Source organism: Nostoc sp. ChiQUE01b (assembly GCF_034531255.1).
GTDB lineage: Bacteria > Cyanobacteriota > Cyanobacteriia > Cyanobacteriales > Nostocaceae > Nostoc.
Map to the genome: position 1 here is coordinate 1 of NZ_JAVRBM010000023.1, position 108169 is coordinate 108169.

Consider the following 108169-nt stretch of genomic DNA (forward strand, 5'->3'; position numbering starts at 1 on the left):
CTATGGAAGATGTGCTTCGCACAGCGTCCTAATCGCCTTGTCCGTTGCTATATTATGTGCGATTAAATAGCTAACAGCCATGAGCAATGCTCCCTAAGAAAGAGCAAGCTCAAGGTTTATTTTTTAATTGCCGCCAGTTGCCCCATTTTCCAGAAATAGCTAGAAATCCAATTGGTAATAATATGAGCCACAATCGGCACTAGCAAGTTGCCCGTGAGCAGAGCGCTATATGCCAATATCATCCCGACAATCGTGGCCCAAATTACATAAGGCCATTGTTGGGAACCGCTAAAATGCATAATCCCAAAGCAAAGACTGGATACAATTACAGCTGTAATATCGGAGCCTAAAGCTGGCAGCATCACACCCCTAAATAATAATTCTTCACTCAACCCTGGTAGCAACCCCAGCCAAATTAAATCTGGTAAAGCTAAAGGCTTCAGTACCACTTCTAGGTAATAATTTGCACTTTTACGATAGGCAGTCCACAGGCGATAAGTTAAGCCACTTAACGCAGTGATAACGAACCCCAACCCTACACCTAACAGCAACTCTCTTTGGTTAAAGTCCCAAGAAAATAGCGAAAAGTTGCCGAAGTATAATGAAAGTCTGGCGACTATCAACAAAATGATTGCAGTCGCTCCCATCGCCCCAAGTACTTGGATGCGCGTCAGGTATGGAATTTCTGGCTCTTGCTTTTGTTGTTCAATCACGGGTTTTAAGGGGGAGGGGGAGATGAGGCAGATATAGCAAAGTGCTGAGTGCTGAGTGCTGAGTGCTGAGTGCTGAGTAAAAACCCAGTAATTTCAAGGTTTTGAGCAATCACCAATGTCCTAACTGCCTTGGCGGTTGCTATAACAACTCATAACTCCTAACTCCTAACTCCTAACTTTTAATTACTGACTGCAAAGGTAATAATTTGGGACAAAGAGCAAAGGGATTGATGCCTGCTTTATGTGCTACTAATACACCTACTGCTTCTAAATATGAGTTTACCTGTATAGATTTGATCGCCAAGGATTCGGGAGGAACTTTTATCAGAGTTTTATTCTCTTCTACTGTAATTATTTGGCATCGTTTTTGGCTTAAACTCAATAAGGCACTGCTACCACAGGCAGTTGCAGGTACGATCGCAGCATCTACTTGATCTGCCCAAATATCTTCTTCCTCTGATACGATTGCTCCTCTCTCTATTATAAATTGTGGGGCACGACTTAATCCGACAAGGACGCAGGGCAAAAAGGTATAGCCCAATTCTTCGGCGGCGGAGCGGGGAGATAAATTAGGTTCTGGAGGTGCGCTCAAAAGGGCGGGAGAATGGGCGCAAGGAATTTGAAAGGTTCGCACTAGCAAATGACTAATTACGGCTTCTGCACCCGCTAGAGAATCTACGCCTTCACCGTGGCGATATTTTTGTACTGCCTCCTCATCCATATCATCGGGGAAACGGGCAACAACAGCGATCGCCTCTGCCCCCGCTTTTTTAATTAATATCTCAGCTGCCCGTAATAAGCTATCCGGGTTGCCAATTGTCCCCCAACTAGCTCCCGATGCTGTAGCCCGTAATTCTACATTTAATGGTGCATCACTGATTACATAATCTGTTAGGGTCAATCCCAGAGTTGCTCTGACTGCATCGGCGGCTTGTATATGTCGTAGCCGTAACTCTGGCTCAATGGCTTGGTCTAAAAGCAAACCTATTTTGTTGGTGCGGACTGGACGTAAACCCCAGCATCCAGAAGCGAATTTGTCAAGTCCGTAACCTTCAACATAGAAAGCGTTAGGGAGGTTCCAGTACAAACTTGCGCCATTCAGGACATTGGGGTGAGTAATTAGGCGATCGCAAACCTGTGCTATAACTTTGGCAACAGGCAAAGCATCTCCTGCATAACCCCCAATGGCAGCTCCAACGCCAGTTGGTACAATTAAGATAGCAGTGTATGGACGATTCATCTTACAGTTATGAGTGCTGAGTTATGAGTGATGAGTTTATGATTCACTTGCCATCAAATCCAAACTCCTAACTCCTAACTCCTAACTCCTAACTTCTAACTCCTAACTATTAACTGTAGTCACCACGGCTTCAACTGTAGCTTTTTGTTCGTCAACATCTACAGAGGTAACAGCCCAACGCAGGGGTTCGCCTTGTTTCTTCAACTCTGTTTCAATTGCTTGTAGTAATTCTGCGGGAGTTTCTTGTAAATCAATTTCTGCGGTAATAAAATGAGTCGTCATCTTGGTAAATCCTGTTGATTTGTAATTTCTAGAATAGCTGATATAAGTTGCGATAAATACATATGTAATTTATCAGATTTAGTAATCTGACTGAACAGTTATTCAGTTATGAATAATCATTCAATCTACTGATAACTGTTCGCTAGTTATTTACTTTTACCAAATTGCAACTGATAAACTACATCTTCTTTTTCTGTCTCAAGTTTCAAATCAGAAAGGGGTTTGGCAACACAAAGCAATACATAACCTTGCTTTTGCAAATCTGGACTAACGCCCATACCATCAGTTTGATCCACAGTTCCCTTAGATAGTTGACCAGCGCAAGTTGTGCAAACACCTGCATTACAAGAACTCGGCAGTTCCAAACCAGCAGCATCGGCAACTGATAAGATTGTTTCATCTTCAGGAACTTGCAAGGTATGAATTTTGCCTTGGTGATCAATTTCTACGGTGTAAATTTTGGGCATATACAAAATAAGCGTGATGCTACGGACAAATTTATTAGTTTATCTGAATTAGTTAAAAATATCCAGATGTTAGTATAAAAATTTAGATAAAAGATTGATAATTACAGCAACTAATTCTGAACAAGTTATAGATTAGTAACATTAATTACTATACAATACACAAATAAATTAGTTAAATTTGCTTACTATAAAAAATATGCGCGATCGCGTTTCTTTAGAGACTGTATCTGTAAGTCTGCCTTTTGGCATTGGTTCGATGTCTTGGAAAGTTGACACCACACAAAAGAAGGCGGCTTGGTCGCTTTATGTGGAATTGGTGACGCGCATTGCTGTACAACCATTGGAAGTTGACCAGGGTTTGGTACGGGAAGCTTTGAACTCTCTTTATAGTTTATTTGGCACAACCCGCGAAGTTCTCAAAGCCGCCGGGCCTGATGTGGGTGCTTCTCGTGATTCAGTGGGGGGAATTGCGATCGCTGTGTTGAATAATGGGTTAAGACCGTTTTTGGCTAAATGGCATCCGTTGTTGCAAGCGTGGGAAGCTAGACGACCTGTGGGGGTGAGTCCCAAGGAACATGAGCAGAGTTGGTCGGAGGAACCCAAGTTGCGAAGTGAGTTGGAAGTTTTGCGCGGTGGGTTGGAAGATTACGCCAAGGCGTTGGCAAAAATTGCTGGCGTGGAGGAGTGATAAATGCAACAGCCTATGTTTGATGTGTTTCTTGCTCACAATAGTTTGGATAAACCAGAAGTTCGAGTCATTGCAGCAGCCTTGAGACAGCGTAATTTAGAACCGTGGATAGATGATGACGAAATTCGACCAGGACGACCATTTCAAGATGAAATCCAACAGGCGATTCCACTAGTTAAATCTGCTGCTATCTTCTTTGGTGTGCGTGGTTTAGGACGTTGGCAAAGTTGGGAATTAAGATCCCTAATTAATCAGTGTGTCAAAAGAAATATTCCTGTAATTCCTGTCTTGCTTCCTGGTGTTGATCAGCTGCCTGAAAACTTACTTTTTTTAGAAGAATTTAGATGTGTTTGTTTCTCTGAAAGCATTGGTGATCAGCGTGCTTTATCTTTATTGGAATGGGGTATTACTGGGATAAAGCCAGGGAGACAGCTAAAAAATATATCAAACCAAGAACCAGCAACTACCCAGCCTCAATTTATTCAGACAGATGATTTATCCTCAGAAAAAGGCATAGATTACACCAGACTGCGCGACTTACTAGCAACAAAAAAATGGAAGGAAGCCGACGAAGAAACCTATCGGGTGATGATTCAGGCTGTAGGTAAAAAAGAAGGCCACTACTTCAGCAAAGACGAACTCTTAAATTTTCCTTGCACTGACTTACGCACAATTGATAGCTTATGGGTAAAACACAGCCGTGGACGCTTTGGCTTCAGCGTCCAGAAGGAAATTTACTTGGAGGTAGGCGGTAAAGCAGACGGCAAGTATTACGAGAAAGCCTGGAACAAGTTTAGCTATCGCGTAGGATGGAGAGTGAAAAATTATTGTATTTCTTCCTATTCGATAAGTTACCCAGAGGTCAAATTTAATACAGCCTCCTGTTCAGGACACCTCCCCCTTGGGTGGTTCGTTCTGAGAAGGGTGTTTGGGTTTAGAAGGGTGTTTGGGTTTCCGGTGAGATTGATGTGGTGGGGAGGGTGCAAGACGTCTACTGGGTTTCTCTTCTCTCGCATCGAGACTTGTAAACTATAACATTTAAGGCTTTCAGATATTTTTAAAGATTTATTACAAGCCCCTGATGGACGGTAGAATCAATATTTCAGAATTCTGATACCTGGCACGGTGCAATTCGCAATTCGCAATGACGCTTGCGGACTCGCTAACGCAATTCGCAATTTGCAATTTGTTTAGAGTAGAATAAATAACATTTAAGTCTGGTGAAAAGTATTATTAATTCAGACTCAAATGTATGAATCAAAATATTTCTATTAGCGATAGAACAAAAGCCTTAGCAATCAGGATAGTTAAAGCTTGTAGTTTCTTAGATGAAAAGCCTGGAGTTTGTCGAACATTATCAAATCAACTACTACGTATTTTATTAACATTCAACACTTTTGCCCTAAAGCATCCAACAAAGAATTTAGACCGTAAAACTCAATTTCGCCTTTCTCTAATAGCATCTGATCAAGTTTATTATAGAGTTCCTTGACTTGTGCAGAAAGCCGATCAATTCCACCATGCGCTTCTATAACATTTTTCAACGCCTTACTTAATATTTTTGGGTCGCCTTCTTCTAAAACAACTTCGATATAAGCTGCGGCTTCTAATGGATTTTTTAAATCTTGAATCAGTTTTTCATGATAGCTTGTACTTTTAGGCATCATCTCTACATGATTTAAGGCTGATTTTGCAGCTATGATGAGCTATTTTACTATAATAAACCCAAATAAATTAGTTAAATTTGCTTACTATAAATATGCGCGATCGCGGGCTATGTGCGATGTGTGACTTATTCTTAAAACCCCTCTCCCCGAAGCGAAGAGAGATTTTGAGTCTTACTTCTCTTCCTTGGAGGAGGGTTGGGGATTAGGTTTGAGAGAAAGTTGCACACCGCGTAGAATATAATATTACAGGTATAATAAAACTCTCCATTAACCCAGAACTTCCGCAATTTTAAAATTGAATGACCCGGTTTATACATGATAAATTTGCTAAAGACTATCTAGAAGAATTATTAAAAGATTACGGAGAGGTCAAAGCATCAGAAAAGGTATCAGGAGAGATTAAAGAAATAGATGTTTTATTCACTCCTACCAAACAGCAAAACTCTAATTTACAAATACTCGGTTTGTTAGGAAGATTGGCTGAACATCCTGCTATCATAGAACCCTTTCGCAATCCAGCTTCTACTGATGAAATCTGCGACTGTATTTTAAAATTATTAGAAATCAAGGCTCTCCTCCGACGAGAAGCTAAAGCCAATAAAACCAAACTTCAAAACTCATAAATTCCCAAATTGTGGGTTCTTACACCTACCATATCTGAAACTAGATTATCTAGCTTTGGAACTATGCCAAAAGCAGGTTGGTTATCAGGAGTGCATTTTCTGCCAGATGCCTTGCGAACAGCAATCGTAGCGATACACCAACTACCGCAAACACCGGAAACGTTATGGTTGAGGCTTTTAGGAAGGGGAAATGTGCAGTCACAAGCAATTATCGAGTTGCAAGCGTTACCATTAGATTATCCATACCAAAAAGCAACTCTTGAATTAGTTTACAACTTGCGCGAAAATTTGAGAGTAAACCAAGAATTAGAAGCAGACGATCGGGAGTTAATTATGCGACTAGAGCCACTTTATCAAAAAGATAGAGAACAAGCTGTACAGGAAGGAAATAAACAAGGAGAACAACGTTTGGTTATACGTCAACTCAATCGCCGTATTGGTGAGATTGATACATTATTAATCGAGCAAATTCAAGGTTTATCAATTGAACAATTAGAGAATTTAGGAGAAGCATTGCTAGATTTTTCTAGTGTCGCTAATTTAGAAACTTGGTTAAACCAACAATAAAGATAAATCATTATAGCTTTTGCTACATCATAGCCCCCTTACGAAAAGCGGACAGGCAGTTGGGGGTGGGGTTCTTTACCTACTCAACTAATCACCGCAAATTAGGATTAATTAATTTCTAACCAACTCGGATTCTACAGCAACCCTGTTTAGTGTTACTCGTATTCCATCAAAGTGTAAATATATTCGGTTGATGAAAACTATACCTTCAGTATAAAAAAACTTGCTAAGAACCGATTACCAGTAAGGCTTTTAGTAATAAAAGTAAGCTAAACTTTTATAGCCAAGTATTGCCTAAAAATATTTCATAATTAAAGGTAGAACATCCCAATGGAGAACATAAAAATGCTGGAATCATATCGTAAACACGTTGCCCAAAGAGCAGCACTCGGTATTCCCCCTTTACCATTGGATGCGAAGCAAACCTCAGAATTATGTGAATTACTGAAAAATCCGCCAAAGGGTCAAGAGGAGATATTATTACATTTATTGCGCGATCGCGTTTCTCCTGGTGTCGATCCAGCAGCTTATGTTAAAGCTGGATTTCTCACCGCGATTGCCAAAAAGGAAATCACCAGTCCCTTGGTTTCACGCATAGAAGCGGTGCAATTGCTGGGCACAATGGTAGGTGGTTACAATGTGCAAGCTTTAATCGATTTGCTGCAATGGCCCACTGTATCCGTCTCAGACTCATCTGAAACACCTCTGGTGATGGGTGGACAAGGAAAGGAACCCATCGCCGCCTACGCCGCCAACGCCTTAAGCAAAATCCTTTTGGTGTACGATGCCTTCCACGATATTTTAGAATTATCTAAAACCAATCCTTTCGCCAAACGGGTGATTAACTCTTGGGCGGAGGCTGAATGGTTTACCCTTCGCCCCACAGTACCAGAAGCGATTACTGTCACTGTTTTTAAAGTTCCTGGCGAAACCAATACCGACGATTTATCCCCCGCCCAAAGCGCCACAACTCGCCCAGATATTCCCTTACACGCTTTAGTGATGTTAGAGTCACGGCAACCGGGAAGCTTGGCAACCATTGCCGAACTGAAGAAAAAAGGGCATCCTGTAGCTTACGTAGGAGATGTAGTTGGTACTGGTTCCTCGCGGAAATCTGCCATCAACTCCGTATTGTGGCACATGGGAAATGATATACCTTTTGTGCCAAACAAACGCGCTGGGGGTTATGTTTTAGGTGGTGCGATCGCGCCAATTTTCTTTAACACAGCAGAAGATGCCGGTGCTTTGCCTATTCAGTGCGATGTCACCAAACTGGAAACTGGTATGGTAATTACCATCCATCCCTACAAAGACGAAATCACAAACGAAGCAGGCGAAGTCATTTCTACCTTTGCCCTCAAGCCTGACACCATCCTTGATGAAGTCCGCGCAGGTGGACGCATCCCCTTACTTATCGGCCGTACCCTCACCGACAAAACTCGTCTTGCACTTGGTTTAGAACCCAGTACCGTTTTTACCCGTCCCCAGCAAGCCATTGATACAGGTAAAGGCTACAGCCTAGCACAGAAAATGGTAGGTAAAGCTTGCGGATTACCTGGGGTGCGTCCCGGCACATCTTGCGAACCCATCATTACTACCGTTGGTTCTCAGGATACCACAGGCCCCATGACCCGCGACGAATTAAAAGAACTTGCCTGTCTTGGCTTCAGTGCAGACTTAGTGATACAAAGTTTCTGCCACACAGCAGCTTATCCCAAACCAGTAGACATCAAAACCCATCACGAACTCCCCGACTTTTTTGCTTCTCGTGGCGGTGTCGCCCTCCGTCCCGGTGATGGTATCATCCACTCCTGGTTAAACCGAATGCTGCTACCCGACACTGTGGGAACTGGCGGCGACTCTCACACCCGCTTCCCCTTGGGTATTTCCTTCCCCGCCGGTTCTGGGTTGGTAGCCTTTGCAGCCGCCTTGGGTGTCATGCCTTTAGATATGCCAGAGTCAGTTTTAGTAAGATTCAAAGGTGAATTGCAACCAGGTATCACCCTGCGGGATGTGGTGAATGCCATACCCTACGTAGCAATTCAAAAAGGTTTGCTGACAGCAGAGAAGCAGAACAAAAAAAATGTCTTCTCTGGGCGAATTATGGAAATAGAAGGTTTGCCAGATTTAAAAGTTGAACAAGCCTTTGAACTCACTGATGCTAGTGCAGAACGTTCTTGTGCAGGATGCACAATTAAGCTAAGTGTAGAAACAATTTCTGAATATCTGCGTTCTAACGTCGCGCTGCTGAAAAATATGATCGCACGGGGCTATCACGATCCGCGTACCATGCTGCGACGTGTGGCAAAGATGGAAGAATGGTTAGCAAATCCCGTGTTATTAGAAGGCGATACCGATGCCGAGTATGCCGAAATCATTGAAATTGATTTGAACGAAATCAAAGAACCAATTGTTGCTGCTCCCAATGACCCCGATAATGTTAAGTTATTATCGGAAGTTGCTAACGATCCAGTGCAAGAAGTATTCCTCGGTTCTTGTATGACAAATATCGGTCATTATCGGGCAACAGCGAAAGTTTTGGAAGGTGCAGGTGAAGTGAAAACTCGCCTGTGGATAGCACCACCAACCCGCATGGACGAACACCAATTAAAAGAAGAAGGTGTATACAGCATTTTTGGGGCTGCGGGTGCGCGTACAGAAATACCAGGATGCAGTTTGTGCATGGGTAATCAGGCGCGAGTTGCTGATGGCACAACAGTGTTTTCTACCTCTACCCGCAACTTCAATAATCGCATGGGTAAAGATGCACGAGTGTATCTTGGTTCAGCAGAATTAGCCGCAGTTTGTGCGCTGCTGGGACGGCTTCCCACAGTGCAAGAATATTTGGATATTGTGGCGAGTAGAATTCATCCTTTTGCAGATAATTTGTATCGGTATTTGAACTTCGATCAAATCGCCGGTTTTGAGGATGAAGGAAGGGTGATTGCCTTGGAAGATATGCCTAAAGTTGAGGATATTTTGGGTATGCCTGTAGCAAAATAAGTACATTCTGATATTTGTAGTGAGGGTAAAAACTCTTGCTACAAAATCATTATAATATCCTTCTACCTTGTCATAAAAATTACGTTGAGATAAGGCGTTGAGTTTTTTTGCCATACTTAAAAAGCACAGCAAATTTTACAAGAAAAGACCCGAAATCCTCTATTACTGAGGACATCGAGCCACTATAAATAGCGTCTATAATCCTAGCAAAGCACTCTTTCCTTGTCTAGGCAAGGATTACCTAATACCTCTTTGTGTGCTGTCTAAAGATTTTGGAGCATTTTGGCCTTTTCTTTCCTAGATTAAAATCAGGGGCTTGAAACCCGAATGAATTAATTTTCAATTACGTCCGCAATTGCGAATTGCGAATTGCGAATTGTTTCGGTCACGACTGCTAGTAAAAACGCCCGTTCATCCTTCCCATTTGCCAGAACGATTTGGCCTACTCACCTTAATTGTGTTGGGAGAAGCGATCATCTCAGTAGCAACCGGAACAGCAAATTTGAATGGGAATGTCGTACCAATTCTGGCAGCCGTAGGCGGATTTGCGATCGCGGCGAGTTTATGGTGGCTATACTTTAGCTTTCTTGAATCCGCAATCCGTATTCGCGGTATTGCCTCAGTACATCTTTATCGAGAGTTTTTTGATCGCAGCTTTGGTTGTGAAAGTGAGTGTTGATATTTTCAGTGCCCCTCCATCACCAGAAGCCAGCCAGGATGAGGATAGTGCCGAACTGTAAAAGGGATTGGGGAACACGTGGCGCTCTCTGGGGATAAGAGGTAATCGAAACTAGAGTTCAGGAAATTTATCCGTTGACGCAGGCTGTTATTGAGCAGGGGGAGAGAAAAAAGGTCTATCTGAACCCTATTGTGTTAACGCACTCTACTAATATTATCGGAGAATTTATTTTTTGGAATTTCCTTAGTACTCGCGGGTTCAACAGGCAATGGTTGAGCCGCTTTCAACACCGCATCCAGCAATCCTGGAAACAGTACCTCTAAATCTTCACGCCGCAGTATGTTAATGTGCAGTGTCCCTTCTTTGCGTGTAAAGACTATCCCCGACTCCCGCAAAATCTTGAAGTGATTGGACATGGTAGACTTAGCGATCGCAAAATCAAATTTGGCACAGCATTGTTCCCCCTCAGTCGCCAACAGCCGCACAATCTCTAGCCGCACCGGATCGCCCAATGCATACAATACGCCCGGTAAAGAAATATTTTTTCTATCTGGATGATAAAGGAATCTCATAGTTGCATTATCTCATCAAGTGGCATATATTTTTATTATTCGATATTATCGAATAATAGAATTAAGTAGGAAGGCAATTTATGTCATCCATTACAAACGTCACAGAAGCCACATTCAAGCAAGAAGTCTTGGAAAGTGAAATTCCGGTATTAGTGGACTTTTGGGCACCGTGGTGCGGCCCTTGCCGGATGGTGGGCCCAGTCGTCGATGAAGTTGCTACTGAATACGAAGGACAGGTGAAATTTGTGAAGTTGAACACAGATCAAAATCCTACTGTCGCTAGCCACTATGGAATTCGCAGCATTCCGACATTGATGGTTTTTAAAGGAGGTCGCCAGGTCGATACTGTCGTCGGGGCAGTCCCAAAAACTACCTTGAATAAGACCTTAGCACAGCATCTTTAGTTTAAGTTAAGGGGATTAGGGCTGGGGGCTGGGGACTGGGGACTGGGGAGGGACTTCTTGAATATTCTTTGTCCCCCTTGTCCTTCTAAAGTTCTGAGCGCCGACTTCCGGCGCTTAGACCTTTCTCCTTGTCCTTCTCCCATTCTCCCTAGTCCCCAGTACCCAGTACCCAATCCCCAATCCCAGATCATTCTGTTTCTACCAACAGGGAAAGAGCGAAATGGACTTGAAATTGCATGGTAAATCCGCCCTAGTCAGTGGCTCAACCGCAGGTATTGGAATGGCCGTCGCTCTTGGGCTAGCTCAAGAGGGTGCATCAGTGATTGTCAACGGTCGGTCTGAAGAACGAGTAGCTCAAGCGATCGCCAAAATTAAGCATTTTACACCCGACGCGAAAGTTTCTGGTGTTGTTGCTGACGCAGGCACTGCATCAGGGGTAGAAAAACTCATTCAAGAGGTTCCTGATGTTGATATACTCATAAACAATCTGGGTATTTATGAGCCAAAAACCTTCTTTGATATTACTGATGAAGACTGGTTAAAGATATTTGAGGTGAACGTCCTCAGTGGAATCCGTTTGAGTCGGCAATATCTGCAAAAGCAGCTAGAGCAAAATTGGGGGCGGATAATTTTCATCTCTAGTGAATCTGCTATTCAGATCCCAGTGGAAATGATTCACTACGGCACAACTAAGACGGCACAACTTGCCATTGCTAGAGGTTTAGCAGAAATGACTATTGGGACTGGAGTCACAGTAAACTCAGTTCTACCAGGGCCAACTCGCTCAGAAGGAGTTGAAGATTTTATCAACAACCTCGCGCAGGAACGCGGTATTACTCGCGCTGACGTTGAAGCTGAATTTTTTCAAAATGTGCGTCCAAGTTCCTTAATCAAACGCTTTGCAACTAATGAAGAAGTAGCAGCGATCGTAGTTTACCTTTCTAGTCCCGTAGCATCAGCAACTAATGGTGCAGCTTTGCGGGTAGATGGTGGCGTTATTCGGTCGATTGTTTAGTTAATGCGTTTTGTAGGGGATTGGGGACTGGGGATTGGGGACTAGTACCGCTGCGCGGAAGTCAAAAGTCAAAAGTTAAAAGTCAAAAGAATTGTATTTTCGGCTTTTGCGCCATTTTGAATGGTCTGCTTATTTTCGGCGTGCTGTACTAGGGACTGAATTCTTCTTATCAGTACCCAGTACCCTATTGCCAATGCCCAATGCGCAATGCCCAATGACTAATGACTAATGACCAATGACCAATGACCAATGACTAAAATAATTTGGAGACACAACCAATGAGTACTAATATCAACTTATTCTCTCCTTACCAATTAGGAAATCTGGAACTACCTAACCGGATAGTGATGGCACCCTTAACCCGAAACAGGGCAGGTGAGGGAAACGTACCACACCAACTGAATGCTACTTACTACGTCCAACGTGCTTCCGCTGGACTGATTATTTCTGAAGCAACACAGGTAACTCCTGAAGGACAGGGCTATCCTGCAACACCAGGAATTCATTCATCAGAACAGGTGGAGGGATGGAAATTAGTAACCGATGCCGTACATCAGCATGGAGGCAGAATTTTTCTGCAACTATGGCATGTAGGCAGGATTTCTCACCCTGATTTACAACCGAATGGAGTTTTACCTGTGGCACCTTCTGCCATTGCTCCTAAAGGTGATGCTGCAACTTATGAGGGGCCAAAACCCTTTGTTACTCCCCGTGCTTTAGAAACTTCGGAAATACCGCAGATAGTTGAACAGTACCGTCAGGGAGCGACAAATGCCCTAGCGGCTGGGTTTGATGGCGTGGAAATTCACTCGGCTAATGGTTATTTAATAGATCAGTTTCTCCGGGATGGTACGAATCAACGCACAGATAAATATGGAGGTGACATTGAAAATCGTGCCCGATTCTTGTTGGAGGTGACAGAGGCAGTAACTAGTGTGTGGGATTCTAACCGAGTTGGGGTACGTTTCTCTCCTAGTGGGACTTTTAACGATATGCGTGACTCCAATCCCCTAGAGACATTCGGTTATGCCGCTCAAGCGTTAAACCAGTTTAATTTGGCATATCTGCATATTTATGAGGCAACAGAGGCAGATATTAGACATGGCGGGATAATAGTACCCACTAGTTATATACGCGATCGCTTTACAGGTACTCTCATCGTCAATGGCGGTTATACTCGTGAAAAAGGCGATGCAGTACTGGCAAACAAAGCAGCAGATTTAGTTGCCTTTGGCACATTATTTATATCAAATCCCGATTTACCCCGACGCTTGGCTTTGAATGCACCACTAAATCAACCAAATCAAGCAAGCTTTTATGGTGGCGATGAAAAGGGATATACAGACTATCCATTTTGGTCAGCTGCTAACGAGCCAGTAGCTAATGCGTAATTCGTAATTCGTAATTCGTAATTCGTAATTCGTAATTATGACCTTACGACTGTCTCTTAGGTGTGTTGTAGGCAAGTTGTTTGTTCTGAAACAAGGAATGAAGAAATAATTTTTGTTTTTGTTTCATGAATAAATAAATTCGCTTGTATGCTAATTACGAATTATTTGGTCATAATCCAACTATCAGGAGAATCTCATGAGTTCCATCATCCAAACCCAACCTTTAGATGTACCCAGTGCGATCGCTAAACGTCGTTCTATCAAAACTTTTAAAACAGACCCCATCCCCCCAGAACTGCTCAAGCAATTGGTAGAGTTAACCGTAGCAGCGCCCAGCAGTTTCAATATTCAGGACTGGCAAATTATTCTCGTGCAAGATGAGGCGCAAAAGGCAGCCTTATCAGCAGCAGCTTGGAATCAACAACAAATTGTCCAAGCACCAGTTACCTTTGTTTTTGCTGCCGATGCGAGTGCATCTGAAAAAAACTTGAACCCGATAATTGAACAGGCTCTTGCAACTGGGGCATGGAATGAAAGCACAGCTAATTATTTTAAAACTGCTATTCCGCAATTTCAAGAGACACTGGGAGACAAACAACGGGAGTATGCGATCAAAGATGCGATTATCGCTGCTACCCATTTAGTATTAGCAGCTGAAAGTCTGGGTTTATCTACCTGTTTTATGAATGGTTGGCTTGAAGACAAGGTAAAAGAAGTGATTGGTGCAGGAGATAATCTAGATTTAGCGATCGCTGTTTTAGTTCCTGTTGGCTATGCAGCCGAACCACGCTTAAATCCAGGTCGTTTGCCATTCTCCTCCAACGTCTCTGTAGACAGAATCGGTAATCCTTATGCAGGGTAGTTCTCTCTAAATTGGGAATGGGGAATAGGGAATAGGGAATAGGGAATGAGTCTTTGATACTCGCCGACGAGTGTTTAATACTCGTGAATGAGTCTTTTATACTCGCCGACGAGTCTTTGATACTCGCCAACGAGTCTTTGATACTCGTGAATGAGTCTTTGATACTCGTGAATGAGTTTTTGAACCTGCTCCCCCTGCTTCCCCTGCTCCCCCATCTCCCCCTGCCCCCCACTCCCCGCTCATCATGTCCTTACCCTCCTTCCTAGCGCGTCGTTCATTCCACTATGGCTGGATCGTCGCGGGTTTAACATTCCTAGCCTTGCTGGTGGCAGCCGGAATCCGCTCTGCTCCTGGAGTTTTTATAGTGCCTCTCGAACACGAGTTTGGCTGGAGTAGAGCAACTATATCTTTGGCAATCTCCATTAACTTAGTACTCTACGGATTAATTGGCCCTTTTGCTGCCACAGTTATGGAGCGAATCGGCATTCGCCGGATGATGGTGTTCTCACTTGCTGTCATTGCACTCGGTGTCGGTTTAACCACTTTCATGTCAGCTTCCTGGCAACTAATCTTGCTGTGGGGTGTAGTTGTCGGTTGTGGTAGCGGAGTTATCGCCCTGGTTTTGGGTGCTATTGTCGTCAATCGCTGGTTTTTGGAAAAGCGGGGTCTAGTTCTGGGCATCTTAACCGCCAGTACAGCCACTGGGCAACTAGTGTTTCTGCCGATGCTGGCCTCAATAGCCGATCGCTTTGGATGGCGCACTGCGGCTCTGGCTCTGACTGGTGCGGCACTTCTTATTATTCCAGCGATCGCAGTCTTTATGCGCGATCGTCCGGCTGATGTTGGTTTGCGAGCCTTTGGCGACAACAGCGAAACTGTGGAAGTGTTACAGCCCAAAGTAAATTCCATTACCTCCACTCTTAACGCCCTCTGGCTAGGAATGCGTAATCGAGACTTCTGGCTGTTATTTGGTAGCTTTTTTATCTGTGGCGCAAGCACAAATGGGTTAATTGGAACTCATTTAATTCCTGCTTGTATTGACCACAATATACCTGAAGTCAAAGCTGCTGGGCTTTTGGCCATCATGGGACTATTCGATTTTTTTGGAACTACTATGTCTGGTTGGCTATCTGACCGTTGGAATAATCGCTACTTATTGTTTTGGTACTACGGATTGCGGGGTCTATCTTTGATTTTCTTGCCATTCAGTTTTAACTTTTCCTTCTATGGACTTTCCATTTTCGCAGTCTTCTATGGACTTGATTGGATTGCGACCGTACCACCAACAGTCCGTCTTGTTGCCAACGTCTTCGGTAAAGAAAATGTCGGCGTGATGTTCGGTTGGATTGTCGCAGGACACCAGGTTGGTGCAGCGACAGCAGCATTTGGAGCCGGAGTGTTGAGAACTTGGACTGGTAGTTATTTACAAGCGTTTATTTTATCAGGCGTTCTCTGTCTGATTGCCGCAGTTTGTGTATTGCAAATTGGTCAAACTCCCAGTAAGGGACTTCCAGAGAATAAAATATACAATTATTTAAAATAATAATCATTCTTAGGTACTGTATATTTTAATTTCTGCAAGTCCCAAAACTAGTCTCAACTCAAGATTTTACAGTCCCATAAGCTGCTCCCAGTGCTGAAAATACCATTGCTGAGGCTGAACCCATTACGCCAAAAAAGGGACCGTATATTGGTGTTAAAGAATCGTCCGTTACACTTGCCTGTACTGTTACTCCGCCTTTCACTTGCGTTAATTCCTCATCTGAAAGTTCTTCAAATTCTAGAGCTTCTATATTTTCGATGTTGAGGGTTTTTGATTTGAGTTTATTGATATTCAGCATAATTAAGCTGCGTTTAATGCATTATTAACTGTATATTAAATGTAGCAACTGATAGTAAAAAATCAAAGTAAAAACAAAAATATCGTACTTTCACTAACGGGGATTATTAGCATCAATAGACTTCTTGCAAAAATAAATTATGGTCGGTGACGACGATTATTCTTGAGTAGTTGGGTAGAGCTGCATTCAGGACATTTCATTTGTCCATTATTGCACTCATTTCATTACTTTTTCAGCAATACCGTAAAGATAAAACTTTCCATGCCTATCGAAACTATTGGTATTTTAAGTCCGGGTGATATGGGACAAGCGATCGCAGCTGTTCTCAATCAACATGGATTAAAAACTATTGCCGCCCTAAACGATCGCAGCGAACGAACTCGGCAATTAGCAGCCGCAGCCAACATCCAAGATGTGGGTTCCCTCACACAATTAGTAATTGAATCTGATGTAGTGCTGTCAGTTCTAGTCCCCGCAGCGGCTACCCAAGCAGCGAAGCAAGTAGCTGAGGCAATGGGCAATGTGGATAAATCCATTCTCTACGTTGACTGTAATGCGATCGCACCCCAAAAAGTTATAAATATCGGTCAACTCATTGAATCAGTTGGGGGAACATTCGTAGATGCATCAATTATTGGCCCACCGCCGCGAGTTCCCAATCGCACCCGCATTTACACTTCAGGAAAACAAGCCAGTCAACTCCTACAACTGCGAGATTATGGCTTAGATGTGCGGGTGATTGGTGATGAAATTGGTCAGGCTTCCGGGTTGAAAATGTCCTACGCCGCTCTGACAAAAGGACTTACAGCAATTGGCACAGAATTACTAATTGCAGCCCATCGTTTAGGTTTGGATAAAGAACTATGGGATGAAATATCTAGTAGTCAAAAAGAACTTGCTAGCATCTTAACCCGTTCCATTCCATCAATGACACCGAAAGCCCATCGTTGGATAGGAGAAATGGAAGAAATTGCCCAAACCTTTAAAGAGTTGGGTCTAACTGAGCGCATTTTTGACGGAGCAGCTGACGTTTATCGTTTGGTGAAAGACACCTCCTTGGGTAAGGAAACACCAGAAGAGTCTAATCGCGATCGCCCCTTGGATGAAATCATTACAATCCTCTCCAATGAAGCAAGCTCTGATATCATGTCTGGTTAAAGACTTATCATAGCAAGGGACTGGGGACTGCTGATAATGTCGTGCGTAACGGAGCAGTGATTGATCCTGCCAGCAACGATGCTAGCGTTCAGGGGGTGCGTCACTTCAACGAACTGCTTGCCTCTGAGCCGCGTGTCAGCGCCACAGCAATCCAGACCGTGGGTAGTAAAGGATACGACGGCTTTGCGATCGCGATCGTCACCGCCGACGAATAATCCGAACATGATATGAGCCTTCAACTAGCGCTTTTAGGCGCAAGCTAACGAATAAACTCATTTCCTGTTCCCTGGTTTCTTGAAAGACCCTTACTGTTGTGTTAGCTTCCCGCAGAGTACGGAAGTTCAGTAACTCAAAATCATCCTGCCCCCTGCCCCCACATCCTAAATAGCTTTTATTAAGCTTTTAAATTAATTCCCTTGAGTATATAAGTCATCATTTCACCTTTACCTTTAATCTGAATTAAACCTCGTTTATCCAATAAATACTTATCCTTTAAAAGCTGATAACTTGCTTCACAAACCTGGATACTACCTGCAATACCATGTGATTCCATTCTACTAGCTATATTGACTGTATCTCCCCAAAGGTCGTAGGCAAACTTTTTCAGCCCAATCACTCCTGCTACTACTGGCCCTGTACTAATGCCAATACGGATGCTAAAGGATTGGTTATTTTCTTCGTTAAAAGTAGCTACAGCATTTTGCATATCCAAAGCCATGTTAGCTATTGCTGGAGCATGGTTATTAGACTGATTTGGCAACCCAGCAACAGCCATATACGCATCGCCAATGGTCTTGATTTTCTCTACTCCATGACGTTCTGCTAATTGGTCAAATAGACAGAATATTGTATTTAATAACTCGACTAATTCTGCGGGGGAAGTGTGAGATGAAAGCTCTGTAAAGCCAACAATATCAGCAAATAGCACCGTCACTTCCAGAAAGTTATCGGCAATAGTTGTCGGCTGTTGTTTTAATTGTTCTGCAATCATCTCTGGCAGAATATTTAGTAGTAGCCTTTCTGATTTGTGCTGCGCTAACTCCATTGCTTTGCGGGCGTAAAACTCTTTTTTTCGTAACCGTTCGTATAAATAGACAGAGAAAACACAAATTATGCAAGTCCAAAAAAAATATAATCCTTGCTCAACATAAAAAGCTGATGGATTTTTCAAGATGGGGCTATATAAAATATATAAAATTAAATAACAAAGTATTGTTCCAAGTTGAGATATTAAATGTATCCACCATTGAACTGGAATGATTGTAGCCTGAGTGAGAAACATCAAAGTCCAAATATTGCTTCTCGGTTCTAAATTATTGAACAGCAAAGCTATATCAATTTGGACAGCACAAGTTACAGACCAGGATAAACTCAAAAAAATTAAATCAGGATAGCGGCGGCCGATAGGAGTTTTGCATAAACCCCAACAGATAAGAGTGAATAATTCCACTACAATACCAATTTTAAAAGCGTATATCTTACCTTCTAATTGTGAATTTACCCAAAGAAAAAAAGCAATTAAAGTCAAGCCAGCTATCAATATAATCTGCGCCTGCAATTGCAGCCGTTTCAGCAAAAAGCTCTGTCGCTGTTCTTTGTAGGATTCGGCAAAGTTATTGTTGGTTTGCCGATAAGACATTCCGTGACTAATGAGTGCATCTAGTTGGGTTTTATCTGAGTTACTTGGATTAATCATGCACTTTTTGCGTTATTAGTAATCAATAGAGTGGGGAGTGGGGAGTGGGGAATGGGGACTGGGGACTAGATACTAGATACTAGATACTAGATACCAAGTACTGAGGACTAGGGAAAACTTTCCAATCCCCAATCCCTAATCCCCAGTCCCTAATCCCCAGTCCCTAATCCCCAAAATGGCTCGTACCCCTACACTAAATTTTGATCGTGGCACATTAATTTTGCATCCACCACCACGCGGTAAAGGTTGGATGGACTATGCTACGTGGGATGATAGAGTTGAAAAATTCCGCATTCCAGCAATTAGATACCGATCGCTAGTGGAAGCACTACAAGCGGAAGATGTGAATTTTATCGATGAGGCAAAGGAATTTTATCCTATAGATTTGGTTCCTACCCTGGAAATGGAACCCTATCCCCACCAGACTGAGGCACTAGCGGCTTGGAAACTGGCAGGTAGACAAGGAGTCGTTGTGCTTCCCACGGCGGCGGGAAAGACTTATTTAGCGCAAATGGCGATGCAATCAACGCCACGCACGACGCTGATTGTAGTGCCAACTTTGGATTTGATGCATCAGTGGTATGCACATTTAGTAGCGGCTTTCCCCGATGCTGAGGTGGGATTGCTGGGGGGTGGTTCGCGGGATAGAACGGCAATTTTAGTTGCAACTTATGATAGTGCCGCAATTCACGCTGAGACGTTGGGAAATCAATATGCGTTAATTGTTTTTGATGAATGTCATCATTTACCGACAGATTTTAATCGGGTAATTGCTGAATATGCGATCGCACCTTATCGGCTGGGACTCTCCGCGACGCCGGAACGTACCGATGGTAAACACGCTGACTTAAATATCCTGATTGGTCAAGAAGTATATCGCAAACGCGCTGAAGATTTGGCGGGGAAGGCGTTAGCAGAGCATGAAATTGTTCAAATTAAAGTCAAGTTATCGCAACTTGAGCGGGAAAGATACAACCAGTTAATTCAAACTCGCAACGACTTTTTGAAGCAATCAAAGATTTCTTTGGGGAGTTTACAAGGTTGGCAAATGTTCGTGCAAATGAGTGCGCGATCGCAATCTGGACGTAGGGCCATGTTAGCGCATCGGGAAGCAAAAGATATCGCTTTGGGTACTGATGGTAAATTGCGAATTCTGATTAATTTATTGGCAGAACATTATCCGGCAAGAATTTTGATTTTTACTGCGGATAATGCGACGGTTTATCGCATTTCTCAAGAGTTACTAATTCCAGCAATTACTCATCAAACTCCTGTAAAAGAACGGCATGAGATATTAACCAAGTTTCGGGAGGGTAAATATAATACTTTGGTTGCTTCTCATGTGTTAAATGAAGGGGTTGATGTGCCTGCGGCTTCTGTGGCAATTATTTTATCGGGAACGGGTTCGGCTAGGGAGTATACTCAGCGCTTGGGGAGGGTTTTACGGAAGGGGAATATTGAGAATAAGCAGGCGATTTTATATGAGGTGGTGGCGGAGGATACGAGTGAGGAGGGGACTTCGGCTAGGCGAAGAGGGGAGAGGAAGATAGAGAAGGCAGGGGGAGCAGGGGGAGCAGGGGGAGCAGGGGGAGCAGGGGGGGAAAAAGAGAGGAAAGGGAAGTTACAGGTTGTGTATGGGAGTGGAAAGGAACGGAGTTTGAAGGCTGCGGAACAGTTAGAAATTAATTATTCAATCCAAAATCCAAAATCTAAAATCCAAAATTCAGATGTTACCGACAGACTTACTGATGCATCGCCAAAACGGGGAGGAGATTATTCCGAAGAGACTGAAGATTGATCAAAAAACTTCGGAGTTGGCGATTGAGTTAATTAGTTATTTTCAATCAGCAGTAGGGAAGACTCAAGGTGTGCTTGAGCGACAACTGACTGATTTTGAAGGAGATTCTACAGATTATCGGGTGAAGCGAGGGTTAGCTTATATTCTCAAAAGCAGTTTTTGCACTTTTGAGGTGGTTAGTCCTTTGGAACCACAAATGTTAAGAGAACGGGTGTTTTCGTTGGCTGCAAAGTCGGTTTCTAGTCGAGAATCTACACAAGTTACTTTGAGTCAAATTGCTGATGAATTAACTCAAGAACTTGAGCGAGAAGTTTTATTAGAACAGGTTCGTAATGGATTATATGCTGATTTATCTGAAAATAAAATTTTGACTGTTTTTGATGCACCAATAGCGCCAGATTTGTTAAATAGATATAACTTATCTCAGGTGCAGGGTGTATTTTATAAAGCTAGTCAACTTGTATTAAATGCTCATCGCAATGTTCCGGGAGAATATAAGCTGTTGTTTCGCTATCTGAAGTTGTTTCAATTGATGGCCTATATTGAGGGTGATGCTGACCACGGGTTTACAATTACCATAGATGGGCCGACGAGTTTGTTTAATCCTAGTACGCGATATGGGTTAGCGATCGCTAAACTTATTCCGGCTTTACTTCACGTTACTAAATGGAGTCTTTCTTCGATTCTTCAAACCCGTGATGCTTATACAAATACTTGGAAAACTGGACGTTTTACTCTCAATTCTGAATGTGGTTTGGTATCCCATTATCCACCAGGTAAGCCCTACGATAGTATGTTAGAAGCATCCTTTGCTGATAAGTGGGATGCGTTGAAAAGTGGTTGGGCACTAGAGCGAGAAGTTGATTTGATCCCAATCCCTGGTAGTGTAATGATTCCTGATTTTCGCTTGGTGCATCCTGATGGACGCACCTTCTTATTAGAAATTGTTGGTTATTGGCGGCCAGAATATTTACAAAAGAAGTTTTCTCAGGTGCGGCGAGCTGGACGTGATGACTTGATTTTGGCAATTTCCGAGCGACTTAATTTAGAAAAGGCGGGAGTAAAATTAAATGATGTCCCGGCTAGAATTGTTTGGTTTAAAGATAAGTTATTGCCAAAATCTGTGTTAGCGGTGATGGATTGAACAAGCAAAAATAACATAAAAAGTATAGAAACCAGTAGTCACTCAATTTTAGATTTACGATAGCGAAGCGTTAGGGAGTCCGCGTACTCTGTAAGAGTTGCAAGCTACGCGCAGCGTCTCGTAGAGAGCGTATGCGTGGATTAACCTCTCCTTATAAAGAAGAGGCTTAAATATCGATTTTTTTTCTCCGTAAACGGAGAGGCTTGAAACCTTTTTTGGATTCTAGATTTTATATTTTAATCTAAAATCCAAAATTGTCTCGGTCAAGGAAAACAAACAAGTGATCTTTGATATAGGACTATGATTTGATGGCGTGAAAAAACTCCTTACAACTCAAAAAGCCCTATTCCCTACTCCCTACTCCCTACTCCCCATTACCCCTTATCCCCAGAGGGGGCCCCACCATCCCCAGCTACGTAGATAATTTCAGAAATAAAATATAATAGCCTGGATATTGTTAAAAAAATTCGCTGCTAATAACTCTTACCTTCGCGGTTCGATACTCTAAGCATGTCCACCCAACCCACAATTCAAAGCATATACACCGATGGTGCTTGCACCGGTAATCCTGGCCCTGGCGGTTGGGGTGTTGTCGTCTACTTCAGTGACGGCTCAATCCACGAAATGGGCGATGCATCCCCTCATACCACTAATAATAAAATGGAGATGCAAGCTGCGATCGCCGCCCTTCAATTTCTGCAAACATCTCAACAAGCCCAGCCTATCAGCCTTCATACCGATAGCGAATACCTGATTAACTGCGTTACCAAATGGGTGAAAGGCTGGAAAAATAAAGGCTGGAAAAAGTCAGATGGTAAACCTGTCCAAAACCAAGACCTTTTAGAAATCTTAGATGAACTCAATACTCAACAAGTAAAATGGCAATACGTCCGAGGACATTCTGGTAACATAGGTAACGAACGTTGTGATGCGATCGCTCGCACTTATGCTAGTGGCAAAACCCCTTTGCTACAACAATTATCTTCTACAGATTTTTATAAATCTTTACCTTCCCAAAATGAACTAAATGTAGCAAAAGTAGCTGATTATGAAAAAAACTCTAGAATAACTAACCAAAGTCCGCAAGAAATCAGTACTTCTGCACCAGAAATAACCGTTATGGAACCATCAATTGGGCCAACTGCGGCCGTGACCGATGAAAAACCGCCAGAAATGAGGGTTTCGCAACTCCGCAGCTTGGTCGAAACTCTGCGTATAGCTGACGAAATTTCTGAAAAAGGCTACTTAATCACCAGTTCTGAGTTAGCAGACTTGATGGATGTCCACGCCAGCGCTGTCACCAGTCGTGGAGATCAATGGCGCTGGCGAAACTGGATAGTGTCACGGGTACGCCGTGAAGGAAATCAAATTCTTTGGGAATTGGAACGCGGGGATCAAGTAGGAGGGGAAGAGGAGTAAGGGAGCAAAGGCTAGTAAGTCAAAAGCTAAAAGTAAAAAGTAAAAAGAAAAGAATTAAGACTTCATCAGCTCTATGCTTGCCCTTTAACTTTTGACTTTTAACTTCATCTTGGGGGCAGGGGAAAAATTCCTCTCCTCTGCACCCTTCCCCCTGCCCCTGCTATGATTCCGAAAGGTCTTGAACTGAGCTAAGGCTTATGCAAAACTTGAGATCCTTCGCTTCCAGCCTACTTTTAAGGAATTGATCAATGGTGCGTCTAGCCCTGCTGAGTGTATCTAACAAAACTGGTTTAATTGACCTAGCCCGTAGCTTGGTTGAAGAATTTGACTTTGATTTAATCAGCAGTGGAGGAACAGCACAAGCCCTCAAAGATGCGGGACTCCCTGTTACCAAAGTTGCAGATTACACAGGTTCACCAGAAATTTTAGGTGGTCGAGTCAAAACTTTACATCCCCGAATTCACGGCGGAATTTTGGCACGGCGAGATGTTCCCGAAGATATTACAGATTTAGAAAATAACCAAATTCGCCCGATTGATTTAGTGGTGGTGAATCTATATCCTTTTGAGGAAACGATCGCTAAACCAGGGGTAACATTATCCCAAGCTGTTGAGCAAATTGATATCGGCGGGCCAGCAATGCTACGGGCATCGTCGAAAAACTTCGCCCATCTGGCTGTATTATGCGATCCGGCACAGTATGACGAGTATTTGCAGGAATTGCGCCAAAATAACGGCGTAGCATCCCTAGAGTTTCGCCAAAAGGCGGCATTAAAAGGGTTTTCGCACACTGCTAGTTACGATCGCGTGATCGCATCTTACCTCGCCCAAGCACAGCAGTACACTCTTAGCGGCACACAATTGCAATCTCTGCGTTACGGCGAAAACCCTCATCAACCCGCCACTTGGTATCAAACTGGTACTACCCCAACGGGATGGACAGCCGCTACAAAACTCCAAGGTAAAGAACTTAGTTACAATAACTTAGTTGATTTAGAAGCCGCACGCCGAATCATTGCTGAGTTCACTGATACTCCAGCCGCAACGATTATCAAACATACAAATCCCTGTGGTACCGCATTGGGAAGCACTATTTCCCAAGCTTACCAAAAAGCTTTCAACGCTGACTCTGTTTCTGCCTTTGGTGGGATTGTCGCACTCAACCGTCCGATTGATGCGGCTACGGCTAGCGAGTTAACTAAAACATTTTTAGAGTGTGTGGTTGCACCAAGTTGTGATGCAGAAGCTGAAGAAATTCTTGCCAAAAAATCTAACGTGCGGGTCTTGACTCTAGCAGATTTGAGCAGTGGCCCTAATGATACAGTGAAAGCGATCGCAGGTGGTTTTCTCGTCCAAGCTAGCGATGACGTGATTGCTGATACCAGTCAATGGCAAATAGTCACTGAACGTCAACCTACCACAGATGAGTTAGCCGAATTGCTGTTTGCGTGGAAAGTTTGCAAACACGTTAAATCTAATGCCATTGTGATTACCAGCGATCGCACTACACTAGGAGTAGGTGCTGGTCAAATGAATCGCGTTGGCTCAGTTAAAATAGCTCTAGAACAAGCTCAAGAAAAAGCCAAAGGTGCAACTCTTGCCAGCGATGGATTCTTCCCCTTTGATGATTCAGTCAGAACAGCCGCAGCCGCAGGAATTACAGCCATTGTCCAACCAGGGGGAAGTTTGCGCGATAAAGATTCAATCAAAGCTGCTAACGAACTGGGTTTGCTGATGGTCTTAACTGGTATACGTCACTTTTTACACTAAATTATTTACTAAAAGGTGTGCACTTTTAAAACTGTCACTCAATATACTTGCCCTTTGATAGAAGCAGTGATATTCTTTAGTTGTGTGTGAGGAGCAAGTTAAAAATAAAAAGCGCCTGGGGTGGAAACACGGCAACACTCCCAAGCGCTTTTTAATTTGTCAGAAATTAGATCGCTTGTACAGTTTTGAAAGTCTCACTCAATATACTTGACCTTTGATAGAGGTAGTGATATTGTTGATTCGTGTGTGAGGAGCAAGTTAAAAATAAAAAGCGCCTGGGGTGGAAACACGGTAACACTCCCAAGCGCTTTTTAATTTGTCAGAAATTAGATCGCTTGTACAGTTTTGAAAGTCTCACTCAATATACTTGACCTTTGATAGAGGTAGTGATACTGTTGATTCGTGTGTGAGGAGCAAGTTAAAAATAAAGAGCGTTTGGGGTGGAAACACGGCAACACTCCCAAGCGTTTTTTAATTTTTCAGAAATTGGATTGCTTATGCAGTTTTGAAAGTCTCACTCAATATACTTGCTCTTTGATAGAGGTAGTGATATTGTTAACTCGTGTGTGAGGAGCAAGTTAAGAATAAAAAATGCTTGGGGTGGAAACACGGTAACACTCCCAGGCATTTTTTAATTTGTGTATAGAAATTATATAAATTAACACTTTCAAAATAACTTCATATTTTTACTTCCAGTTAAAAATACGAATATTGTTAAAGTTAATCACGTTCTAATAAATGTGTTATGCTATCTCCCCAAGATTTAGTGGTTTCAAATATCTGGCGGAATTGTTCTTTAAGTGCGTGCATTTTAGCAAGAGTCGGCGACACCTCTAACACGGAGTTTAATTTTGATTTTTGCTTTTCATTTAAAGAATCTTCATTTTTAATTAAACTATATTTGCTTTTACTTAATGCCTCTAGTCTGCGAGATTTTTCGGATTTATCTTCTAACGATATTGCTGCTTTCTTCTCAGTTTTACGTATCCTATCTAATTCATCGTTTACTTGTTTCATCACATGAAACCTGTCAGCAGTTATGTTAGCATTTGGCATTAAATCTTCTACTAAACTTTTATAAGGCGACCAGAGATCAATACTCACTTCTTCTATTTGATTAAGTACTTCAAATCCCCAGCCAACAATTATTTCACGGATATCTTCTATTCGTCGTGATTGCACTATTTCAATTGGCTTATGAGTATCTAAATCCACTAATACTGCTAAGTAGTTTCCTTGCCCTTTAACTAAAGCTATTTCATCTATACCTAACTTTTTTACCTGACTTAAGTTAATATTTAATATTTGTGATACTTGCTTTTTTAACATTGATTCTACTTCTTCATCACTCAATCCATTCCTTTCGGCAACACTATGAATGTTACTATTTAATACTTGTTGTACTATGTCGGTTGCTAATCTTTTAGTATATCCTTTACTTTTATCTACAAAATCTAGTTTCTCACTAAAGACTTTCTTACATTTATGACATTTGAACTGGCGACGATTTATTTTTAAGAGTACTGGCTTTTTACTCCAAGGTAAATCATGAATCATCCGCCAATGATTTTGATGTATACTCTGAGTAATTTGCCTACAAGATGGGCAAATCGAATAGTTAACGCTTTTTTCTATCGTTATAATTATTTCTTCTCCTTCAATTTCTTGAAAATCTAATACTTTCATATCCGGCAGATTCAGGATTTGCTCTACAGTAAATTTCATAGCGATCGCCTTAAATTTTACTGTCTTATAGTATAAATCATGCTGCTTGGATTATTTCAGTATACGTGAAACTGCTGTAATACTTACACAGTCTATATTTTAAGGATGAGCATCATTAAAATGTAGTTACTAAAATTTACTATACTTTAGTAATCACCATAAAAGTACCGGAAGAACCTATTATTTTTAGTAATAACAGGTAGGAAAAAAGGTGTAGTTTTCAAAAATAGACATAAAAAAGCACAAAATAACTGTGATAGATGAGTAGACAGGTTCATCACTAAGAGATAAGGATTTTCTTTAATTTGTTCTACTGTCTCTCTGTCACTTATCCCTAGCTTTTCCTTGATTATTAATGCGCCTAATGCCATCCGAAACGATTTTGCGGGCGCTCCCATCTCACCAGAGAAAAAGGAAGAATATTCCTCTTCAAATTCTGCCCAAGGTATTAAACTCGCCATGATTACCCAACGATTATCTGATGATAACTTTCCCTCAAATGGCAGTTCAAAGTTTGATGCTGGAATTGGAGTTGATTCTTTTTTACGGTACATAGTGACTTATGATACACTATTTCGAATCTAACCACTGTGATGCAAGGATTTTAAGCTATTTTACCTTCTTTACTTGCACCTGAATATACTTCTAGGGTTTGATAATCCAGAGAATGTCACTTTTTTTCTTTTTCAGCAAGCCTTACTTAGTCGTAAATATTCAACTGTATATCGAAGTTAATCATAATAATTCCTATTTAGCTCTAATGAATTCTAGTCAATTCTCTCAATCATTAGTTCTTATGTACTAAATATATCCGTTTCTTTAGGGTGTGACAGTTGTGGGTGCGGAATGTGGGTTTAATACTTTCTTCATAAATTGCTTTGATAAATTCTTGCCAGTCTTCGCTGACTCGATGTTTTCCCTTTACCCGCCTAAAGTCCGCGTATAAATTACCTGACCTTGGGAATCATAAAGAAAAAGGGACAGATTGGCATTATCACCAATTACGGCTAGGGCTTCCCGCAAGATTTGCAAGTGATTAGTAACGTCAACAGTAGTATCCGAATTCTTAGAATAAGGATTAGCCAAGTTATTTTGCCTTATTTGGTCATACTCTGGAGTTAGTCGGACAATAATTCCTGCATTGTCCATGCTAAAGGTGCAGATCTGAATTCCATTAATACAGGTCTTATTCAAGTCAGTGCGGGTTTGTTGCAAATTACTAACAACTTGTAGTTTTTCTTGTGCTTGTTTGAGCGCAGCTGAATAGGGTTCGATGAGAGACTTAGCTTGAGTGTAGTACAAGCTATCTTGGGGAACTTTTTTAGCAGTTTGCAAAGCCTGATCCCAATATATCGCTGCTGCTTGCCATTGGTTTTGTTGTTGATAAACTTTGGCTTGCTTGGCAGTGCTAAGGGCCTGTTGGTAGGTTTTAACAGCTAATTGTTCTTTAGTAGCGCGATCGCGTACTAATACTAACTTAGGTTTATAATCTACCAACAGCTTTTGAGCTTCTTGGTATGCAACGCTATTTCGGGGAATGGTATTCAAGGCATTAATTACCACCAACCAAGTAGACTGCGCCTTTTGCCAGTCATTCAAGGATTTAGCAGTAGCTTCTTGCTTCTCAGCTGTAACGGCTACACCTTTTGCCACTGTTAGTTTTTTCAGCCATTTTTCCTCAATAAATATCTGTTGATTTACAGCGTGCAAACGGACACGATAATTCAGTAATTTACCCTGCACCAACCCATAGAGTTCACTACTGGAACTTATAGTTTCTATTGGCGCTATAGCCTGTCGCCATAAGTGTTGCCTAGTTTGTAATTCTTCTAAGCTAGATGCAGGAGTTTGAACTTTTTGTGTCGCCAAAGATGCCGTTTGCAAAGCTTTGACCACCTGATTGATTTTTTCTGCTCGCCCAGACAAACTTGCTTTTAGTTCCTGTGACAGCTGGTAACGAGGCGACCAACTAGGAATTATATTTAGGTCTGTGCTGGCTGCTGCAAATTGCTGTTGTACAGCTACTAATTCTTTTTCAGACTTAGCGCGGCGCATCAGTTGCGGAGATTTTGTTTTTAATTGCTTGGCGTTTTGTATTTCTTTACACTCAGACATCACGCAAGGGCGAGTCAATAAGTAAGCACCACCGCCTAAAACTATAATTCCCACCAACGCTGCACCCAGTAGGATAGGTTTGACCTGGAATCCTAGCTTTGAAGCCGACAAATTCGGCACATCTGCAAACGGGTTAAACAGTTCTTCTTCGGTCTCATTGATTGATGGAGAATATGTCAGAAATGATGAGGGGGATGAGGGAGATGAGTAAGATATTGCTTCCTCATCTCCCCCTGCTTCCTCATCTCCCCCTGCTCCCTCATCCTCCCCTGCTCCCCCTGCTACCCATCCCTCCGTCGGCTTCAACACCAAGAAACATTTAGTATAAGGGAGTTGTTCGCCAAAAACTCTCAGGAAACATTGCACCCGCTGCTCTTTGTGGGGTGCTAGAGATTGAAGTACTTCCTCAATGATTGCAAAAATTAGTTGAGCGTCAACTATTATATCTGACGCGTGTTGCGTTAAAATCATTAGCTCGCCTTTATTGACGACGCACTTAACCTCGAAGACTTCAGCGGTTGAGACTTCTACAAGTAATTGTTCTTGCAAAGTTTTGGCTAAAAGCTGTAAATCTTCCTGCTGGACTGCTACTTTCATAGAGCTTTCCCGCTGAACTTCATATATTGTTTTGATTATCTTTAAGGGGATGAAATGAACTTTTTAGGTTTTTTGAATGCAAATGCACAGTTTAACCAACCACAGCCTGAGAATCTGAACGACCAACTTTCTAACACAAATTCTGAATTTTCACCAAAAATTAAAAAAGTAGTTATTGTTCGTGGCGATACATTTTTACAGCGCTAGATGCAAAATTAAATAATCTGTCTTCAGATATAAATTACAAATAAAAAATGGGAATAATAAAGAATTTGGGTATTTTCACTACATTACTTTGTGACAATTAAATTCACAAAAGCTACTGCTCTGGAAAATGCTAGTTGCAAGCAATTGTTGCCAAATTATCTAAAGGTTAAGAAAACGATGCTATGTCAGAGGGTTTTGACAAAAATACTAGTTATCTTCTATGCTGGGAAACTTGCTGAGGAGATTAATTATGTGTTGTGGCTCTGCCACAAATAAGTTGATTATCGAAATTAATATGCTTCATTTGCTGAATTCGATAAAATTGATCCGTGAAAAATAAGTTTTTATAGCTGCAAAAAGGTTAATTCTGCAATAAAGGTGCTGCAAAATATTAAGACAGGACTAACCAAAAGCTTGGAAAGTGTCAATACAAGGTGTATCAATGGATTTATTAGAGTACCAAGTTAAAGAATGGTTTGCGAAGATAGGCATTCCGGTATTGCCTTCCCAACGAATTGACCATCCTACAGATTTGAAACGGTTAAAAATTCGCTTTCCAATTGTACTGAAATCTCAAGTCCACGGAGCGGAACGGGCAAAAGCTGGTGGAGTCAGGTTTGCCCAAACGACTATCGATGCGATAGCAGCTGCTCAAAATATTTTTAGTTTACCAATATGGGGCGAATTGCCGGAAGTTGTACTGGCAGAATCTCAATACGACGCCAACCAAGAATTTTATCTAGCAGTAGTTTTAGATACTGCTGCCTGCCGACCGGTACTTTTAGGTTGCAAAGAAGCAGACATCGATTGGGAATCGGCTGGAGAAAGAATGCACTATGTTGTTGTGGAACAAGAATTCTCACCATTTTATGCTCGACGATTGGCTTTGAAAATGGGTTTGCAAGGGACGCTGATGCAGTCGGTAAGCAGCGTGGTGGAGAAGATGTACCACTTATTTGTCCAAAAAGACCTGGATTTAGTCGAAATTAATCCCTTGGCAGTCAGTACTACTAGTCAAGTTATGGCTCTTAATGGTAAAGTCAGGGTCAACGAACGGGCGATCAAGCGTCATCCCGATCTCGTCGAGATGGCAGCAAAAATTATCAGTCGTCATACCAGTACTGAAGTCAACGGTATTTTGGGCGATTGGGATGGTGTGCAAATGCATGGAAAAATCGGTATTTTAGGTAATGGTACTGGTTCAGTGATGGCAACTTTAGATTTAGTTGCGAATGCTGGTGGCAATCCAGGTGTTTGTTTGAATCTACGTCATGTTTTCCTTACAGATACTACACCAACTACCTTCCGCGATCGCCTAGAAACAGGTTTGAAAATGCTGGAGGCTGATAAAAGCATTCAAGTAATACTAATTAACTTTCTGGGTAGCATTCCGCAAACTGAGGAGGTGGCTGAAGTTATAGCTAGAGTTGTGCAGCAAGACGATAGCGAACTTCAATCACAGGTTGTACGTTCTAATGGTAGTAAAGCTCGGCGACAACTTAATTTTCCATCCTTAGTTGTCCGTCTTGCTGGTTCTGAATTTAACACTGCGAGAAAATATTTGACAACACTAAAAACCCACACCGATGCGCTTGTCGTGGTAGAAAATTTAGATGAGGCAGTAGCAGCAGCAGTTCTCCTTGCTAAACCAACGGCTAAGAAAAGATAGTGAATGCCATTTTGTTCCAATTCAAAAATCAAAAGTTATTAATTTTTACCGTCGGGTATAAATTTTTGAATTTGATGTTCAAATCAAGTACAGCTTTGCTTTTTGGGACTAAATTATATAGTGCATTAAAACTGAATATTCTTAGCTAGAAGCGCGTTTTCTGACTTTTGGAACACTCAGCTTCAGACTAATTTTTAGAATTTCATTGACCTCTCTCCTGGCTAAAGCCTCGGCTTTCAACCTACTTTTTTGTAAAAATTGAATCAATACGACACTGTGAATATGTCGTTTCTATACCCAGTGGTTTAAGGCGCTGGGTTGTCAAACTTACGGTAATTTTTTATGAACCTAACGCCAGAAAGTAAAGTCTTAATTCAAGGCTTTTGTGAATTTATATCAGGTACTCATGTTGCTCAAATGAAAGCTTATGGCACGAATTTAGTAGCTGGTGTCAATCCTGGATGCGGCGGACAGGAACTGCATGGACTGCCAGTATTGGATTTAGTAGAGGAGGTAACAGAACAATTTGGGCCAATTGACACAACAATTATTTGTGTAGATCCTTATGACGTTTTAGATGCAGCATTAGAAGCGATCGCATCTAATATTCGCCAGATTATTATTATTACTGCTGGTGTGCCGCCTTTGGATATGGTGCAATTACTCCGCAAAGCCGAAGCCTGTGAAACTTTGGTAATCGGGCCAAATAGTCCGGGGATCATTGTACCGGGCAAAATACTCTTAGGGACTCAACCCAGCGAATTTTATACCCCTGGAACAGTAGGGATCGTTAGTCGTAGCAGCACCCTCACCTACGAAATCGCCTATGAATTAACAAAAGCAGGTTTAGGGCAGTCAATTAGTGTCAGTATTGGTAGTGATGCGATCGTCGGTTCCTCATTTTTGCAATGGCTGCAAATTCTCGATGAGGATGAAACCACACAAGCGATCGTTTTAGTCGGTCAACCTGGTGGTGGTAGTGAAGAAGCAGCAGCGCGGTACATTGCTGAGGCAATTGATAAACCAGTAATTGCCTACATTGCAGGTAGACAAGCGCCACCAGGAAAAACTTGGCAGCAAACCGGGACTTTAGCAACAGTTATCGGACGCGATCCTAACTTTGGTACAGCCCAAAGTAAATTAGCTGCTTTAAAAGAAGCGGAAGTGACAGTAGCTGAACGCCCTTCTCAAATTCCAGAATTATTGAGAAAGGAAATTAACTAATTACCAATTCGTAATTCAATTCTTAACTACGAATTACGAATTACGTAGCTTGCTTCTCGCATGAAGGGGAGTATTACGAATTATTTTAATAAAGTGTAGGGGTTTAAGTCCCCGGCTTCTATCAAGCCGCAAGTGTTGGGCTGCTTGTCTTTATCCCCGTTACAACACGTAATTGCGAATTGCTCTCTTCGCAGCGTTAGCGAGTCCGCGTTCGCGCAGCGTCTCGTAGAGAGCGTCATTGCGAATTGCGAATTGGTTTAATTGGTCAGTCTTGGGAACGATTTTGAGGGAACAGGTAGGCGATCGCAGCATAACCCGAAGCACTGAGTAAACTAACCAAAAAAGCAGCCAAAATAAAAGTAGACATAATGTTACACTCTATGCATTTCTAAAATCCTGGCATTCATCAACAAACCAAGATTTTGGATACTTTCAAATTAGCAATTGGGTATGACACAGCCGTGACTACCTTGTGTCAATCTTTGGGATTTCAAGGTTTTATGGCTCAACTCAAGCCAGAGGCAGAAAAAAGCGAAATGTACTACCAACTCCCAATTCGCTTTCTACCTGAATTTGACCGCCTTGTAGTTCAATCAAACGGCGGGAAATAGTTAAACCAATACCAGTACCTCCCGAATGGCGATCGCGCGATTGGTCGGCTCGCCAGAAACGCTCAAACACATGAGGCAAATTTTCTGGAGCGACACCAATACCTGTATCACTAACCGCAATCCAGAGTTGAAATGCTTCAGTCCCAGCACTAATGGTAATTGAACCTTTGTTAGTGTAACGTACTGCATTACCTAGCAAATTAACTAGCACCTGTTCTGTGCGGTCAATATCTGCCAATACAGGAGGTAGTACAGACGGACATTGCAAGAGCAAAACCGGCCCATCTTCTAATAGTTGGTCGGTAAATTTCTCCACTAATGACTCTAACAACGGATGCAAATTTACCCGTTGGATATTAATTGGTAGATAACCAGCTTCTGCCTTAGACAGTTCTTGTAAATCGTTGACTAACCGTTCTAAGCGTCGAGTTTCTTTAGCTAAACGCCGATAGATTTCAGGAGAGGCTTCAATTTCCCCATCAGCCAGTTCTTCCAAGTAACCGCGCACTACAGTTAATGGTGTTCGGAGTTCATGGGTCATATCTCCAATCACTTCTCGCCGCCGCGCTTCAACCCCTTCTAAACTGGCTGCCATTCGGTTGAAACTACTACTCAATCCGCTAAGTTCTGGAATGTCAGACACAGGTAGTCGTGCATCCATCTGACCAGCAGCAAATTTTTGGGTGATTTGTTCCATCTCGGTCAATCGCTGCATAATCCGTCTGGATACCCAGTAACTCAATCCTCCGGCGGCGGTAGTGCCGACTAAGACTGACCAAATAGTGCTTCGCTGCCAAGCAAGTTCAAATCCTGTAACCAATTCAGCACGGACATCGATTAAGTCGAACCCCTGATTTTCTAATCCTTCCAAATGTAAGACAAACAAGCGGGGGGAAGATATTTTGCTGATGCTTACCAGACTAGCTACCCCCACGATCATTACTACTAAGTGGGAGAAAAATAGCCGCCCTCTCAGCCCCATCTTCATAACATTTACGCTACCAAAGGATCTTCAAATTTATAGCCCACCCCAACAACAGTTTTAATAAAAGTAGGATTTGCCGGATCGGGTTCAATCTTTTTTCGTAACCGAGCCACATGAGTATCTACAACTCGTTCATCGCCAAAAAAATTATCTCCCCAAAGTTTATCAATTAGTTGAGTGCGGTTCCAAACTCGACCAGGATTACTGACAAAGGTGGTTAGCAAGTTAAATTCTAGGGTAGTTAAGTCCAAAATTTCAACTTCTTGAGGATTCATCTGGCGACTGGCAGTGCGCTGGTCTACATCAACAATAAAGTGTTGGGTGCGATTGACTTGATGCTGTCCCCCTTGGCGGAGGCTACGCCGTAATAGTGCCCGCACCCTAGCTACCAACTCTCTGGGGCTAAAGGGTTTGACCATATAATCATCAGCACCAGTAGATAGACCGATGACGCGATCGATTTCCTCACCCTTAGCCGTGAGCATCAAAATGTAAGGATCTTTTGCACCTGGTTTCTGGCGAATTCGGGCACAAACTTCCAACCCATCCAAACCAGGAATCATTAAATCTAGAATGATTAAATCCGGTGGTTGTTCTTGAAACATCCGCAAAGCATTCATGCCATCGCGGCTAGTGCGACAAAAAAATCCTTCTTTTTCTAAAGAGAGTTCGATTAAACGAGCAATTTCTGGTTCATCTTCAACTATTAAAATATCCATCTGAATATAGAATCGAGCAAAATGGGTAGAGCAAAGACACGGAGACACGGAGATATCTTTTATGCGTCCCTGTGTCTCCTACTCTTTGCCTCTTTTTAATTAGAGGTTTGAATTTGACGCTGTGCGATAACTATAGCCAAGATTAGAATCTTTTTGAATGTATGTTTTAATACTATCGAGGTCAATGAAGCAGTCAGCAACATCAATCAAACTTTCACTAGTCGTTGTTTGCAGACTGACTACTTCCACCCGAACCCCCATTCTGCTGACAGCGTTCACAGCATAAGCTAAATCTCCATCGCCACTGACTAAGACCGCTGTATCATAGTAAGGAGCTAAAGTTATCATATCTACAGCAATTTCTACGTTCAGATTTGATTTTTTGAAATTCTCTGTTGATACAACGAGTTCCTTTGCTACTACGCGATAGCCATTACGACGCATCCACAATAGAAAACCCTGTTGCTTTTCATTACTGATATCAACCCCAGTATAGAAGAAAGCACGCAACAGTCTGGAACCACTGGTTAAATGACAAAGCAATTTAACGTAGTCAATTTCTATGCCGAGTTGTAGAGCTGTATGGAACAGGCTTAAGCCATCAATAAAAATAGCAACTCGACCACGATTTAAGTTATTCAAAATCGAACTATCAGGTGCAGGATCTCGCATCTTGGTATCTTTACCTTTGACAGCAGTATCACTCAAATTTTGCCCTTGCCAGTGTGGTTTAGCTTTGAGTACTTTAGATTCCTTAAATTCATTTCTTTGTTTACTAAAATTAGTTATAATCATTGATACCTCTGATTTTAAAGCTGGAAAGAGTTTTGAGTAAATTGTCTATAGTATAGTCTGTACTGATTTATAACCTAGCAGGTAATGGTCTTAAGTCACTATATGCAGATAAGCTTAACTGGTGCTAAACAAGATTTAAAATAGACAGCCCAAGGTTTTCACTGATGTTAGGTTGGTTTAAGAAGATATTGCTTCTGCCCACAGATATGTTAATCTTTACCCATCGAGACAGCAAGAGTCTCGAGAAAATAAATCTTTTTGTAAGGGTAGCAACTGTTTTTTTAGGTTTGTATTGCACTCAACCCAGAAGCGCTATATCTATAATTCGGTAGATATGAACTATAAACCTGTAACAGAGGGCAAGCCAACATAGGCAAGTTCTGCATGAGAATCCCACGGCTTTTAGGGGGAATGAGCGTAGCAATATTTACGCAGCCGTGGGTGTGTCAAGGAGTTAGAAGCACTAATAATTTAATATTCCGATGCGATCGCACCTCAAAAGGTAAGTTGTATTAATTAATGAGAAGGACAGGGAGATTCATTACTCTCTTGTCCCCTGTCTTTTTAACGCACGCCAGCAGTTTCTAAAGATAAATCTTGAAACATAGGTGTGCTGAGGTAACGTTCGCCAAAAGAAGGCTGAATCATGACAATTAAACGTCCGGCATTTTCTGGACGTTTACCGACTTGGATTGCAGCGCACAAAGCTGCACCAGAGGATATGCCAGACAATAAGCCTTCTTCTTTTGCCAAACGTCGCCCATAAGCGATCGCTTGTTCATCGCTGACTCTAATTACTTCATCAACCAATTCTAGGCAAAGAACATCTGGGATAAATCCGGCCCCAATACCTTGAATTTTATGTGGCCCGGCTTCACCGCCAGAGAGGACTGGGCTGTTGCTGGGTTCAACTGCGATCGCCTTAAAAGTTGGCTTGCGCTGTTTGAGTACTTCTGCAACCCCAGTAATCGTCCCACCAGTACCTACCCCAGCAATGACGATATCGACTTCCCCATCGGTATCTGCCCAAATTTCTTGTGCAGTGGTTTCCTGGTGAACTTTGGGATTAGCAGGGTTGCGGAACTGTTGCAGCATGAAAGCATCGGGAGTATTAGCCACAATTTCTTCGGCTTTGCGAATTGCTCCCCGCATACCTTCAGTTCCTGGTGTCAACTCTAAAGAAGCACCATAAGCTCTCAGCATAGCCCGTCGTTCTTGGCTCATAGTCTCTGGCATCGTCAAAATCAAACGGTAGCCACGCGCTGCTGCTACCATTGCTAGAGCAATTCCTGTATTACCGGAAGTAGGCTCAACTAAAATGGTCTTTCCTGGAGAAATTGAGCCAGCAGCTTCCGCTGAGAGTACCATACTTAACCCAATGCGGTCTTTCACCGAAGCAGCTGGGTTCATGCCTTCTAATTTAACAACTATTCTTGCAACTACTCCTTCAGCTTGAGGAATCTTGTTCAGTTGAACTAAAGGAGTTCGTCCAATCAGTTCTGTTACGTCTTGAGCAATCCGCATTATTTAACTCCTAAAATCCAAAATTCCGGTACAGAGTATTTACTTATAACAATAAGCTTTGATGTATTTATTTTGCCGTTTAATGTCAATGAGTGCATATACTATGTATTCTAACTAAACCACAAAATATGAAAGTTTAGGAAGAACTTTTATGAGATATTCCCATTGATTCTCACTTTAGAAGAGGCTAGCTCACCATTCTTCTAGTTTACCATTTGGAATTGCTGACGATTGTCTCTTGGGTTGAGATTCAATTTTTCTAATTCTGTATATATAAATATTTTTTCTTGATTTTCTATTTGTTATGAACATATAATTTACTTTCAAAATATTTAATTGCTTTTCCTAATTTATTAATCTATCTTTATCAAGAGACATTGATATTTTCTTTTGAGTGCAGATTTTGTCAGTCCCAAATTGCATCTAAAACAGTCTTTAACCATTGCCTACATTGCTTTGAGATTGAGTGCAAAAACACCAGAACCCCACCTCGTAAATACTAGAACCCCGTCCGAAAAACACTAGCACCCATACCCCAATGAATTTTTAAAATACTTATTAGGTAAGGATTACAGGCTTTGAGTACTATTTTAATGAATTTAATAATCTTAACAGGGCTGGGGTAAACTGTTTTGTGGAGAGCGGCTGATATAAATCATATAGGATTTACGCAGAGATTCCCCTCTACCCCCCAACATTCCTGAGCGCAAGCTTAGTGAACTAGGGGGGACTTCTTAATCTCTTTTTTGAGAGTAGGATGAAACTAGATTACCGAATCTAAGTGCGTTACTTCTGACTTAATAATCCTACGTTTTGTGAAAAGGTCGGTAACTTTTTATGAGTCAGGGATCAGTGGTGATGAGAAAAATAACTGAAAACTAACGATTGTGAAAATTATCGATTACACATATTTTAATATCAGAACTGTTTGATAGGTAGAAATATACAACTACTTTAGATAAACAGCAAAAGATATTTTCTTACTGGGTGCATACTACCTAGCAAGGGAGAGCCAAGATGAAAGCCAAACTTTTAAACGTTCTCACAGTTTGCGTCGTTACTTTAGCAGTGCTTTCACCAGAACTAGTAGTATTTGGCATCGTTTGGGAGCGACATCTGGAATTAGTAAAATCTCAGAATTTAGCTTGCGAAGTTAATAACACGACTACAGATGCTCCCGCTTTGGCTCCCTACACAGAGGGTACACATTCCCCTCAGACTAACATTCAATCCTCCGATCGTAATGTGGTTCATCAAATGCTTACTGTTGCTGAACAATATAAATTTGCCACTATCCTCCAATGGTTCTTCCTGTTAATCCCGATTTGTGTTGGGTTAGGAATTCTTTTTTATGACAGATATCTTGTTCATCGTGCTGCTGTCTTAAAAGAACAAGTTGAAATGTTGGAAAGACTGTGGCACCAAAGTATCGAACAGTAACTTATTGACAATTTACTAAAATCAAGAAAATTCCCATGACAGAACAACGTCAAAGTCTATATTTTAATCTGATTGATGAGTTACTCAGATGTCCTAATGGTCAAGAACCAGAAATTTTGGAATCTAAACCCGAATTGATTGATTCCGGTTTAGTAGAAACAATGTTACAAGTAGCTACTATGTTTGCCCATGAAGGCAATCAAGATGGTGCCCAATTTTTATTTTTTGTGGCACGTGAGCTAGCTAAAGAATTAGGTTTATACCCGGAAGTTCCTAATACTGAAGTTGCAAATCCTGAAGTTGCAAATAAGGAGTAAAAATGTTGTTGACTTCAACGGATGCGGGACAAATAGCTTTAGAACTGCTCATGGCAGACTGGAATATTTCAGAAGAGAACAGAGAGTGGTTCACAATCTTTAACTCTCGTCTGATTGGCGAGAGTTGGTACACTGTGGAACTAGGTATAGAAGGATTTCCCGATCGGTGGTTTATTCAAGTATATGACAATGGAGTGTGCGATCCAAACTATACATTTATTTCACCAATCCTTGGTTCTGAAGGATTTACAGACTTTGTAAATGTGCCGGATATCATCGCAGAGGTTTTAGTTTGTGAACGCAATGCTCGGTAAGAATAATTAAAAATTCAAAAGTTAGAATTACGAATTACGAATTTTTAATATAAAGATGCTTTACGCAAATCTGAGGTGATGCCGAATGAGGTACACCTCTTTTTTCTGTAATATTTAATATTTTATTCCAGCTTAGTACACTATTTTGTCATGTTTAACTGATAAAATTATGTTATATTAAATAGCGTGATGGATGCTACAGAAATATCAGTTCCAATGATTGCTGAAGATATCTTAGCCAAAGAATTTACAAGAGTCGTCAACCATTACTACCCGCAAGTTGGAGAATTGCTGGATGGGTGTTATGTAAAAGTTATCACCTGTTTTTGGGGACGACCTGCCAGACGTTTGCAATATATAGGAATTTATTGCTCTGACGAAATGATTTCCTGTGTGCAAGCTCAAAAAGAAATACTCAGAGAAGTAGCAGACAATATGGGTCTAATCCAGGTTGTTTGCATGAATGCCAAGCGATTGTTGCGCGATCCGATGTCGAAGGTCAAAGAGAACAACCCACGCCTATGGTTGGAGTTACAGTGGGTTGCGACTTAGTGATTCATCGGATTAATTGAGAGGGGTAAATACTTTTGTAGAGAGGATTTTATTCCTCAGATATGCTTACTACAAATCTATCGACCACTAGAATAACCAGCACCTACGGTGAATACAAAGTATCAACACAAGTAATGAAAACTGGAATTTTCTGCAATTACGATAATTTTCACCAAGATGCTCGTCGTGCCATCTTTGAGCAAGTTGCACTGGTAAAACAGGCAGAAAGCTTAGGTTTTGAGGAAGCGTGGGTGAGCGAACACCATTTTAGTGAATCTAATCTCAGCCCGTCTATGTTGGTGTTAATGGCACACTTGGCGGGATTGACTTCAACTATCCAATTAGGCACTGCGGCGGTGTTGCTGCCATTCCATAACCCGATTCGGGTGGCGGAAGATATTGCCACTTTGGATAACCTGTGCAATGGACGATTATTATTTGGAGTTGCCAAAGGCGGCCCCTTTCCCCAACAAAACAAGCATTTTGCAACACTCCCAAATGAATCCCGTCCCAAGATGCTAGAGGCGATCGCACTGATTCACAAGCTTTTATATGAAACTGATGTATCATTTAATGGGCAATATTTTCAATGCGATCGCCTGACAATTTACCCCAAACCATTGCAAAGTCAAATCCCAGTGTATGTTGCCACTGGTGGTGATGACGGTATCGAGCTTGCTGCCAAACATTCCTTCAGCTTGATGGGTGGGCCGCCATTTTCCCTAGAGAGATTGAAGGATACTATTACCAAATATCGAGCCTTAAATTCTAGTGGTGCGGAAAACTTTGTACTGGCACGCTTCTTTTTTGTTGGCAAAACATTTGACGAGGCTGTGAGTGAAGCGTTACCTTTCGTTCGCAAATTTAGCCAAAAAATGAAAGCTAATTCGGCTGAAATATTGAAAAATAGTGCGAATCCCAACCAAAAACCATTTGATCGTACAAATATTTGTTTCGACGAAGATTATTTGATTGAGAACTCAATTATTGGTGATGTGGAGACTTGTCGAGACAAAATCAAGAAATTTCAGGACGAATTAAATTTAGGTACGTTAGCACTCAAACCCTCGTCTTCAGATATGCAAAAAAACTTGGAGAGTTTGACGCGCTACAACCAAGAGGTGCGAAATTATGTCTTCTAAACTATATATGCTTCCTCCCGATGATTTACCTCCATCTGAGGTAACGAAACAGGATGGAATGCTGCAAATGGAGCTAGAGCAATCCACTGGCAGATGCTTTTATCAAGCCTGCGATCGCATTACGCGAGTCCTGTTATCTAATTGTCAGTGGTATCTGACAACAAATGCCAGCATCCTCACATTAATTATTGACTGCCCTGACCTAGTATCTTACTGGCATATCGTCAGCAATATTCCCCAATTGGGTAATAGGTTAGAGCGGTTTGCTACCAATGGCAAAATCCGTGTTTATCCGCCATTTGGCAAGGGGACGCCGTTTGAAATTAGTGTGAATGAAATATCAGCTTATCGAGATTGGCTTTGAGGTAAATAGAAACTGGGAATCACGCGAAATATAGCTGTTTTCCACCCTGTACTCCTAAAGTGCAGGGTGTTGAAATTTTACAGGAGTTACAATATAATCCTTGTTTTATTGTTATCCAGATAACTCAGAGTGTATGCACTGGCAACCTATAGATAATTTACCGCAAGATTGGCAAAAATTGGCTAGTTCAGAGCTACCACCATTAGTTACTGTCTGGAATGAACAAGCTGACCGCCTTCGTAACTCTGGTGCATTCAAGATTTTTATGGAAAAGATGCGCCGGGAAATAGCAATTGAAACCGGAATTATAGAGCGACTGTATACAATTGACCGAGGTATTACCCAGTTACTTATTGAGCAGGGTATAAATGAGGCACTAATTCCACATGGAGTTACAGACCGACCTATTAAGCAAGTTGTAGCTTTGATTCAAGATCAAGAAATGGCTATTGAGGGATTATTTGATTTTGTGGGTGGTCAACGTTCTCTTACAACATTTTATGTTAAAGAACTGCATCAGTTGCTTACTAAAAATCAGACTCATACAGAAGGGTTAGATCAATCCACAGGAAAAATTACTAGTGTTCCTCTAATCCGAGGTGATTGGAAGAAGTGGCCTAATAATCCATTGAGAACAGATGGTTCCATTGATGAGTACTGTCCACCAGAACAGGTAGCATCTGAGATGGATAATCTCATTCAATGGCATCATCAACATCAAGAAAATCAAGTTGCGCCAGAAGTTGAAGCTGCATGGCTACACCATCGATTTACTCAAATTCATCCATTTCAAGATGGAAATGGGCGAGTTGCTCGCTGTCTTGGTAGCCTAGTTTTTATACAGGCTAGATGGTTTCCTCTTGTACTTACTCGTGATGATCGTTCAGCTTATATTGCATCTTTAGAACAAGCAGATCAAGGCGAACTTTCTGGTTTGATTCACTTGTTTGCTAAAAGTCAGAAACAGTCATTTATCCGCAGTCTTGGCTTGTCAGAACAAATCCTGTCAGAAACAAGGCAGACTCGTACTATCCTCGCATCTATTACTGATAAACTTAAACAGCGTCAGTTCTCGTCCATTCCAGAACGATGTCAAAAAGCTGAGAGATTTGCCGAAAATTTGTTTAACATAGCATCCAATCAGTTGCAAAATATTTCTGAAGAAATCAAGCTATCTGTACAAAATTTAGTAGAAGATCCTCAAGTTTTTACAGTATCAGCTTCAGCCAGGGACGAGCGTTCATATTATCATCGTTATCAAATTGTGGAGACAGCAAAACAGCAAGGTTACTTCGCTAATCTCCAAAGCTATCACAGTTGGGTGCAATTGGTTATTATAGTAGAAAAAATACCGACAGTGATATTGTTGTCATTTCATGTTCTGGGACGGGAATATTTAGGTTTACTGGTATGTTCTGTATGTGCTTATCACAGGGATGAGACAGAAGAAGGTGATCGCAATATTAGTGATATTCAACCATTAACTGAGTCACCATTTCAATTTTCTTATGCAGATGAAGAAGATAACTTGGTGAAACGTTTCAATGAGTGGTTAGAAGAAGCTACTATTACAGGACTTGAATACTGGAATAGTAGCCTGTAACTCAATGGGCAAAGCTCGTAAAAGGTTATAAATTTAAACCAGATTTTTACCCAAAGCTTTGCCCAAATTATGGTGTTTACTTCAATTTGTCGTTCCGCCTGTATCTTTGTTAAAGGGAAGCAAAGTTATGCTACGATGTAATAATTTGTCTGCTGCTTAATTATTTTTTTGATAAATCATCTGATACAGCTTATCAAATTGAGTTACGACTGCTGGAGGAACAGATGTAAAATGAATATAAAACCTGCCTACATCTGCCAGTTTTTCTAAGACTTTGGCATAGATATCTTCACTCAATTGTGATGAGTTATTAGATGTTAAAAAATTTATTTTAATATTAGTTAAATTAGGTGGTACTTCATTGGTAGTATCTACTTGTATTTCTGCTCCTTTTGCTGATAGTTTGACTAACCTCCCATAAAATACCGTATTACTCATTTGCTTGTCATGCAGAATAGTGTATAAAAGCAGAATTTCTTGAGGAACAGGGAAAAATATTTCTTCTTCTTTGAGTAAATAAAGATTGTATCGTCCACGCACACCATATACTTCGTAAATGGTAATTGGTTGGCTCATACCTTTCGGCTGAACTTGCTTTTCTCCAATAATTTTGACGCTTGACCCGACTTCTTTGAAAGTCTGCTCTGAAATGAGAATTTGACCGCCACTAGTATATGACTCAATTCGATATGTGAGATTTACTTGACTACCTACAATTCCATATTTAGTCCGCTTCTCGGAACCAATATTGCCGACTATAACTTCACCCGTGTTAATACCAATCCCCATTTCTAATGGTGGCCAGCCGAGGGTTTTCATCTTTTCATTAACGCCACCCATTGCTAATTGCATAGCACAGGCGCAGGTAACGGCTCTGAGGGCATCATCTTCTTTAGCGATTGGGGCACCAAATAGTACCAGAATACCATCCCCCATAAACTCATCATCAGCAAGAAATTGATTATCCAGAAACCGTTGAAGGCAAAATTTCGCGTCTGCTGAATTATTTGCGATCGCAGCGTTGTTTAGTAATTTTTGATAATGTTGAAACCATCTTACAACACAACGATAAATCTAAATCATCTTATATCGAAGGCTATGAAGCTTATGGCGAAATATTTAGACAAATAGGAGAAATTCGCCATCAAAGCTGTTTAGTTATAACAAGTCGAGATCAGCCTCCAGAAATTCGCCTTTTAGAAGGAGCAAGCTTACCCGTTCGAGCTTTTCAATTGAGCGGATTGCAGAAAACAGAAGCACAACAACTTTTACAGTTAAAAGGTAATTTCCAAGGTTCAAAAGAAGAATGGAATCGTTTAGTTGAAGGTTATGCAGCAAATCCCTTAGCATTGAAAATTATTGCAACAACGATTCAAAAATTATTTGATGGCAGTATTTCTGATTTTCTTAAACAGGAAACGTTAGTTATTGGGAATATTCGCAATCTAATTTCTCAACAATTTGAACGGCTTTCTGAATCTGAGAAAACAGTTATTTATTGGCTTGCTATCTATCGTGATTCTGCTTCATTTGCGGAACTGCGATCGGATATCTTTCCACCTATATCACCACAGAATTTAATTGAAGTTCTAGAATCCTTAGAGCAGCGCTCTCTAATTGAGAAAAGCAAGCTGACACTGATTGCAAAACATCGGGCACAGTTTTCACTTCAGCCGATGGTAATGGAATATGTCACCGAGAAATTAGTTGCTCAAGTTTGTCAAGAAATCTTGGCAGGTTTAGAAGCGAATGCCGACCAAAAAAATTTGCTGTTCAAAACTCATGCGTTACTCAGAGCTACTGCACAAGACTATGTGCGAGAAACACAAGTTCGTTTCATCCTGAAGCCTATTCTTGAACGCTTATTATTAGATCGCTTATTAATAGAAGTTAGTGAAAAATTCACAATTGAGAACCTACTCACTCAATGTTTGAACAAGCTACGAGGTATATCGTCACTCAAAACTGGATATGCAGGCGGTAATATTTTAAATTTACTTTGTCAACTGCAATCAACTTTAACTAACTACGATTTTTCAAATTTAACGATTTGGCAAGCCTATTTACAAGATGTGAATTTGCATAATGTTAATTTTGAATCTTCTGATTTGAGTCAGTGTGTTTTTGCTGAAACCTTTGGTATGGTGTTTGCTGGTATTGCTTTTAGCCCAGATGGAACATTATTAGCTATAGGAGATGCAGAAGGTGAGCTTCGTCTTTGGGAAGTTGCAACTGGGAAACTTGTTGTCAATTTTGCCGGACATTTAGGTTGGGTTTGGTCAGTTGCTTTTAGTCCAGATGGGCAAATCCTCAGTAGCGCTAGTGAAGATGAAACAGTTCGTCTGTGGTCAGTTGATACAGGTGAATGTCTCAATATATTTCAGGGACACAGTAACAGTGTTTGGTCAGTTGCTTTTAGTCCAGAAGGTGATATTTTGGCAGGTAGCAGCTTAGATCAAACAGTGAGAATTTGGGATAGGCATACAGGGGTTTGCCTGAAAGTACTGCCTGTCATGACTCATGCGATGCGATCGGCGATCGCATTTGGCAACTTTACAGAATATTATGCGATCGCTAGCGGCAGCCAAAACGGAACTATTCAGATTTGGGATGCCCAAACGGGCGAATCTTTAAAAATACTCAATCCTGACAGACCCTATCAAGGAACCAATATCACAAACGTAACAGGAATCACGACGGCTCAAAAAGATGTCCTCAAAGCTCTAGGTGCTTTCGAGATTTGAGTCAGAAATTATATAAACAATAGCCGATGCAATCAAGGTGCAAGTCGATGCAATCAATGTGCAAGTCGATGCAATCAATGTGCAAGTCGATGCAATCAATGTGCAGGTCGATGCAATCAATGTGCAGGTCGATGCAATCAATGTGCAAGTCGATGCAATCAATGTGCAGGTCAAAAGAATTATATGTCAATACATACAGTTCAGAATGAGCAACAAAACCCTCATGTAGAGACGCGATTTATCGCGTCTTCAAAAACCAATCATCTATAGGACTATGATTTGATTGCGTGAAAAAACTCCCTACAACTCGAAAAGCCTTCAGCCCTATTCCCTACTCCCTACTCCCCACTCCCCAGCTGTACACCGTAGAGAGAAGTTTTCCAGATACCGTACTTGTCCTCTTCTTCGACCTTAATTTTTTAGAAAAATTCGACTTAATTATCTCCTTAATTTTCCATAACTTATCTCCATCGACGCGATCGAACAACAAACCTAAAGTAAAGGAGTCCTGAAAAACGAAAGGGTAAAGCACCCAAAAACAGGATATTTACCGGCTTAAAACGAGGCTTATCGCCTCATCGAAAACATTATTCAAGAATTAAGGAGAAATTCAAATGGGAACATACACTGGTAATAATTTTAACAACAATTTTACAGCTGACGATGATGGACAATCTTGGTTGCTCTCTGGAAAAGGAGGCGATGACTACCTAGCGGGTAAATCTCAGAACGACACAATTTATGGCGATGAAGGTAATGACAACCTATTTGGTGGAGCTGGTAACGATAGCCTATATGGTGGAATCGGCTTTGATACCCTCAATGGCGGCGATGGCAATGACAGAATATTTGACACAGATGGTATTGTCGATGGTGGTGCTGGCGCTGATACTCTAATTGCAGACTACAGCAAGTTTGACAACGGTTTTGGTGTTGAAGTGGCATTCCAACGTCAAAATGCCATCTTCAGCCGCTTGACTGGGAATCCCGTACTCAACTACAGCAATATTGAGCGATTTGAAATTACAGGTACACAATACGGCGATGTACTGCGTGGTGCTGCTGGCAATGACATCCTCAATGGTGGTGCTGGTGATGACACGCTGATTGGTGGTGCTGGCTATGATACCCTCAATGGTGGCGATGGTAATGACAGAATCACTGATACAGATGGTATTGTTAATGGTGGTGCTGGCACTGATACCCTAGTTGCAGACTACAGCAAGTTTGACAACGGTTTTGGTGTTGAAGTGGCATTCCAACGTCAAAATGCCATCTTCAGCCGCTTGAATGGGGATAATCCCGTACTCAACTACAGCAATATTGAGCGATTTGAAATTACAGGCACAAAATACAATGATGTATTGCGTGGTACTGCTGGCGATGACATCCTCAATGGCGGTGCTGGTGATGACCTGCTGTTTGGCAGTCCTGGCAATGATACTTTCAACGGTGGTGCTGGCACTGATACTCTAATTGCAGACTACAGCCAGTTTAACAACGGTGCTGGTGTTGTCCAAAATCAAAATGCCATCTTGAGCAGCTTTACTGGCAAATCTGTACTCAATTTCAGCAATATTGAGCGATTTGAAATTACAGGCACACAATACAGCGATGTACTGCGTGGTGCTGCTGACATTGACATCCTCAATGGTGGTGCTGGTGATGACGCGCTGTTTGGTGGTGCTGGCAATGATCTCCTCGTTGGCGGGGCTGGCAATGATATTCTAACTGGTGGTACTGGTGCTGATCAGTTTGTTTTCAATTCTAAGGTTGAAGGACTTGACGTTATCAAGGACTTCAATTGGGTGGAAGGTGACAAGATTCAGATTTCTAAAATTGGATTTGGTACTACTGACTTCAGTGGTTTCAGCTACAATGAGGTAACTGGTGGGTTGTTATTCCAAGGAAGTCAATTTGCGACTCTTGAGAATAAGCCTGCTAATTTCGCAGTTAATTTAGACATCCAGCTTATCTAGAATTTTGGAGAAATTAGTCTGACAAGTTCATAATTTGAACCCGACAAACTTACACCCGGAAATTATTTTTAACTTCCGGGTGTAATTTTTTTATTGTCAAGTCATTCATGACTGTATGGTAGGGTATGGTGCGAATTTAGACAGCAAACTTTCAGTTATCCATTTATACCAGTTCTCTAACCCAGCACCAGTAGTTGCAGAAACCTGAAAAATCTGAATTTGGGGATTTACTTGCATAGCATATTCTATGCACTTTTGAACATCAAAATCTACATAAGGCAGTAAATCAATTTTAGTGAGAATCATAATATCACTAGCACGAAACATGTGGGGATATTTTATCGGCTTATCTTCTCCCTCCGTGACGGAGAGAATCACGACTTTTGCATTTTCTCCTAAATCAAATAAGGCTGGACAAACCAAATTCCCCACATTTTCAATCATCACAACTGAATTTAGTGGCGGATTCAGTTGTTGTAAACCCCTGTCTATCATTGATGCATCTAAATGACAGCCTGTTCCGGTATTGATTTGGATGACTTTAGAACCAGTTTCTTTAATTTTTTTGGCATCGTTAGCAGTTTCTTGGTCGCCTTCAATGACACTAATAGATAATTGATGTTTTAAATCATTGATGGTGCGAGTCAAAAGAGTTGTTTTCCCTGCACCGGGAGAACTCATTAAATTTAAGGCGAGAATATTTCGCCCTTTAAACCATCCCCGATTTTGGGCAGCTATCAAGTTATTCTTTGCCAATATATCTTGTTCTAAAGATATTGTTGTATTATGTATTTTGGCATGAATTTGAGACGCTTCTATATGAGTGTCGTGACTGTGAGAATGAGTGATGACAGTACCATCTGATAAAGTGTGAGTATGATGATGATGGTTATGTTCAGCTTCACCTGTTTCCAAATTGGTAATTTTAGTTTCGCCATCAGAACAACCGCAAGTTACACACATAATTCCTCTATTTCTATTTCTTTAATTTTAAGTTCTTCACCAGTAATTAAATCTAATTGCACGCTACTGCAATTACAAATTCCAAATGGTTTATCTAAATAAACTTCTGCACCGCATTGGCGACATCGCCCTAATCCAGGAATTTCTAAAATTTCTAATGTCGCCCCTGCTAAAACTGTGCCTTGAGTGCAAATATCAAAACAAAATCGGATAGCATCGGGCATGATGGCTGAAAGTTTGCCGATTTCTAATAAAACTCGCTGCACTTTTGCGCCTTTGGCCTGTTCAGCTACAATTGCCACAATATTTTGGGTAATTCCAAATTCGTGCATATTATAAAATCTATGAAATATTAACAAATTCGTGGTAGTTGGTCGCCTACTAACATATCAACAATCCTTTCAGCACCAAAAACTGTTTTTAACAATACGATACCTGGGGGTGAAGGAATAACTTCGCCAATAATACAAGCATCTTTGCCTGCTGGGTGTAATTTCATAGCTGATAAAACAGTTTCTGCATATTTAGCTGCTACCACCACAACTAACTTACCTTCATTAGCTAAATATAACGGGTCTAAACCGAGAATTTCGCAAACTCCATTCACTTCTTCGCGCACTGGGATAGATTCTTCAAAGAGACGAATTCCTATATTAGAACTGAGGGCGAATTCATTTAGTACTGTAGCTAAACCACCGCGTGTAGCATCTCGCATAGCATGAATTTGGGGACAGACATGGAGAATAGTTTTTACTAAACTATGCAACGGCTGACAATCACTTTCAATATTAGTTTCTAAGGCTAATTCCCCACGGGCAATTAAAATTGCAGCCCCATGATTGCCTATTTCACCATTAATTATTACGGCATCTCCAGGTTTAATATTGTGGGCGGAAATACTAATTCCTCGTGGGATGACACCAATACCAGCAGTATTAATAAAGAGTTTATCGGCAGCACCGCGATGTACAACTTTTGTGTCACCAGTAACAATTTGAATACCAGCTTCTTTTGCGGCTGCTTTCATACTGGCTGCGACTCGCCGTAATGTTTCTACTGGTAATCCTTCTTCTAAAATAACGCTACAAGTTAGATATAAAGGTTTAGCACCACTGACAGCTAAATCATTAACTGTACCGTTTATGGCTAATTCTCCTATATCACTACCGGGAAAAAATAAGGGGTCTACTACATAAGAATCTGTTGTAAATGCGAGTCTATCTCCTTGTTGGAGGAGAGGGGCTAAGTTGAAGCTGGCTTGGTCTTCTAGTTGTGAGAGAATTGGGTTATCAAAATTACTGACAAAGATATCGTCTATTAAATCACGCATGGCTTTACCACCGCTACCATGTGCGAGAGTTATATGAGTGTCTTGCACTTTAGTTTGGCGACGAGGGACTTTTTTTATACTTTGAAATAGGGGATTTTGTATTGAGTTTGTGGGGAAAATGTTCATATTAAAATTTTTTTTAACGCAAAGGGACGCAGAGGGAAGCGCAGAGGTACGCTGAGTATTTAGTCTGAGGAGAAGCCGCAGGCGGGGAGAGGTTCTTGAGTGATTTTTGGTTTTTGGGTGATTGTTCTTTTGGCAATGGTGGAGAGTCGCCCATATTTGTAATAGGCTGCACAAGCGCCTTCGGAAGATACCATACAAGTACCGATTGGTGTTTCTGGTGTGCAAGCTGTACCGAATACTTTGCACTCCCAAGGCTTTAAGACTCCTTTGAGGATTTCTCCACATTTGCAAGCTTTATGGTCGGCTATTTTGAGGTTAGGAATGGTAAATTTAAGTTCGGCATCAAATTGGGCATATTCAGGTTGAATTTGTAATCCTGAATAAGGAATGTCACCTAAGCCGCGCCAATCGAAATTATCTCGCACGGCGAAAACTTTGTTTATGGCTTGTATGGCTACTGTATTCCCGCTTTTTTCTACAATTCGGTTATATTGGTTTTCAACTTCACAACGATTTTCTACTAGCTGTTGCAATAGCATCCAAATTGATTGGAGAATATCTAAGGGTTCAAATCCTGAGACAACTATTGGCTTATTATATTGTTGGGAAATAAATTGATATGGGTCAGTGCCAATTACCATGCTGACGTGGCCAGGCCCAACAAATCCATCCAGTTGCAAGTCGGGATTATCTAATAGTGCTTTAAGGGCGGGAATCACAAGGACGTGATTGGAAAACATACTAAAGTTATGAATTTTTTCGGCTGCTGCTTGCAGAATGGTGAAGGCGGTGCTGGGGGCTGTGGTTTCAAAGCCTAATGCAAAGAAGACTACTTCTTTGTCGGGGTTATCTCTGGCAATTTGCAGGCTGTCTAAGGGAGAGTACACCATACGGATGTCTGCACCTTCTGCCCTGGCTTGCAGTAAACTCGTTTTGGAACCAGGAACTCGCACTGCGTCGCCAAAGGTGGCAAAAATGACGTTATGATTTTGAGAGATGGTGATCGCATCATCTAATCTCCCTTTTGGCATTACGCATACTGGACAACCAGGCCCATGAATTAGTTCAATGGCTTGGGGTAAAATTTCTTCGATACCATATTTAAAAATAGAATGGGTATGTCCGCCACATACTTCCATGATTTTGATAGGTTTTTCTAGTCGATGGCATAAATTTGCGATTTCGTGGCATAAGGCTTCAGCTTTTTCCGGTTCGCGGAATTCGTCAACATATTTCATAGGTAATAGGAAGTAGTTTTATTGCCTGACGCAAAGGCGCAAAGAAAAAAGCAAATACTAAGTTAGAAAAGTAGTAAGTTACTTTTTTAGTAAGTATTATTTGTTGCTGTTACTAATTCTTGCAATAATTCTAATGTTTCCGCCGCTTCTTGTTCGTTAATCCGATTCATAGCAAAGCCAACATGTACTAATACCCAATCACCAATACAATCTTCGGGAGGATGTTGTTCATCTACGATACAAGCAATATTTACTTGCCGCTTAACACCACCAATGTTAACTGTGGCTAATTTATGGTTAACGTCGGTAATTTCTATAATTTGTCCGGGAATTCCTAAGCACATTTTTATTTTTTAAGATAAATTAACCACAGAGGCAAGAGAGACGCAGAGAGAATTATTTGTAAGAACAATTTTGTCAAACATCAAGACTCATGTATTAATTGTGCGGCTGCAATAACTGCTTGTCCTAAAGATAAACCGCCGTCGTTAGCTGGAACTAAGCTGTGAGTAAGTACTTTTATTCCCAATGTTTGTAATCGTTTGGTAACTTGCTCTAACAATATACAATTTTGAAATACTCCTCCTGTTAGGGCTACCTGATAAATCAGATTTTCTTGACTAAGATGCTTAACCATTTCCGCAATCGCATGAGCTAAACCTTGATGAAATTTGGCGGCTAGAATCGGTTGGGGAATTTGCTGCTGTAAGTCATTGAGCAAGGCTAGCCACATTGGACGTGGGTCTATACGATAAATACTATCTGAAAAGCTAAAAATAAAAGGATATATTAGCGCTTCTTTATCATTATTTAAGCTACTAACATCTACTATAGCTTCCATTGCGATCGCAGCTTGTCCTTCATAGCTACATTCATCTCTATAAATACCGATAGCCGCCGCCACTGCATCGAACAATCGCCCCACTGAAGAAGCTGGAAGAGAGTTAATCCCTTTCTCTATAAGTTGATTGAGTAGCTTAATTGGCTTGTTTATCAAAAACTTAAATATTTCTAAATCAGCATACTTTTGTTCGCAATCATCCCAAAGGTTAGCAGCTACTAGTTGAGCATAAGTATTACGCCAAGGCTGATAAATTGCTTGTTCACCACCAACCATTGCTACTGGTTTAAATGTTGCTAGTCGTTTGAATTTTCGGTAATCTGCTAAAAGAAATTCTCCACCCCAAAGTGTGCCATCGTCGCCGTAACCTAAACCATCTAAAGCAATGCCTAATATTGGAGGTGAATCTAAGGGAATACCATTTTCTGCCATGCAAGCGGCGATATGAGCGTGATGATGTTGAATTGGATAAATTTTGATTTGATTTGTGTCTGCAAGTTCTTTACCAAGTTTGCTTGAGAGATATTCAGGATGTTTATCAATGGCGATTACTTCTGGTTGATGCTCAAATAAATTTAAGTATAAATTTAAACTTTCTTGGTAAGCGTTGAAAGTGGCAGCATTTTCTAAATCTCCTAAATGTTGAGAGAGAATTGCTTCTCCTTCACGCAATAGGCAAAAGGTATTTTTTAACTCACTGCCCATTGCTAAAATTTGCGGTACTTTGTGAAATCCCAGTGGTAAACTAATTGATGCTGGTGCATATCCTCTAGCACGGCGAATTGTTTGAGCTTTATCACCCATAACACGCACAATCGAATCATCTACCCGATTAATAATCTCTCGATTGTGCAAGATAAAATAATCAGCGATTGTCCCTAATTTTTCCCTTGCTTCGTCATTATCAATACATTGTGGTTCATCAGCAAGATTACCACTTGTTAAAACAATTGGGCGATTCATCCGCCGCAGAATTAAATGATGCAACGGCGTATAAGGTAACATAAAACCAAGGGTATTTTGCCCTGATGCTACCGACGATGCTATAAAGTACTGAGTGAGGAGTGAGGAGTGAGGAGTGAGAAGTTTTTCCTTTATTCCTATTGCTTTCTTCTGTAGCAAAACAATTGGTGCTACGGAACTTGTTAATAATTCTTTTTCTTTGGCGTTGACAATACAATATTGTTCAATTATCTCAATATCCCGCGCCATTAAAGCAAAGGGTTTATGATAGCGCTTTTTTCGCTGACGCAGTTTTTGTACAACGGTTTCCTGTGTTGCATCGCAAGCTAGATGAATACCACCTAACCCCTTAATTGCCACAATCTCACCCTTTTGCAACAAGGTACAAACAGCATCGACATCATCCAACATCGAAAACATGGAAGCAGTAACCGATTTCTCATCAGCACGTTCTAACCAAGCTGCGGGGCCGCAAACATGACAAGCTACAGGTTGGGCGTGAAAACGGCGATTTTCGACATCGTAGTATTCCTTTCCACATTCTGAACACATTGCAAACGCAGACATACTGCTATTGCATCTGTCATAAGGAATGGCACGAATAATACTCAGGCGGGGGCCGCAATGAGTACAGTTAGTAAAGGGATAGCGATAAAAACGGCTAAAGGGGTCGAATATTTCTTGTTGACACTGTGGACAAGTGGCTGCATCAGGGGTAATTTCTGTTGTAATGGCATTATTGATATTACTAGAAATCACGAAATTATCAAATTTAAATTCACCTTCAAAAGGAGTTCTAGTTAGTTGATTAATTCTTGCCAACGGTGGACATTCTGTTTGCAATCTGGCAACAAATTGTGTAATTGCTTCCTCACTACCAGATACCCGAATTAATACACCTTGACCATCATTACAAACATCTCCAGTCAAACCACAGGCTTTAGCAAAACGATAGACAGTAGGGCGAAATCCCACTCCTTGAACAGTACCGCTAACTCTAATTTCTTCAGCCGCCATATAAATTTGACTTTCCAAAATTACGAATTACGAATTATTAAACTGCCACAGCAAAATTCGGTTATTTCCAGAATCAGCTATCACTGCTGTATTACCACAAATTTTTATTCCGTAACACCAATTTAAGCTATCTTGTTTAGGTAGTCCGAAATTACGATTTTCACCTTTACTTTGAAAATTTATTTGTCCTCCTAACCCATCTGCCACTACACCTTGCAATGACAAAATTGATTCTGGCTTTCTCCATCCTAACAACCGGGAATTAGCAGTATCTGCAACTACTAACCAATCCCCAGCCACCCCCACACCATAAGGCATACTCAAACTACTAGCACTAGGATAATAAACTCCTTGATTCATTTCCACAAAATCAAAGCTTTTTTGTCCTAAAACTACTGCACAAGGGGCATTATTTTCTGTTGGTATTCCCTGCCAAATCATCACCCGATGATTACCTGCATCGCTGACAACCAAATTTTCTCCCCAAAGGATAATATCGTGACACCAACGCATACTCGCTGCGGTTGGAGAAGCACCGCCATTTTCATTGCGAGATATCATATCTGGTTGTCCCAAAACTAAATCAGCAGGTTGACCCTTTTCTGTTGGTAAGTGATGCCAAATTAATACCCTGCGATTACCAGTATCAGCAATAAATAGCCGTCCTTGATGATAGAAAACACCATAAGGCCAGTGCATTGTACTCGCAGATGCTTGTTGACTTCCCCGATTTGGTTCATTATCGATAAAATTAGCTTGTCCTAAGACCAAATCTGCTGGAACATTGTTATCTTGTGGTAAGTTTTTCCAAATTAAAACTCGATGATTCCAAGCATCTGCTACCGCTAACCCTTCACCACAAGCACAAATTCCAGTTGGTACACTTAAGGTTGTGTTTCCCGGTGTACTTTTAGCATTTTGTCCTTCATGATAAAAATCAGGTTGTCCAATTACCCAATCAGCAGGTTGGCTATTTATTGTGGGTATTTTTTTCCATCCTAATAATCGATGATGTCCTGTATCTGATACCCATAAAGGACCGGTTTTTGATACTAAACAAGCACCACGAGGCCCAAACATTGTTACGGGACTGGGTGCTACAGGTATGACTAATTGTTCTGGTTCAATAATGTTGCCTAAAATTACCTCTGCACCTTGAGGTGATAGAGGCAAATCTTGAGAAATTTCTGTTGCTTCTAGCGGTAATTGTGATATTGGATTAATTTTGATTGGGATATCCATGAACCGCAAATAGACGCTGATAATTATTTAAAAACATTAATGTTGATTAGCGTGTAACAACAGTAACAGTTTGGCATTATGCTTTTTTCAAATTACAGCAGTTTTCTTTTGGATGAAGTACAAAGTTATGGGTTTTGAGGCAGGAGGTGAAGCAGTGCGGTCTTGGGGGTTTCCCCCATGAGCAACTGCTGAACCCGAAGGGTAGGAGGTAGAAACTCTTCATATCTAATGTTGAGTCTTGCATTTTGTACCTCACTTACTTGCAAACTGCTGTAAGTTAAAACCTTTAATCAACTTGTGTATTAATCAATTTTGAAAAAATCTAGCTAATTTTAGTAATTTTTGCTACATAGCGAATCTTCGGCATGAGTGCGCGATATACTGAAATGAGAAAGCAAACTGGGGTTTGAGAAAGTAAAAGCTCATTTTGCTTGCGGAAAACACCAAAATGAGTAAGTCAAATAACCTTTTGCTTGCGGAAAACACCAAAATGAGTAAGCAAACTGGGGTTTGAATAAGTCAAATGCCATTTTCAGAAAGTAATATGTCTTTTTGCTTTCTCAAAATGCTAAAATCATTACCTAAACTACACAAATGAGAATAAATTCAGAGATATTGAAAAAGCATTCAGGCATTTTGCTTGCACAAGACACTAAGATAAATGCGCGAACTACTGAAATCAAAAAACAAAGTAGCTGTGATTGACTAGTCGCCAAGTATATTTGCTGAAATGTTATCTTCCCATCCTTATTTTTGCAGTTTCACAAAAACCTTATTGTCTTTAATTTTCACGGGATACGACTGAAGCGAAATATCAGGCGCAGTTAAACATTCACCTGTCTCTAATTTGTACTGGAATCCGTGGGAAGGACAGGTAATAATACCATTTTCAATTTTACCCTTTTCTAAGGGAGATCCTAGATGAGTACAAGCATTACAGTAACATTTTATCGTAATACCTTGACGATTTAAAATTAGTGAATTCCCAGCAAGTTGTACTGCCAATACACTAAATTCAGGAACTTCATCAATAGTTGCTACTTTGATCCAAGTACTACTTATTTTGGCAGAAAATGGACTGATTAAACCAGAATTAGCGTTGTTAACAGTAGGGTTGTTATTGACTGCAACTACTTTGGTAATTTCGGGACAATGATTTTTGATTGCTTGTTCTACTCCTTGAGATAAAGTCAAAGTAGAAGCTAGACAATTGCTGCAAGTTCCTATTAATCTGACTTCTACTGTATCTGGAGGTTTAATTGCTACTAGTTCTACATCCCCATTATGGCTTTTTAAACCTGGGCGAACTTCTTCAAGGGCTGTTTGAATTCGCTGTGCTAATGGTGGTTTTGGTGGTTTTACTAGTTCGTGATAAAGCAGCACTGCGTACACTACTTCATCAGTCACAGCATGACGCAAGCCTGACATTGATTCTTGTTTGAGGCTTTTAATTAAATTAGTCAATGCTGCTTTATGCAAAGCTTCAATTGCTCTTTTTAAACCAACTGCTACACACCGTTGGCTTTCATCCCACTCGGATATAATTGCCTCAAAGCGGTTAATTTCCTGAACTAATTCTTCAAGACTGGGCATAGGGAATTGGGCATGGGGCATTGGTTATTCATAAATGACTAATGAAAAATTACTTCATTTTGAAATCTTTGAGGAGAAATGGCATAATCAAGCCTGTGACTAAGCTAGATAATGTTATTGGTAAGTAGAAGGGAATATCGATTTGTGTAAATAACACTAGCACTAACGAACCTACAGCAGTAGCAATAGCAGTTCGCTGAACAAAATACATTGGATCGCGCAGTAATTTTCCTTTGAAAAATAACTTTGCAGAAAACCACCCAATTTCTAACATGTTTACTCCTAATAATTTCTCAATAAATTTAAGATTGCAAACCCTAAGAGAATAGCAGGAATTACACCAGCAGGAGCAAATAATGCCCCAAGCATTGCTGAAAACTGATAGCCGATATCTTTTCCAGCTAACAGCATTCCACCAATAGCACCGCCGATCATAGACAAGGCTGTTGCTATGAGTATCCACACTAATCCTGTTACTATGTTCAAGTCACCATCGGCTAAACTTGTGAGAAAATCTCTCAGAGAAGGGTTTGTTAAAATATCTCTCATGCTGTTTTTTTTCTGATAATTGGGTAAGTGAGGGGATAAAGGAGATGAGGGGGATGAAGAAGACAAGGGGACAAAGAGAATAGCCAATTCCCAATGTCCAATGCCCTATTCCTTATTAACTATTTCTACTTCAATATCTTGTAGGGCTTGAGCTACTATCTCTGCTTGTCCTATTTGTTGGTTTTGCGTAAATATTTCAAAAGCTTGTTGATAGTAAATACGTGCTTGCGAGAGATTTTTAGGATTTCCAAGTTCTGGTTTTTCTGAGTCGTCGGGTAAGTTGAATAAGGCGTTGGCTTTGTTTGAAATTGTGTTAGCGTACTCTAGAGGTGTATCTTTAAGATTACGAACTTTTAGCGCTTCGTCATAAGCTGCGATCGCTCTTAAATTATTCTCCACAGGATGAGAACTCACTAAATATTGCAAAGCGTTACCTAAGTTATTTTGCAACATCGCATATTCTCTAGGATGGTCAATCAAATTAATATGCTTTAGTGCTACCTCAAATGATTGCACAGCTAACCCTTGACGCAAGTATTCCCGTTCTGATGCTAGGGGCATAGAAAGGTAAGCGATCGCAATATTGTTATACAAAATCGCGTATTCCTGGGGATAATCTTCCCAGGTAAACACCCGCAACGCCTCATGATAAGCCTGAATACTGTCAGTTATCCGCGCCAAATTGAACGGTACAAGCGACTGCAACACCAGCCCAAAATTCATCTGTGTCTCTGCTACTTCCTCTGGCAAAGCCAATTGCTGTAAAATCGGTAACGCTTCTTCATAACCGACTTTCGCTTGCATCAACAGTTGGTACTCAACATCCGGTATTGCCTGTAACGTCCCTGCCATTCCTACTTGCGCCCTGGCTTTTAGTAGGGGATACTCCTCACCACACATTTGATATGCCCGGTAATATAACCCAACTGCATTTCGCAAGTCTTGGGTAGCTTTGGGCTTTTTTTGAAAACCCTGTGCGATCTCAATCAGCATTTGGATTTTTTCCTCTGCTGAGGCTGACTCTGAAGCAACAGCTGCTAACGCAGCCTTCACTGCTGAATCTGTAATGCTGGGGGTCATAACTCTGCCGTACTCTAGCCAATTGGGAATTGAGTCCAACACCCATGAATGATCGAGACACGCTTTACGCGTCTCATCACGGGCCATACTGATTTACGCAGGCTTCGAGTCCTTTAGGCGGAATTCCCCTTTTTTGTCTGAGACTAGGATTAGTGACTGGGGGTTAAGGAAGAGTCTTCCCAGTACCCAATCCCTAGTCCCCAATCCCTAAAATATAAAACACCCTATTTCTAAAATTCTAGGGGGAAATTGCTAATATTAATGTCAGCTTTAAACACCTAATATTTTTTAAATACTTTTTGTATCATCATCTTATACAATTTAAATATTTTTTATTGAATTATTGACATACATAATATTTAGTGTACTTTAAATATTCGCCACGGGATCGTCGAAGTGTAAAATACATTCATCAACTGTAAAACAAGCTCCCTTGAATCCCCAGAGACTTAATTCGGTAACAATTACAGCCAAGTTCTTAGTACAGCATTTCATTAATTAGTAGCGAATTCTCCGCGCCTCTCTCCGTTTACCTCAGCGCCCCTACCCTGCAAGAAGGCGTTCGCGTAGCGTCTCGTAGAGAAGCGCCTATGCGTTTAAAGTTCAATCCTCAATTCGCCACGATTTTACGCAAAGCCGTACTTAGCTATAGTTTACATAAGTAAAAGGCGATCAGCGACAACAACAGCACCCAGATTTCTTACGAACGGCACAAAGCTCAGAAACAGAATGTGCCAACCTCCTTTGGTGAATCAGAGTTAGGGCAATATGTAGATAGATTATTAGCAGATGCAATTATTGCGATCGCCAAAACCTATCAAGCAGACAGCATAATTATCCCAAAACTCCGCGATATGCGTAAGCAAATCAGTATTTAATTTGCGAATGTAGAATCGGGATGACTGGATTCGAACCAGCGGCCCCTTCGTCCCGAACGAAGTGCGCTACCAAGCTGCGCTACATCCCGCCAAAAAAACGGCATTATAAATCCAAAATATCACAACCCGTGCCAAATGACAAAATTATATCTATATATAATCACTTCACCAAAGGCTTTGCTTGCTACCATAAAATTTGTACAACTTTAGTGGTAAAAGCGGATTGTGACTGTAAAACCAGACTGGTTGCGGGTGAAAGCACCTCAGCGTGAGCGCATCGGTAACGTTAAAGACATTTTGCGGGATTTAGCCCTCAATACAGTTTGCGAGGAAGCGTCCTGTCCGAATATTGGTGAATGCTTCAACGCTGGGACTGCCACGTTTTTGATTATGGGCCCGGCTTGTACACGCGCTTGTCCGTACTGCGATATTGATTTTGAGAAAAAACCCAAACCACTAGACCCCACAGAACCTACACGACTAGCTCAAGCTGTTCGCCGCCTGAACCTTAATCATGTAGTCATCACTTCTGTAAACCGAGATGACTTGCTTGATGGTGGTGCATCTCAGTTTATGGCGTGTATTGATGCAGTCAACTCTGTTTCACCCAACACCACAATTGAGGTGCTAATTCCTGACTTATGCGGTAATTGGAATGCTCTGGAGTTAATTCTACAAGCTGCGCCAGAGGTATTAAACCACAATACCGAAACTGTTCCACGCCTATATCGCCGGGTGCGTCCCCAAGGAAAGTACGATCGCACATTAGAATTATTGCAACGCACTCGTCAACTTTCTCCTAGCACATACACTAAATCCGGGATCATGGTTGGACTGGGTGAAACTGATGCCGAAATTCGCCAAGTCATGCAAGACTTACGATCTGTGGATTGCGACATTTTGACCATTGGGCAATATCTCCAACCCAGTCAAAAACACTTGCAGGTAAATGAATTTGTCAATCCAGAACAATTTGCTGACTGGAAAGCATTCGGCGATGAAATCGGATTTTTACAAGTCGTTTCTTCACCATTGACAAGAAGCTCATATCATGCAGAACAAGTCAGGGAATTGATGGAACGTTACCCACGCTCAAAAGTTAGGAGTTAGGAATTAGGAGTTATGAGTGAGCAGATGTACTCCAACACAAAACTTTCCGTTGCAATTCTTGGTGCAGGTGCTTGGGGTGCATCTTTGGCAAATCTCGCCGCCGCAAATGGTCATCAGGTGCGCCTGTGGTCGCGTCAAGGTTCCCAAACTCTCCAAGCAGTTTTAAAAGATGTCCAAATAGTTCTGTCTGCGATCTCAATGATTGGTGTGAGAGATGTTGCTTCCCAAGTTGAGTCTTTCCCCCTTTCTCCAGAGACAATTTTTGTGACGGCGACGAAAGGCTTAGATCCCCAAACCACCTGCACGCCTTCACAAATTTGGCAAACAGTATTCCCTAACTATGCAGTGGTTGTTTTGTCTGGGCCTAATTTATCAAAAGAAATTCAAATGGAATTACCAGCAGCCACGGTGGTAGCCAGTAATATTCCCACGGCTGCGGAAGTAGTGCAGTTAGTATTTTCTTCTCATCGTTTCCGGGTATATACCAATCCCGACCCCTTGGGCGTGGAACTGGGGGGAACACTGAAAAATGTGATTGCGATCGCAGCGGGTGTGTGCGATGGTTTACAACTGGGAACCAATGCCAAAGCTGCTTTAGTCACCCGTGGACTGACAGAAATGGTTCGCATCGGCAACAACTGGGGTGCGAAGACGGAAACATTTTATGGTTTATCAGGTCTAGGAGATTTGTTAGCAACGTGCAACAGTCCCTTAAGTCGCAATTACCAAGTCGGCTACCAACTAGCTGGTGGTAAGTCACTTACAGAAACTCTCGCAAATTTACAAGGAACTGCTGAAGGAGTGAACACTTGCCGAGTTTTGATGCAACGAGCCAAGCAACAAAACATCGCAGTCCCAATTACCGAGCAAGTTTATCGGTTACTTCAAGGCGAAATCACACCCGGACAAGCACTTGATGAACTGATGTTGCGAGATATCAAGCCAGAGTACAACTAACTTTGCTGGCTTACAAGATCCCCGACTTCTTAAAGAAGTCAGGGATCTGACCACATTGAAATTGACGGGTTAGCAGGACACGAAGAGAGTATTTAATAACTTTCCCACCTCTTCTATCTCCGTGTCGAGAGAATTTTTGCCGTTAATGCTAATCACTTCCCCGATATCTATTAGTTCTACTTATACCTGAATAATCCTGAGAAAAAATTGGTAAATCGTCAGGATATTACTTTTGTCGCCATGTAAATGTGACTATGCCAATTATAAAGATGACATTCACTGAAGGATGTTTATACTGTGTTACAAAAGTTACTATCAAAAAACCATCAAAGTTGAAATGTTAACTAAGTAGTTGAAATATTGAAAGCCTAGCTGTGAATTTAAATAGCTATTGGTTGAATCAAAAGTTTAGTAGCCGATTAAGTTCAGTAATCCTGTATCCAATAAAACCATTACAGTTAATTTCTAAAAAAATTGTAATGGAACGTTCAACCATGTTAGTTCATCGTGAATCACGGGAACAATAGCAACAGTTGAATAGCTGACCGTAATCTAAGCTGACCGAAATCTATTGTTACCTGGAGCCATTGAGACGATCTTTATGCCAGCAACATCTTTTTATACAGACGCCCCCTACAACACCAAAAAGTCTAGCCAGGCTTTGGACTCGGATCTCACGGTTGACGAAAGTGAGTTATCGGTAGATGACCTACAGGAGCTAGAGATGGCTTCTGTTGACAATGCTAACTTTGCTGCTAGCACCAACCGTCGGAGTACAGACCTAGTACGTCTATATCTTCAAGAAATTGGTCGGGTTCGCTTGTTGGGGCGCGATGAAGAGGTTTCAGAAGCTCAAAAAGTCCAACGCTACTTGCGGATGCGGATAGTACTTGCTAACGCCGCCAAGCAAGGGGATGCAGTGATTACGCCCTATCTTCGGTTAATTGAAGTTCAAGAACGTCTTACTTCCGAACTGGGACATCGGCCATCTTTGGAAAGATGGGCTGCCACTGCTGATATAGTTTTATCCGATCTCAGACCGACTTTGGCAGATGGCAAACGTCGCTGGGCAGAAATCGCCAAGTTGACTGTAGAAGAGTTGGAGCAAGTTCAGTCCCAAGGACTCCAAGCAAAAGAACACATGATTAAGGCGAATCTTCGCTTAGTTGTGTCTGTTGCTAAGAAGTATCAAAATCGTGGTTTGGAATTGTTAGATTTAGTTCAAGAAGGGACATTAGGTTTGGAGCGGGCTGTAGAAAAATTTGATCCAACTAAAGGTTATCGCTTTAGTACTTATGCTTACTGGTGGATTCGTCAGGGTATTACACGGGCGATCGCTACTTCTAGTCGCACGATTCGTCTACCGGTTCACATCACTGAAAAGTTAAATAAAATCAAAAAAGCCCAACGCAAAATTGCTCAAGAAAAAGGTCGCACCCCTACTTTAGAAGATTTAGCAACTGAGTTAGAGATGACACCGACCCAAGTAAGAGAAGTTTTGTTGCGGGTTCCTCGCTCCGTTTCTTTGGAAACTAAGGTAGGCAAGGATAAAGACACTGAGTTAGGCGAATTACTTGAGACTGACAGTGTAACTCCAGAAGAGATGTTAATGCGAGAATCTTTACAAAAAGATTTGCATCATCTTCTGTCAGATTTGACTAGCCGGGAGCGCGATGTAATTCTGATGCGGTTTGGTTTGGCAGATGGTCATCCTTATTCTTTAGCAGAAATTGGCCGCGCTCTTGACTTATCGCGCGAACGAGTCCGCCAAATTGAATCTAAGGCTTTGCAAAAGCTACGTCAACCCAAGCGCCGCAACCTGATCCGCGACTATTTGGAGTCTTTAAGTTAGTCATTTGTCATTAGTCATTTGTCATTAGAAAACTGCACTTGACAAATGACTAGGTACAAAGGGCTGATTTGATCCCCAGCTCAAAAGCCTCTTAGAAGCTTGTAGCAAATAATTTGTATTTAATTTTACAAGAGTTTCCCTAAACCTTTGCTCAGATATCTTAAAGGTAGGGATAAACTCAGCAATTCAAAATTCACTCATTCAAAATTCAAAGTCAAGGGATGTAATCGTTACAAACATCCTAACTATTAGCTGTATGCAAATTAAATGCACTACAGCTTATTACTTGAATTGTGAGCAAGATTTTATAAATTGTTCTTAAGTATTTAGTAAATATTGTCAATAAGCAATGATTGTTGCAAATTGCTCAAAAGATTTGTTATATTCTCAATTAACGATATTTGTTGAGAAATATTAGTATGACTGTCTACACAACTACTTCACTCAAGGCAGAACTGAACGATCGAGGCTGGCGTTTAACTCCCCAGCGCGAAACAATTTTACACATTTTTCAAGAACTTCCGCAAGGCGAACATCTGAGTGCTGAGGATCTTTATCATCGGCTAGAAACTGATGGTGAAGGGATCAGTCTGTCAACTATTTATCGAACTTTGAAGTTGATGGCAAGGATGGGAATTTTACGGGAACTAGAATTGGGCGAGGGACATAAGCATTATGAGATCAACCAGCCCTATCCCCACCATCACCATCACTTAATTTGTGTTCGGTGCAACTCAACTATTGAGTTTAAAAATGACTCAATTTTAAAAATTGGGTCAAAAACCGCTCAAAAAGAAGGTTTTCACCTGCTGGACTGTCAAATGACCATTCATGCAGTGTGTCCCAAGTGCCAACGGGCGCTGATGCCGCTTTAACACTTGGGTGAATAAATTGAAACTACTCAAATTAACCAAATAAATGGAATCTGAGCAGTTCGTAATTTGCTGTTACTGGAGGCAAGCAACCAGTTGGGAACTGATACTAACGACACCAAAGCGGATGTTAAAATCGTCCGCTCTTAAGATCCTTGAGGCTAATGCCGTAGAATTCTTGGGCTTGTTTAATCGCTTTTTTGGTGTCATCTGCCATCACACCATTCAGCTTGCCTTTATAAAAACCCCGCTCCCGTAGTCGGGTTTGAATTTCTAAAGTATTAAATTCGCTTTTGCTAGCAGTATTAACTGAGCTATATAACTTAGCTCGTGTAGTTGGGCCAGCAACACCACTTGCTGCTAAGAAATTAGCTGCCTGAAATCTTCGTACAGCATCGGCAGTATAGGGGCCATAGTAGCCATTTGGTTCTCCCTCTAAATATCCTGCCTGGATCAATTGTTCTTGAACAATTCTAACTGGCTCACCGCGATCGCCTACACGAAGTTTGTCTCGATTGACTACCTTTTTGGGAGCCTCTTCTCCGTCACCGATGCCAACTCCCGGCAATTTACCCAATGTTGCTGGGCCTGCAATTCCATCAACGCTTAATTTGTAAGAATCTTGGAACCGCTTGACAGATTCTTCGGTAATTGGGCCAAATATACCTGTAGCGTTTCCGTAATAAAAGCCTGCGATTCTTAACCGTTCTTGCAAAGCTCTGACATCTTCACCTTCATCCCCCTTAGCAAGGTAGTTGGAATTGCGGCGCTTGCTGGTGGCTGAACTAGTAGTGCTGGGCTTTTTCGCTTGTATAGCTCTAGTTGCGGACTTTTTCCCTTGCCAACTTTCTAATTTTTGCAGGGTACTTGCTCTAACAATGCCGTCCACAGGTAAACCAGCGGCCTTTTGGAAGCGCCGCACAGCTTCTTGTGTGGATGCGTCATATACTTGGGTAACAGAAGATTGGTAAAAACCTGCTGTTTTCAACTTTTGTTGTAGATTTCTGACAGAAGGGCCTTGATCGCCTTTTTCCAGTGCCATGACGCTACTGACGGCGCCAAGAATAGATAAAGACAGAGCAAGGGGCAACATATACTTCCAAGCCCTACCAGAAAGCCTTTTCCAGTCTGGTGCAGCTGCGTCCTTAAACAAAGAACTGAGCCAGACCAATTCAGTGGGTGTGCTATCTTCGTAGGCGAAAGCTAGGTGCAAATACGCAAGATTCTCCATATTTTTTTCCTACACCATTGATTTTTCTTCGATAACCGCTTCAGCTTGATGTACTAGGTTCCTCAAAGCTTCTAATGTTCCTATATTTACATCCTCCCACAAATTGCGCTTGTGTGCTTCTAATAATTTTTCAGCAATATCACGCAGAGCGTAAGGGTTCTTTTCCTGAATAAATTCTGACACAATTGGGTCGAGTAAATAAGCGTCTACTATGCCTTGATACATGTAATCTTCGACACATTTAGCTGTTGCATCGTAGGCGAATAGATAATCTACCGTCGCCGCCATTTCAAAGGCACCTTTGTAACCGTGGCGCATGACTCCAGCAATCCACTTGGGATTAACTACACGAGAACGATACACCCGTGAAATTTCTGCTTTCAGTTGGCGGACTCGTGGTTGGGCGGGTATAGAATTATCACCAAAATAAGTTTGGGGATTTTTCCCTTGTAGAGAACGCACCGCTGCCGTTAAGCCACCCTGAAATTGGTAATAATCATCAGAATCGAGTAGGTCGTGTTCGCGGTTATCTTGATTGTGCAGGACAATTTGCATTTGCGCCAAGCGTTGCTCGAAGGCTTCTGTATTGGGGAGTGGGGAGTGGGGAGTGGGGAGTGGGGAGTGGGCATTGGGCATTGGGGATGGGGCATTGGGAATTTTAGCCTCCCCTGCTTCCCCTGCTCCCCCTGCTCCCCCTGCTCCCCCAGCTTCCCCTGCTCCCGAAGAGTAGGCGTAAGAACTCCAGTTAATGTAGGCGCGGGCTAAATCTTGGTCGTCTGTCCAGTTTTGCGATTCGATTAAACCTTGGAGTCCGGCGCCGTAAGCACCTGGACGAGAACCAAAGATGCGATAGCGCGATCGCACCACGGCTTGTTCTAAAGTTAATCCTTGGCTTGTCCACAAATTAGTCTCTTGGCGAACTGTATCCGCGAGGGGGTTTTGTTCTGGCGGTTCATCTAAGTCTGCTACTGCTGACACTGCTTGATCGAATAAGTCAATTAAGTTAGGAAAAGCATCCCGGAAGAATCCCGAAATTCGCAAGGTGACATCTACACGGGGACGCCCTAAAATCGCTAAGGGCAAAATTTCAAAATCTACTACTCGCCGTGCTGCACCATCCCATACAGGTTGAACTCCGAGTAAAGCCAAGGCTTCAGCAATGTCATCACCACCTGTTCTCATGGTGGCTGTTCCCCACATTGATAAACCTAGTGTTTTGGGATACTCACCATGTTCTTGAGTGTAATATTCTACAAGGGTTTCAGCAGCTTTTCTGCCGATATCCCAAGCTGTCTCTGTGGGAATGGCGCGAATATCGACAGAATAAAAGTTTTTCCCTGTTGGTAGAACTTCGGGGCGGCCGCGTGTGGGTGCGCCAGATGGAGCACTTGGAACGTAACCGCCATCAAGTCCGTGTAATAAGTGGGTGATTTCTTCGTGGGTTTGTTGTAAGGCTGGAAGGAGGCGATCGCGTATCCAGGTAGAGACGCGATTCATCGCGTCTGTGCTGGGGGGGGAGACGCGATGAATCGCGTCTGTACAAGATTCCTGATTCCTGATTTCTAAATTCTGAATTCTGAATTCTGAGTCCTGATTTATTAGTTTTTCTACTAGAAGGGCGGCGTGTTCTTCTAGCACTTCGACGATATCACCGAGGGTACGGCATTCTGTGCCATTGACTATTGAGTATTCACCACTAGTCATTGACAAATCGGCTGTGAGGGGGTCGAAGTCTAAACCCCAATCTTGAGCTATGGCACGGGTAATACCTGAAGAATGGCGATTGGGTATGCGAGCGATCGCTACTATTAAATCCCTTAATTGCCGTCCTTGGGGACATTGCCCAAAAATGTGCAAGCCATCGCGGATTTGGGCTTCTTTTAATTCACACAGATAGCCACCTATGGAATTCAAAATTAAAAATTCAAAATTAAAAATTTCTTCGTTTTGAATCCCCAAATCCTGGTGTAAATTTTCTTTGATTACCAGTTCGCGGATGCGATCGCGAATCACTGGCAAACGCGAAGGATCTAAACTGTCTGCTTCATAATACTCATCAATTAAATTTTCTAACTGTTGCAAAGAACCGTAGAGTTCTGCACGAGTCATCGGCGGCGTTAGGTGATCTATAATCACCGCTTGAGCGCGACGTTTGGCTTGGGAACCTTCACCAGGGTCATTGACAATAAACGGGTACAGGTGGGGAAGTGCGCCGAAAGCTACTTCTGGATAACAATTACTCGATAAAGCCACACTTTTACCCGGTAGCCATTCTAGATTTCCGTGTTTTCCCACATGAACTATAGCATCAGCACCAAAACATTCTCTGACCCAATAGTAGAAAGCTAAATAAGCATGAGTTGGTTCTAAATCCGGTGCATGATAATTCAAACTGGGGTCATGATCATAACCCCTTGCTGGCTGAATTCCCACGAAAATGTTGCCGAGTTGAATTCCGGGAATGGGGATTGGGGATTGGGGATTAATTATTCTTCTCTGCTCCCCCTGCTCCCCCTGCTTCCCCTGCTCCCCCTGCTCCTCTGCCCCCCTGCCCCCCTGCTCCCCTGCTTCTTCCCCAGTCCCCACTCCCCACCTTGCACTAATACCCTGCTGCACTGCTGGCGGCAATGAAGCGAAATATTCTTGATATTCTTCCCAAAAAACACTTTGGTGTACCGGAAGCCATTCTCTACCTTCTGGGTCGTTAGTTACACCATCTGTCAGCCGTTGAATCAACTCGTCTCCTTGAGCAGGTGGATTTTGTACTTCATACCCAGCTTGATGTAAAGCTTGCAGGATTTCTACACAACTAGCTGGGGTGTCGAGTCCCACACCATTGGCAAGGCGGCCATTGCGGTTGGGGTAGTTTGCTAGAATTAAGGCAATTCGCCGTTCCTGAGGTGGTTTGGAACGTAGACGCGCCCAATTTGCTGCTAGGTTAGCAACGAATTCGATGCGATCGCTCACTGGTTCATAAATTACCACATCTGTTTCTAAATGGGGATTACGAGTTTGCAATGCTTTAAAAGACACAGCACGAGTAATAATCCGCCCATCTACTTCTGGTAGCGCCACATTCATCCCAATATCACGGGGAGAAAGCCCTTGAAACTGTGACTCCCACTGCTCAATTGACCCGCCACTGAGGATTACCTGCAACACAGGCACATCTAATTTTTGCCACAGGTCGGTTTGGGGTGTTTCGCTTTCTAAGCGTGCTAGAGAAAAACTGGTGGTATTCAGCAGCACGGCTATTGATTCGGCTTCTTTGGGTTGGAAAAATTCACTCAACTCAACTTGAACATCAGGTTCACGTAATGAGGAAACAAACACTGGCACTGGTTGTAAATTTTTCTGTACCAAAGCTTCGCATAAAGCATCAATTACTTTAGTATTTCCAGCTAAATAATGAGCGCGGTAGAAAAGGATGCCGATTTTGGGCATTGGGCATTGGACATTGGGCATTGGGCATTGGGCATTGGGCATTGGGAATTGGAAGCCATGAGGTTCCAAGGTGGATGAACGGAGTTTTGAGGTGGATGAACGGAGCTCTAACTCTCTTCTACCCCTCTGCTCCCCTGCTCCCCTGCTCCCCTGCCCCTCTGCTCCCCACTCATACAATCCCACACGCCCAATTGGCTGCGGTGGTGGGGGATTATATGCAGTTAACAGGCAACTATCAGAGATAAATTGCAGAGCATTAACGAGATTTTCCACGCCACCTTCGCTAAAATACTGCCATACCTGGTTAACAACACCCAAGGGCACGGTAGACTGGGAAATTAAATCGGGATCAAAAGCGTCATCCCCTGGCATTACAATAAGGGTTCTACCATTACGTTGCACAATTTCTTGGACTACTTCTAAACCATAACCCCAGTAAGAACGTCCTCCTAATAGGCGCAAAATAATGACTTGGGCAAGTTCTAAAACTTGCTCTCCATAAGTATCTATACTTAATTGTTGCTGCAACTGCAACAGGTTAGCGACTCTTAATGCAGGAAAGCCTGCGGGTAATTTTGTTACCGCAGCTGCCAAGGTTTGAATGTCAGTATCAGCAGCCGTAATCAAGACGAAAGGCGCGGGAGTTTGTTCTAAAAAAGTTAAACCCTCTGACTGATTCCATCCACCCGATGTGCTACTTATACGATGCATAATCCTGTCTTACCGTTTTAAAATTGTTGGTTAGTAGATAATCAAAACAAACTTTTTCCCTGGATTCAGCCCCCTCTTACCAAAATGACTGAAAATGCTTAGTTCTCCTGATTTGAGCTTTTCTCGAACCTTGCCTATTGTTGTATTTAATCAGCTTGGGGAATTGTTAGAACAGATGGCTCAAACGGTGGGAAGTGCTGCTCTAGTACTGACTGAAGCTGTGCTGGTGCGGATTTGCATACCCGTAGAATGGCAAAGCCAAAGGTTTACGCTAGTGGTTTCCGAGCAGTTTAGTGCCCTTTTGGTAGGAAATTTAGCGCCGGGGGAGCAGGGGGATGGGGGAGATGAGGGAGATGAGGGAGGACAAGTAACCACTGAGGACTTAGCACTCAATGCTAGGTTGACGTTTAATTTAGAGGCGATCGCTTCTTTTGTCTACGAGTTGAGAGACTTGTTTGAGTGTGATTCCTCCACTTACCAAAATCTTGAAGGCTATCGCCAAATTATTCGACTCAATGATGCTACGCTCCAAAGTCAATTCACGCTGTTGTTATTAGAATATCTCCTAACTCAGCCAAACCAAGAAATAATAGCACCTCCAAGCCCAATTGGGCCAGCAGTTTATATCTGTCAGCCAGTGGAAGATGCTTTAAAAAAACAGATTTCTCAAGAGCAGCTATTAAATCAGGTAACAACCCAGATCCGCAAAAGCCTGGATTTACCGGTGATTATGGCAACGGCAATTACACAGGTGCGTGACTTTTTGGAATTAGACAGATTAGTAATTTATAAATTTGCAGGTTCCCAAGTTAAGGCTCAACAATACGATTCTGACACTATTCCCCTCAATGAAACGGCACTACCAACAGATATGGAACTATCAGTTAGGGAATCTGCTGAAATCTATTTTTCTATACACGATAACAACGGTAAACACTTGCCTTTTGTATCAGTCAATAATCAACCTCTACTAGGAGACTGCCAAAAGAATGGAGGTTATATTGTATATGAAGCCCGTGCTACAGATGCTATTACATCGGTGTTGAATTACACGGAAAAAAATTGCTTTATCCGCACCTCTCAGTGTTGGGAGAAGTATCGCCAAGGCTTTATTTTAGGTGTGGATGATGTCGAAAAAACTTATGCTCTGGAAGAGTGTTTGTTGAATTTTTTAAGGGAGTGCCAAGTTAGGGCTAAGTTGGCTGCACCGATTATGTTTGAGGACAAACTGTGGGGATTGCTGATTGCTCATCAGTGCGATCGCCCACACCAGTGGAATGATAGCGAAAAAAAATTGCTGGTTGCGATCGCAGAACAATTAGCGATCGCTATTCACCAAGCTGAGTTAATGCAAACCCTCACCCAAGAAAAACAAACTCTCGAACAACGAGTTATTGAGCGCACAATGGCTCTACGTGATGCTCTCCTAGCCGCCGAAGCTGCTAGCCGGATCAAAAGTGAATTTCTCGCTACTATCACTCATGAATTGCTCACGCCTTTAACTTATGTGATTGGGATGTCATCTACATTGTTACGCTGGCCTTTGGGTGAATTGAGTCAACGACAACGGGGTTATCTGCAAAAAATTCACGACAGTGGAGAACATTTATTAGAAATGATTAATGACATCCTCGATTTATCGCAAATCGAGGCTGGTAAGACGGCTTTAAATATTTCGGAATTTTCTTTGGTGAATGTTGCCGAAAATGCTATCAAGTCATTGCAAAAAAAAGCAACGAGCGAACAAATTAATCTTAACCTTGATTTGCAAATCAATCCCAGGTGCGATCGCTTTATCGGCGATGCAAAACGAGTAGAACAAATCCTCTGGAATCTGTTAACTAATGCGATTAAATTCACCCCTGAAAGTGGTAGCGTTACTTTACGTCTTTGGGTGGAAGATAATACTGCTATTTTTCAAGTGGAAGATACGGGGATTGGCATTCCTGAAGAACAATTACCATTACTATTTGAAAAATTTCAGCAACTCGATACACCCTATCGCCGCCGCTACGAAGGCACTGGGCTGGGATTGGCTTTAACTAAACAACTTGTAGAACTCCATCGCGGTCGAATTGAAGTAGAATCAACTGTAAGTATTGGCTCAATTTTTACTGTGTGGATACCAACTCAGGCAATGAGAGTGGGGAGTTAGGAGTACAGACGCGATTAATCGCGTCTGTACAAGAGTTTGGAGCTTTGAGGGTTAGGACATTAAGAGATGATAAAACTTAGACACCAAAAGACTTTTCACCCAGTCCCCAGTCCCTTGCTATATCTCTTCCTAGAACGCCTATTATGATTTTAAGACTGCTAGGAGAATTCGCATTAGTTCTTCTAAATCTTCTGGAACTCTATAACTATTAATTGCTAATTCAAAATGTTTGTTCGCTCTATCTAATCTAGCAAACTGCCATATCTTACCTGTAGTTACAGAACCGATCAAAATAGGTTGCTCTGTAATTGCAGGAGATTCTTCCCACTGATCTAGCGCTATCATTTCGGCAACTAATTGAGTGAATCCTCTAGTTAAATCCTCATATTTAGCTTCAACTACTAACAATTGATTTGTTTGATAAGTTCTAATTAGATAATCTAAATTTCCCTGAAGTAGATTAGAAACTTTGATGCCAAATTCAATTCTAATCTGAACATTTGTATAATGAATTAACTCTAAGACTACCTTAGATATTATTACTTCTCTTCTTGCCAACTCCGTAGTTAAAGGTACATGAGGCAGTACTTCAGTAATTCTATCTCTTAGTTCAGCTAACCTATCTAACTCTCCTTGATATAGTGGTAAGATTAAATTAACTAGGACTAATTTATACCCGAAATAATCAGCTAAGTCTTCTGAATAATAACCATTTTCAAAATACTTACTAAAGGTATAATTTTGATTAGGATCTAACTTCACTTGAGACACCTCTACTTTCTAAAAACTCTATCTGCTTGCAGTCACACAAGAAGGTTAAGCTTGCGTGGCTGACGTGGATATGAGTTGATGCACACCTTGGACATTGCTCCCGCGATGTCTACGACGGGCTATGCCTACGCTCAAATTCATACTTTAATTATGCAATGCCAATTTTTTATTTTGAGGCTAGGCTAATTAGCATTTTTTCAAAGATTTTCAACACAGGCTCCTCTCCATTGTCTCTAGTGAAAATACTAAATTGGGGGTGACAATTGATTTCAATCAACCAATATTGGTTATCTCGATCTAATACGATATCCAAACCACCATAATCAAGGTCTAATTCTTCAAAAACTGGTTTAGCAAAATTAGCAATCTCTGACAATATTTGTGGATCGTTGATATACTTTGCTTTTGCACCATTCCAGTGTAGAGGACTGAGATTACCCGTAAACGTCGCATTGCTTATATCTTTTTCATAAGTAAGGACTAACTCTTTATTTAAGAAAACCGCTCTATACTCAGATTTTATGTGAATGAATTCTTGAGCGAGAGCGACGTAATCATACTTTTTAAAATTGATATTAAAAATCTCTTTTAAAGCAGTTTCAATTTCATGTTGATTATGGCATAAAAAGACGTTATGTCCGCTCGCACCGGAATTCCTTTTAACAATCACGGGTGTTTCAAAATTTTCCTTGATTTCTAATACAATATCTTGAATAGTTGAGAATTTTAAGTAAATCTTATACTCAATGTCACAAAAAGGAGAAAGAAAACCTACAGTCCGAGGAAGTTTAATTTTTTTCTTTAAAACATGGTAAGTGTATTCTTTGTCTTTTATCAGGTATGCTACTGCTTGATTAATTAACGGAGTGCTATAGTTACAAAAATAATGCAGTTTATTATTTAGTTTAATTTTAATTAAGTTTTCAGCAGGATGAATAATTTCATAACTGATGTTTAAGTTTTTACAAGCTTTGAGCAATAGCGAAACATTGTCTAACATAAATACTTAAAGTTAAACGTCTAAATTACGAATTACGTTAGCGCAGCGTTAGCGACGCAGGAGCGTCATTACAAATTACGAATTATTTAACTTGCTGTTTGCCGTTTAAAAATTACTATCTCAGTCCCAACAACCGGGTTACGAGCTATTAGCCTATTTTGGGAGTCGATAATTTCTAAATGAGTAAAATCAAGTTCTTGAGAGCGTTGTAATATCTTTGCAGCTAGGTTATCTTGCTGAGATTCATTGAGAATGTACCAATCATCACTAATTTTGACAGTCAAGTTACTTGTACGGAAGTTGGCTTGAATTGACTTTATCAGACCAGAGGCAATGCGATCGCTAATTTCAGCTACCTGATTTTCAATAGCCGCAATCAAAGCTTGTTCAGGTGTCAATTCTATGATTGGTGTTGGGATTGGCGTTGGCGTAGGAATTGGTTCCGGTTCCGGCGTTGGTGGCGTAATTTGTACTTCTGGCGGCGGTGTAATTTCCTCTGGTGGCTGTGGTGGCTGTGGTTCTGGTGCGACTGACTCTGGTGGAGTAGTTACCGTTGGTGTTGGTATGGGAACCTCTTCAACCGGGGGAACAGTTGCTACTTCCGTAGGTTTACCAGTAAAGACAGTCGTAGTCGTCCAAACGAGAATTACAGCAATTCCAGTCACAATTCCCGTCAAAGCTGTATCTGATAACTTTGTTGACAAATTTGATGGTAAAAACAAGCGGATTGTCCTTAACAATCCACCCCACCACAACTGAAGCTGCTGAAAAAAACCAGGTTTTTCCTCAGTACCGGGTGGGGGTGCTGTCTCCAGTTTTTCCACCGTTACTTCTAAAACCCCAATCGTCTTTTGGAGAAGTTGGATAATTTTAGCCTTCCAAAATGGCTGAACTCTCTGGTAAGGTTTTTGGGGAGGTTGAGTTATCTGCTCATCCGTCGGTTTTGACTGATTGTCTTGTGACATGGAACTTTCACCAAAAGCAGCGAATCAAAGACAAACAACGTACATTATTACTGGTGCTGCCTTCTTTTGCCTTAATGTATCACTTCATTGCTCATTGTTTCCGCTAAACTGACTATTTATTAAATTTGGTGACTTATGAAACTCAAACGCCGTCAATTTGTATTTTTAAGTAGCGTTAGCGCCATTAGTACAGGATTTTTCAGCTGGATGTTTGCTCATCAAAATCATCAAAGTGCTGATATTAGCGATTCAACAACAGCTATAGCCGCCAACCCAGCCAAAAAAGACTTGTTATTACGTTTTGTGTCTGTAGCAGATACGGGAACTGGGGCTAAAGGACAGTATGCTGTGGCTAGAGCGATGAATGCGTATCATCAGAAAAATCCTTATGATTTAGTCGTTTTAGCTGGAGACAACATTTACAATAACGGCGAAATCGAGAAAATTAATGCAGTTTTTGAGCGTCCCTATCAAGGTTTACTCAAGCAAGGTGTAAAATTTCAGGCTTGTTTAGGTAATCACGATATTCGTACCGCCAACGGCGATCCACAAGTCAAGTATGCTGGCTTTAATATGAAGGGACGTTACTATACATTTCGCCGGAAAACTGTACAGTTTTTCGCTTTAGATACTAATAGTAATGCTGATTGGAAAAACCAGCTAAGTTGGTTAGAAAAAGAATTAAGTATTAGTAATGCTCCTTGGAAAGTAGTGTTTGGTCATCATCCGATTTATTCATCGGGTCATTATGGGAGTAATCCAGATTTTATTAAAACTTTTACTCCTCTATTTCAAAAATACGGCGTTCAACTTTACATTAATGGTCACGAACATAGTTATGAACGTACTCGTGCTATTGATGGTACAACTTACTTAATTTGTGGTGCAGGTGCTGGTAATCGTCCTGTAGGACGTTCCGAGTGGACAGGGTATTCTACCAGTGATTTAAGTTTTGCCTCTTATGAAGTGTATAAAGATAGAATAGAAATAAGTGCGATCGCTACTAATAATCGCGTTTTTGACAAAGGTATTGTACACTGAACTAATTGTTTTTCGTCGCTGATAGATTATTCTCCTTGAGACAAATTATTTTTTATTTTAACAGATGAAGCGTCTTCTGAGGAGTTAATAAGCCTAGATTGGATAAATTAAAAGCTATTTATGACTGAATCATGAAAAAATTATACATTTTAATTGGTATCTGCATAGTCTTGTTTTTCAACTTGGTGTTTTCTAATATTTCTTCGGCTCAAATTACAGATCCGATTCCTGAAAAGATTGAAAAATCAGAGATTTCCGTAGGGATACAAGAAGTTGTACAAATCCCCAAAAGCCCTATATCGCCTGGGAAAGAAGAAATCGCCAGATTGAATATGTTAGCCAATACAGGTGATGGTAGCGGTAGGTTATTCGTCAATGATATGCGTGGCAAACTCTATGTAATTAATAATAATAAAGCCTCAGTTTACATGGATTTAAAGCGATTACTATACTTTTTTACTGATAAAACCCTTCAACAAGGTTTTTCTTATTTCGTTTTCCATCCAGAATTTAGCCAAAATGGAATTTTTTATACTGTACACAGCGAAGAAAAAAATAACTCAATTCCTGATTTTCCTGTTAGAAAAAAAATTATTAATAATGCAGGTAAAATTATCAAAAGTTCTCACCATGACGTAATTCTAGAATGGAAAACTACTAATCCTGCTGCTAATACTTTTTCTGGAACTTTTCGAGAAATTCTGCGGATTGAACAGCCATATCCAGACCATAATGTTGGGCAATTGGGCTTTAATCCTAATGCTAAACCTAGAGATGTTGATTATGGAATGTTGTACATTGCTACAGCAGACGGAGGAAGTGACGGCTTTCCTGTCAGCAATACAGATCCTCTAAATAATGGACAAGACCTGAGTACACCTCTAGGAAAAATTCTGCGTATAGATCCTTTTGGTAAGAACAGCGCTAACGGGAAGTACGGTATCCCTAAAGATAATCCTTTTGCTCAGGATGACAACCCCAAAACTTTAGGGGAAATTTGGGCTTATGGGTTACGTAATCCCCATCGTTTTAGTTGGGATAGAGGTGGCGAAGGCAAGATGTTAATTGTTGATATCGGTCAAGCTTTCATTGAAGAAATAAATCTTGGGATCAAAGGTGCTAATTACGGATGGGGGAATCGTGAGGGAACGTGGCTGATAGATGAAAAGAATGAGAATGTTCTATTTCCTTTACCTAAAGATGATGCCAAGTATGGTTACACATATCCGGTTGCTGAATATGACCATGATAAACCTGCTAATTGGCAGGGTTCTTATGCGGTTGCGATCGCAGGTGGTTATGTTTACAGAGGTAAAGCCATTCCGAAATTAGTAGGCCAGTATATTTTTGCTGACTTTGGCAACGATGGACGCTTTTTTCATGTACCAGTGGATAAACTTGTTAATGGGAAACAGGCAAAGATTAAAGAGCTTAGACTTTTTGATGGTAAAAAAGAAACTTCTTTTCTAGAAATCATTGCTAGTAAACGTTCTGATGTCAGATTTGGGGTAGACGAAGAGGGGGAAATTTATGTAACCTCTAAGAGCGATGGTAAGGTGAGAAAACTTGTGCGATCGCCGGACTTGTAAGAAATGCGGGTAAAACCCCCACTGTGTAAGCATTAAATGAATGACAACAATTTGTCACAACAACAAATAATTAGTCACTGTAGAGATATTATTCAATTAAAATCAGCTTAGTTAGATGACTCAGCAAGAACTTCCTTCTGCGATCGCCAATATTGTAGAATCATCTCAAACACCAGAGGCTCTATTTTCTGCACTATTACCAGCGGTAAGTGATTTTTTACAGTCTGACAGATGTTTTCTATACCTGCACAATCCACAGAAGAACCTTGGTAGAGTTGCCTTTTGTTGGGTTCGCACTCCAGATGTACCTACTGTTTATAATGAAGAATGGGCAGCACAACCCTCAACTTTAGTAGATGAAGATCCGATGTTTGCGGCTGCGCTACGTGCTGAACCTTCAATCTTTGTAGAAGATGTAGAAACTGCTGATTCTCAAGTTTTAAATCGGGAATTTGAGCAGAAGAATTTTGGACATCGTGCCCTTATTCATGCCCATATCCGCCAGGATGGGCAACTATGGGGAATTTTACAACCATGCATTTTTGGTCATCCCAGAATTTGGACTGAATATGAACGAGGGGTGATTAATAATCTTGTCGAAAAAATTACACCTTTTGCAGTTGATTATGTCAAGTCTGCTTTTGAATAGTTGTTTTTGATTATCGATTTCTTAGCTATAGAGTAAATTACGTTCAGCCTAGTTAAAACTATGAAAGTCAAGCGCCTGAAAATGCAATCCTTCCGTGGAATCGGCGATTTGACCCTGGAGTTTGATGAAACGGGGCCAACGGCACTAATTGGTATTAACGGCGTTGGGAAATCGAGCATTCTTGATTGTCTAGCTATTTTTCTATCACAGTTTACAGCATATATTCAAAGTTCTTCGGATTCCATACGTTTTTTTAATAATAAAGACATTAGTAATGGCTGTGAGGAAACACATAATGAAATTACATTTCTAATAGATTCGCAGGAGATAGTTTTAAATATAACTAAAATTAGTTCAGGTGATATTCAAGAATCTCTGACAAGGCATAGAGAGCTTTTTCAGTTTAGCCTTTTGCTCAAGGAAAAGTTTCAGATGCAACAAATATCAAATAGTGAATATCAGAAATTGCAACCAATATTAAACTCTATATTTACAATTATTGATCCTGAAATCTCTGATCGTGTTAGTTTGGATAATGATAACCCTGCTACTCTTTCTAGTTTTCAATACACGAAAGGTTTACAAGCTGTAGTTGATGCTCTGCGTCATCAGTTAGAAAATAGTTTTGAAGCCAACATTCCTTTAGTAATTTACTACCCTGTTAATCGTGCTGTTATTGACATGCCTTTAGAGATTTCAGAGGTAAGTTCATTTAAGCAAGTGGATGCATATAATCAGGCACTTACAGGAGGAAGAATAGACTTTAAAACATTTTTTGAATGGTTTAGAAATCGAGAAGACTTAGAGAATGAGAGACGAAGAGATAATCCTGATTATCGAGACAAACAATTAGAAGCAGTCAGACAAGCTATATCTTCATTAATACCAGAATTCTCAAACTTGCGGGTTGAGCGTTCACCTCTGCGAATGACTGTCAGAAAAAGAAGTGAAAAACTCATCGTTAATCAACTTTCTGATGGAGAGAAGTGCTTGCTGGCAATGGTGGGAGATTTAGCAAGACGATTAGCGATCGCTAACCCTAGTTTACCAGATCCACTCCAAGGTAGTGGTGTTGTTTTAATTGATGAAATCGAACTACATCTACACCCAAAATGGCAACGGGAAATCATTCCAGCTTTCACAAGAACATTCCCTAATTGTCAATTTATCGTCACCACCCATTCGCCTCAAGTAATTAGCCAAGTCAAGCCAGAAGGAATTTTTATTTTAGAAAAAACAGACGAAGGTGTTGTTGCTAAAAAACCAGAAAGTTCCTTTGGAAGAGACAGCAATCGCATTTTAGAAGACCTCATGGGTGTTCCAGAACGTCCGCAGGAAATTAAGGAAAGTCTTTTAGAGCTTTTTCGACTAATTGATGCTGGAAATATTGAAGGTGCTAGGCAATTACGTCAACAATTGGCTAATCAAATTGGAGCAGATGAGCCAGAGTTTGTTAAAGCGGATGTACTGATTCGGCGGAAGGAAATTCTCAACCGATGAAGCACATCAAAAAGAGTCAGGAACCAGAAAAATTTACCAAGTGGAAGGCTCTGGAAAATGATGATTGGAAACCTAGCTGGGATGATAATTTTCAAACACCAGAAAAACCTATTGTACATAATGCTTTACTAAAGGAACAGGGATATATCTGTTGCTATTGTGGAATGCGTATCACTAGAACAACTAGCCACATAGAACACCTCAAGCCTCGTAGTGCTTATCCAAATCTGGCGCTGGAGTACACAAATCTTATCGCTTCATGTCAAGGAGAAAGTGAAGAACCTCCTACTGTTCCGGTGCATTGCGGACATAAGAAAAAGTATTGGTACGATGAAAATTTGATGGTTTCACCTTTAGAAATAAACTGTGCTGATTTTTTTAAATATCCTGCTTCTGGAGAAATTCAACCGACAGATAATCCAGGCAAAAAAGCTGTTGCTGAAACAACAATTAAGAAGCTTGCACTTGACATTGACAAACTGCAAAAGATGCGTAGAGTAGCAATTAATGCTGCATTACTGGCTACTGAAGGTTTGACTGAAATAGAAATAAAACTGCTTGCTGAAGGTTATCAAAAACTGGATGTTGATGGACAACATACTCCGTTTTGTGCCGCAATTAGCTATTTACTCAAGAATTATTTTTGATTTACATTATACTAAATAGCATTAACTTAATTCTTACCAAATAGTATATGATTCTTGAGGCTGTGATGCTTCATATTAAACCTGGTCTAGAATCAGATTTTGAAGCTACTTTCAAAAAAGCTTCTAAAATTATTTCTTCAATGGACGGATATTTATCCCATGAATTGCATAAATGTATAGAAATCCAAGGTAAGTATTTATTACTTGTCAGATGGCAAAATTTAGAATCTCATACTGTGGGATTTAGAAGTTCTGCTGAGTATCAAGAGTGGAAAAAACTTCTGCATCATTTTTATGAGCCATTTCCCACTGTTGAACACTTTGAAGAAGTTGAAATATGAAAAACAATAAGTTACAAAAACTCATCCTTTGATAAGTTCAGAATAAGCCGGAGTTAATACAATCTAAGCTCAACTTATAAATGGGTCAGTTTCAGTCGGGGTTTAAATCCCCGTCTGAAAATGTCTAAAATGTTTGAATTTTGAATTGTTAAATATCTGTTACTCTACTCGTTGCAACTGCGCTACTCTTGGGTCAACAATTTTTTGTCCTAAGCTAGCAAATTTAATAGCTACAGACATCTTACTACCCGTTCCGAAGACATGAGTGATTTCACCAAGCCCAAAGGTTTTATGTAATACTCGATCACCTACTTGCCAATTCTGCTTTGTATCTTGTTTTCCATTGGGAGTAGAGGCAGTTTTGGTATAACTTTGACGACTCAGGCGTTGAGTAGTTAATAATTCTTCTGGTAATTCGTCGAGAAATTGCGATCGCACAGCGGGTTCACGAGAACCATACAAACGGCGTTCCCGCGCGTGTGATAAAAATAACCTCTCCTGGGCGCGAGTAATCCCCACATAACACAGGCGGCGTTCTTCTTCCAAAGATGCGGGATCACTTAGGGAACGAAAGCCGGGAAATAGCCCTTGTTCTAATCCCACCAGAAACACCACAGGAAATTCCAAACCTTTGGAAGCGTGCAAAGTCATCAAAGAAACGGCTGTTTGTCCTTCTTTTAAGTTATCTAAATCGGAACTGAGGGCGGCACTACTCAGAAAGTCTCGTAGGGAAATCTCTTCGTTTTCTTCTTGAAATTGCAGTGCAGCGTTATAAAGCTCCTGAACGTTTTGTACCCGATCTGTGGCTTCATCTGTGCCTTGATTCATCAAGTCTTGAACGTAACCAGAATCTTCTAATATTCCTTGCAAAACCTCAGTTACCGGAAGCGTAGCGACTTGTCCTTGCCAACGGCTAATCATTGCAGCAAAGCTATTTACAGCTTTTGTCGCCCGTCCAGCTAATGTATTAACTGATGTCTCATCGCTGAGTATTTCCCACAGAGTTGTCCCTAGTTGCTGAGATGCGTTTACCAAAGCATCAATAGTGGTTTTGCCAATTCCCCGCCGGGGAGTATTAATAACTCGTAATAAACTGACTGTATCAGCTGGATTATTTATCGCTCTTAAATAAGCTACTACATCTTTAATTTCTTTGCGATCGTAAAACCTCATTCCCCCCACAACTGTGTAAGGAATTTGATATTTCACCAATAATTCTTCAAAGGGACGAGATTGGGCATTCGTTCGATAAAGTATGGCAAAACTACCCCAGTTCAACTCTGGATTTTGGTTTTTTAAAGTGCTAATTTGATTAATTACAAATGCCGCTTCTGCAAGTTCTTCATCGGCTTTGTGACAAGTAATCTGTTCACCCGATCCCCGCGTCGCTTTGAGAATTTTATCAATCCGTTGGGTGTTATTTTCAATCAGTTCGTTAGCCGCTTGTAGAATGTTTTCACAAGAACGATAGTTTTCTTCTAGCTTAACCATCGTCCGGGTGTCATCATCTACCAAACCATCGCCAAAGTCTTCCTGAAATCCTAGCAAGATAGTGAAATCTGCCATCCGAAAGCTGTAAATAGATTGATCTGCATCGCCAACAACAAAAACTGAGCGATTTTCCCATTGCCATTCGCTCTTTTTGGTTTCGCCATTAGTAACTAATAAATTAATCAGTTGATACTGAGTGCGGTTAGTATCCTGATATTCATCTACGAGGATATGACGAAACTTGCGATGCCAGTAACCCAATACCTGCTCGTTTTGTTGAAATAATCTCGTAGGTACAAGAATTAGATCGTCAAAGTCAAGAGCGTTGTTTTGTACTAACTTATCTTGATATAAATTGTAAACTTGGGCAATCACCCGTCCGCGATAATTGGGTTGATCTTGCTCAAATTCTTGGGGTGATAAACCTTGGTTTTTCGCATTACTAATAGCGTAGCGGACAGAGCGGGCGTCAAACTTCTTATCGTCTAAATTTAGCTCTTTATTAACGATTTCTTTGATGAGACTGATTACATCTGATTCATCAAAAATAGAGAAATTGCGATTCCAACGGCGTCCTTTTTCGTCTACATATTTTTCAATATCAAAGCGGAGAATGCGAGAAAATAGACTGTGGAAAGTGCCACACCATAAGTCTTTGATAGTATTTTTGTAAACTTGCGATCGCAACTGTATTTGTTGGTATTCTGTCAACAAATCAAAACGCTGACCGTGTTGTTTCATCGCCAGTTGTTCCGCAAACAGCCGTTGAATCCGCTCTTTCATCTCCCGCGCGGCTTTGTTGGTAAAAGTAACCGCCAGGATATTTTCTGGATCGACGCGGTGTTTGAGAATCAGATTCGCAATGCGATAAGTCAGCGCTCGTGTTTTACCGGAACCTGCGCCAGCAACAACTAGCAACGGGCCGCAGTAATGTTCGACAGCTTGACGTTGGCTAGGGTTAAGGTGACTGAGAAAGTCGATGGTTGTTGTCATGGATGTGAAAAAGCGATGTCTACGACGGGCTACGGCTACGCCTGGTGTCGCATCAATAGAGGGTTGCTATTGCCCAGGTTACAACATCCTAACGAAACTTGGTTAACAAAGATTGTGTGGCAATATTCTTAACCAGAATGGTACTCTATCATGATTTATGTAGAAGCAAGAAAAAGCTATGCTGTCAGTCAAAGGCATATTCCAAAACGGTGTGGTTCATCCTAACGAACCAATTGAAGGGCATGAGGGGCAGTCAGTTCTAATCGTGTTTGTCGAAGAAAACCACACACCTGGGCCAGCAACGCCAGAAGACTCAGATTGGGATAAACTATGGCTGGTTATCTTTAACAGCGATCGCATTAACTTTCTTCTCAAACAAATAGGCTGTAGGGACATACAGCTATACGTCCCTATAAAAGACTTTTTGATGAGAAGCTAGGCGAACAAATTAAGCCACGATACTAGCCGAGAAAACGAAATCATTAGCTGTGAGGCTAGTCGATCTAATTCCAATCAATGAAGCCAACTCTGTATTTCCGGTTTTCACCAAAGTATCACTACCCTGTTGCAATAAAGTTAAACCACTAAATTGAGTGATACCAATACCACCAAGCCCAATTTTGTCAATACCAACTTTAAAATCAGTCACAATATTCTTGCTAGTTGGCAGACTGGCGTTAGCAATCCAGAATTGATCGACACCAGTACCACCACTGAGGCGACCGCCACCCCCTTGACCAGCAAATAGCACATCATCACCATCGCCACCAAATAGGGAGTCATTAACATTAGAGAAGAGTCTGTCATCTCCAGAACCACCGTCAAGACGGTTATTGCTACCGTTACTCGTGAGGGTGTCGTTACCTGAGCCACCGAATAATGATTGACGAGAACCTTCAATTACTGTGAGAGTATCATCACCTGTTGCTCCAAACAAATTATTACTACCACTGGCTTCCACCACGGTAATAACATCATCACCAATGCCACCATCAGCACTGCTATTTTGAACCGAGCCATTTTGACCAATAAATATGCGATCGTCACCTTCTCCCCCGGATACTGAAGAATCACTGCCTACGAGTACGGTGTCATCACCGTTTCCAGCTTCGATTGTGTTGCCTTTAGTACCTTCTACAAAGTCTGCACCATCACCCGCAAAAAATGTTTTTCCTGGCTCAATTGTTACATTATCGCTGTTGCTAGAACCAAAGTTGCCTGGAAAAGTAGGCTCTACAGGTGTCAGGTTATTAGGCAATTCCAGAATACCCAGTTTCTCAGCAGGAGTATTGCCTGTAACGTTGAAGTCGTTGTCGTTAATCAAAGCTAGGGTGTTGGGTGCTACCAGTGCTAAACCTTCTAATTTTTCTACCCCGGTGTAACCCAATTGTGCAGCATTAGCAATCAAACTCTTGGTTACAGGGATGATATTGGCAGCAGCTAATTCTGCAGAGGTCAGTTGCTCAATGGTTTTACCAGATGGCAAGGTAAACGCTCTTTTGTTGATATTGGTCGCCCCGGCTAAATCTATTTGGTAAATTAGTTTATTGCTAGCAGATGTACCATTATCGTCTCGTTCAACTACTGCAAATTTGCCGTTACCTAAAGAAACTGCATCGCCAATCTTATCAGTTCCCGGTAAACCTTCTAGGCGATATAAATACTCTCCTGTTACCTGCTTGCTGACAATATCAAATTCTAGAATTCGCAGGTTGAGAGAAGCTTTAGAAGTCGCATCATTGGCGACATCTGGATTATCGATCGCACTCTGAATAAAGGCATATAATTTATTATCTTGGAGTGCTACAGCTTCAAATCCTCGGTTATTGCGGCGTTGGGCATAAACTGCTGGCAATACCTCAGTACCAAAAGTTCTGGCGGGTTGGTCTGGGTTGGGTGCTGTGGCAGTTCCTTGAGGGATAAAGCGGTCAATCAGCTTTCCATTAGTGTCAAAGTGGTAAATTGCCGGACGGTATTCATCTACCAGCCAGTAATCTCCATTGTCCGCAACTACAATGCCTTCTAAGTCAGCACCCAAAGGATCGTTAGCTAGAACCTTGTTGTCTAAGTCAACAGCAATTTCATCTGTGTAGGCTAAACCGTTTCCTACAGCTTGCAAGTTAGGCAGTCCCGTTAATGCCGTCGTTCCATCTTGGCAAAATAGCCCTGTTCTGTTGGTGATGGTGATTTCACCTGTGGTGCGATTGAGTTCAAAACTGACTATTTCTGGCTGGAAGTTTGGTAATAAATATGGTCTTTTGACACCATTAGCATCTCCATTAGGGCCGCGGTCTGTGTTGGTGACAAATTTCAGGTTGCCATTTGCTGCAAACCCTTGGAAATACAATCCAGAAAAACCACCCAAGAAAATATCTTGACCTTTTGAGGTAGTACCTAGTTTGGGTAGGTTTTCAAATTCATAGATAGTCAGTTTGGGTTGGGCGACAGGATTGCGAGGATCGTAACTAGTGGTATCGATATTTAGAGAATTGGGAAAAGAATTGGCAATATTTTCCCAAGGCACTAGCTTAAAATTCGAGTTGACGTTTTCGCCATCGATGGTTTTGGCAGGTTCATTAGAGCCATCTTGGGTGACAAATAAACCAAATGGGAAGTTAGGCCCTAGTGGCACGTTAATTATGTCAGCACCATCTGACTCTTGCACGCTGTCAATTGACCCATTGTTACCAATGGCAAAGTTACCTACGTATTCATTGTTACCTTCACGAGTGTAGGCAACAAAGGTGCTATCACCTTGGCTGGATGCTAACAAGTAGCCTGTACCGTTTTTGCCATAGTAGATGGTCAACCCTTCAGCATCATCGGTGAGGTGAGAACCACCTTCAAAACGAACGCGATCAATTAGTTTACCTGTTTTGCCACCATCTGGTTCGGCGTTGAATTTCCAGATGCCCACATCTTCTTGGGCTATGTAGAGAAAGCCGGTTTCTTGGTCAACTACCATACCTTCTGTTTGGGGAGAACGCCCTGCTGCGGTGGGCGAGGGGATGGTAAACTCGCGCACCAGCTCTGCTCCAATTTTGCCATTACCTTTGTCAATTAGCTTGAACTGAGCGATGTCTCCAGTTTGGCGGCGACTGGTAAAGACATAGTAATCATTAGTTTCGGGGCTACGGTATAAGGTAACTCCGTAAGAACTGCAAGTGGATGCAGAATAAGGAGGTTCAAAAGGTGATGCTTGGAAAATAGTACCAATATTGCTATCGGTGATATCTTCCAAATACTGACCGGGAGTGGTGGGGTTGGGGTTAATTTTGAAGATTGCTAGTTTATCATTTTGGCGATCGCTAGCTACGGCAATATCGATAGATTGATTGCCTAATTGAAAACCGTATTGCAAATCAATGTTGTTGTAGCGAATACCACCAGGATTAACTGTTTGCAACAAATTACCAGACAGGTCATAAACCCGCAGTCCAGCATTTTTGACTGAGGTTAATACTAAACTATCAGCAGCATTTGTGGCATTAACATAGATAGCAGGGTCATCAGCATCAGCATCCCGATCTACAGCAGGTAATGCTGGATCTTCATCGTCAAATAAAGCAGGACGAGTTTCTACTGTGGGTGCAGCAGTGGCAACTAAGTCTGCACCCAAGGTGAGAATTTGGGTATATTGAGTTTGGTTGAAGTTGTTGTCACTCACCAGTACAATGGAGTGACGACCATCTGCTAGTTTGGGGCCAAAGGCAAGACCTTCTATATTATCTACTCCTGTAATCGGGTGATTTGCATCAGTAGGCAGATTGAGGTCAGTTAAATTTAACAGCAGACGCTTTTGGGCGGGTTTAATCGCTGCTAGTTGTTCAGCACTCAAATTATTCAGAGAATCGTAGAAACTAATGTCAGTTGCACCTTGCAAAGAAACTTCGTAGATTTTGATGGTATTGCCTACACCTTGGGCAAAGGAGCGTTCTAACGCCAGGAAAGTACCACGATTATCTATTGCTAATAAATCCGCCAAACCATTGTCAGTTGAGCCTGTGCTGGGGTTTGGTGCTTCGGGAATTGCATCAGTGATGTAGAGGTATTCTTTTTCTGGTTGTCCAGTAACCAGATTGTATTGTAGAATCCGAGAAGGGCTGCCATTAGTAAGTGAAGCTTTTGATCCATCTTGGGATAGTGCGTTTTCGGTAGCCGTGAATAAGGTTTTCTGGTCGGGTGTGATAGTGAGGCTTTCAAAGGCTAAGTTATTGTATACGCCTGATGTCTGCGTATCTCCTGCATCTACAATGCCGTCGTTATTGGTATCTTCAACTACTGGTAAGAATTTGCTAGGGACAAATAGCGATCGCACTTCTTGCCCTGTAGTCAGCGAAAACTCTTTAATAAAGGGATTAGTAACACGACCAGCTGTAGGATTAACTTCGCCTTCTGAAGAGATGAAGACTGTGCCATTGTTGGTTAAAGCAATACCTTCTGTGTCGAGGCTGTTGGTTGCAAAAAAGTTGCCTTTGGTATCTTTTAAGGGAGTGACATTAGTAAAAGTCACTCCAGAATCGGTGGCAGTGAAGGTATAAAAACGGGCAGGGGCAACTTGAGAGCGATCGTCTGAGATAGCGTAGTAGCGGTTATTCGCAGCATCATAGGTAACACCAGATAATCCACCCACCGGAGTCTGTACCCCATTCACAGTTCCCGCCGCGCCAGCAGGAATAAAGCCAGTAACGAAGGTAGTTTGTTTTAGAAATCCTATACTGGGAATGGTTTTACCTGGTTCAGTTGGTCTAGCTTGTACATCTGCAAACACCAGGCGATGGTCAGAACTGGGGAAGGGAAAAGTACCTACCAAGGGAAACGTTGAATCGGTATTTAGAGGCCAAAAGACTCCTGAGTTGGCAATTGTCAGGTCAGTTGAGGGTAGCACATAGTCAGTCCGCAGATTTCCAGGAGTGGTATCGGCAAAATCTGCCGTGTCAAAGCTAGGATTACCTTTTTGGCTAGCGTTTGCACCAGCTTGTAAGTCTGTTTGTTGGGAACCACCCAAACTAGTAGGGATGACATTAGTATTGATATTAGGATTTTGCAACAATTGGCGAATAGCGTTGTCAAAACTATCACCATCCAACGGATCTGCATTTTGGTCGCCCATAATCACAAAGCTTGAGCCAGCATCAATACCGCCCGTTTTACCTGCATCATCATAGATGTAATTGCCTTTACCAGGTGTTATGTAATCTGCCCAAAAGCGAATCTCGTCGTGGTTACGCTTACCGTTGCGGTCTTCTGCGCCATCAAAAGTTGGGGGTGTGGGATGGCTGGCGAGGATGTGAACTGTCTCGCCGTTTACCTGGATGGGTACATCCCAGTGACTTTTAGAAGAAAGGCGTAGAACTGCCAGTTCCTCCTCAGAATACCAATCATTTGGCTGTGGGGTTGCAGAGTTATCGGGAAGCAAAGCATTGGACATATCTTTCCAAAGGAAGTTTTGGAAAGTGCGGATGTTGGCGGTGTCGATGGGATATTTGGATAGCAGCAATATCCCATATTGACCGGGGAAATTTCCAAATCCAAAAGCATCATCGCCGTATCCTGCTGCACCTGGGGTTGTAATCGCTTTACCGTCATTGTTTAAGTCAAACCCAGAGGTAATACCTGTATTGGAAGGAGCGATGTAGAAGTAGGGGTAGTCAACAGGTGTTGTACCATTCTGGCTGACGGCTAGGTAATTTTGCCGGAATAGTTGAACTGCCTCCGGCGAATAGTCAAACTCGTTAATTAGCAACACATCCGGGTTATTACGCTGGATAATCTCAGCAACCGTTTTTGCCTGAGCATTGTCAGGGGTAGATAAATCACTGATTAACTGACCTTCAGCGTTCCGATTCAAAGAAGCGTTGAACTGAGAAAAGCGAATTGTGCTTGTAGTTACCATAGTTTAATCAGAGATAAATTCCAGATATAAATAAGACTGCTTTGAAAATTGGGAGTGGGGAATAAGAAACCGCAGAGTACAACGAAAAATCGGAGTTTGAGAAGATATGCCTAAGTCCTGTTAAATCTGCGTTAAACAAAGACGAAACGAGTATTTGTTGCCAAATTTGTATTGCGATGCCATTTTTGTGCCAGCAAAAAAAGTTGAATGCAAAGATGAATTTTACAGTCGAGGATTAGGCTGTGCTGATGCCTTGAGCAATCTTGCGATCGCTATCAAAAAAAGATAATGTAGTACAAAAAGCTACATGTTTTACTAGTATTAATCTATATTCAGCAACCTCAAGTTATTCCAGTAATATTAAGAAACAGCTAGCAAAAGGTTAAAACAACAAATATTTGCTATGGCATTTCTTTGCCCATAAAAAAAGGCGGACAAGATGTCCGCCCCACAATAAGTAGTTGGATATTTTTTATTTGAAAGTCATTTGGTATTAAAAACCACTATTGGTTATCGGAAATTACGAGGATTTAAGCGAACAGAGTTAGGTTGAGACTGACGACGAATTGCTACTCCACTCCGCAAATTGTTTCCGGTACCGCCATCTTTCGCATCAAGAAAAGGTTTCAAATTAATCGCGCTTCTAGATGAACTAACCCGATTATTGCCACCGCCTAGAAGTGTACGTCCTAAATTATATAATTCGTCGCGTCCATTACTGCGATCGCCATAAGTGTTAACAGCTATAGTTTGCTGTCCACTGTCAGCAGTAGTCAAGTTCTGAAAAATGCTATTGCGGATAACATAGGGATCTTTTCCACGGGGGACTGTCAACACAATTCTACAGGTTGGGTTAGTTTCAGTTGTGACGCAGACAATATTTTCGTTATTTTCTACGGCTGTCTGAAGTTCTTGTAAGCCATCTGGGCGATAAAGTTCTAAACGACTAGCAATTGCTGTACAACGTCTTTGTGCGTCCCAACCACCGCCCAAAGCCGCAGGCGCTGCCCAAGCAAAGAATTGTCCTGGTTGACTTTGTGGCTGATACATGACAGTGTACTGTCCATTATAAGTTTGACAGCTAAACCGAGTTGTACCATCAGCTGAGGGTGAAGGTGGTACACCTGTCGATGTGTCTATTGGGACTGGTGCTGATGTACCGCCTGATGGTACTGTTGGTACTACTACACCATCGCCATTAGAATCATATTGTGCCATTGCTGCCGAATTACTCAGACACAAAGATAAGCCAAGACTGCCCAAAGATATTAACCGTAGCATTTGTGATGACATAAATCATCCTCCAGGAGAAATAAGTAGGGAATTGATAATTTAAGTGACGAGTAATTCTAGCTTTTGATTCATCAAAAACGCTATTTTTTTTCCTCTCTTGCTTTTTTCTCTTGCAGTAGCTTTTTCACCCGCGCTTGAATTTCTGTATGACGCTCCACTCCTTCGTAGGCATAACGGTTGTAGCACTTATTTGCTTAAACTGAGTCACTCAAATACTTGAAAATTTTATTTGTATATGCTAAAGCAAATTATTTGGATCGATACCTTGAGATTGTAAATAGGCAATTAGCCGTTCTTTTTGCTGACGTTCCTGTTCGGCACGTTGGCGTTCCTGTTCAATTTGTTCGACTGCCCAAAGTAACAAATTACCTGCCTCATCCCACCAGCGCAACCAATAACCAGTTCTGGCTTCTTTTGTTCCTTGCCAAGTTCCTAAGAATAAACCCATTGAATCAATCCAATGACGACCATTTTCATCAGGTTGCTTTAACTCGTAGCGCCTGTTTTCGAGTTGGTAAAATTCTAACAAACCACCATTTGGGTCAAAAATCACGTAAATTGGGACTTGAAGGATCTGCTCGTAAAAAAACCATTTTCCTGGTGGATAGATTCGCTTAAAAGAGTACTCTCCACCCTCAGTGTCAGATAGAAATTCGATCACCACCGCCGGAATATCACCCTCTAAATTGGGTGTGTAGCTTTTGCGTTCTCCTAAAACCTGATTTACCGATGGCACATAAACCCAGTCGGGTGCTTTAGCAACAAATTGTCCGTTTACCGTCGCACAAAGTCCAAAATTTGAGGCTATCAACATCTGTGATTGGATGAAACCACTTATCTCAAGGCTTTCGCGCAAAGCACCAGCCAATAATGGCTGACCTATATTTTCCACTGGTTCATCCTCTAGGTGAAAATCTGCGGGTAATGCTTCCCAAGATATTACCAATTCTGTTGAAGATTTAGTTTCACCGAGTTGGGTTGTCATAAACACCCCTTTTATATTGATTTGTCTTTATTTTATGGCTGACCAGTCGTTTATTGCTGACGGGGCAACAAAAAAAGCTAGGTATGCAGATAAAATAAGTTCCATTATTTACGCTTATTGCGACTCGATTAATTATGTTTGTGAATTCTTTTAGAGATTTGTGCTGAGATATTGGTCATCCTAGTTTGACAAGTCTAATACACTCGCCGCTTGGAATGGGATGTATAAAAACAAAAAACCCCGGCTCAATTAGCTGAGGTAAAGTCGAGAAGTGAGATTAACGATGATATACAGCGATACTGAAATCAAAAAATCTTAGCTAACGCTAAAACCAACCAAAACTAAAGCGGTGACGATTAAGGTTGCAAAAAGACCTTGTAAAACGTATTTACGTTGTTCCCAAATTGCTGGATACTCAGCGTAGTACATCTGGGGTTCTGCTGCGTAGTTGTTGAGAATGCCGTCTTCGTTAGTGGTGGTGTACATAGTTTTTTCCTTTCTTTGTTTTGTTATCTTATGTAAATAAATATAACAAGTTCGTTACAAATCGTCAACAGGACTTGACAAAAAAAAGACTGATGGTAGATATAAAACTGACTTATCAGCATACCACTGCCGTTTAAGGATACGTAAAACACAAAAAACCCCGGCGAAACTAGCCGAGGTGACAGAGAGAAGTATGAATGACGATCAGATACCGAAATTAAAAAATCTTAGCTAACGCTAAAACCAACCAAAACTAAAGCGGTGACGATTAAGGTTGCAAAAAGACCTTGTAAAACGTATTTACGTTGTTCCCAAATTGCTGGATACTCAGCGTAGTACATCTGGGGTTCTGCTGCGTAGTTGTTGAGAATGCCGTCTTCGTTAGTGGTGGTGTACATAGTTTTTTCCTTTCTTTGTTTTGTTATCTTATGTAAATAAATATAACAAGTTCGTTACAAATCGTCAATACTACTTGACAAAAAAAAGACTGATGGTAGATATAAAACTGACTTATCAGCGATCGCAGATTCTGGCGAAGCGATTCTAGGCAATGAAAGCAGCTTGTATATAGCCCTCTTTTACCACTCTAGACAGAAGAAAAATAGCGATCGCATTATAAGGATAGGTAATACAACATAATGAAAATCACGAATTTTCAGACTATTTATATCGCGCAAACCTCTGAACCATCGCCATCCCCAATTCTAAAACGGGAACAGGAAGGAGTAAACCTGCTAGGTGCGAGTTGGGTTCCTTTCTGGCAAACCATAGTCTGGTTAGTATTTTGGGTTTTTATAATCAGATATATTAATAAAAATTTTAGTGAACAAATTAGTAGCTTATTCAATGTTTTTATCACAAGAATCCAAGATGGTTCTCCAGTTAAATTCGGAAACTTTATGGAGCTAGATGCTCCACTAGCTATCAAAAATGCACAGGTAAGGACTGCAACTTCAGAAGGTGTGAGTGGTATAACTGTCCCTGAAGATATTAATGAAAAAGTTCTGAATTATCAGAAACACTCTACAGGAGTTTCTGAGAGTGTTTATCTAATTCATACATCTGAGGTGATTGTATCCAAGACTTTAGAAAAACGTGGACTTTATCGGGTTAAGGTTTGGTTAGAGGCTTATTCAGAAGTTGATTTTAATAATTGTGTTCGCGTTACCTATCGCTTACATGACTCTTTTAAAAAGCAAATTATTGCTACTGAGTCACATAACAATCAGTTTGAACTGTGGCTGAATATTTGGGGAGAGTTCACGGTAATTGCCTATGTTGAACGAAAAAATCAAGAAGCGTTATGGCTGACTCGCTATCTCGATCTACCAGGACGCCCACCAGAGTAGTTTTTTGACCTAGAACGAAAGTAACACACTCTACTAATATTGGAGAATGTATTTTTTAGGATTTCCTAAATATCTAATCCAACTACCATTAAGTCAGGCGGATGTTCAACATTAAACTGGTAATATATCTCTCGTCGATCTTGGGCTGGAAGAGTTAGCAGCCATTCTAAAATTCCCATTTCACCAAGTTGAATTTGTGGATTGCTGCGATTGAGACGTACTTTAATTTGCTCGTTGCGGCTAACTGGCAATTGTTCAGTTAGTTTCAGATTTACTTCTTTGTCCAGTAAGTTAGTAATTATCAACCGATAACTATAAGTAATCCGGCGCTGGTTGCTAATTAATCTTTTGTCTACTAGACGTTCAACTAAGTCGCGCTCAATTTTTAAACCTTCATCAATTCCTAAGTTCAGTTTGAATTCTTGCCCTGGTGCAGTATTCCCTAATCCAGTAGTGCCGACAAAAACGTTGTCGCGGAAAATATTTGCTTTACCTGGTAACAAAGTCGCACCGTTGGGACTATTTTTCACATTTGCTTGTAGATAAGCAAAACTTACCAAGCGCGGCATTGCCACATAATCGAAGCTACAAGGATAATCATCGTTGAAAATTGTAGTTTTATGGGGTGCGCCATCACTGGGAATGTTACCACCAGCATTCAGTTTAAAGGTAACTACACTCCCTTCTTTAGATACTTCTGCTGTAACAGTTTCTGCCGGGATGAGACTATCCTCTGCAACTTCATCTTGTTCTTGCCAATCCGCTCTGGCAGCAGAAGCAGGTGGTTCTGCTATGCTAGGCAGCAGTGGTGGCTCGGCAGCAAATCGTCGTCGCATTCTTTGGGGACGTGGCGCATCAATATACCAGGGTTCAAGTTTGGGTGGAAGTGTACCTAATCCCGGTTTAGCGGTAGAAAGGGTGAGATTTGCACCAATCCAATCTTCGCCGGTGCTTTGAGTGATTTCTGCAAGGTAACTCAGATGCACAATATCGCTGGTAGTGCTAAAGCGTAAGTCATAAAGCGGATTCCAGCTAGCGCGATTTACTATGTAAGACACCTCTAATTCAAATTCACCTTCACCCGCTACTTCAACGGCTACAACTAAGCTAAAACTCTCTTTCGGATGGGGTGTTTGGATTATTTGCAATGAGGTGTGGAGTGCTTGCAGTTGTTTGTCTAATTCCTGCTGTTGGGTTTTGCACTCTCCAGATGCGATCGCATATTCACTATACTGGCTTCCAAGAAAGTTGAGGAAATCCAAAGTTTCGCTGAGGCTGAGATTTTTCCGAGACAAACTCTGTGCAAAGGGTTCTTCTGTTTTTTCACGTAAGCCGGCGATAAAACTAGATTGCAATGCTAAAGCATCTACTTGGGCTTGTAGGTGGCGTTTTTCTGCTTCTAATTGCTGAATTTGCCTTGTAAAATGTGCTACTCGCTCTGCTACAGGCTCAGTAGTGTAGATGCGATCGCTACTAACTCCCACCAAGCGCACCCCTACCGTACCTGTACCGCTAACCCGAACAGACTCAGTTTCTAGAGTCATTGGTACTGGGGTAATTACTAATTCTTGTTCAATTCCTGTTAAATCAACTACACCTCGCCGTGTAACCAATGCTCTGTCAGAATACACGGTAACAGCCACAATCTCGCTTTGTACTGTTTTGCGCCAAGACCGTATTTCCGGGTTAACCACTGCCAGTTTTCCCCCATTTTGAATGATTCTGCTGGTTAATTGTCAATGTTTACCAGTCTAACAGTCAACCCCTTTAGAGAATTCGTAATTCATACGAATTACAAATTACGAATTATCTTATCCGTGAATTGGTTCAAAGGTACTATGAGCAGTATCAGCTTTTTGCTCAACAAAATTCTTTGCCGCAGCTAGTAGATACTCATAATAGGCACGAGCGACGATAGAGAGCTGCTTGCCAGAGGGGTAAACCATGTACCAATGTCGCTGAATGGGGAAGTGTTGCACATCTAAAATACTGAACTCTGAAACGTCTGATAGTAAGGTATGACGGGATAAAACAGAAATTCCTAAACCACCTGCGATCGCTTGTTTAATTGCTTCATTACTTCCCAATTCTAGCTTGACTTTTACCGTCACCCCTTCTTCTTCAAATAGCTTTTGGACAGCGCGACGAGTTCCTGAACCTGGTTCTCGCATAATAAAAGGTTGGTTAGACAGGCGTTGTATAGGAATATTTTTTTCTTTGGATAAAGGATGATTATTTGGTGCAAAGACTATCAAAGGATTTTCTAAAAATGGTTCACAAGTCACATCTATATTGTCTGGAATTTGACTCATAATATATAAGTCATCCAGATTCTGACTCATCCGGTCCAAAATTTGCTCGTGATTTGTAACTTGCAGCGAGATATCAATCCCTGGATAAAGTTCGCAAAATGGCCCTAACAAACGTGGGATAAAATATTTTGCTGTTGTAATTACTGCCAAACGTAATTGTCCTTGTTTTAACCCTTTTAAATCCGCCACCTTCATTTCATACTGGGCTATATTGTGAAAAATCTGCCGACAAGTAGCAAATAATTCCCGCCCTGCCTCCGTCAGATACAATCGCTTCCCCACTTGCTCAAATAACGGCAAACCTACCGATTTTGTGAGTTGCTTAATCTGCATAGAAACCGTAGGTTGGGTGAGAAACAATTCCTCAGCAGCACGAGTAAAGCTACTGTGCCGTGCCGCCGCCTCGAACACCTTTAACTGGTGCAGCGTCGCTTGGTTCAAGGGTGATTCTCCTATATATAGCGATTAATAGATATAAAACTAGTATTACTGAACACTGGCAAATGATATAGTGATGCTCACAGAAAGTTACGAGGTCTATTATAGACAAAAATCTATGCTTTCTATTAAAAGAAAGGTATTTTATTTATGGATTGAAGAAGCTATTATTCAGAATAGCTAAAGCGTAAGATGCCTTCCATCTAGACGATGAATGCTGGATGATGATTTTTCACAATTCATCAATCATCATTCATCATTCCATAATTCCTCTTGAACTTTTGTAGGTAGTTTGGTTAAGTCTGGTAATCTTAATACCTCGATTTCCGCAACTTGTTCTTTAATATTCACTGGCAAGTTTAACGGTTCGCGTTCTTCTATCCAGCAGCTTGCCAATGGCAAGGTTTGTTCCATTTCATCCAGAGGTCGAGGAATTACCATCACTGCATTCAATTCCCCAATGCGTTCTGCCTCAAACATTCCCGCTTCCACTGCTACTGCCACATTTGCTACGGAACCACGAATAATAGCCGTACACAAACCCGCACCAATTTTTTCATAAGCTGCTAAGTGAACATCAGCAGCTTTGAGCATGGCATCACATGCTCCGACCATCGCGGGAAATCCTCGCGTTTCTACCAAACCAATTGCTTGGTTACTCAGACGGCTGGAATTGCCCTCTTGCATTAATTTAGTGAAACGGGTTGTGATGGGAAGCACTATATCTAAGTTGGGATAAGGTCGAGGAATCACTAAGCTAGAAACCAATTGACCAAACTGTTCAGCCGTTTGCACACCTGATTCTACCGCCAGACGCACGTCAGCAATTCCACCCCGGACGATCGCAGTACAATGACCGCTACCAATTTTTTCATAACCTACCAGATGAACTCCCGCCGATTTCAGCATCATATCCGCCGTCCCAACGATCGCCGGAAAGCTGCGGCAAGAAACTAAACCCAAAGCAGTATCCTGAAAGGTTTCTTGATTACTCACTCCCTGGATAGTGCGAATAGACCGTTGATTATATGTTTCCATAATGAACTCTCCAAAATACGGAAAAAGCCGACAACTTACAATTAACACTTACTCGGACTAATCGTCAGAATTTGGGTCGCTCAAGGATTGTCTATGAGGAAACAGTGTAGTCAAAAGTCTGTTTATGCTCCCTTGTCCATAAATTTGAGTCCCAAAACCGTTAGGGGGTTCTGTGGCTGGCTGACTGGGGTCTGAGTTTTGTTCTGTAGACGGTTGGGCGGCTTTTGCCAAAGTGGAGTCAGCATAATTAGTTGGTTCCTCGACAGGAGGAGGCTGACTTTCTGGAGTTGCGGGAGATTTAAAATAAGAAATCGACTTGTTTTGTTTGAAATCTACAAAAGCCGAAGCTGAAAAATTAGTTGAGGAAATTTCCTTTTCTTTAACTCCACCTAAGCCATTTTCCTCTTCCTTCGGTGGTGGTGCATTTGTAGTAGAAGTTGGGTTCTTTGTAGATGGTTCTAGCTGCTTTGTTGGGGCAATCTGCCGACTGGTATCTCCTAAAATTGAACCGGGCGGTACTACTTGTCCAGGTTCAACCGAATAGTTAAAAACTGTAGTCGCTGAACCAATACAAGCATTTGCGCCAATTTTGCCTTTGCCAACCATCAAAAAACCTGCTCCCAAGTTTGCACCTGCTTCTACTTCTAGGGTGCCTTCATGGACTTGGAGAATTGCTCCCATGCCAATACAGACCCCTGGCCCAATGACGATCTTGCTGTTTACAGCCGCTTGGAGGATCACCCCAGGTGCAAGTACCGCGCTTGGATGAATAGTCACCTCACCACTAATGTAAGTATCAAAGTTATTGCTGAGGCGCAGTGGCGGCACAGACATGGAAATTTTAACCTCGCAAGCCCGAAAATAGAGAGTTAGGAGTTAAAAGTGAGGAGTTAGGAGTTGATTAAAAGTGAAGAGAAAAAAATTTTAAGTTAAGAGTTATGAATTAACAATTTTTTTCAACTCTTAACTCCTAACTCCTAACTCCTAACTCCTAACTCCTAACTCCTAACTCTTAACTTTTTAAGGTCGTTGAATAATCGTTTCTAATACGCGACGCTTGGCTTTGGGGTCAATACCAATTAAGCGCACATATTCCCCTTGGTATTCGCCGAGTTGTCTTTCTACGGCTGCGATCGCTTCTCTTTCTGAGGAGGCTTGAATTTGACCAGTACTAGTCCAGGAACCTGTACGGAATCGCCGTTGATCTACGTGTTCAATGCTAATTTTTGAGCCGCTAGCCAATAATTGCCGGAGTTGGTCTACGACTTCACTACTCAAGCGGGTACTGGTAGCTGTTGCTGTAGCAGTAGTAGAGGATGCACTGCTAGTAAATGATTTCTGACTGCTAGAGGAGGCTACTTGATCGTTTGGACGTTGAATAATGGTCTCTAATACCCGCCGTTTGGCTTTCGGGTCAATACCAATTAAGCGTACATATTCCCCTTCGTATTCGCCGAGGTGTGCTTCTATGGCTGCGATCGCTTCTCTTTCTGAGGAGGCTTGAATTTGACCGGTACTAGTCCAGGAACCTGTACGGAAGCGGCGCTCATCCACGTGTTCAAGGCTAATTTTAGACCCGCCAGCCAATAAGTGCCGGAGTTGGTCTACTATTTCAGAACTCAAGCGGTTACTGCTAGTTGTTCTCGAAGCAGAGGGTGCTGCACTACTAGTAAATGATTTCTGACCACCAGAAGAAGCTACTTGACCATTTGGACGTTGGATAATGCTTTCTAATACCCGCCGTTTGGCTTTGGTGTCAATACCGATTAAACGTACATACTCGCCTTGATGACTTGCTATACATTCTTCCAAAGCTGAGATGACTTGATTTGTCGAAGTTGCTTCAATTGGCTTGCAACTAGTCCAAGAACCAGTGCGGAAACGCCGCTCATCTACGTGTTCCATGCCAATTTTGTAACCACCTGCCAAAAGTTGGCGAATTTGCTCTAGAGTTTCGCCACTGACTTTGCCACTGCTAGAACTGTTACCATTACCATTACTGCTGCTGTAACTGCTATAACTGCTATTACCATGACTAGCCGGCGCTTTAAAGCTGGTAGCTGGTTTTGTATCATCATCGGGACGTTGGATGATGGCTTCTAGCACACGCCGTCTATCTTTGTCAATACCAAACAGTCGGACATACTCGCCGCTATGCTCTTGTAGACAGCTTTCTAATGCTGCGATCGCTTCATTGAGCGATCTGGTTTCGATTGGTTGGCAACTAGTCCAAGAACCTGTGCGGAACCGTCTTTGGTCTACATGTTCCGTACCAATTTTATACCCTTGCCCCAACAGATACCGCAACTGATCTATTGTTTCTCCACCCAAGCTATTGCTCGACACTTCACTACTCCTTTCCAACTCTAAAACAGTAATACCATTACCTGTATAAGATTTAGCGTTCTCATCCCGAATGGGTGCTATACATTTAGTATCCGCAGCACAGAGATAACCAGCTCGTAATGCCTGATTAATCCCAACCACATGATGAGCAAATTCTTTATCTTGATCTTGCACATCTGGCAAACGGTCAGCTTGCTGCTGGCTGGTAATTATCGCTCCCGAAGGTACATACTTACCAGAGGGAATCTCTACATCTTGAATCAAAGCGTGCATCATCACAATGCAACCTGCACCCACCCTGGCATTAAACACCGTAGAGCGAAAGCCAATGAAGGAATTATCACCTACATAAGCTGGCCCATGAATTAGAGCCATGTGGGTAATGCAAGCGTTTTTACCAATCCATACTGAGTATTTATTTTGGTCATCGCCAATTATTCGGCCTTGCTCCAACCCATGAATGACAACACCATCTTGAATATTGGTGTTTTCACCCAGATAAAAAGGTGTGCCTTCATCCGCTCTAATCGTAGTCCCCGGAGCAACGATTACATTTGCACCTATTCGTACATCCCCAATTAAATTGGAAAATGAATGTACAAAGGCAGTTTCATGGATTTTGGGTTCAGCTAAATTCCTTGACCACGGGGTTGGGGGTGCCGCCGTGCTGCGGACTGCCATCGCGAGATTCCTCCTGTATTGTCATTTGTCAGTTGTCATTTGTCAGTTGTCATTTGTCAGTTGTCGAGAGCTAATGACCATTGTACAGACGCGATTAATCGCGTCTCTACTGACTAATGACCAATGTACAGACGCGATTAATCGCGTCTCTACTGACCAATGACTACCGATATTGATCTTTTTTGCTGTAAATCAGGCGATCTTCAACGTGAATGGTATCTATGATCGCCACTACTACTGCATCTAATGGACGTTGTTCATTTCCAAGCACTTGACGAGCAACACTGCCACGACTGACAAGTACCCACTCATCTACTCCTGCCCCTACACTATCTGCTGCTACCTCATATTGTGGCAGGATGTTTCCGTCTTCATCCACTAATTGTAACAACAGTAGTTTTACGCCTCTAAGACTTGGATCTTTTTGGGTGCTAACTACTGTGCCGCGAACTTTGGCAACTTGCATTACAAATTACGGTCTTCTACCAAAAGGACGAATTGCATTCACATTTTCCCGGAATTGCTCTACGTCTTCGGTATAACGAATTGGCAGGACGTATTCCAAATTTTCGTGAGGACGAGCAATGATATGAGTAGACAACACTTGTCCGCCATTGACTCGCTTTACAGATTCAACTCCTGCGGCCACAGAAGCTTGCACTTCCGAAACGTCACCCCGAACAATTACTGTCACCCGACCACTACCGATTTTTTCATAACCTACTAAAGTGACGCGGGCAGCTTTCACCATTGCATCAGCAGCTTCCACTACTGCTGGAAAGCCTAGCGTTTCAACCATTCCCACTGCAATTGACATTAGTTTTAATCCCTATTTCAAAGTTTTTAGCCTTGGACAAAAGTGATGCTCAATCAGGCAAAGAGCGTTAATTACTTTGTTTAAACAGCTTTTAAGTACGGAATTGTTCCACCGCTTCTGTGTAACGTATCGGCAAGACGTATTCCAGGTTTTCGTGAGGACGAGCAATGATGTGAGTGGATAAGACTTCACCACCAAAGACTCTTTTTGCCGCTTCAACCCCAGCAGCTACGGAAGCTTGCACTTCCGATACATCTCCCCGAACTATCACGGTGACGCGAGCGCTACCAATTTTTTCATACCCAACTAAGGTGACACGGGCGGCTTTCACCATCGCATCAGCAGCTTCCACCACTGCTGGAAAGCCCTTCGTTTCAATCATTCCAACTGCAATTGGCATCGCAGAACTCCTAGAAAATTAATGCAATCTGTACTGTTGTTTGAATTTTTTGACGGGGAGAGCTTGATCTTATTAGCTAAGAAAACACTTCCAAATTAAGCATAGGAAAGCTTGGCGTTCCTGGCAATATAAATTACTATAATAGTTTATGATAAGAAAGTTTTAAAAAACTTAACAAAAAGTTATCTAGGCTTCTGAGCAATTAAAGTTTACAGATTCCTTGAGCAGGCACTTATGCTTTATAATTTCTTTATCACATTTACAAAACGGCATTCATAACCAAGGCTAATCCTATCTGATGAAAGGTAAGCAGCGGCTGTAGGTTTTGCTGTATCTATATTTTCTCAAATATTTCTCAGTGTACAAGGACTAGGTGAAATATATATAAGTTTTTCAAATAAATCGTATAAATTACTTTGGTTAAAGTAGAAATATAAATGTAAAAAGGTCGGTGATATTAAGGCAAGTAAATGCTTTTACTTATGTAAAGTTATATTTTAGTTATATTTCATAGGGTAGCGTTAAGTAAAATTACTTCTGGAAGTATAGTTAAAATAATAAGTAAAAAAACATCGATATTTTGGTAAATTAATTTTATTAAATAAATAATTGGTTGGAATTTTTTTAAAATCAAGGCTGAGTCATCAAGGAAATTTTAAATGGAGCAATTTCTATTTTCAACAAGTTGGTTTGTGCCTTTGTATAGCTTATCGGGCGCAATTTTTACCTTGCCGTGGGGAATAGGAATAATTCGGCGAACAGGGCCAAGACCTGCGGCATACTTCAACTTGTTGACGACCGTTTTAGCTTTTGTCCATAGCTTGTTTGTATTTAAAAATATCTGGGATAGAGAACCAGTAAACTTACTAATCAATTGGTTCAAAGCAGCAGATTTAGACTTATCTTTTTCCTTAGAACTATCGCCAGTCAGCATTGGGGCAACAGTTTTAATTACAGGGTTAAGCTTACTGGCACAAGTTTACGCTCTGGGTTACATGGAAAAGGACTGGTCGTTGGCGCGTTTTTTTGGGCTACTGGGATTTTTTGAAGCAGCGCTATGTGGTCTAGCAATCAGTGATTCTTTGTTTCTCAGCTATGCGCTTTTGGAAGTCTTGACGCTTTCGACTTACTTGCTGGTGGGGTTCTGGTATGCTCAACCACTAGTAGTGACGGCGGCGCGGGATGCGTTTTGGACTAAACGAGTAGGAGACTTGTTGCTGCTGATGGCTGTAGTGACACTTTCTACCTTAGCCGGGAGTTTGAACTTTTCGGATTTATATGAGTGGGCGCAAACAGCTAATTTAAGTCCAATGACATCGACGTTGCTAGGGTTGGCACTAATTGCTGGGCCTGCTGGTAAATGTGCCCAATTTCCACTACACCTGTGGTTAGATGAAGCAATGGAAGGGCCCAACCCCGCCTCGGTAATGCGAAACTCTCTAGTCGTAGCTGGTGGTGCTTATTTACTGTATAGATTTCAACCATTATTAGCCCTGTCGCCAGTTGCCTTGAATGCCTTGGTAGTCATGGGTACAGTGACAGCGATTGGGGCGACATTAGTATCCATAGCTCAAATTGACATTAAGCGATCGCTGTCTCATTCCACCAGTGCATACATGGGGTTAGTGTTTTTAGCAGTGGGGTTACAGCAAGGGGGTGTAGCCTTGATATTGCTGTTAGCTCATGCGATCGCTAAAGCATTATTATTTATGAGTTCTGGTTCAGTCATCTTGACTACCCAAAGCCAAGACTTAACAGAAATGGGCGGTTTGTGGTCACGGATGCCAGCCACCACCACAGCCTTTGTAGTCGGTTCAGCCGGGATGGTGACACTGCTACCCTTGGGAAGCTTCTGGGCAATGCTATCATGGGCTGACGGTTTCGTGAATATTAGCCCTTGGGTAATTGGGGTTTTAATATTAGTCAATGGTTTGACAGCATTGAATTTGACAAGAGTATTTAGATTAGTCTTCTGGGGTAAACCGCAACAAAAAACCCGTCGCACTCCAGAAGTTGGTTGGCAGATGACCTTCCCAATGGTGTTTCTGACAGTGCTGACTCTGCTTCTACCTCTGATGCTACAGCAATGGTACTTACTACCAAATTGGGAAAGTATTAATTGGTATGTGGCGTTAGCCTTGTTTGGTTCTACCGTAGTGGGGGTAGGTATAGGGTGTACAGTTTATCTGCACAAAGCTTGGTCAAGATCCAGAATCTTGACGTGGAGATTTCTGCAAGACCTGTTAGGTTATGATTTTTATATTGACCGAGTTTATTATGTAACCGTGGTAAGTGTAGTAGGACTGCTATCTAAAATTTCTGCTTGGAGCGATCGCTACTTAGTTGACGGTTTAGTAAACTTGGTTGGGTTTGCAACCATTCTCGGCGGACAAACCTTAAAGTACAGCATTTCTGGGCAATCTCAAGGCTATATGTTGACCATCCTAGCAGTTGTCAGCGTCCTGGGTTTTTTCATCAGTTGGTCATTGGGTTTACTAGATAAATTGCCTTTTTAAAGGAGTTAGGAGTGAGGAGTGAGGAGTTAAGAGTTAGGAGTTATTTTCTCCCCCTGCTCCCCTGCTCCCCTGCTCCCTCTGCTCCCCCTGCTCCCCCTGCTCCCCTTACCTAAAGTCTATGCTTAGTGTTTTAATTCTAGTGCCGTTAATCGGCGCAGCTTTAATTGGTTTCTCCCCCTCTGGCATCAGTGGTAAATTCGCCCGTGGGGTGGCTTTGGTCTTTGCCAGTATCGCTTTCTTGTGGACAATTTTATTAGTAACTCAGTTCCATCCCGGAGAAATTACTCAGCAGTTTGCTGAGTCTCTCCCTTGGATAGATGCTTTAGGGTTGAACTATAACCTTGGGATAGATGGTTTATCTTTGCCGTTGCTGGTTTTAAATGGATTGTTAACTTGTATTGCCATTTACAGCAGCGATGAATCCCTACAGCGTCCTAAATTTTATTACTCTTTGATACTATTATTAAACACTGGGGTGACAGGAGCCTTTCTAGCACAGGATTTACTGTTATTTTTCTTGTTTTACGAATTGGAACTGATTCCGCTGTATTTGCTGATAGCCATTTGGGGTGGTGCCAAGCGGGGTTATGCTGCGACTAAATTTCTCATTTATACAGCCGTTTCGGGAATCTTGATTTTAGCAAGTTTCCTCGGCATGGTTTGGCTGAGTGGTTCCTCTAACTTTGCACTAGCAACCTTGAACGCTACAACTTTACCTCTAGCGACACAGCTTTTACTGCTAGCAGGAATTTTGGTAGGTTTTGGGATTAAAATTCCCTTAGTTCCCTTCCATACTTGGTTGCCAGATGCTCACGTTGAAGCTTCCACACCGATTTCAGTACTGTTGGCTGGGGTGCTGTTGAAGTTGGGAACTTACGGTTTACTGCGCTTTGGCATGAACTTGTTACCAGAAGCTTGGAGTTATCTAGCTCCTTGGTTGGCAGCTTGGGCAGTGGTAAGTGTGCTGTATGGTTCATCCTGCGCGATCGCCCAAAGCGATATGAAAAAAATGGTAGCATACAGCTCTATTGGACACATGGGATACGTGCTTTTAGCAGCGGCAGCGGCTACACCTTTAAGTGTGTTGGGTGCTGTGATGCAAATGATTAGCCACGGCTTGATTTCGGCAATGCTGTTTTTGCTGGTAGGAGTTGTGTATAAAAAAGCTGGAAGCCGTGATTTAGCAATCATTCAAGGATTGCTGAACCCAGAACGGGGTATGCCAGTAATCGGTAGCTTGATGATTGTCGGAGTTATGGCCAGCGCTGGTATACCGGGAATGCTAGGGTTTATTTCCGAATTCGTAGTTTATCGGGGAAGTTTTCCAGTTTTTCCAGTGCAAACCCTGTTATGTATGCTTGGTACTGGTTTAACAGCAGTTTACTTTTTAATACTCGTCAACCGTGCCTTTTTTGGCCGCCTGTCTGCACCAGTTACCAACTTACCACGTGTGTATTGGAGCGATCGCACCCCAGCGGCAATTTTAGCTGTGTTGATTGTGATTTTTGGCATTCAACCTGGTTGGTTGGTGCGTTGGACTGAACCAACAATTACAGCAATGGTGAATACCCAAAACGTAGTAGCAACAGTGTCCTTGGATAAAGCAATGGGGAATCGGGAATAGGGAATGGGGAATCGCGAATGGGGACTGGGGACTGGGGACTAGGGACTGGGGACTGGGGAAAAAAGTTTTCCCAATGCCCAATGCCCAATGCCCAATGCCCAATGCCCAATGCCCAATGCCCAATGCCCAATGCCCCAATCCCTAAACTTTTTGGAGAGATGGCAATGGTAACTATTAAAAAAAAAGCTACTCGCAATCCCTTAGCTGAGTATATTGAACGTTTGCAAAAAGGAGATGCATTAGTCCCTGATAGCCCAGAGAATGTGTTGGAAGTTGTGGGTATTCTGAAAAGCTATGGGGTAGTTTTAGATGCCTATTCAAAAAATCTTAACTATATTGCCGAGCATCAATTTTTAGTATTTTTTCCATTTTTTAAATACTTTAATGGAGAGGTTTCTTTTCAAAAATTACTCCGTCACTGGTGGCATGACCGAATTAATTTTGAATATGCCGAATATTGTATGAAAGGCATGATGTGGCACGGTGGCGGTGGACTAGATACCTATTTAGATACAAATGAATTTAAAGAAAGAGCGCAAACCGTTATCACCGCAAAGTTTAAAAATAATCCTTTAATTTTGGGTATTAACCAACTATTTCCAGATTTCTTAACAGAACAGTTGCGCGTCTCTGCTTACTACACCGGTTTAGGTCAATTCTGGCGAGTCATGGCTGATATGTTCCTCAACTTATCAGACCGCTATGACCGAGGCGAAATCAAATCGATTTCCCAAGTTGTAGACCACATTAAAACAGGGTTAGTAGCAAATGCATCAAACCCAATTACCTACGCTGTCAAAATTCGAGGTAAGGTCTATGAAATCATTCCCAAAAGCGTTGGTTTGACCTTCTTAGCAGATACAGCAATACCTTATGTAGAGGCAGTTTTCTTTAGAGGAACACCTTTCCACGGCACAGTTTCATACAACGCCCAAGCTTATCAAATCTCTCCAGATCAAAGTCGATTCCAGTATGGCGCATTATATGCAGATCCTTTGCCCATCGGCGGCGCGGGTATTCCTCCCACCTTGCTGATGCAGGATATGCGTCATTATCTTCCAGAGTATTTGCACGACATTTATCGTCGCAGTCTCCGGGGTGAAGATGATTTGCGAGTTCAAATTTGTATGAGTTTCCAAAAATCGATGTTTTGCGTGACGACAGCAACGATTTTGGGACTAATGCCTTATCCTTTAGATACTAAAGATCCAAGTGAGGAAAAAGGTAATCAAGTTTATTTAGAGAAGTGGATGAGTCGGTTACAAACTTCGCGGTTGCTGGATGTGAATAAATAGTTGATTTTTGATCAATATTATGCTTCTGGTTCAACGCCAAGCGATCGCAATTGAGCAATCAAGCGATCGGCTCTTTGACGTTCCTGTTCGGCTCTTTCTTCACCAGTCAACAACAAATTACCTTGCAAATCCCACCAGCGGAGCCAGGGTAATTCCATATTCTGATATTGTCCTTGCCATAGACCTAACTCAACTCCTAAAGGATGTATAAGATAATGTCCACGTTCATTTGCTGTTAATAACTGATATTGTCCACCAATTAATTCATAAACTTCTACGCTAGCTTTACTTACTTCATAAATGCCGTAAAAAGCTGGATGAATTACTTGCTCATAAATCCAAAATTTCCCCTTCCAAGGAGTTTTGTCTCGTTCTTCGCTACCATCTCCAGAAACAAATTCCAAAGCAATTAACGGTGCGATAAATTCTCGCCACAACACATAAGACCTTCGTGAAAGTCCATCCAACGAAGGCGGTACATTCGGTACAAAAAACCAGTCGGGTGCTTCTGCGCCTTTTTCTAGGGGTTCGGTCAAGCGCCAGTAAATACCTAAATCCTGGCCGATACAATACTGACCATTAGGATATAACTGCTTCAGCACAGGTGTAATTGAGTCAGTCAGTAAAATGCTTTGAGGATGCTCTTGCCAGTTTTTCACAAAAGTACCGTCAGACTCTGGTAGCTGCGTATGGTCAGGGAAAGGAGTGAGTTCGTCGGTGGTTGGATTGGTTGCAGAGGTCATAAGACTACCTTTGCAGGAGTAAGGGTTGTTTTTTAGTTTAGCAATGGAAGGGGAGATGGGGCGATCGCTTACACCTGGCAATATAATCTCATACCACATCTAAATGGGAACTTTTAATGTAATACTAGGTTTCTGGTTCAACGCCGAGCGATCGCAATTGAGCAGTCAAGCGATCGGCTTTTTCTGAGCCAGTCAACAACAAATTACCTTGCAAATCCCACCAGCGGAGCCAGGGTAATTCCATATTCTGATATTGTCCTTGCCATAGACCTAACTCAACTCCTAAAGGATGTATAAGATAATGTCCACGTTCATTTGCTGTTAATAACTGATATTGTCCACCAATTAATTCATAAACTTCTACGCTAGCTTTACTTACTTCATAAATGCCGTAAAAAGCTGGATGAATTACTTGCTCATAAATCCAAAATTTCCCCTTCCAAGGAGTTTTGTCTCGTTCTTCGCTACCATCTCCAGAAACAAATTCCAAAGCAATTAACGGTGCGATAAATTCTCGCCACAACACATAAGACCTTCGTGAAAGTCCATCCAACGAAGGCGGTACATTCGGTACAAAAAACCAGTCGGGTGCTTCTGCGCCTTTTTCTAGGGGTTCGGTCAAGCGCCAGTAAATACCTAAATCCTGGCCGATACAATACTGACCATTAGGATATAACTGCTTCAGCACAGGTGTAATTGAGTCAGTCAGTAAAATGCTTTGAGGATGCTCTTGCCAGTTTTTCACGAATGTACCGTCAGACTCTGGTAGCTGCGTATGGTCAGGGAAAGGGGTGAGTTCGTCGGTGGTTGGATTGGTTGCAGAGGTCATAAGATTACCTTTGCACTGGATAAGGGTTGTTTTTTAGTTTAGCAATAAAGGCAGAAGCAGGGCGATCGCTGTTAGTAAGCTGTTAGGCAAAGAAAATTGCACATTAACTAATGTTCGCGCAGCGTCTCCTTCAGGAGAGGGTTGTCCTTTGTCATTTGTCATTTGTCCTTAGAAACACTTTTGACCAAAAAGAAAGCGGAAAACACCAAAATGAGAAAGCAAACTGAGGTTTGAATAAGTAAAAGCTGCTTTTGCTTGCGGAAAACACCAAAATGAGAAAGCAAACTGGGGTTTGAATAAGTAAAAGCTGATTTTGCTTGCGGAAAACACCAAAATGAGAAAGCAAACTGGGGTTTGA

General features: G+C 41.6%; 91 protein-coding genes, 1 tRNA gene and 5 pseudogenes. 47 read left to right on the forward strand and 50 right to left on the reverse strand.

Annotated elements, in window-relative coordinates; translation table 11 throughout:
• Positions 1–116 precede the first annotated feature (116 nt).
• The 4 genes from RMY63_RS16835 to RMY63_RS16850 all read right to left on the reverse strand — a co-directional run bounded on the left by RMY63_RS16835 (position 117) and on the right by RMY63_RS16850 (position 2702).
• Complete coding sequence (locus RMY63_RS16835) at positions 117–713, reverse strand: CPBP family intramembrane glutamic endopeptidase (RefSeq protein ID WP_322729796.1); 597 nt, start codon at positions 711–713, stop codon at positions 117–119.
• A gap of 172 nt (positions 714–885) precedes the next feature.
• A complete protein-coding gene (locus RMY63_RS16840) occupies positions 886–1953 on the reverse strand; it encodes a DUF3326 domain-containing protein (protein WP_322729797.1) in 1068 nt (355 codons plus the stop codon).
• A gap of 102 nt (positions 1954–2055) precedes the next feature.
• Complete coding sequence (locus RMY63_RS16845; protein WP_322729798.1) at positions 2056–2235, reverse strand: hypothetical protein; 180 nt, start codon at positions 2233–2235, stop codon at positions 2056–2058.
• Between the two features lie 146 nt (positions 2236–2381).
• Positions 2382–2702 carry a 2Fe-2S iron-sulfur cluster-binding protein gene (locus RMY63_RS16850; RefSeq protein ID WP_322729799.1) on the reverse strand — a complete coding sequence of 107 codons (321 nt, stop codon included), beginning with the start codon at positions 2700–2702 and terminating at the stop codon, positions 2382–2384.
• A gap of 196 nt (positions 2703–2898) precedes the next feature.
• Here RMY63_RS16850 and RMY63_RS16855 point away from each other — a divergent pair, with 196 nt between their 5' ends.
• From RMY63_RS16855 to RMY63_RS16865, 3 genes and pseudogenes are all read left to right on the forward strand, one after another.
• Positions 2899–3390 (forward strand): hypothetical protein, encoded by a 492-nt coding sequence (locus RMY63_RS16855; protein ID WP_322729872.1) that lies wholly within the window; start codon positions 2899–2901, stop codon positions 3388–3390.
• Positions 3391–3393: 3 nt separating this feature from the next.
• On the forward strand, positions 3394–4425 hold the full coding sequence (locus RMY63_RS16860) for a GUN4 domain-containing protein (protein ID WP_322729800.1): 1032 nt from the start codon (positions 3394–3396) through the stop codon (positions 4423–4425).
• A gap of 217 nt (positions 4426–4642) precedes the next feature.
• A pseudogene (locus RMY63_RS16865) lies at positions 4643–4765 on the forward strand (four helix bundle protein); the annotation flags it as partial.
• A 13-nt stretch (positions 4766–4778) separates the two neighbouring features.
• On the opposite strand, the gene RMY63_RS16870 reads toward RMY63_RS16865, so the two are convergent.
• Positions 4779–5054 carry a hypothetical protein gene (locus RMY63_RS16870; protein WP_322729873.1) on the reverse strand — a complete coding sequence of 92 codons (276 nt, stop codon included), beginning with the start codon at positions 5052–5054 and terminating at the stop codon, positions 4779–4781.
• Between the two features lie 302 nt (positions 5055–5356).
• On the opposite strand from RMY63_RS16870, the pseudogene RMY63_RS16875 reads away from it, so the two are divergent.
• From RMY63_RS16875 to RMY63_RS16885, 3 genes and pseudogenes are all read left to right on the forward strand, one after another.
• Positions 5357–6247, forward strand: a pseudogene (locus RMY63_RS16875) (DUF4351 domain-containing protein).
• Positions 6248–6592: 345 nt separating this feature from the next.
• Positions 6593–9250: a bifunctional aconitate hydratase 2/2-methylisocitrate dehydratase gene (gene acnB / locus RMY63_RS16880; protein WP_322729874.1), complete on the forward strand. Its 2658-nt coding sequence runs from the start codon at positions 6593–6595 to the stop codon at positions 9248–9250.
• 376 nt (positions 9251–9626) lie between these two features.
• The gene (locus tag RMY63_RS16885) at positions 9627–9929 is read left to right on the forward strand and encodes a low temperature requirement protein A (protein WP_322729801.1); all 303 of its coding nucleotides are present in this window, start codon (positions 9627–9629) and stop codon (positions 9927–9929) included.
• 194 nt (positions 9930–10123) lie between these two features.
• Here RMY63_RS16885 and RMY63_RS16890 read toward each other — a convergent pair whose 3' ends face one another.
• Positions 10124–10501, reverse strand: a complete 378-nt coding sequence (locus RMY63_RS16890; RefSeq protein ID WP_322729802.1) for a helix-turn-helix transcriptional regulator — start codon at positions 10499–10501, stop codon at positions 10124–10126.
• Positions 10502–10581: 80 nt separating this feature from the next.
• Here RMY63_RS16890 and trxA point away from each other — a divergent pair, with 80 nt between their 5' ends.
• From trxA to RMY63_RS16915, 5 genes are all read left to right on the forward strand, one after another.
• Positions 10582–10905 carry a thioredoxin gene (gene trxA / locus RMY63_RS16895; RefSeq protein WP_104906809.1) on the forward strand — a complete coding sequence of 108 codons (324 nt, stop codon included), beginning with the start codon at positions 10582–10584 and terminating at the stop codon, positions 10903–10905.
• A 220-nt stretch (positions 10906–11125) separates the two neighbouring features.
• Complete coding sequence (locus tag RMY63_RS16900) at positions 11126–11920, forward strand: SDR family NAD(P)-dependent oxidoreductase (RefSeq protein WP_322729803.1); 795 nt, start codon at positions 11126–11128, stop codon at positions 11918–11920.
• Positions 11921–12198: 278 nt separating this feature from the next.
• Positions 12199–13311 (forward strand): alkene reductase, encoded by a 1113-nt coding sequence (locus RMY63_RS16905; protein WP_322729804.1) that lies wholly within the window; start codon positions 12199–12201, stop codon positions 13309–13311.
• Positions 13312–13507: 196 nt separating this feature from the next.
• The gene (locus RMY63_RS16910; protein ID WP_322729805.1) at positions 13508–14173 is read left to right on the forward strand and encodes a nitroreductase family protein; all 666 of its coding nucleotides are present in this window, start codon (positions 13508–13510) and stop codon (positions 14171–14173) included.
• A 244-nt stretch (positions 14174–14417) separates the two neighbouring features.
• A complete protein-coding gene (locus tag RMY63_RS16915; RefSeq protein WP_322729806.1) occupies positions 14418–15716 on the forward strand; it encodes an MFS transporter in 1299 nt (432 codons plus the stop codon).
• Between the two features lie 58 nt (positions 15717–15774).
• Here RMY63_RS16915 and RMY63_RS16920 read toward each other — a convergent pair whose 3' ends face one another.
• On the reverse strand, positions 15775–16014 hold the full coding sequence (locus RMY63_RS16920; RefSeq protein WP_322729807.1) for a bacteriocin: 240 nt from the start codon (positions 16012–16014) through the stop codon (positions 15775–15777).
• A 261-nt stretch (positions 16015–16275) separates the two neighbouring features.
• Here RMY63_RS16920 and RMY63_RS16925 point away from each other — a divergent pair, with 261 nt between their 5' ends.
• Together RMY63_RS16925 and RMY63_RS16930 are read left to right on the forward strand one after the other, a co-directional pair.
• A complete protein-coding gene (locus RMY63_RS16925; protein ID WP_322729808.1) occupies positions 16276–17172 on the forward strand; it encodes an NAD(P)-dependent oxidoreductase in 897 nt (298 codons plus the stop codon).
• A 56-nt stretch (positions 17173–17228) separates the two neighbouring features.
• Entirely contained in the window at positions 17229–17387 is a 159-nt protein-coding gene (locus RMY63_RS16930) for a methyltransferase (protein ID WP_322729809.1), read from the forward strand.
• A 179-nt stretch (positions 17388–17566) separates the two neighbouring features.
• Here the strand turns inward: RMY63_RS16930 and RMY63_RS16935 are convergent, their stop codons facing one another.
• Positions 17567–18868, reverse strand: a complete 1302-nt coding sequence (locus RMY63_RS16935; protein WP_322729810.1) for an adenylate/guanylate cyclase domain-containing protein — start codon at positions 18866–18868, stop codon at positions 17567–17569.
• Positions 18869–19043: 175 nt separating this feature from the next.
• Here RMY63_RS16935 and RMY63_RS16940 point away from each other — a divergent pair, with 175 nt between their 5' ends.
• From RMY63_RS16940 to purH, 4 genes are all read left to right on the forward strand, one after another.
• A complete protein-coding gene (locus RMY63_RS16940; RefSeq protein ID WP_322729811.1) occupies positions 19044–20666 on the forward strand; it encodes a DEAD/DEAH box helicase in 1623 nt (540 codons plus the stop codon).
• Positions 20596–21810 (forward strand): DUF790 family protein, encoded by a 1215-nt coding sequence (locus tag RMY63_RS16945; protein WP_322729812.1) that lies wholly within the window; start codon positions 20596–20598, stop codon positions 21808–21810. The genes RMY63_RS16940 and RMY63_RS16945 overlap by 71 nt, the downstream gene beginning before the upstream one ends.
• 510 nt (positions 21811–22320) lie before the next feature.
• Positions 22321–23229, forward strand: coding sequence for a ribonuclease HI (rnhA, locus tag RMY63_RS16950; RefSeq protein WP_322729813.1), 909 nt, complete (start codon positions 22321–22323; stop codon positions 23227–23229).
• A gap of 248 nt (positions 23230–23477) precedes the next feature.
• Entirely contained in the window at positions 23478–24998 is a 1521-nt protein-coding gene (gene purH, locus RMY63_RS16955; protein ID WP_322729814.1) for a bifunctional phosphoribosylaminoimidazolecarboxamide formyltransferase/IMP cyclohydrolase, read from the forward strand.
• 729 nt (positions 24999–25727) lie between these two features.
• On the opposite strand, the pseudogene RMY63_RS16960 reads toward purH, so the two are convergent.
• The 3 genes and pseudogenes from RMY63_RS16960 to RMY63_RS16970 all read right to left on the reverse strand — a co-directional run.
• Positions 25728–26723 (reverse strand): annotated as a pseudogene (locus RMY63_RS16960) (ISL3 family transposase); the annotation flags it as partial.
• A gap of 284 nt (positions 26724–27007) precedes the next feature.
• Positions 27008–27277 (reverse strand): annotated as a pseudogene (locus tag RMY63_RS16965) (transposase); the annotation flags it as partial.
• Between the two features lie 367 nt (positions 27278–27644).
• Positions 27645–29435: a hypothetical protein gene (locus RMY63_RS16970; RefSeq protein ID WP_322729815.1), complete on the reverse strand. Its 1791-nt coding sequence runs from the start codon at positions 29433–29435 to the stop codon at positions 27645–27647.
• Between the two features lie 54 nt (positions 29436–29489).
• Between RMY63_RS16970 and RMY63_RS16975 the strand changes: the two genes are divergently transcribed.
• From RMY63_RS16975 to RMY63_RS16985, 3 genes are all read left to right on the forward strand, one after another.
• Positions 29490–29642, forward strand: a complete 153-nt coding sequence (locus RMY63_RS16975; RefSeq protein ID WP_322729816.1) for a hypothetical protein — start codon at positions 29490–29492, stop codon at positions 29640–29642.
• 442 nt (positions 29643–30084) lie between these two features.
• Positions 30085–31311, forward strand: coding sequence for a succinate--CoA ligase subunit beta (locus RMY63_RS16980; RefSeq protein WP_322729817.1), 1227 nt, complete (start codon positions 30085–30087; stop codon positions 31309–31311).
• A gap of 342 nt (positions 31312–31653) precedes the next feature.
• Positions 31654–32535, forward strand: a complete 882-nt coding sequence (locus tag RMY63_RS16985) for a CoA-binding protein (protein ID WP_322729818.1) — start codon at positions 31654–31656, stop codon at positions 32533–32535.
• Positions 32536–33045: 510 nt separating this feature from the next.
• On the opposite strand, the gene RMY63_RS16990 is transcribed toward RMY63_RS16985, so the two are convergent.
• The 4 genes from RMY63_RS16990 to cysK all read right to left on the reverse strand — a co-directional run bounded on the left by RMY63_RS16990 (position 33046) and on the right by cysK (position 37169).
• A complete protein-coding gene (locus RMY63_RS16990; RefSeq protein ID WP_322729819.1) occupies positions 33046–34134 on the reverse strand; it encodes a HAMP domain-containing sensor histidine kinase in 1089 nt (362 codons plus the stop codon).
• A gap of 5 nt (positions 34135–34139) precedes the next feature.
• The gene (locus tag RMY63_RS16995) at positions 34140–34850 is read right to left on the reverse strand and encodes a response regulator transcription factor (RefSeq protein ID WP_322729820.1); all 711 of its coding nucleotides are present in this window, start codon (positions 34848–34850) and stop codon (positions 34140–34142) included.
• A gap of 99 nt (positions 34851–34949) precedes the next feature.
• Positions 34950–35645, reverse strand: a complete 696-nt coding sequence (locus RMY63_RS17000; RefSeq protein ID WP_322729821.1) for an NYN domain-containing protein — start codon at positions 35643–35645, stop codon at positions 34950–34952.
• Between the two features lie 564 nt (positions 35646–36209).
• Entirely contained in the window at positions 36210–37169 is a 960-nt protein-coding gene (cysK, locus tag RMY63_RS17005) for a cysteine synthase A (protein WP_322729822.1), read from the reverse strand.
• A 1017-nt stretch (positions 37170–38186) separates the two neighbouring features.
• Here cysK and RMY63_RS17010 point away from each other — a divergent pair.
• The 7 genes from RMY63_RS17010 (at position 38187) to RMY63_RS17040 (ending at position 42901) form a co-directional block, all read left to right on the forward strand.
• A complete protein-coding gene (locus RMY63_RS17010) occupies positions 38187–38609 on the forward strand; it encodes a hypothetical protein (RefSeq protein WP_322729823.1) in 423 nt (140 codons plus the stop codon).
• A 35-nt stretch (positions 38610–38644) separates the two neighbouring features.
• Positions 38645–38926 carry a hypothetical protein gene (locus RMY63_RS17015; RefSeq protein WP_292774662.1) on the forward strand — a complete coding sequence of 94 codons (282 nt, stop codon included), beginning with the start codon at positions 38645–38647 and terminating at the stop codon, positions 38924–38926.
• Positions 38927–38928: 2 nt separating this feature from the next.
• Positions 38929–39240, forward strand: a complete 312-nt coding sequence (locus RMY63_RS17020) for a hypothetical protein (RefSeq protein WP_322729824.1) — start codon at positions 38929–38931, stop codon at positions 39238–39240.
• A gap of 189 nt (positions 39241–39429) precedes the next feature.
• Entirely contained in the window at positions 39430–39792 is a 363-nt protein-coding gene (locus RMY63_RS17025; RefSeq protein ID WP_069068421.1) for a hypothetical protein, read from the forward strand.
• Positions 39793–39926: 134 nt separating this feature from the next.
• Positions 39927–40934 carry an LLM class flavin-dependent oxidoreductase gene (locus RMY63_RS17030; protein WP_322729825.1) on the forward strand — a complete coding sequence of 336 codons (1008 nt, stop codon included), beginning with the start codon at positions 39927–39929 and terminating at the stop codon, positions 40932–40934.
• Positions 40924–41298, forward strand: coding sequence for a hypothetical protein (locus tag RMY63_RS17035; protein ID WP_322729826.1), 375 nt, complete (start codon positions 40924–40926; stop codon positions 41296–41298). Before RMY63_RS17030 ends, RMY63_RS17035 begins: the two co-directional genes overlap by 11 nt.
• 133 nt (positions 41299–41431) lie before the next feature.
• A complete protein-coding gene (locus tag RMY63_RS17040) occupies positions 41432–42901 on the forward strand; it encodes a Fic family protein (protein ID WP_322729827.1) in 1470 nt (489 codons plus the stop codon).
• A 156-nt stretch (positions 42902–43057) separates the two neighbouring features.
• On the opposite strand, the gene RMY63_RS17045 is transcribed toward RMY63_RS17040, so the two are convergent.
• The gene (locus RMY63_RS17045) at positions 43058–43837 is read right to left on the reverse strand and encodes an adenylate/guanylate cyclase domain-containing protein (RefSeq protein ID WP_322729828.1); all 780 of its coding nucleotides are present in this window, start codon (positions 43835–43837) and stop codon (positions 43058–43060) included.
• A gap of 71 nt (positions 43838–43908) precedes the next feature.
• Here RMY63_RS17045 and RMY63_RS17050 point away from each other — a divergent pair, with 71 nt between their 5' ends.
• From RMY63_RS17050 to RMY63_RS17060, 3 genes are all read left to right on the forward strand, one after another.
• The gene (locus RMY63_RS17050) at positions 43909–45645 is read left to right on the forward strand and encodes a hypothetical protein (RefSeq protein ID WP_322729829.1); all 1737 of its coding nucleotides are present in this window, start codon (positions 43909–43911) and stop codon (positions 45643–45645) included.
• Between the two features lie 37 nt (positions 45646–45682).
• Positions 45683–45874 (forward strand): hypothetical protein, encoded by a 192-nt coding sequence (locus RMY63_RS17055; protein WP_322729830.1) that lies wholly within the window; start codon positions 45683–45685, stop codon positions 45872–45874.
• Positions 45875–46259: 385 nt separating this feature from the next.
• Positions 46260–47624, forward strand: coding sequence for a calcium-binding protein (locus RMY63_RS17060; protein ID WP_322729831.1), 1365 nt, complete (start codon positions 46260–46262; stop codon positions 47622–47624).
• Between the two features lie 105 nt (positions 47625–47729).
• Here RMY63_RS17060 and hypB read toward each other — a convergent pair whose 3' ends face one another.
• From hypB to RMY63_RS17115, 11 genes are all read right to left on the reverse strand, one after another.
• Entirely contained in the window at positions 47730–48587 is an 858-nt protein-coding gene (hypB, locus tag RMY63_RS17065) for a hydrogenase nickel incorporation protein HypB (protein ID WP_322729832.1), read from the reverse strand.
• Positions 48578–48919 (reverse strand): hydrogenase maturation nickel metallochaperone HypA, encoded by a 342-nt coding sequence (locus RMY63_RS17070; RefSeq protein ID WP_322729833.1) that lies wholly within the window; start codon positions 48917–48919, stop codon positions 48578–48580. Before RMY63_RS17070 ends, hypB begins: the two co-directional genes overlap by 10 nt.
• 20 nt (positions 48920–48939) lie before the next feature.
• Entirely contained in the window at positions 48940–50043 is a 1104-nt protein-coding gene (hypE, locus tag RMY63_RS17075) for a hydrogenase expression/formation protein HypE (RefSeq protein ID WP_322729834.1), read from the reverse strand.
• Between the two features lie 59 nt (positions 50044–50102).
• Positions 50103–51281, reverse strand: a complete 1179-nt coding sequence (hypD, locus tag RMY63_RS17080) for a hydrogenase formation protein HypD (RefSeq protein WP_322729835.1) — start codon at positions 51279–51281, stop codon at positions 50103–50105.
• A gap of 86 nt (positions 51282–51367) precedes the next feature.
• Positions 51368–51625: a HypC/HybG/HupF family hydrogenase formation chaperone gene (locus tag RMY63_RS17085; RefSeq protein WP_322729836.1), complete on the reverse strand. Its 258-nt coding sequence runs from the start codon at positions 51623–51625 to the stop codon at positions 51368–51370.
• An 80-nt stretch (positions 51626–51705) separates the two neighbouring features.
• Positions 51706–54102 (reverse strand): carbamoyltransferase HypF, encoded by a 2397-nt coding sequence (gene hypF, locus RMY63_RS17090; RefSeq protein WP_322729875.1) that lies wholly within the window; start codon positions 54100–54102, stop codon positions 51706–51708.
• Between the two features lie 27 nt (positions 54103–54129).
• Complete coding sequence (locus RMY63_RS17095; protein ID WP_322729837.1) at positions 54130–55344, reverse strand: hypothetical protein; 1215 nt, start codon at positions 55342–55344, stop codon at positions 54130–54132.
• Positions 55345–56091: 747 nt separating this feature from the next.
• Positions 56092–56937 carry a NifU family protein gene (locus RMY63_RS17100; RefSeq protein WP_322729876.1) on the reverse strand — a complete coding sequence of 282 codons (846 nt, stop codon included), beginning with the start codon at positions 56935–56937 and terminating at the stop codon, positions 56092–56094.
• A gap of 49 nt (positions 56938–56986) precedes the next feature.
• On the reverse strand, positions 56987–57211 hold the full coding sequence (locus RMY63_RS17105) for a hypothetical protein (protein ID WP_322729838.1): 225 nt from the start codon (positions 57209–57211) through the stop codon (positions 56987–56989).
• Between the two features lie 8 nt (positions 57212–57219).
• Positions 57220–57486, reverse strand: a complete 267-nt coding sequence (locus RMY63_RS17110) for a hypothetical protein (RefSeq protein ID WP_322729839.1) — start codon at positions 57484–57486, stop codon at positions 57220–57222.
• A 105-nt stretch (positions 57487–57591) separates the two neighbouring features.
• On the reverse strand, positions 57592–58566 hold the full coding sequence (locus tag RMY63_RS17115; protein WP_322729877.1) for a hypothetical protein: 975 nt from the start codon (positions 58564–58566) through the stop codon (positions 57592–57594).
• Between the two features lie 673 nt (positions 58567–59239).
• Here RMY63_RS17115 and RMY63_RS17120 point away from each other — a divergent pair.
• Positions 59240–59438: pseudogene (locus tag RMY63_RS17120) on the forward strand (hypothetical protein); the annotation flags it as partial.
• 21 nt (positions 59439–59459) lie between these two features.
• Here RMY63_RS17120 and RMY63_RS17125 read toward each other — a convergent pair.
• Positions 59460–59533, reverse strand: a tRNA-Pro gene (locus tag RMY63_RS17125).
• Positions 59534–59669: 136 nt separating this feature from the next.
• On the opposite strand from RMY63_RS17125, the gene lipA reads away from it, so the two are divergent.
• From lipA to RMY63_RS17145, 4 genes are all read left to right on the forward strand, one after another.
• On the forward strand, positions 59670–60554 hold the full coding sequence (gene lipA / locus RMY63_RS17130; RefSeq protein ID WP_322729840.1) for a lipoyl synthase: 885 nt from the start codon (positions 59670–59672) through the stop codon (positions 60552–60554).
• Positions 60555–60578: 24 nt separating this feature from the next.
• Complete coding sequence (locus RMY63_RS17135; RefSeq protein ID WP_322729878.1) at positions 60579–61511, forward strand: NAD(P)H-dependent glycerol-3-phosphate dehydrogenase; 933 nt, start codon at positions 60579–60581, stop codon at positions 61509–61511.
• Positions 61512–62112: 601 nt separating this feature from the next.
• Positions 62113–63363, forward strand: a complete 1251-nt coding sequence (sigC, locus tag RMY63_RS17140; RefSeq protein ID WP_322729841.1) for an RNA polymerase sigma factor SigC — start codon at positions 62113–62115, stop codon at positions 63361–63363.
• Positions 63364–63782: 419 nt separating this feature from the next.
• Entirely contained in the window at positions 63783–64238 is a 456-nt protein-coding gene (locus RMY63_RS17145; RefSeq protein WP_292844215.1) for a Fur family transcriptional regulator, read from the forward strand.
• 127 nt (positions 64239–64365) lie between these two features.
• Here RMY63_RS17145 and RMY63_RS17150 read toward each other — a convergent pair whose 3' ends face one another.
• Together RMY63_RS17150 and cobN are read right to left on the reverse strand one after the other, a co-directional pair.
• A complete protein-coding gene (locus RMY63_RS17150) occupies positions 64366–65466 on the reverse strand; it encodes a peptidoglycan-binding protein (RefSeq protein ID WP_322729842.1) in 1101 nt (366 codons plus the stop codon).
• Positions 65467–65475: 9 nt separating this feature from the next.
• The gene (gene cobN, locus RMY63_RS17155; RefSeq protein ID WP_322729843.1) at positions 65476–69621 is read right to left on the reverse strand and encodes a cobaltochelatase subunit CobN; all 4146 of its coding nucleotides are present in this window, start codon (positions 69619–69621) and stop codon (positions 65476–65478) included.
• Positions 69622–69715: 94 nt separating this feature from the next.
• Here cobN and RMY63_RS17160 point away from each other — a divergent pair, with 94 nt between their 5' ends.
• The gene (locus tag RMY63_RS17160; protein ID WP_322729844.1) at positions 69716–71776 is read left to right on the forward strand and encodes a GAF domain-containing sensor histidine kinase; all 2061 of its coding nucleotides are present in this window, start codon (positions 69716–69718) and stop codon (positions 71774–71776) included.
• A 141-nt stretch (positions 71777–71917) separates the two neighbouring features.
• On the opposite strand, the gene RMY63_RS17165 is transcribed toward RMY63_RS17160, so the two are convergent.
• The 3 genes from RMY63_RS17165 to RMY63_RS17175 form a co-directional block, all read right to left on the reverse strand.
• Positions 71918–72538 carry a hypothetical protein gene (locus RMY63_RS17165; RefSeq protein ID WP_416212527.1) on the reverse strand — a complete coding sequence of 207 codons (621 nt, stop codon included), beginning with the start codon at positions 72536–72538 and terminating at the stop codon, positions 71918–71920.
• A gap of 175 nt (positions 72539–72713) precedes the next feature.
• Positions 72714–73547, reverse strand: coding sequence for an ATP-grasp domain-containing protein (locus RMY63_RS17170; protein ID WP_322729846.1), 834 nt, complete (start codon positions 73545–73547; stop codon positions 72714–72716).
• An 86-nt stretch (positions 73548–73633) separates the two neighbouring features.
• Complete coding sequence (locus tag RMY63_RS17175) at positions 73634–74512, reverse strand: hypothetical protein (RefSeq protein ID WP_322729847.1); 879 nt, start codon at positions 74510–74512, stop codon at positions 73634–73636.
• A gap of 135 nt (positions 74513–74647) precedes the next feature.
• Between RMY63_RS17175 and RMY63_RS17180 the strand changes: the two genes are divergently transcribed.
• The 6 genes from RMY63_RS17180 to RMY63_RS17205 all read left to right on the forward strand — a co-directional run bounded on the left by RMY63_RS17180 (position 74648) and on the right by RMY63_RS17205 (position 80279).
• Positions 74648–75553 carry a metallophosphoesterase family protein gene (locus RMY63_RS17180; RefSeq protein ID WP_322729848.1) on the forward strand — a complete coding sequence of 302 codons (906 nt, stop codon included), beginning with the start codon at positions 74648–74650 and terminating at the stop codon, positions 75551–75553.
• 131 nt (positions 75554–75684) lie between these two features.
• Positions 75685–77142, forward strand: a complete 1458-nt coding sequence (locus RMY63_RS17185) for a PQQ-dependent sugar dehydrogenase (protein ID WP_322729849.1) — start codon at positions 75685–75687, stop codon at positions 77140–77142.
• A 115-nt stretch (positions 77143–77257) separates the two neighbouring features.
• Positions 77258–77791, forward strand: coding sequence for a GAF domain-containing protein (locus tag RMY63_RS17190; protein ID WP_322729850.1), 534 nt, complete (start codon positions 77258–77260; stop codon positions 77789–77791).
• A gap of 60 nt (positions 77792–77851) precedes the next feature.
• Positions 77852–79291, forward strand: coding sequence for an AAA family ATPase (locus RMY63_RS17195; RefSeq protein ID WP_322729851.1), 1440 nt, complete (start codon positions 77852–77854; stop codon positions 79289–79291).
• Positions 79288–79938 carry a retron system putative HNH endonuclease gene (locus RMY63_RS17200; RefSeq protein ID WP_322729852.1) on the forward strand — a complete coding sequence of 217 codons (651 nt, stop codon included), beginning with the start codon at positions 79288–79290 and terminating at the stop codon, positions 79936–79938. The genes RMY63_RS17195 and RMY63_RS17200 overlap by 4 nt, the downstream gene beginning before the upstream one ends.
• A gap of 47 nt (positions 79939–79985) precedes the next feature.
• On the forward strand, positions 79986–80279 hold the full coding sequence (locus RMY63_RS17205) for an antibiotic biosynthesis monooxygenase (protein ID WP_322729853.1): 294 nt from the start codon (positions 79986–79988) through the stop codon (positions 80277–80279).
• 159 nt (positions 80280–80438) lie between these two features.
• Here the strand turns inward: RMY63_RS17205 and pcrA are convergent, their stop codons facing one another.
• Positions 80439–82763 (reverse strand): DNA helicase PcrA, encoded by a 2325-nt coding sequence (pcrA, locus tag RMY63_RS17210; RefSeq protein WP_322729854.1) that lies wholly within the window; start codon positions 82761–82763, stop codon positions 80439–80441.
• Positions 82764–82941: 178 nt separating this feature from the next.
• Here pcrA and RMY63_RS17215 point away from each other — a divergent pair, with 178 nt between their 5' ends.
• On the forward strand, positions 82942–83202 hold the full coding sequence (locus RMY63_RS17215) for a hypothetical protein (RefSeq protein ID WP_322729855.1): 261 nt from the start codon (positions 82942–82944) through the stop codon (positions 83200–83202).
• A 9-nt stretch (positions 83203–83211) separates the two neighbouring features.
• Here RMY63_RS17215 and RMY63_RS17220 read toward each other — a convergent pair whose 3' ends face one another.
• From RMY63_RS17220 to psb34 (RMY63_RS17240), 5 genes are all read right to left on the reverse strand, one after another.
• Complete coding sequence (locus RMY63_RS17220) at positions 83212–88659, reverse strand: phytase (RefSeq protein WP_322729856.1); 5448 nt, start codon at positions 88657–88659, stop codon at positions 83212–83214.
• 510 nt (positions 88660–89169) lie between these two features.
• Positions 89170–89952, reverse strand: a complete 783-nt coding sequence (locus tag RMY63_RS17225; protein WP_322729857.1) for a COP23 domain-containing protein — start codon at positions 89950–89952, stop codon at positions 89170–89172.
• Between the two features lie 238 nt (positions 89953–90190).
• Positions 90191–90937, reverse strand: coding sequence for a Uma2 family endonuclease (locus tag RMY63_RS17230; protein ID WP_322729858.1), 747 nt, complete (start codon positions 90935–90937; stop codon positions 90191–90193).
• Between the two features lie 315 nt (positions 90938–91252).
• Positions 91253–91423 carry a photosystem II assembly protein Psb34 gene (gene psb34, locus RMY63_RS17235; protein ID WP_322729859.1) on the reverse strand — a complete coding sequence of 57 codons (171 nt, stop codon included), beginning with the start codon at positions 91421–91423 and terminating at the stop codon, positions 91253–91255.
• 227 nt (positions 91424–91650) lie between these two features.
• Positions 91651–91821 carry a photosystem II assembly protein Psb34 gene (gene psb34 / locus RMY63_RS17240; RefSeq protein ID WP_322729859.1) on the reverse strand — a complete coding sequence of 57 codons (171 nt, stop codon included), beginning with the start codon at positions 91819–91821 and terminating at the stop codon, positions 91651–91653.
• 240 nt (positions 91822–92061) lie between these two features.
• Between psb34 (RMY63_RS17240) and RMY63_RS17245 the strand changes: the two genes are divergently transcribed.
• The gene (locus tag RMY63_RS17245) at positions 92062–92772 is read left to right on the forward strand and encodes a pYEATS domain-containing protein (protein ID WP_322729860.1); all 711 of its coding nucleotides are present in this window, start codon (positions 92062–92064) and stop codon (positions 92770–92772) included.
• Positions 92773–92837: 65 nt separating this feature from the next.
• Here RMY63_RS17245 and RMY63_RS17250 read toward each other — a convergent pair whose 3' ends face one another.
• The 8 genes from RMY63_RS17250 to RMY63_RS17285 all read right to left on the reverse strand — a co-directional run bounded on the left by RMY63_RS17250 (position 92838) and on the right by RMY63_RS17285 (position 100804).
• On the reverse strand, positions 92838–94466 hold the full coding sequence (locus RMY63_RS17250) for a mucoidy inhibitor MuiA family protein (RefSeq protein WP_322729861.1): 1629 nt from the start codon (positions 94464–94466) through the stop codon (positions 92838–92840).
• Positions 94467–94583: 117 nt separating this feature from the next.
• Positions 94584–95525, reverse strand: coding sequence for a LysR family transcriptional regulator (locus RMY63_RS17255; protein WP_322729862.1), 942 nt, complete (start codon positions 95523–95525; stop codon positions 94584–94586).
• Between the two features lie 246 nt (positions 95526–95771).
• On the reverse strand, positions 95772–96560 hold the full coding sequence (locus RMY63_RS17260; RefSeq protein ID WP_322729863.1) for a BMC domain-containing protein: 789 nt from the start codon (positions 96558–96560) through the stop codon (positions 95772–95774).
• Between the two features lie 57 nt (positions 96561–96617).
• Complete coding sequence (locus RMY63_RS17265; protein ID WP_322729864.1) at positions 96618–97394, reverse strand: transferase; 777 nt, start codon at positions 97392–97394, stop codon at positions 96618–96620.
• Between the two features lie 186 nt (positions 97395–97580).
• The gene (locus RMY63_RS17270; protein ID WP_322729865.1) at positions 97581–99587 is read right to left on the reverse strand and encodes a ribulose bisphosphate carboxylase small subunit; all 2007 of its coding nucleotides are present in this window, start codon (positions 99585–99587) and stop codon (positions 97581–97583) included.
• A gap of 163 nt (positions 99588–99750) precedes the next feature.
• Positions 99751–100053, reverse strand: a complete 303-nt coding sequence (locus RMY63_RS17275; protein ID WP_322729866.1) for a EutN/CcmL family microcompartment protein — start codon at positions 100051–100053, stop codon at positions 99751–99753.
• A 6-nt stretch (positions 100054–100059) separates the two neighbouring features.
• Positions 100060–100404 carry a carbon dioxide-concentrating mechanism protein CcmK gene (locus RMY63_RS17280; protein ID WP_010995041.1) on the reverse strand — a complete coding sequence of 115 codons (345 nt, stop codon included), beginning with the start codon at positions 100402–100404 and terminating at the stop codon, positions 100060–100062.
• 91 nt (positions 100405–100495) lie between these two features.
• Positions 100496–100804, reverse strand: a complete 309-nt coding sequence (locus RMY63_RS17285) for a carbon dioxide-concentrating mechanism protein CcmK (protein WP_012410633.1) — start codon at positions 100802–100804, stop codon at positions 100496–100498.
• Positions 100805–101463: 659 nt separating this feature from the next.
• On the opposite strand from RMY63_RS17285, the gene RMY63_RS17290 reads away from it, so the two are divergent.
• The 3 genes from RMY63_RS17290 (at position 101464) to RMY63_RS17300 (ending at position 106239) form a co-directional block, all read left to right on the forward strand.
• Entirely contained in the window at positions 101464–103320 is a 1857-nt protein-coding gene (locus tag RMY63_RS17290; protein ID WP_322729867.1) for an NAD(P)H-quinone oxidoreductase subunit F, read from the forward strand.
• Between the two features lie 118 nt (positions 103321–103438).
• Complete coding sequence (locus tag RMY63_RS17295; RefSeq protein WP_322729868.1) at positions 103439–104944, forward strand: NADH-quinone oxidoreductase subunit M; 1506 nt, start codon at positions 103439–103441, stop codon at positions 104942–104944.
• A 164-nt stretch (positions 104945–105108) separates the two neighbouring features.
• Positions 105109–106239: a CO2 hydration protein gene (locus RMY63_RS17300; protein ID WP_322729879.1), complete on the forward strand. Its 1131-nt coding sequence runs from the start codon at positions 105109–105111 to the stop codon at positions 106237–106239.
• Positions 106240–106256: 17 nt separating this feature from the next.
• On the opposite strand, the gene RMY63_RS17305 is transcribed toward RMY63_RS17300, so the two are convergent.
• The 3 genes from RMY63_RS17305 to RMY63_RS17315 form a co-directional block, all read right to left on the reverse strand.
• A complete protein-coding gene (locus tag RMY63_RS17305; RefSeq protein ID WP_322729869.1) occupies positions 106257–106982 on the reverse strand; it encodes a Uma2 family endonuclease in 726 nt (241 codons plus the stop codon).
• Positions 106983–107106: 124 nt separating this feature from the next.
• On the reverse strand, positions 107107–107811 hold the full coding sequence (locus RMY63_RS17310; RefSeq protein ID WP_322729870.1) for a Uma2 family endonuclease: 705 nt from the start codon (positions 107809–107811) through the stop codon (positions 107107–107109).
• 33 nt (positions 107812–107844) lie between these two features.
• Positions 107845–107973: a hypothetical protein gene (locus tag RMY63_RS17315; protein ID WP_322729871.1), complete on the reverse strand. Its 129-nt coding sequence runs from the start codon at positions 107971–107973 to the stop codon at positions 107845–107847.
• Positions 107974–108169: the final 196 nt, after the last annotated feature.

What these genes read in the sequence shown, in the direction of transcription:
- RMY63_RS16840 (WP_322729797.1), bottom strand. Translation starts at nt 1,953, where the DNA reads ATGAATCGTCCATACACTGCTATCTTAATTGTACCAACTGGCGTTGGA.
- RMY63_RS16845 (WP_322729798.1), bottom strand. Translation starts at nt 2,235, where the DNA reads ATGACGACTCATTTTATTACCGCAGAAATTGATTTACAAGAAACTCCC.
- RMY63_RS16850 (WP_322729799.1), bottom strand. Translation starts at nt 2,702, where the DNA reads ATGCCCAAAATTTACACCGTAGAAATTGATCACCAAGGCAAAATTCAT.
- RMY63_RS16855 (WP_322729872.1), top strand. Translation starts at nt 2,899, where the DNA reads ATGCGCGATCGCGTTTCTTTAGAGACTGTATCTGTAAGTCTGCCTTTT.
- RMY63_RS16860 (WP_322729800.1), top strand. Translation starts at nt 3,394, where the DNA reads ATGCAACAGCCTATGTTTGATGTGTTTCTTGCTCACAATAGTTTGGAT.
- RMY63_RS16870 (WP_322729873.1), bottom strand. Translation starts at nt 5,054, where the DNA reads ATGCCTAAAAGTACAAGCTATCATGAAAAACTGATTCAAGATTTAAAA.
- acnB (WP_322729874.1), top strand. Translation starts at nt 6,593, where the DNA reads ATGCTGGAATCATATCGTAAACACGTTGCCCAAAGAGCAGCACTCGGT.
- RMY63_RS16890 (WP_322729802.1), bottom strand. Translation starts at nt 10,501, where the DNA reads ATGAGATTCCTTTATCATCCAGATAGAAAAAATATTTCTTTACCGGGC.
- trxA (WP_104906809.1), top strand. Translation starts at nt 10,582, where the DNA reads ATGTCATCCATTACAAACGTCACAGAAGCCACATTCAAGCAAGAAGTC.
- RMY63_RS16900 (WP_322729803.1), top strand. Translation starts at nt 11,126, where the DNA reads ATGGACTTGAAATTGCATGGTAAATCCGCCCTAGTCAGTGGCTCAACC.
- RMY63_RS16905 (WP_322729804.1), top strand. Translation starts at nt 12,199, where the DNA reads ATGAGTACTAATATCAACTTATTCTCTCCTTACCAATTAGGAAATCTG.
- RMY63_RS16910 (WP_322729805.1), top strand. Translation starts at nt 13,508, where the DNA reads ATGAGTTCCATCATCCAAACCCAACCTTTAGATGTACCCAGTGCGATC.
- RMY63_RS16915 (WP_322729806.1), top strand. Translation starts at nt 14,418, where the DNA reads ATGTCCTTACCCTCCTTCCTAGCGCGTCGTTCATTCCACTATGGCTGG.
- RMY63_RS16920 (WP_322729807.1), bottom strand. Translation starts at nt 16,014, where the DNA reads ATGCTGAATATCAATAAACTCAAATCAAAAACCCTCAACATCGAAAAT.
- RMY63_RS16925 (WP_322729808.1), top strand. Translation starts at nt 16,276, where the DNA reads ATGCCTATCGAAACTATTGGTATTTTAAGTCCGGGTGATATGGGACAA.
- RMY63_RS16935 (WP_322729810.1), bottom strand. Translation starts at nt 18,868, where the DNA reads ATGATTAATCCAAGTAACTCAGATAAAACCCAACTAGATGCACTCATT.
- RMY63_RS16940 (WP_322729811.1), top strand. Translation starts at nt 19,044, where the DNA reads ATGGCTCGTACCCCTACACTAAATTTTGATCGTGGCACATTAATTTTG.
- RMY63_RS16945 (WP_322729812.1), top strand. Translation starts at nt 20,596, where the DNA reads ATGTTACCGACAGACTTACTGATGCATCGCCAAAACGGGGAGGAGATT.
- rnhA (WP_322729813.1), top strand. Translation starts at nt 22,321, where the DNA reads ATGTCCACCCAACCCACAATTCAAAGCATATACACCGATGGTGCTTGC.
- purH (WP_322729814.1), top strand. Translation starts at nt 23,478, where the DNA reads ATGGTGCGTCTAGCCCTGCTGAGTGTATCTAACAAAACTGGTTTAATT.
- RMY63_RS16970 (WP_322729815.1), bottom strand. Translation starts at nt 29,435, where the DNA reads ATGAAAGTAGCAGTCCAGCAGGAAGATTTACAGCTTTTAGCCAAAACT.
- RMY63_RS16975 (WP_322729816.1), top strand. Translation starts at nt 29,490, where the DNA reads ATGAACTTTTTAGGTTTTTTGAATGCAAATGCACAGTTTAACCAACCA.
- RMY63_RS16980 (WP_322729817.1), top strand. Translation starts at nt 30,085, where the DNA reads ATGGATTTATTAGAGTACCAAGTTAAAGAATGGTTTGCGAAGATAGGC.
- RMY63_RS16985 (WP_322729818.1), top strand. Translation starts at nt 31,654, where the DNA reads ATGAACCTAACGCCAGAAAGTAAAGTCTTAATTCAAGGCTTTTGTGAA.
- RMY63_RS16990 (WP_322729819.1), bottom strand. Translation starts at nt 34,134, where the DNA reads ATGAAGATGGGGCTGAGAGGGCGGCTATTTTTCTCCCACTTAGTAGTA.
- RMY63_RS16995 (WP_322729820.1), bottom strand. Translation starts at nt 34,850, where the DNA reads ATGGATATTTTAATAGTTGAAGATGAACCAGAAATTGCTCGTTTAATC.
- RMY63_RS17000 (WP_322729821.1), bottom strand. Translation starts at nt 35,645, where the DNA reads ATGATTATAACTAATTTTAGTAAACAAAGAAATGAATTTAAGGAATCT.
- cysK (WP_322729822.1), bottom strand. Translation starts at nt 37,169, where the DNA reads ATGCGGATTGCTCAAGACGTAACAGAACTGATTGGACGAACTCCTTTA.
- RMY63_RS17010 (WP_322729823.1), top strand. Translation starts at nt 38,187, where the DNA reads ATGAAAGCCAAACTTTTAAACGTTCTCACAGTTTGCGTCGTTACTTTA.
- RMY63_RS17015 (WP_292774662.1), top strand. Translation starts at nt 38,645, where the DNA reads ATGACAGAACAACGTCAAAGTCTATATTTTAATCTGATTGATGAGTTA.
- RMY63_RS17020 (WP_322729824.1), top strand. Translation starts at nt 38,929, where the DNA reads ATGTTGTTGACTTCAACGGATGCGGGACAAATAGCTTTAGAACTGCTC.
- RMY63_RS17025 (WP_069068421.1), top strand. Translation starts at nt 39,430, where the DNA reads ATGGATGCTACAGAAATATCAGTTCCAATGATTGCTGAAGATATCTTA.
- RMY63_RS17030 (WP_322729825.1), top strand. Translation starts at nt 39,927, where the DNA reads ATGAAAACTGGAATTTTCTGCAATTACGATAATTTTCACCAAGATGCT.
- RMY63_RS17035 (WP_322729826.1), top strand. Translation starts at nt 40,924, where the DNA reads ATGTCTTCTAAACTATATATGCTTCCTCCCGATGATTTACCTCCATCT.
- RMY63_RS17040 (WP_322729827.1), top strand. Translation starts at nt 41,432, where the DNA reads ATGCACTGGCAACCTATAGATAATTTACCGCAAGATTGGCAAAAATTG.
- RMY63_RS17045 (WP_322729828.1), bottom strand. Translation starts at nt 43,837, where the DNA reads ATGGGGGATGGTATTCTGGTACTATTTGGTGCCCCAATCGCTAAAGAA.
- RMY63_RS17060 (WP_322729831.1), top strand. Translation starts at nt 46,260, where the DNA reads ATGGGAACATACACTGGTAATAATTTTAACAACAATTTTACAGCTGAC.
- hypB (WP_322729832.1), bottom strand. Translation starts at nt 48,587, where the DNA reads ATGTGTGTAACTTGCGGTTGTTCTGATGGCGAAACTAAAATTACCAAT.
- RMY63_RS17070 (WP_322729833.1), bottom strand. Translation starts at nt 48,919, where the DNA reads ATGCACGAATTTGGAATTACCCAAAATATTGTGGCAATTGTAGCTGAA.
- hypE (WP_322729834.1), bottom strand. Translation starts at nt 50,043, where the DNA reads ATGAACATTTTCCCCACAAACTCAATACAAAATCCCCTATTTCAAAGT.
- hypD (WP_322729835.1), bottom strand. Translation starts at nt 51,281, where the DNA reads ATGAAATATGTTGACGAATTCCGCGAACCGGAAAAAGCTGAAGCCTTA.
- RMY63_RS17085 (WP_322729836.1), bottom strand. Translation starts at nt 51,625, where the DNA reads ATGTGCTTAGGAATTCCCGGACAAATTATAGAAATTACCGACGTTAAC.
- hypF (WP_322729875.1), bottom strand. Translation starts at nt 54,102, where the DNA reads ATGGCGGCTGAAGAAATTAGAGTTAGCGGTACTGTTCAAGGAGTGGGA.
- RMY63_RS17095 (WP_322729837.1), bottom strand. Translation starts at nt 55,344, where the DNA reads ATGGATATCCCAATCAAAATTAATCCAATATCACAATTACCGCTAGAA.
- RMY63_RS17100 (WP_322729876.1), bottom strand. Translation starts at nt 56,937, where the DNA reads ATGCCCAGTCTTGAAGAATTAGTTCAGGAAATTAACCGCTTTGAGGCA.
- RMY63_RS17105 (WP_322729838.1), bottom strand. Translation starts at nt 57,211, where the DNA reads ATGTTAGAAATTGGGTGGTTTTCTGCAAAGTTATTTTTCAAAGGAAAA.
- RMY63_RS17110 (WP_322729839.1), bottom strand. Translation starts at nt 57,486, where the DNA reads ATGAGAGATATTTTAACAAACCCTTCTCTGAGAGATTTTCTCACAAGT.
- RMY63_RS17115 (WP_322729877.1), bottom strand. Translation starts at nt 58,566, where the DNA reads ATGACCCCCAGCATTACAGATTCAGCAGTGAAGGCTGCGTTAGCAGCT.
- RMY63_RS17135 (WP_322729878.1), top strand. Translation starts at nt 60,579, where the DNA reads ATGTACTCCAACACAAAACTTTCCGTTGCAATTCTTGGTGCAGGTGCT.
- sigC (WP_322729841.1), top strand. Translation starts at nt 62,113, where the DNA reads ATGCCAGCAACATCTTTTTATACAGACGCCCCCTACAACACCAAAAAG.
- RMY63_RS17145 (WP_292844215.1), top strand. Translation starts at nt 63,783, where the DNA reads ATGACTGTCTACACAACTACTTCACTCAAGGCAGAACTGAACGATCGA.
- RMY63_RS17150 (WP_322729842.1), bottom strand. Translation starts at nt 65,466, where the DNA reads ATGGAGAATCTTGCGTATTTGCACCTAGCTTTCGCCTACGAAGATAGC.
- cobN (WP_322729843.1), bottom strand. Translation starts at nt 69,621, where the DNA reads ATGCATCGTATAAGTAGCACATCGGGTGGATGGAATCAGTCAGAGGGT.
- RMY63_RS17160 (WP_322729844.1), top strand. Translation starts at nt 69,716, where the DNA reads ATGCTTAGTTCTCCTGATTTGAGCTTTTCTCGAACCTTGCCTATTGTT.
- RMY63_RS17170 (WP_322729846.1), bottom strand. Translation starts at nt 73,547, where the DNA reads ATGTTAGACAATGTTTCGCTATTGCTCAAAGCTTGTAAAAACTTAAAC.
- RMY63_RS17175 (WP_322729847.1), bottom strand. Translation starts at nt 74,512, where the DNA reads ATGTCACAAGACAATCAGTCAAAACCGACGGATGAGCAGATAACTCAA.
- RMY63_RS17180 (WP_322729848.1), top strand. Translation starts at nt 74,648, where the DNA reads ATGAAACTCAAACGCCGTCAATTTGTATTTTTAAGTAGCGTTAGCGCC.
- RMY63_RS17185 (WP_322729849.1), top strand. Translation starts at nt 75,685, where the DNA reads ATGAAAAAATTATACATTTTAATTGGTATCTGCATAGTCTTGTTTTTC.
- RMY63_RS17190 (WP_322729850.1), top strand. Translation starts at nt 77,258, where the DNA reads ATGACTCAGCAAGAACTTCCTTCTGCGATCGCCAATATTGTAGAATCA.
- RMY63_RS17195 (WP_322729851.1), top strand. Translation starts at nt 77,852, where the DNA reads ATGAAAGTCAAGCGCCTGAAAATGCAATCCTTCCGTGGAATCGGCGAT.
- RMY63_RS17200 (WP_322729852.1), top strand. Translation starts at nt 79,288, where the DNA reads ATGAAGCACATCAAAAAGAGTCAGGAACCAGAAAAATTTACCAAGTGG.
- RMY63_RS17205 (WP_322729853.1), top strand. Translation starts at nt 79,986, where the DNA reads ATGATTCTTGAGGCTGTGATGCTTCATATTAAACCTGGTCTAGAATCA.
- pcrA (WP_322729854.1), bottom strand. Translation starts at nt 82,763, where the DNA reads ATGACAACAACCATCGACTTTCTCAGTCACCTTAACCCTAGCCAACGT.
- RMY63_RS17215 (WP_322729855.1), top strand. Translation starts at nt 82,942, where the DNA reads ATGCTGTCAGTCAAAGGCATATTCCAAAACGGTGTGGTTCATCCTAAC.
- RMY63_RS17220 (WP_322729856.1), bottom strand. Translation starts at nt 88,659, where the DNA reads ATGGTAACTACAAGCACAATTCGCTTTTCTCAGTTCAACGCTTCTTTG.
- RMY63_RS17225 (WP_322729857.1), bottom strand. Translation starts at nt 89,952, where the DNA reads ATGTCATCACAAATGCTACGGTTAATATCTTTGGGCAGTCTTGGCTTA.
- RMY63_RS17230 (WP_322729858.1), bottom strand. Translation starts at nt 90,937, where the DNA reads ATGACAACCCAACTCGGTGAAACTAAATCTTCAACAGAATTGGTAATA.
- psb34 (WP_322729859.1), bottom strand. Translation starts at nt 91,423, where the DNA reads ATGTACACCACCACTAACGAAGACGGCATTCTCAACAACTACGCAGCA.
- psb34 (WP_322729859.1), bottom strand. Translation starts at nt 91,821, where the DNA reads ATGTACACCACCACTAACGAAGACGGCATTCTCAACAACTACGCAGCA.
- RMY63_RS17245 (WP_322729860.1), top strand. Translation starts at nt 92,062, where the DNA reads ATGAAAATCACGAATTTTCAGACTATTTATATCGCGCAAACCTCTGAA.
- RMY63_RS17260 (WP_322729863.1), bottom strand. Translation starts at nt 96,560, where the DNA reads ATGGAAACATATAATCAACGGTCTATTCGCACTATCCAGGGAGTGAGT.
- RMY63_RS17265 (WP_322729864.1), bottom strand. Translation starts at nt 97,394, where the DNA reads ATGTCTGTGCCGCCACTGCGCCTCAGCAATAACTTTGATACTTACATT.
- RMY63_RS17270 (WP_322729865.1), bottom strand. Translation starts at nt 99,587, where the DNA reads ATGGCAGTCCGCAGCACGGCGGCACCCCCAACCCCGTGGTCAAGGAAT.
- RMY63_RS17275 (WP_322729866.1), bottom strand. Translation starts at nt 100,053, where the DNA reads ATGCAAGTTGCCAAAGTTCGCGGCACAGTAGTTAGCACCCAAAAAGAT.
- RMY63_RS17280 (WP_010995041.1), bottom strand. Translation starts at nt 100,404, where the DNA reads ATGTCAATTGCAGTGGGAATGGTTGAAACGCTAGGCTTTCCAGCAGTA.
- RMY63_RS17285 (WP_012410633.1), bottom strand. Translation starts at nt 100,804, where the DNA reads ATGCCAATTGCAGTTGGAATGATTGAAACGAAGGGCTTTCCAGCAGTG.
- RMY63_RS17290 (WP_322729867.1), top strand. Translation starts at nt 101,464, where the DNA reads ATGGAGCAATTTCTATTTTCAACAAGTTGGTTTGTGCCTTTGTATAGC.
- RMY63_RS17295 (WP_322729868.1), top strand. Translation starts at nt 103,439, where the DNA reads ATGCTTAGTGTTTTAATTCTAGTGCCGTTAATCGGCGCAGCTTTAATT.
- RMY63_RS17300 (WP_322729879.1), top strand. Translation starts at nt 105,109, where the DNA reads ATGGTAACTATTAAAAAAAAAGCTACTCGCAATCCCTTAGCTGAGTAT.
- RMY63_RS17305 (WP_322729869.1), bottom strand. Translation starts at nt 106,982, where the DNA reads ATGACCTCTGCAACCAATCCAACCACCGACGAACTCACTCCTTTCCCT.
- RMY63_RS17310 (WP_322729870.1), bottom strand. Translation starts at nt 107,811, where the DNA reads ATGACCTCTGCAACCAATCCAACCACCGACGAACTCACCCCTTTCCCT.
- RMY63_RS17315 (WP_322729871.1), bottom strand. Translation starts at nt 107,973, where the DNA reads ATGACAAATGACAAAGGACAACCCTCTCCTGAAGGAGACGCTGCGCGA.